General features: G+C 39.4%; 103 protein-coding genes, 1 tRNA gene and 1 pseudogene (1 of these 105 cut by a window edge). 67 read left to right on the forward strand and 38 right to left on the reverse strand.

Features of this window, described 5'->3' with window-relative positions:
- Together ACZYRN_RS16815 and ACZYRN_RS16820 are read left to right on the forward strand one after the other, a co-directional pair.
- Positions 1 to 311 carry the 3' portion of a YisL family protein gene (locus tag ACZYRN_RS16815; RefSeq protein ID WP_488912774.1) on the forward strand. Its footprint begins 37 nt before the window's first position, so only the last 311 of its 348 coding nucleotides appear in the window; its start codon lies beyond the left edge, outside the window; the stop codon is at positions 309 to 311.
- A gap of 480 nt (positions 312 to 791) precedes the next feature.
- Positions 792 to 2,294, forward strand: a complete 1,503-nt coding sequence (locus ACZYRN_RS16820; protein WP_488912775.1) for an alpha-amylase family glycosyl hydrolase — start codon at positions 792 to 794, stop codon at positions 2,292 to 2,294.
- Between the two features lie 372 nt (positions 2,295 to 2,666).
- Here ACZYRN_RS16820 and ACZYRN_RS16825 read toward each other — a convergent pair whose 3' ends face one another.
- On the reverse strand, positions 2,667 to 3,557 hold the full coding sequence (locus ACZYRN_RS16825; RefSeq protein WP_488912776.1) for an aldo/keto reductase: 891 nt from the start codon (positions 3,555 to 3,557) through the stop codon (positions 2,667 to 2,669).
- Between the two features lie 24 nt (positions 3,558 to 3,581).
- Positions 3,582 to 4,400 carry a Cof-type HAD-IIB family hydrolase gene (locus ACZYRN_RS16830; protein ID WP_488912777.1) on the reverse strand — a complete coding sequence of 273 codons (819 nt, stop codon included), beginning with the start codon at positions 4,398 to 4,400 and terminating at the stop codon, positions 3,582 to 3,584.
- 145 nt (positions 4,401 to 4,545) lie between these two features.
- Here ACZYRN_RS16830 and ACZYRN_RS16835 point away from each other — a divergent pair, with 145 nt between their 5' ends.
- On the forward strand, positions 4,546 to 4,854 hold the full coding sequence (locus ACZYRN_RS16835) for a metal-sulfur cluster assembly factor (RefSeq protein ID WP_488912778.1): 309 nt from the start codon (positions 4,546 to 4,548) through the stop codon (positions 4,852 to 4,854).
- A gap of 41 nt (positions 4,855 to 4,895) precedes the next feature.
- Here the strand turns inward: ACZYRN_RS16835 and ACZYRN_RS16840 are convergent, their stop codons facing one another.
- On the reverse strand, positions 4,896 to 5,597 hold the full coding sequence (locus ACZYRN_RS16840) for a Crp/Fnr family transcriptional regulator (RefSeq protein ID WP_488912779.1): 702 nt from the start codon (positions 5,595 to 5,597) through the stop codon (positions 4,896 to 4,898).
- Between the two features lie 153 nt (positions 5,598 to 5,750).
- Between ACZYRN_RS16840 and clpB the strand changes: the two genes are divergently transcribed.
- A complete protein-coding gene (gene clpB, locus ACZYRN_RS16845; RefSeq protein ID WP_488912780.1) occupies positions 5,751 to 8,336 on the forward strand; it encodes an ATP-dependent chaperone ClpB in 2,586 nt (861 codons plus the stop codon).
- 86 nt (positions 8,337 to 8,422) lie between these two features.
- Here the strand turns inward: clpB and ACZYRN_RS16850 are convergent, their stop codons facing one another.
- Positions 8,423 to 8,608 carry a ComZ family protein gene (locus ACZYRN_RS16850; RefSeq protein WP_488912781.1) on the reverse strand — a complete coding sequence of 62 codons (186 nt, stop codon included), beginning with the start codon at positions 8,606 to 8,608 and terminating at the stop codon, positions 8,423 to 8,425.
- A 161-nt stretch (positions 8,609 to 8,769) separates the two neighbouring features.
- Here ACZYRN_RS16850 and ACZYRN_RS16855 point away from each other — a divergent pair, with 161 nt between their 5' ends.
- The 5 genes from ACZYRN_RS16855 (at position 8,770) to ACZYRN_RS16875 (ending at position 12,354) form a co-directional block, all read left to right on the forward strand.
- Entirely contained in the window at positions 8,770 to 8,952 is a 183-nt protein-coding gene (locus tag ACZYRN_RS16855; protein WP_488912782.1) for a YjzD family protein, read from the forward strand.
- Between the two features lie 134 nt (positions 8,953 to 9,086).
- Positions 9,087 to 10,019, forward strand: coding sequence for a beta-ketoacyl-ACP synthase III (locus ACZYRN_RS16860; protein WP_488912783.1), 933 nt, complete (start codon positions 9,087 to 9,089; stop codon positions 10,017 to 10,019).
- A 28-nt stretch (positions 10,020 to 10,047) separates the two neighbouring features.
- Positions 10,048 to 11,289: a beta-ketoacyl-ACP synthase II gene (fabF, locus tag ACZYRN_RS16865; RefSeq protein ID WP_488912784.1), complete on the forward strand. Its 1,242-nt coding sequence runs from the start codon at positions 10,048 to 10,050 to the stop codon at positions 11,287 to 11,289.
- A gap of 79 nt (positions 11,290 to 11,368) precedes the next feature.
- Entirely contained in the window at positions 11,369 to 11,557 is a 189-nt protein-coding gene (locus ACZYRN_RS16870; protein ID WP_488912785.1) for a YuzI family membrane protein, read from the forward strand.
- A 56-nt stretch (positions 11,558 to 11,613) separates the two neighbouring features.
- On the forward strand, positions 11,614 to 12,354 hold the full coding sequence (locus tag ACZYRN_RS16875; protein WP_488912786.1) for a DUF3603 family protein: 741 nt from the start codon (positions 11,614 to 11,616) through the stop codon (positions 12,352 to 12,354).
- Between the two features lie 37 nt (positions 12,355 to 12,391).
- Here ACZYRN_RS16875 and trpS read toward each other — a convergent pair whose 3' ends face one another.
- A complete protein-coding gene (trpS, locus tag ACZYRN_RS16880) occupies positions 12,392 to 13,384 on the reverse strand; it encodes a tryptophan--tRNA ligase (protein ID WP_488912787.1) in 993 nt (330 codons plus the stop codon).
- A 156-nt stretch (positions 13,385 to 13,540) separates the two neighbouring features.
- Between trpS and ACZYRN_RS16885 the strand changes: the two genes are divergently transcribed.
- From ACZYRN_RS16885 to ACZYRN_RS16910, 6 genes are all read left to right on the forward strand, one after another.
- Complete coding sequence (locus ACZYRN_RS16885) at positions 13,541 to 14,122, forward strand: GNAT family N-acetyltransferase (protein WP_488912788.1); 582 nt, start codon at positions 13,541 to 13,543, stop codon at positions 14,120 to 14,122.
- 232 nt (positions 14,123 to 14,354) lie between these two features.
- Positions 14,355 to 14,750 (forward strand): transcriptional regulator SpxA, encoded by a 396-nt coding sequence (spxA, locus tag ACZYRN_RS16890; protein WP_018391780.1) that lies wholly within the window; start codon positions 14,355 to 14,357, stop codon positions 14,748 to 14,750.
- Between the two features lie 215 nt (positions 14,751 to 14,965).
- Positions 14,966 to 15,607, forward strand: coding sequence for an adaptor protein MecA (gene mecA, locus ACZYRN_RS16895; protein WP_488912789.1), 642 nt, complete (start codon positions 14,966 to 14,968; stop codon positions 15,605 to 15,607).
- A gap of 147 nt (positions 15,608 to 15,754) precedes the next feature.
- Positions 15,755 to 16,879 (forward strand): competence protein CoiA, encoded by a 1,125-nt coding sequence (locus tag ACZYRN_RS16900; protein WP_488912790.1) that lies wholly within the window; start codon positions 15,755 to 15,757, stop codon positions 16,877 to 16,879.
- A 68-nt stretch (positions 16,880 to 16,947) separates the two neighbouring features.
- On the forward strand, positions 16,948 to 18,762 hold the full coding sequence (gene pepF, locus ACZYRN_RS16905) for an oligoendopeptidase F (RefSeq protein ID WP_488912791.1): 1,815 nt from the start codon (positions 16,948 to 16,950) through the stop codon (positions 18,760 to 18,762).
- Between the two features lie 624 nt (positions 18,763 to 19,386).
- A complete protein-coding gene (locus ACZYRN_RS16910) occupies positions 19,387 to 19,860 on the forward strand; it encodes a coiled-coil domain-containing protein (RefSeq protein ID WP_488912792.1) in 474 nt (157 codons plus the stop codon).
- Positions 19,861 to 19,884: 24 nt separating this feature from the next.
- Here the strand turns inward: ACZYRN_RS16910 and ACZYRN_RS16915 are convergent, their stop codons facing one another.
- The 5 genes from ACZYRN_RS16915 to ACZYRN_RS16935 form a co-directional block, all read right to left on the reverse strand.
- Positions 19,885 to 20,052 carry a hypothetical protein gene (locus ACZYRN_RS16915; protein WP_488912793.1) on the reverse strand — a complete coding sequence of 56 codons (168 nt, stop codon included), beginning with the start codon at positions 20,050 to 20,052 and terminating at the stop codon, positions 19,885 to 19,887.
- A gap of 14 nt (positions 20,053 to 20,066) precedes the next feature.
- Positions 20,067 to 20,885, reverse strand: a complete 819-nt coding sequence (locus ACZYRN_RS16920) for a ClpXP adapter SpxH family protein (protein WP_488912875.1) — start codon at positions 20,883 to 20,885, stop codon at positions 20,067 to 20,069.
- A gap of 5 nt (positions 20,886 to 20,890) precedes the next feature.
- Positions 20,891 to 21,289, reverse strand: a complete 399-nt coding sequence (locus tag ACZYRN_RS16925) for a globin domain-containing protein (RefSeq protein WP_488912794.1) — start codon at positions 21,287 to 21,289, stop codon at positions 20,891 to 20,893.
- 93 nt (positions 21,290 to 21,382) lie between these two features.
- Complete coding sequence (locus ACZYRN_RS16930) at positions 21,383 to 21,994, reverse strand: lytic transglycosylase domain-containing protein (RefSeq protein ID WP_488912795.1); 612 nt, start codon at positions 21,992 to 21,994, stop codon at positions 21,383 to 21,385.
- A gap of 1 nt (position 21,995) precedes the next feature.
- Positions 21,996 to 22,568, reverse strand: a complete 573-nt coding sequence (locus ACZYRN_RS16935; protein ID WP_488912796.1) for a CYTH domain-containing protein — start codon at positions 22,566 to 22,568, stop codon at positions 21,996 to 21,998.
- Between the two features lie 130 nt (positions 22,569 to 22,698).
- Between ACZYRN_RS16935 and ACZYRN_RS16940 the strand changes: the two genes are divergently transcribed.
- The 4 genes from ACZYRN_RS16940 to ACZYRN_RS16955 are packed head-to-tail and all read left to right on the forward strand — an operon-like array spanning position 22,699 to position 25,413.
- Positions 22,699 to 23,079, forward strand: coding sequence for a UPF0738 family protein (locus ACZYRN_RS16940; protein ID WP_488912797.1), 381 nt, complete (start codon positions 22,699 to 22,701; stop codon positions 23,077 to 23,079).
- Positions 23,080 to 23,090: 11 nt separating this feature from the next.
- Positions 23,091 to 23,708, forward strand: coding sequence for a GTP diphosphokinase (gene yjbM, locus ACZYRN_RS16945; RefSeq protein WP_488912798.1), 618 nt, complete (start codon positions 23,091 to 23,093; stop codon positions 23,706 to 23,708).
- 24 nt (positions 23,709 to 23,732) lie between these two features.
- Positions 23,733 to 24,527, forward strand: coding sequence for an NAD kinase (locus ACZYRN_RS16950; protein WP_488912799.1), 795 nt, complete (start codon positions 23,733 to 23,735; stop codon positions 24,525 to 24,527).
- Complete coding sequence (locus ACZYRN_RS16955; RefSeq protein WP_488912800.1) at positions 24,505 to 25,413, forward strand: RluA family pseudouridine synthase; 909 nt, start codon at positions 24,505 to 24,507, stop codon at positions 25,411 to 25,413. Before ACZYRN_RS16950 ends, ACZYRN_RS16955 begins: the two co-directional genes overlap by 23 nt.
- Positions 25,414 to 25,453: 40 nt before the next feature.
- Here the strand turns inward: ACZYRN_RS16955 and prpE are convergent, their stop codons facing one another.
- Both prpE and fabI read right to left on the reverse strand, forming a co-directional pair.
- Positions 25,454 to 26,191, reverse strand: coding sequence for a bis(5'-nucleosyl)-tetraphosphatase PrpE (gene prpE, locus ACZYRN_RS16960; RefSeq protein ID WP_488912801.1), 738 nt, complete (start codon positions 26,189 to 26,191; stop codon positions 25,454 to 25,456).
- 295 nt (positions 26,192 to 26,486) lie between these two features.
- A complete protein-coding gene (fabI, locus tag ACZYRN_RS16965) occupies positions 26,487 to 27,266 on the reverse strand; it encodes an enoyl-ACP reductase FabI (protein ID WP_488912802.1) in 780 nt (259 codons plus the stop codon).
- Positions 27,267 to 27,506: 240 nt separating this feature from the next.
- Here fabI and ACZYRN_RS16970 point away from each other — a divergent pair, with 240 nt between their 5' ends.
- Positions 27,507 to 27,923, forward strand: a complete 417-nt coding sequence (locus tag ACZYRN_RS16970) for a CotO family spore coat protein (protein WP_488912803.1) — start codon at positions 27,507 to 27,509, stop codon at positions 27,921 to 27,923.
- 28 nt (positions 27,924 to 27,951) lie between these two features.
- Here ACZYRN_RS16970 and ACZYRN_RS16975 read toward each other — a convergent pair whose 3' ends face one another.
- A complete protein-coding gene (locus tag ACZYRN_RS16975) occupies positions 27,952 to 28,485 on the reverse strand; it encodes a CotY/CotZ family spore coat protein (RefSeq protein ID WP_488912804.1) in 534 nt (177 codons plus the stop codon).
- Positions 28,486 to 28,619: 134 nt separating this feature from the next.
- On the opposite strand from ACZYRN_RS16975, the gene ACZYRN_RS16980 reads away from it, so the two are divergent.
- The 6 genes from ACZYRN_RS16980 to ACZYRN_RS17005 all read left to right on the forward strand — a co-directional run bounded on the left by ACZYRN_RS16980 (position 28,620) and on the right by ACZYRN_RS17005 (position 30,718).
- Positions 28,620 to 29,057 (forward strand): YhcN/YlaJ family sporulation lipoprotein, encoded by a 438-nt coding sequence (locus ACZYRN_RS16980; RefSeq protein ID WP_488912805.1) that lies wholly within the window; start codon positions 28,620 to 28,622, stop codon positions 29,055 to 29,057.
- Positions 29,057 to 29,488 carry a stage V sporulation protein AC gene (gene spoVAC / locus ACZYRN_RS16985; RefSeq protein ID WP_488912806.1) on the forward strand — a complete coding sequence of 144 codons (432 nt, stop codon included), beginning with the start codon at positions 29,057 to 29,059 and terminating at the stop codon, positions 29,486 to 29,488. The genes ACZYRN_RS16980 and spoVAC overlap by 1 nt, the downstream gene beginning before the upstream one ends.
- A 17-nt stretch (positions 29,489 to 29,505) precedes the next feature.
- Positions 29,506 to 29,862: a stage V sporulation protein AE gene (gene spoVAE / locus ACZYRN_RS16990; RefSeq protein WP_488912807.1), complete on the forward strand. Its 357-nt coding sequence runs from the start codon at positions 29,506 to 29,508 to the stop codon at positions 29,860 to 29,862.
- 67 nt (positions 29,863 to 29,929) lie between these two features.
- The gene (locus ACZYRN_RS16995) at positions 29,930 to 30,040 is read left to right on the forward strand and encodes a YjcZ family sporulation protein (RefSeq protein WP_488912808.1); all 111 of its coding nucleotides are present in this window, start codon (positions 29,930 to 29,932) and stop codon (positions 30,038 to 30,040) included.
- 21 nt (positions 30,041 to 30,061) lie between these two features.
- Positions 30,062 to 30,310 carry a stage VI sporulation protein F gene (locus ACZYRN_RS17000; RefSeq protein WP_488912809.1) on the forward strand — a complete coding sequence of 83 codons (249 nt, stop codon included), beginning with the start codon at positions 30,062 to 30,064 and terminating at the stop codon, positions 30,308 to 30,310.
- Positions 30,311 to 30,463: 153 nt separating this feature from the next.
- On the forward strand, positions 30,464 to 30,718 hold the full coding sequence (locus ACZYRN_RS17005; RefSeq protein ID WP_488912810.1) for a hypothetical protein: 255 nt from the start codon (positions 30,464 to 30,466) through the stop codon (positions 30,716 to 30,718).
- Positions 30,719 to 30,795: 77 nt separating this feature from the next.
- Here ACZYRN_RS17005 and ACZYRN_RS17010 read toward each other — a convergent pair whose 3' ends face one another.
- The 3 genes from ACZYRN_RS17010 to ACZYRN_RS17020 form a co-directional block, all read right to left on the reverse strand.
- On the reverse strand, positions 30,796 to 31,224 hold the full coding sequence (locus ACZYRN_RS17010) for a GNAT family N-acetyltransferase (protein ID WP_488912811.1): 429 nt from the start codon (positions 31,222 to 31,224) through the stop codon (positions 30,796 to 30,798).
- Between the two features lie 4 nt (positions 31,225 to 31,228).
- A complete protein-coding gene (locus tag ACZYRN_RS17015; RefSeq protein WP_488912812.1) occupies positions 31,229 to 31,744 on the reverse strand; it encodes a 2'-5' RNA ligase family protein in 516 nt (171 codons plus the stop codon).
- Between the two features lie 82 nt (positions 31,745 to 31,826).
- Positions 31,827 to 32,546, reverse strand: a complete 720-nt coding sequence (locus ACZYRN_RS17020; RefSeq protein ID WP_488912813.1) for an alpha/beta hydrolase — start codon at positions 32,544 to 32,546, stop codon at positions 31,827 to 31,829.
- A gap of 174 nt (positions 32,547 to 32,720) precedes the next feature.
- Here ACZYRN_RS17020 and ACZYRN_RS17025 point away from each other — a divergent pair, with 174 nt between their 5' ends.
- From ACZYRN_RS17025 to ACZYRN_RS17035, 3 genes are all read left to right on the forward strand, one after another.
- Complete coding sequence (locus tag ACZYRN_RS17025) at positions 32,721 to 34,367, forward strand: ABC1 kinase family protein (protein ID WP_488912814.1); 1,647 nt, start codon at positions 32,721 to 32,723, stop codon at positions 34,365 to 34,367.
- Between the two features lie 120 nt (positions 34,368 to 34,487).
- Positions 34,488 to 34,841, forward strand: a complete 354-nt coding sequence (locus tag ACZYRN_RS17030; RefSeq protein WP_488912815.1) for a hydrolase — start codon at positions 34,488 to 34,490, stop codon at positions 34,839 to 34,841.
- 264 nt (positions 34,842 to 35,105) lie between these two features.
- Positions 35,106 to 35,178: transfer RNA gene (locus tag ACZYRN_RS17035), tRNA-Val, on the forward strand.
- 160 nt (positions 35,179 to 35,338) lie between these two features.
- Here ACZYRN_RS17035 and ACZYRN_RS17040 read toward each other — a convergent pair.
- Positions 35,339 to 36,571 carry a helix-turn-helix transcriptional regulator gene (locus tag ACZYRN_RS17040; RefSeq protein ID WP_488912816.1) on the reverse strand — a complete coding sequence of 411 codons (1,233 nt, stop codon included), beginning with the start codon at positions 36,569 to 36,571 and terminating at the stop codon, positions 35,339 to 35,341.
- A 277-nt stretch (positions 36,572 to 36,848) separates the two neighbouring features.
- Here ACZYRN_RS17040 and uidA point away from each other — a divergent pair, with 277 nt between their 5' ends.
- Positions 36,849 to 38,663, forward strand: a complete 1,815-nt coding sequence (gene uidA, locus ACZYRN_RS17045; protein WP_488912817.1) for a beta-glucuronidase — start codon at positions 36,849 to 36,851, stop codon at positions 38,661 to 38,663.
- 386 nt (positions 38,664 to 39,049) lie between these two features.
- Positions 39,050 to 39,265 (forward strand): hypothetical protein, encoded by a 216-nt coding sequence (locus ACZYRN_RS17050; protein WP_488912818.1) that lies wholly within the window; start codon positions 39,050 to 39,052, stop codon positions 39,263 to 39,265.
- Between the two features lie 6 nt (positions 39,266 to 39,271).
- Here the strand turns inward: ACZYRN_RS17050 and sda are convergent, their stop codons facing one another.
- Entirely contained in the window at positions 39,272 to 39,403 is a 132-nt protein-coding gene (sda, locus tag ACZYRN_RS17055) for a sporulation histidine kinase inhibitor Sda (protein ID WP_488912876.1), read from the reverse strand.
- Positions 39,404 to 40,739: 1,336 nt separating this feature from the next.
- Between sda and ACZYRN_RS17060 the strand changes: the two genes are divergently transcribed.
- Genes ACZYRN_RS17060 through ACZYRN_RS17070 form a run of 3 tightly spaced genes read left to right on the forward strand, consistent with a single transcriptional unit; the run spans position 40,740 to position 41,476 of the window.
- Positions 40,740 to 41,030, forward strand: coding sequence for a hypothetical protein (locus tag ACZYRN_RS17060; protein WP_488912819.1), 291 nt, complete (start codon positions 40,740 to 40,742; stop codon positions 41,028 to 41,030).
- Positions 40,993 to 41,298 (forward strand): hypothetical protein, encoded by a 306-nt coding sequence (locus ACZYRN_RS17065; protein ID WP_488912820.1) that lies wholly within the window; start codon positions 40,993 to 40,995, stop codon positions 41,296 to 41,298. Before ACZYRN_RS17060 ends, ACZYRN_RS17065 begins: the two co-directional genes overlap by 38 nt.
- Positions 41,291 to 41,476, forward strand: a complete 186-nt coding sequence (locus ACZYRN_RS17070; RefSeq protein ID WP_488912821.1) for a hypothetical protein — start codon at positions 41,291 to 41,293, stop codon at positions 41,474 to 41,476. Before ACZYRN_RS17065 ends, ACZYRN_RS17070 begins: the two co-directional genes overlap by 8 nt.
- Before the next feature lie 290 nt (positions 41,477 to 41,766).
- Here ACZYRN_RS17070 and ACZYRN_RS17075 read toward each other — a convergent pair whose 3' ends face one another.
- Positions 41,767 to 42,195: a hypothetical protein gene (locus ACZYRN_RS17075; RefSeq protein ID WP_488912822.1), complete on the reverse strand. Its 429-nt coding sequence runs from the start codon at positions 42,193 to 42,195 to the stop codon at positions 41,767 to 41,769.
- 911 nt (positions 42,196 to 43,106) lie between these two features.
- On the opposite strand from ACZYRN_RS17075, the gene sstT reads away from it, so the two are divergent.
- The 3 genes from sstT (at position 43,107) to ACZYRN_RS17090 (ending at position 46,317) form a co-directional block, all read left to right on the forward strand.
- The gene (gene sstT / locus ACZYRN_RS17080; RefSeq protein ID WP_488912823.1) at positions 43,107 to 44,345 is read left to right on the forward strand and encodes a serine/threonine transporter SstT; all 1,239 of its coding nucleotides are present in this window, start codon (positions 43,107 to 43,109) and stop codon (positions 44,343 to 44,345) included.
- Positions 44,346 to 44,849: 504 nt separating this feature from the next.
- A complete protein-coding gene (locus ACZYRN_RS17085; protein WP_488912824.1) occupies positions 44,850 to 45,470 on the forward strand; it encodes an NAD(P)-dependent oxidoreductase in 621 nt (206 codons plus the stop codon).
- Between the two features lie 382 nt (positions 45,471 to 45,852).
- Positions 45,853 to 46,317, forward strand: a complete 465-nt coding sequence (locus tag ACZYRN_RS17090; RefSeq protein ID WP_488912825.1) for a MarR family winged helix-turn-helix transcriptional regulator — start codon at positions 45,853 to 45,855, stop codon at positions 46,315 to 46,317.
- Between the two features lie 167 nt (positions 46,318 to 46,484).
- Here ACZYRN_RS17090 and ACZYRN_RS17095 read toward each other — a convergent pair whose 3' ends face one another.
- From ACZYRN_RS17095 to ACZYRN_RS17105, 3 genes are all read right to left on the reverse strand, one after another.
- On the reverse strand, positions 46,485 to 47,357 hold the full coding sequence (locus ACZYRN_RS17095) for a YitT family protein (protein ID WP_488912826.1): 873 nt from the start codon (positions 47,355 to 47,357) through the stop codon (positions 46,485 to 46,487).
- A 315-nt stretch (positions 47,358 to 47,672) separates the two neighbouring features.
- The gene (gene xylB, locus ACZYRN_RS17100) at positions 47,673 to 49,178 is read right to left on the reverse strand and encodes a xylulokinase (RefSeq protein WP_488912827.1); all 1,506 of its coding nucleotides are present in this window, start codon (positions 49,176 to 49,178) and stop codon (positions 47,673 to 47,675) included.
- A gap of 150 nt (positions 49,179 to 49,328) precedes the next feature.
- Entirely contained in the window at positions 49,329 to 49,469 is a 141-nt protein-coding gene (locus ACZYRN_RS17105; protein WP_488912828.1) for a ribbon-helix-helix domain-containing protein, read from the reverse strand.
- Between the two features lie 88 nt (positions 49,470 to 49,557).
- On the opposite strand from ACZYRN_RS17105, the gene ACZYRN_RS17110 reads away from it, so the two are divergent.
- The 6 genes from ACZYRN_RS17110 to ACZYRN_RS17135 all read left to right on the forward strand — a co-directional run bounded on the left by ACZYRN_RS17110 (position 49,558) and on the right by ACZYRN_RS17135 (position 56,730).
- Positions 49,558 to 50,670: an RNA-guided endonuclease TnpB family protein gene (locus ACZYRN_RS17110; RefSeq protein WP_488912829.1), complete on the forward strand. Its 1,113-nt coding sequence runs from the start codon at positions 49,558 to 49,560 to the stop codon at positions 50,668 to 50,670.
- Positions 50,671 to 51,893: 1,223 nt separating this feature from the next.
- A complete protein-coding gene (locus ACZYRN_RS17115; protein ID WP_488912830.1) occupies positions 51,894 to 52,454 on the forward strand; it encodes a TetR/AcrR family transcriptional regulator in 561 nt (186 codons plus the stop codon).
- Between the two features lie 15 nt (positions 52,455 to 52,469).
- Complete coding sequence (locus ACZYRN_RS17120) at positions 52,470 to 53,888, forward strand: DHA2 family efflux MFS transporter permease subunit (RefSeq protein ID WP_488912877.1); 1,419 nt, start codon at positions 52,470 to 52,472, stop codon at positions 53,886 to 53,888.
- Between the two features lie 44 nt (positions 53,889 to 53,932).
- Positions 53,933 to 54,370 carry a universal stress protein gene (locus ACZYRN_RS17125; protein WP_488912831.1) on the forward strand — a complete coding sequence of 146 codons (438 nt, stop codon included), beginning with the start codon at positions 53,933 to 53,935 and terminating at the stop codon, positions 54,368 to 54,370.
- A 509-nt stretch (positions 54,371 to 54,879) separates the two neighbouring features.
- Positions 54,880 to 56,346 carry a protein adenylyltransferase SelO gene (locus ACZYRN_RS17130; protein ID WP_488912832.1) on the forward strand — a complete coding sequence of 489 codons (1,467 nt, stop codon included), beginning with the start codon at positions 54,880 to 54,882 and terminating at the stop codon, positions 56,344 to 56,346.
- A 123-nt stretch (positions 56,347 to 56,469) separates the two neighbouring features.
- A complete protein-coding gene (locus ACZYRN_RS17135) occupies positions 56,470 to 56,730 on the forward strand; it encodes a hypothetical protein (RefSeq protein WP_488912833.1) in 261 nt (86 codons plus the stop codon).
- 314 nt (positions 56,731 to 57,044) lie between these two features.
- On the opposite strand, the gene ACZYRN_RS17140 is transcribed toward ACZYRN_RS17135, so the two are convergent.
- Complete coding sequence (locus tag ACZYRN_RS17140; RefSeq protein ID WP_488912834.1) at positions 57,045 to 57,812, reverse strand: SDR family oxidoreductase; 768 nt, start codon at positions 57,810 to 57,812, stop codon at positions 57,045 to 57,047.
- 370 nt (positions 57,813 to 58,182) lie between these two features.
- Positions 58,183 to 58,398, reverse strand: a pseudogene (locus ACZYRN_RS17145) (ATP-binding protein); the annotation flags it as partial.
- A gap of 354 nt (positions 58,399 to 58,752) precedes the next feature.
- On the opposite strand from ACZYRN_RS17145, the gene yppF reads away from it, so the two are divergent.
- The gene (gene yppF / locus ACZYRN_RS17150) at positions 58,753 to 58,992 is read left to right on the forward strand and encodes a YppF family protein (RefSeq protein ID WP_488912835.1); all 240 of its coding nucleotides are present in this window, start codon (positions 58,753 to 58,755) and stop codon (positions 58,990 to 58,992) included.
- Positions 58,993 to 59,094: 102 nt separating this feature from the next.
- Here yppF and ACZYRN_RS17155 read toward each other — a convergent pair whose 3' ends face one another.
- The gene (locus ACZYRN_RS17155; RefSeq protein WP_488912836.1) at positions 59,095 to 60,000 is read right to left on the reverse strand and encodes a LysR family transcriptional regulator; all 906 of its coding nucleotides are present in this window, start codon (positions 59,998 to 60,000) and stop codon (positions 59,095 to 59,097) included.
- A gap of 142 nt (positions 60,001 to 60,142) precedes the next feature.
- Here ACZYRN_RS17155 and ACZYRN_RS17160 point away from each other — a divergent pair, with 142 nt between their 5' ends.
- The 4 genes from ACZYRN_RS17160 to ACZYRN_RS17175 all read left to right on the forward strand — a co-directional run bounded on the left by ACZYRN_RS17160 (position 60,143) and on the right by ACZYRN_RS17175 (position 63,414).
- On the forward strand, positions 60,143 to 60,919 hold the full coding sequence (locus ACZYRN_RS17160) for a class I SAM-dependent methyltransferase (RefSeq protein WP_488912837.1): 777 nt from the start codon (positions 60,143 to 60,145) through the stop codon (positions 60,917 to 60,919).
- Positions 60,920 to 61,420: 501 nt separating this feature from the next.
- Positions 61,421 to 61,738 carry a DUF3892 domain-containing protein gene (locus ACZYRN_RS17165; RefSeq protein ID WP_488912838.1) on the forward strand — a complete coding sequence of 106 codons (318 nt, stop codon included), beginning with the start codon at positions 61,421 to 61,423 and terminating at the stop codon, positions 61,736 to 61,738.
- A 221-nt stretch (positions 61,739 to 61,959) separates the two neighbouring features.
- Positions 61,960 to 62,463 (forward strand): cupin domain-containing protein, encoded by a 504-nt coding sequence (locus ACZYRN_RS17170; RefSeq protein WP_488912839.1) that lies wholly within the window; start codon positions 61,960 to 61,962, stop codon positions 62,461 to 62,463.
- Between the two features lie 48 nt (positions 62,464 to 62,511).
- A complete protein-coding gene (locus tag ACZYRN_RS17175) occupies positions 62,512 to 63,414 on the forward strand; it encodes an S-layer homology domain-containing protein (RefSeq protein ID WP_488912840.1) in 903 nt (300 codons plus the stop codon).
- Between the two features lie 283 nt (positions 63,415 to 63,697).
- Here ACZYRN_RS17175 and ACZYRN_RS17180 read toward each other — a convergent pair whose 3' ends face one another.
- Both ACZYRN_RS17180 and ACZYRN_RS17185 read right to left on the reverse strand, forming a co-directional pair.
- Positions 63,698 to 65,896 (reverse strand): ATP-binding protein, encoded by a 2,199-nt coding sequence (locus ACZYRN_RS17180; RefSeq protein ID WP_488912841.1) that lies wholly within the window; start codon positions 65,894 to 65,896, stop codon positions 63,698 to 63,700.
- 445 nt (positions 65,897 to 66,341) lie between these two features.
- Entirely contained in the window at positions 66,342 to 66,509 is a 168-nt protein-coding gene (locus ACZYRN_RS17185; RefSeq protein WP_488912842.1) for an aspartyl-phosphate phosphatase Spo0E family protein, read from the reverse strand.
- A gap of 431 nt (positions 66,510 to 66,940) precedes the next feature.
- Here ACZYRN_RS17185 and ACZYRN_RS17190 point away from each other — a divergent pair, with 431 nt between their 5' ends.
- The 9 genes from ACZYRN_RS17190 to ACZYRN_RS17230 all read left to right on the forward strand — a co-directional run bounded on the left by ACZYRN_RS17190 (position 66,941) and on the right by ACZYRN_RS17230 (position 79,383).
- Positions 66,941 to 69,736 (forward strand): response regulator, encoded by a 2,796-nt coding sequence (locus ACZYRN_RS17190; protein WP_488912843.1) that lies wholly within the window; start codon positions 66,941 to 66,943, stop codon positions 69,734 to 69,736.
- A 41-nt stretch (positions 69,737 to 69,777) separates the two neighbouring features.
- Entirely contained in the window at positions 69,778 to 70,620 is an 843-nt protein-coding gene (locus ACZYRN_RS17195) for a CheR family methyltransferase (RefSeq protein ID WP_488912844.1), read from the forward strand.
- Entirely contained in the window at positions 70,592 to 72,688 is a 2,097-nt protein-coding gene (locus ACZYRN_RS17200; RefSeq protein WP_488912845.1) for a PAS domain S-box protein, read from the forward strand. Before ACZYRN_RS17195 ends, ACZYRN_RS17200 begins: the two co-directional genes overlap by 29 nt.
- Positions 72,689 to 72,993: 305 nt before the next feature.
- Positions 72,994 to 74,202: a glycerate kinase family protein gene (locus ACZYRN_RS17205; protein WP_488912846.1), complete on the forward strand. Its 1,209-nt coding sequence runs from the start codon at positions 72,994 to 72,996 to the stop codon at positions 74,200 to 74,202.
- Positions 74,177 to 75,631, forward strand: a complete 1,455-nt coding sequence (locus ACZYRN_RS17210) for an SLC13 family permease (RefSeq protein ID WP_488912847.1) — start codon at positions 74,177 to 74,179, stop codon at positions 75,629 to 75,631. The genes ACZYRN_RS17205 and ACZYRN_RS17210 overlap by 26 nt, the downstream gene beginning before the upstream one ends.
- A 217-nt stretch (positions 75,632 to 75,848) precedes the next feature.
- Positions 75,849 to 76,535: a response regulator transcription factor gene (locus ACZYRN_RS17215; RefSeq protein WP_488912848.1), complete on the forward strand. Its 687-nt coding sequence runs from the start codon at positions 75,849 to 75,851 to the stop codon at positions 76,533 to 76,535.
- A gap of 9 nt (positions 76,536 to 76,544) precedes the next feature.
- The gene (locus ACZYRN_RS17220) at positions 76,545 to 77,903 is read left to right on the forward strand and encodes a HAMP domain-containing sensor histidine kinase (RefSeq protein ID WP_488912849.1); all 1,359 of its coding nucleotides are present in this window, start codon (positions 76,545 to 76,547) and stop codon (positions 77,901 to 77,903) included.
- The gene (locus ACZYRN_RS17225) at positions 77,900 to 78,739 is read left to right on the forward strand and encodes a hypothetical protein (protein WP_488912850.1); all 840 of its coding nucleotides are present in this window, start codon (positions 77,900 to 77,902) and stop codon (positions 78,737 to 78,739) included. Before ACZYRN_RS17220 ends, ACZYRN_RS17225 begins: the two co-directional genes overlap by 4 nt.
- Positions 78,740 to 78,879: 140 nt before the next feature.
- A complete protein-coding gene (locus tag ACZYRN_RS17230) occupies positions 78,880 to 79,383 on the forward strand; it encodes a divergent PAP2 family protein (RefSeq protein ID WP_488912851.1) in 504 nt (167 codons plus the stop codon).
- A gap of 120 nt (positions 79,384 to 79,503) precedes the next feature.
- Here the strand turns inward: ACZYRN_RS17230 and ACZYRN_RS17235 are convergent, their stop codons facing one another.
- Positions 79,504 to 79,659 (reverse strand): DUF2639 domain-containing protein, encoded by a 156-nt coding sequence (locus tag ACZYRN_RS17235; protein ID WP_488912852.1) that lies wholly within the window; start codon positions 79,657 to 79,659, stop codon positions 79,504 to 79,506.
- A 465-nt stretch (positions 79,660 to 80,124) separates the two neighbouring features.
- Here ACZYRN_RS17235 and ACZYRN_RS17240 point away from each other — a divergent pair, with 465 nt between their 5' ends.
- On the forward strand, positions 80,125 to 80,781 hold the full coding sequence (locus ACZYRN_RS17240; RefSeq protein WP_488912853.1) for a hypothetical protein: 657 nt from the start codon (positions 80,125 to 80,127) through the stop codon (positions 80,779 to 80,781).
- A 61-nt stretch (positions 80,782 to 80,842) separates the two neighbouring features.
- Here ACZYRN_RS17240 and ACZYRN_RS17245 read toward each other — a convergent pair whose 3' ends face one another.
- The 4 genes from ACZYRN_RS17245 to ACZYRN_RS17260 form a co-directional block, all read right to left on the reverse strand.
- A complete protein-coding gene (locus ACZYRN_RS17245; RefSeq protein WP_488912854.1) occupies positions 80,843 to 81,862 on the reverse strand; it encodes an STAS domain-containing protein in 1,020 nt (339 codons plus the stop codon).
- A 420-nt stretch (positions 81,863 to 82,282) separates the two neighbouring features.
- Entirely contained in the window at positions 82,283 to 82,444 is a 162-nt protein-coding gene (locus tag ACZYRN_RS17250; protein ID WP_488912855.1) for an aspartyl-phosphate phosphatase Spo0E family protein, read from the reverse strand.
- A 134-nt stretch (positions 82,445 to 82,578) separates the two neighbouring features.
- On the reverse strand, positions 82,579 to 82,728 hold the full coding sequence (locus ACZYRN_RS17255) for a hypothetical protein (protein WP_488912856.1): 150 nt from the start codon (positions 82,726 to 82,728) through the stop codon (positions 82,579 to 82,581).
- Between the two features lie 248 nt (positions 82,729 to 82,976).
- The gene (locus tag ACZYRN_RS17260; protein WP_488912857.1) at positions 82,977 to 84,335 is read right to left on the reverse strand and encodes an amino acid permease; all 1,359 of its coding nucleotides are present in this window, start codon (positions 84,333 to 84,335) and stop codon (positions 82,977 to 82,979) included.
- 215 nt (positions 84,336 to 84,550) lie between these two features.
- Between ACZYRN_RS17260 and ACZYRN_RS17265 the strand changes: the two genes are divergently transcribed.
- Positions 84,551 to 85,534, forward strand: coding sequence for a polysaccharide deacetylase family protein (locus ACZYRN_RS17265; RefSeq protein ID WP_488912858.1), 984 nt, complete (start codon positions 84,551 to 84,553; stop codon positions 85,532 to 85,534).
- A 119-nt stretch (positions 85,535 to 85,653) separates the two neighbouring features.
- Here the strand turns inward: ACZYRN_RS17265 and speD are convergent, their stop codons facing one another.
- The 5 genes from speD to ACZYRN_RS17290 all read right to left on the reverse strand — a co-directional run bounded on the left by speD (position 85,654) and on the right by ACZYRN_RS17290 (position 90,918).
- The gene (gene speD / locus ACZYRN_RS17270; RefSeq protein WP_488912859.1) at positions 85,654 to 86,481 is read right to left on the reverse strand and encodes an adenosylmethionine decarboxylase; all 828 of its coding nucleotides are present in this window, start codon (positions 86,479 to 86,481) and stop codon (positions 85,654 to 85,656) included.
- A 300-nt stretch (positions 86,482 to 86,781) separates the two neighbouring features.
- On the reverse strand, positions 86,782 to 87,342 hold the full coding sequence (gene yyaC / locus ACZYRN_RS17275) for a spore protease YyaC (protein ID WP_488912860.1): 561 nt from the start codon (positions 87,340 to 87,342) through the stop codon (positions 86,782 to 86,784).
- Between the two features lie 395 nt (positions 87,343 to 87,737).
- On the reverse strand, positions 87,738 to 88,064 hold the full coding sequence (locus ACZYRN_RS17280) for a four-helix bundle copper-binding protein (RefSeq protein ID WP_488912861.1): 327 nt from the start codon (positions 88,062 to 88,064) through the stop codon (positions 87,738 to 87,740).
- A gap of 185 nt (positions 88,065 to 88,249) precedes the next feature.
- Positions 88,250 to 89,311 (reverse strand): HupE/UreJ family protein, encoded by a 1,062-nt coding sequence (locus tag ACZYRN_RS17285; protein WP_488912862.1) that lies wholly within the window; start codon positions 89,309 to 89,311, stop codon positions 88,250 to 88,252.
- An 86-nt stretch (positions 89,312 to 89,397) separates the two neighbouring features.
- Positions 89,398 to 90,918, reverse strand: coding sequence for a CehA/McbA family metallohydrolase domain-containing protein (locus ACZYRN_RS17290; protein ID WP_488912863.1), 1,521 nt, complete (start codon positions 90,916 to 90,918; stop codon positions 89,398 to 89,400).
- Between the two features lie 888 nt (positions 90,919 to 91,806).
- On the opposite strand from ACZYRN_RS17290, the gene ACZYRN_RS17295 reads away from it, so the two are divergent.
- From ACZYRN_RS17295 to ACZYRN_RS17325, 7 genes are all read left to right on the forward strand, one after another.
- The gene (locus tag ACZYRN_RS17295; RefSeq protein WP_488912864.1) at positions 91,807 to 92,067 is read left to right on the forward strand and encodes a metal-sensitive transcriptional regulator; all 261 of its coding nucleotides are present in this window, start codon (positions 91,807 to 91,809) and stop codon (positions 92,065 to 92,067) included.
- Positions 92,068 to 92,152: 85 nt separating this feature from the next.
- The gene (locus ACZYRN_RS17300) at positions 92,153 to 92,380 is read left to right on the forward strand and encodes a sulfurtransferase TusA family protein (protein WP_488912865.1); all 228 of its coding nucleotides are present in this window, start codon (positions 92,153 to 92,155) and stop codon (positions 92,378 to 92,380) included.
- A 64-nt stretch (positions 92,381 to 92,444) separates the two neighbouring features.
- A complete protein-coding gene (locus ACZYRN_RS17305; RefSeq protein ID WP_488912866.1) occupies positions 92,445 to 92,927 on the forward strand; it encodes a DsrE/DsrF/DrsH-like family protein in 483 nt (160 codons plus the stop codon).
- Between the two features lie 121 nt (positions 92,928 to 93,048).
- Positions 93,049 to 93,345, forward strand: coding sequence for a rhodanese-like domain-containing protein (locus tag ACZYRN_RS17310; protein WP_488912867.1), 297 nt, complete (start codon positions 93,049 to 93,051; stop codon positions 93,343 to 93,345).
- 54 nt (positions 93,346 to 93,399) lie between these two features.
- Positions 93,400 to 93,957 carry a sulfurtransferase TusA family protein gene (locus ACZYRN_RS17315; RefSeq protein WP_488912868.1) on the forward strand — a complete coding sequence of 186 codons (558 nt, stop codon included), beginning with the start codon at positions 93,400 to 93,402 and terminating at the stop codon, positions 93,955 to 93,957.
- A gap of 141 nt (positions 93,958 to 94,098) precedes the next feature.
- On the forward strand, positions 94,099 to 95,226 hold the full coding sequence (locus ACZYRN_RS17320; protein ID WP_488912869.1) for an MBL fold metallo-hydrolase: 1,128 nt from the start codon (positions 94,099 to 94,101) through the stop codon (positions 95,224 to 95,226).
- Between the two features lie 91 nt (positions 95,227 to 95,317).
- Positions 95,318 to 96,094 (forward strand): sulfite exporter TauE/SafE family protein, encoded by a 777-nt coding sequence (locus tag ACZYRN_RS17325; RefSeq protein ID WP_488912870.1) that lies wholly within the window; start codon positions 95,318 to 95,320, stop codon positions 96,092 to 96,094.
- A 155-nt stretch (positions 96,095 to 96,249) separates the two neighbouring features.
- Here ACZYRN_RS17325 and ACZYRN_RS17330 read toward each other — a convergent pair whose 3' ends face one another.
- A complete protein-coding gene (locus ACZYRN_RS17330; protein ID WP_488912871.1) occupies positions 96,250 to 97,902 on the reverse strand; it encodes an alkaline phosphatase in 1,653 nt (550 codons plus the stop codon).
- A 493-nt stretch (positions 97,903 to 98,395) separates the two neighbouring features.
- Here ACZYRN_RS17330 and ACZYRN_RS17335 point away from each other — a divergent pair, with 493 nt between their 5' ends.
- A complete protein-coding gene (locus ACZYRN_RS17335) occupies positions 98,396 to 98,572 on the forward strand; it encodes a hypothetical protein (protein WP_488912872.1) in 177 nt (58 codons plus the stop codon).
- Positions 98,573 to 98,772 lie beyond the last annotated feature (200 nt).

Genomic DNA, 98,772 nt, shown 5'->3' on the forward strand with positions numbered 1-98,772 from the left:
CAACATGGGTCGTAGCCATTATTTTGTTTTTTATCGCACTAGGCAAACCATCTAAAGGTTTGCAGATGGGGCTGCGTTTGTTTTATGTGCTCATCTTAATCACCGGATTCATGCTGTTTGTAACATTTGACAGCTTAAATCCAATGCTTTATGGACTCAAAATGCTCGGCGGCCTTTTAACAATCGGCTTAATGGAAATGACACTTGTCCGTAAAAAGAAAGGCAAAGGAAATGGCGGTGTATTAGCGGGAGCTATCGTCGTGCTCCTTATTACCATTATTCTCGGTTTTGCACTTCCGGGAATTGCTTAAAAAGAGATTACCAGTTTCGATGAAAAAGCTGCATGCTCATTTAAAAGTGCAGCTTTTTTAGTTTTTTAAAATAAAGGCTCTCTTATAGCACGTTGTTGACATTTGGCTCATCGGACTAGAGTAACCTTCCAAGCTAGGACGCAATGAGCCAGAAATCGTTCATCAACAATATTGTTTAATAGAGCTTAAATAAAAAGGAGCGAATCGCGTGTTCCCTGTTTTATTATGGCTGCTTTTAATCATTTTGTTTATCTACACAGTGCGGGCTGTGTCAATTCATCTATCACCGTCTAAAACAAGGATCTCTTCTACACCTCCTCTAACTGAAAAAGAAAACATGGACAAATAGCCGTCTTTTCCAAAAAGGAAGAGACGTTTTTTTGTCCGTTTTTTGAACAATCTCAACAACGTTTGACGCAAAGTAGTAAAAAGCGTACTCTAAAGGTTAGCATTACCACTTTGACGCAGGGGGAAAAGGCAGTGAAAAGACGATTATTTTCGCTCGTCATGATCCCGCTTCTCCTTTTTTCTGGAAGCACTGTATTAGCAGAAGAAAAAAGCGAGGAATGGCATGATGAAACGATGTATTTTTTAATGACAGACCGTTTTATGAATGGGGATTCTACGAATAATGAGCAAGTGAACAATGAAGATCCATCTGCTTATCAAGGTGGAGATTTCAAAGGTATAGAAGAAAAGCTTGATTATTTAGAGAAACTAGGGATCACATCGATTGTCATTTCGCCTGTTTTTGAAAATGAGGCAGGAGCCTATCATGGCTACAGTATTACCGATTATAGCAAGATGAATGAGCAGTTCGGATCGAAAAAAGAATTGCAGCATCTCGTCCAAAAGGCGCATAAATTGGATATTCGGATTCTTGTTGATTTTCCGGCAACGCGTGTAAGTACAGAGCATGTGTGGGCAGGTGATCCGGCCAAAGAGGATTGGTTCGTCTCGCTCTCAAGCGAACAGGAGCCAAATTGGCTTGGAAATATGGCTGAGATTAATACAGCGAATGCAGACGTGCAAAATGCGCTTATTAATGCAGCAGTTGAGCTTGCCGATGATACGGGCATTGACGGGTACTTTTTTAGTAATGCATCTGGTGCTGATCCTTCTTTCTGGAAAGCTTTTGATGAGAAATTACCAGCTCTTCACTTAATTGGTGAAATGAATGATGTGACGCCTGAAAAAGCAGCTGCTTATGAAGAAGCAGGTTTTGATTTTTTGACAGCTGCTTGGATGCAGGAGCCTCTTCGCAAGCAGTTTGCGACAGTTGACCGTTCTTCAGAAGAAGTGAAAGAGCTGTTGCTTAAAGAGCAGACTGTGTTTAAAGATCCGTTGAAGATGATTCATGCAGTAGATTCTGTATTAACAGACCGCTTTACGCTTGATATGGCGAATGAAAATATGTTCCCTGGTGCACGTTGGAAAATGGCGTTGACGTATATGTATACGACACCGGGGACACCAGCTATTTTTTACGGTTCAGAAATTGCACAAAATGGAGAAGCCGGTGTTGAGGCACATGGATTAATGGATTTCCGGACGGATCAAGAGCTCGCAGACTACATTAAGCAGATTGCTAAACTGCGTGCCGACTTGCCTGCGCTGCAGCGCGGTTCGTACGAGTCACTATATGAACAAGAGGGTCTATCTGTATTTAAACGGCAATATGAAGATGAGACATTAATTGTGGCGATTAACAATACAGGCGAAACACAAAAAGTAGCGATTCCTGTAGATGAACTTGATTCTAAAAAAGAATTGCGCGGACTGTTAGCGGGTGATATGTCACGCGCTGCAGACGGAGAATTCACCATTATATTAGATCGTGAAGAAGCAGAAGTTTATGCACTTGCGGAAAAGACAGGAATTAATTACGCTTTTGTTGGCGCAATGATCACTGTTTATGTAACCTTTATGATTTTCCTATATGCTGTCTGGAAACGTGGGAAACGTGCAACAAGTAAGAAATAAAGTGAAACTTCATTCAGTGGGGGTTTAGGCCCATAGGATGTGGGTCATGCAGACGTTGTCATGCAGACGTTGTCACAGGACGTGACGGGTTTAGTCTGCGTTCAGCTAGCCCCACTGAATAAAAGAGGAACTCAGGTAAAGAGCGCCGCGTCCTGCGGCAATACCTGAGTGACCAGGCTCAGCCTGGCCCGAACCAATCGGGCTTTTACGGGCAGTTGATCCCTAACGAAGCCTTCTTTTCTTTTCTTAATCTTGAAGTGGGGTCTTACTGCCCGTTAATGCGGGATAAATAAAAGAGCTGTCCCAAGAGTCAGGGAATAACTGATCTAAGGGGCAGCTCTTTTGTTGTTTGAAAAGATAGAATAGTATTGATTAAGGGACGGCATGGCCCATAGAACTTTGTAAAATAGAAAACCACTGTTCATGATTGAGTGATAGATCAAGTGATTTTACAGCAGCATCAATCCGTTCTTTTTTGCCTGAACCAATAATTGGCATAATATGTGCTGGATGACGAAGAAGCCATGCGTAAAGGACTTCGTCTATTCCGTCTGCCCCGATGTCATGAGCGATTTTTTGAAGAGTTTGACGAAGTCTAATGGCTTTTTCGTCGGTACCGTTAAATATAGAACCGCCTGCCAGCGGCGACCAAGCCATTGGCGCAATTCGTTTTTCCTGACATAAATGAAGAGTGCCATCTTCGAAGTTTTCCAGATGATAGGCCGATAATTCTAATTGATTCGTGACGAGCGGGAACGCCATGTGGGATTCAAGCATACGCCATTGATGAACTTTAAAATTAGATACACCAAACTGGCGCACTTTTCCTGTTTCTTTTAACTGAACGAATGCATCGGCTGTTTCATGAGGATCCATAAACGGATCCGGTCGATGAATAAGCAGCAAATCAATATAGTCGGTACGCAAGTTGCGCAATGACTGCTCAACCGATGCGATAATATGCGATTTTATCGTATTGTAATGTTTAGGGCGATGTTCAGAAGGCAAAACGATGCCGCATTTCGTGACGAGTTCCATTTGATAACGCAATGACGGTTTTTCATTTAGTGCGTCGCCAAATAGTTTTTCACATGTATAACCTCCATAAATATCAGCATGATCAAATGTCGTAATGCCGCGTTCCATTGCGTGTTCAATTAAATCAAGTGTTTTATTAGTGGGAAATTGCCAATCGGCAAGCCGCCATGACCCGTGAATAAATCGGGAAAATGACAGATCATCTGTTAATTGAATGCGTTCCATTATAACCATCCTTCTATACTCAGTTTAAGCGTGTATGTTTAATGATAACCGCTCTTCTAGAAAAAGGGCGATGCCATCGTCTTCATTGGAAGCAGTCGTTTCATTCGCAATCGATTTTAATTCCTTAATTCCATTGCCCATTGCGACCCCGATACCGGCAAAATCGATCATTTCTAAGTCATTGTCTTCATCGCCGAAAGCAATAATGCGTTCTGGTGGAATGCCTATCCAGTCGGATACGCGTTTTAAGCCAACCGCTTTGCTTATGCCGCTTTTAATGATTTCAATGACGTGCCATGGAGGAGACCAACGCCGGTGATCGATTACTTCCGCATGAACATCGTTTAAATGCCGGCGTATTTCTGGCACTTGTTCTTCTGTCGCATGAATGAGCATACTCGTTGGATGATCAGTTAGCATACTGCGCAAATCACCGGTTGTAATGCCGGCGTTGCTCATTTCAAATAGATCGATGAGCTTTTGATCGTGATGATGGAAATAAACATTATCGAGTACTTCAGCAATAATATTATGGAAGGTGAATGATTGGCACGCTTCCACAATATCGACAGCTGTTTTTAAGTCCATCGGCTCATGGAACATCCCCCATTTAGCATTACCAGGATGGTGAACGAATGCACCATTAAAGTTAACGATAGGTGTTTTTAATCCAAGCTCGCTATAGTAGGGAACACTGGAGCGAAATGGCCGGCCCGTTGCAATCATCACTTCATGACCTTGCTCCATTGCTGTATGAATGGTTTGCTTTGTTCGGGAAGAAATCGTTTTTTCATCCGTTAATAATGTTCCATCGAGATCAAGTACAATTAAATGTTTCTCCATTCTGCATCTCTCTCTCCTTTACCCGTTTCTTCTTTTAAGTGTAGAGGGTGGGGGCCATATTTGTAAAGAGGCAGGCTTTTTGTTTATTTGTATGTATGTCTGTTATGATAGGGAAAGATGAAAAAAAGGAAGGAGTGTTTTCAGTATGGATCAAGATTTAAAAGAAAATATTATGGGCGCACTTGAGCAGGTGGTCGATCCAGAACTCGGCATTGATATTGTCAATCTAGGGCTCGTCTATGATGTAGATATGGACGAGGAAGGAAAAACAACCATTACGATGACGTTGACGTCAATGGGCTGCCCGCTTGCCGGCGTTATCGTCGATCAAGTAAAAGCCGCGCTTGCTGATATTCCAGAAGTAAAAGAAGTGGATGCGAACATTGTGTGGACGCCTGTCTGGTCACGGGACATGATGTCACGCTATGCAAAAATTGCTTTAGGCATCCAGTAAAAAAGATGGAGGGTTCCAATACATGGGAACCTCCATCTTTTTTAATCAATTTGACATCTATCGATCGGACAATGTTCACAGTTGATTTCCTTTTTTAAATAATCAATGTCGCATATTGTGATACGGTTACGATTCATTTTAATGATGCCGTCTTTTCTCAGTTCCGAAAGCAGCCGGTTCACGACTTCCCGTGACGTGCCGCATAAATTTGCCATTTCTTGGTTTGTTAATGACACATTTAGTTTCAGACCCTCTTCTGATTTTTCCCCGAACGTGTTGCTCATCCGTATCAAGGTTGAATAAACTCCCCCTCTTTTTCCGTTTAAGATAAGATCCCGAAGCTTTGACTGTGTCCGTAAATGGTCGTTATGCGAATAGCGAAGCCATTCCACCATTAATTCGGTTTTGGATGATAATATGGATTCTAGTTTATAGCGGGGGATGACAAGTGCTTCACCAGATTCGATCGCTTTGGCATTCATCGTATAATTCGTCTCTTCTTCAAACAATGCCATTTCAATCAGCATATCCTTGGCTTTTGAAATCCGAATGGTTAATTCGCGTCCATCCGGCATGACTTTGCCAATTTGTATTTTGCCGGATTGCAGCCAGAAAATGTTAGAGGCAGGTTCCCCTTCTTGAAACAAATAAGCTCCCTTTTTAAACGAACGTACATTTCGCTTTTCTGTAAATAAAGCTTCTATTGTACGTGAAAGCAATGGATTAAATGTCAATCGAATCATCCCTTCTTTTCTCCTATTGTAAAGATGTTAAGTGGGGATAACAACTAGTTATTTGTAAGTAGAGAGTAAAGTTTTCAGCTCTTTTTCTTTGCGAAAAGAAAACGAATGAATTAAAATAAATGAAAGGTCAAAAAAGGTCAAGGGGGTTTTGGGATGAATATGGACAATATGACGTATACGATGCAAGAAGCATTGGCTGCAGCCCAGCAAAGCGCCGTTGAACGAAATCATTCTGACGTGGACACCGTACACATGATGTTGGCACTTGCCTCAAAAGAAGCCGGATTGTTTACCCGAATTCTCGAGCGTGCAGGATTGAAAAAAGCGGTATTGCTCCGTGTCCTGCAGCAAGCGATTCAAACAAAACCGGTTGTTTCTGGAGATGCACAGTACGGTGCTTATTTGTCCAGTGGATTGAACGGATGGTTTCAAAAAGCGGTAAACGTTCAAAAAGAGTTTCAGGATGTGTATTTATCCGTTGAACATATGGCTGCATCGATTTTTTCAGCAGGCAAAGTAATTGTAGATGTTTTAAAAAAAGAAAATGTGACGGAGAAGGCCATTTTAAATGTCATTCAAGAGATTAGGGGGAATGAAAAAGTGACAACACAAAATCCAGAGGCAGGCTATGAGGCATTAGCAAAGTATGGCCGTGATTTAGTTGAGGAAGTGCGCGCGGGGAAAATTGATCCAGTCATTGGCCGTGATGATGAAATTCGGCATGTGATTCGGATTTTGTCGCGGAAAACGAAAAACAATCCAGTATTAATTGGAGAGCCGGGGACAGGAAAGACCGCTATTGTAGAAGGTCTAGCCTGGCGGATTGTCCGTAAAGATGTCCCGGATGGGTTAAAAGATAAAACAATTTTTTCGCTTGATATGAGTTCACTTATCGCAGGTGCGAAGTTTCGTGGGGAGTTTGAAGAACGGCTGCAAGCTGTGTTAAATGAAGTAAAGAAAAGCGACGGTAATATTTTATTGTTTATTGATGAAATTCATACAATTGTCGGTGCGGGTAAAACAGAAGGATCGATGGATGCCGGCAATATGCTCAAGCCGATGCTGGCACGAGGAGAGCTTCATTGTATTGGTGCAACGACACTGGATGAACATCGTCAATATATTGAAAAAGATGCGGCATTGGAGCGGCGTTTTCAGCCTGTACTCGTGTCAGAACCGACAATTGAAGATACCATTTCGATATTGCGCGGCTTGAAAGAACGGTTTGAAATTCATCATGGAGTCAATATTCATGACCGGGCACTTGTGGCGGCTGCAACATTATCCAATCGCTACATTACAGATCGTTTTTTACCGGACAAAGCCATTGACTTAATGGATGAAGCGTGCGCGATGATCCGAACAGAAATTGATTCGATGCCGACGGAACTTGATGCCGTGATGAGACGTGTTATGCAGCTTGAAATTGAAGAAGCGGCACTGCGAAAGGAAAAAGATGCGGAAAGTGCGGCGCGTCTTGTTCACATTCAAAAAGAGTTATCCAAATTAAAGGAACAGGCGGCTTCAATGAAAGCCCAATGGATGGATGAGAAAGAAGCGATTATGCACGTGAAAGAGAAACGGGGCGAACTCGACCGTCTCCGCCGTGAGCTGGAAGACGCGGAAAGCCGTTATGATTTAAATCGAGCAGCTGAGCTCCGTCACGGACAAATTCCTGCTGTCGAGAAAGAATTAGCTGGACTGGAAGCGGACGCTGCAGATGAAAAAGAGAACCGACTTCTTCGTGAAGAAGTGACAGAGGAAGAAATTGCCTCAATTGTAGCGCGCTGGACAGGTATTCCAGTGACGAAACTGGTAGAAGGCGAGCGGGAAAAATTGTTGCGTCTTGAAGAAATTTTACATGAGCGGGTAATCGGGCAGGATGAAGCTGTATCACTTGTCAGTGATGCGGTATTGCGGGCACGAGCTGGCATTAAAGACCCGAATCGTCCAATTGGTTCTTTCTTATTTCTCGGGCCAACCGGTGTTGGGAAAACGGAGCTGGCGAAGACACTTGCCGATGTGTTATTTGACAGCGAAGAGCAGATGATTCGTCTTGATATGTCCGAATATATGGAGAAACATTCTGTATCAAGGCTTGTTGGAGCACCTCCAGGGTATGTTGGATATGAAGAAGGCGGTCAGCTGACAGAAGCCGTTCGCCGCCGTCCATATTCTGTTGTACTGCTGGATGAAGTGGAGAAAGCACATCCGGATGTGTTTAATATTCTATTGCAAATACTTGATGATGGCCGGATTACCGATTCCCAAGGGCGCATGGTTGACTGTAAAAATACCGTGTTTATTATGACATCTAATATCGGCTCTTCTTATTTGCTTGAAATGGGAGGCGAAGGAGAAATCCCAGAAGAAGCAAAAAATAATGTGATGATGCAGCTGCGTGCTCATTTCCGGCCGGAGTTTTTGAACCGGGTTGATGATATCGTCCTATTCAAGCCGCTTACACGCAATAATTTAAAAGGCATTGCAAGTAAAATTTTAGCTAGTTTGGATGATCGTTTAGCAGATCGGGGCATTACTCTCTCTATTACAGATGAGGCAAAAGACATCATTGTAGAAGAAGGATACGATCCCGTCTTTGGTGCCCGCCCGTTGAAACGATTCATTCAACGGCAAATTGAAACAAAAGTAGCCCGTGCGATTATTGCAGGAGAAATTTTGCCAGGTACAACAGCAATTGTCGATGCAAAAGAAGGTGAACTCGTAGTTAGGAAGTAAGTGGTTGCAAAAGGGAGACAATTGAGCAGAAACAACATTCAACGATATAAAAAGTGGTGCCGTAGGATGGACGGCACCACTTTTTCTTATTTTTCCGTTAGGGCGTCTTTTTTGCCGAGCTCATATGCTTCTTGCATGACACCCATAAATAAGCCAAAAAAGGGTTCTGCCATTGCAGGAGAAAACTCAATACCGGCTTCCTTCATTTTTTCCTGTGCATCTGGTAAATAGTTCATGGCAATTTGCATAAATTCCATCTGTTTGTTATTCATCGTATGATCTCCCTTTTACCCAGGCAATTGCCTAGTTTCTTTTCTTTTTATTTTACTGCAAAAATCGTCAAGAAAAAGAAAAACTTTTTCATGCTGCTGATCCCGTAATATGCTAAGATTATGAACAGAGTACATAAATGTAAGATGAAGGAGGTTTACACATGCAATATATTATGACATTTGTTTGGACACTTGTCTTGTCTGAAATGGTTGTATACGTTGTGTCATCAATGAACGGTGTTCCGTTTCACGTTGAAACAGGCGTTTTGATCGCCATTGTTGCCACGATTTTGTTGTTTATTTTGACAACACTAATTCCAAACGATCCTATTGAGAAACATTAATACAAGAAAGCGGGTTCCTAGTAACAGGAGCCCGCTTTTATTTTTTAGTTGCAATCACGATTCGTTTTCAGTAAAATTAGGACCAAGTCTTAATAATTGATATTACAAATGTATGTGAAAGAGGGTGCGTGTTGATGAACGCTGGAATATGGGGAATGGGCAGATACATTCCAGAAAACGTGGTAACGAATGCCGATCTGGAAAAAAAGATGGATACGTCAGATGAGTGGATTCGCACGCGTACAGGTATTGAAGAACGCCGTATTGCTGGAGATGATATCGACACGTCTTACATGGCGATGAAAGCAGCGCAAAAAGCAATTGAGAACGCAGGGATTCATCCAGAAGAAATTGATCTTATTATTACAGCAACGGTGACACCGGATCATCGTTTTCCTTCTGTATCCTGTTTAATTCAACACGAAATTGGTGCGGTGAATGCAGCGGCAATGGATATAAGTGCGGCGTGCGCCGGATTTATGTATGCTATTATTACAGGAAAACAGTTTGTGGAAACAGGCACGTATAAACATGTTCTCGTTATCGGTGCAGAAAAACTATCAAAATCGGTTGATTGGGAAGACCGTAATACAGCCGTTTTATTCGGAGATGGCGCTGGAGCAGCCATTCTCGGGCCGGTTGCAGATGGACGGGGCATTCTTTCATTTGAACTCGGTGCAGATGGACGGGGCGCCAAGCATTTATATCAGGATGAGTATGTCAAGATGAATGGGCGTGAAGTGTTTAAATTTGCTGTTCGTCAAATGGGTGAATCAGCGATTAATGTGCTTGAGAAAGCGGGTTTAACAAAAGATGATGTTGACTTTTTAATGCCCCATCAGGCAAACATTCGCATTATGGAATCATCCCGCGAACGTCTTGGACTGCCGCTAGAAAAAATGTCGGTAACGATCAATCAATTTGGCAATACATCATCTGCATCGATTCCGATCACGTTTGTAGAAGAACTGGAGAAGGGGAAGATTAAAGAAGATGATGTTATCGTGATGGTCGGTTTTGGCGGAGGGTTAACGTGGGGCGCCATTGCGATGAAATGGGGACGCTAATAGCAGATTACAAAAAGAGGTGGAAAATGTGGAAAAGCGAAGAGTAGTCATTACCGGTCTCGGCATTGTCTCACCGGTTGGAAGTACGATAGAAGAAGCATGGGACAGTGTTATAACAGGAAAAAGCGGGGTCAAGCCGTTAACCCGTTTAAATGCAGACAATTATCCTGCAAAAGTAGCGGCGGAAATTAGAGATTTTGATCCCGAACAATTTATGGAGAAAAAAGAAGCACGTAAAATGGATCGCTTCACTCAATATGCCGTTGCAGCAGCAAAAATGGCGGTCGCGGATGCGAATCTTAATATTAACGATGAAAATGCGCCACGAATCGGTGTCTGGATCGGTTCGGGTATTGGGGGAATGGAAACATTTGAAAACCAATACAGAATATTTTTAGAGCGCGGCTATCGCCGGGTCAGTCCGTTTTTTGTGCCGATGATCATTCCTGATATGGCAGCAGGACAGGTATCCATTTATTTGGGTGCAAAAGGAGTGAACTCCTGTACTGTAACGGCATGTGCAACGGGTACAAACTCCATTGGAGATGCGTTTAAAGTGATTCAACGCGGTGATGCAGATGCGATGATTTCAGGTGGTGCCGAAGCTCCGATTACTGAAATGTCAGTAGCTGGTTTTTGTGCGAATACGGCACTCTCAAACAATCCGGATCCGGCAACGGCAAGTCGTCCTTTCGATGCAAACCGCGATGGATTTGTTATTGGCGAAGGGGCAGGTATTGTCGTTCTTGAAGAATTGGAGCATGCTAAAAAACGCGGTGCGGCCATTTATGCGGAAATCGTCGGATATGGTTCGACGGGTGATGCTTATCATATTACAGCACCGGCACCGGAGGGTGAAGGTGGAGCACGTGCTATGCAAATGGCTATTGATGATGCAGGGTTTGCACCAGAAGACATTGATTACATTAATGCACACGGTACAAGCACGCCATACAATGATAAGTTCGAAACGGCTGCCATTAAATCGGTTTTCGGTGATCATGCACGAAAACTTTCGATCAGCTCTACCAAATCAATGACAGGGCATATGCTCGGTGCCGCAGGTGGAGTAGAAGCGATTTTTACCGCGCTCACTATTAAAAATAATCATATACCGCCGACGATTAATTTAGCCAACCCCGATCCAGAATGTGATCTTGATTACGTACCGAATGAAGCACGAAAGCAAGAAGTGCGTTCTGCGCTGAGCAATTCACTTGGATTTGGCGGCCACAATGCGACGATCGTGTTAACCGAATATAACGATTAATTTTAAAACAGGCTGCGGCCTGTTTTTTTTGTTTCGCTGCTGCATATAGATGTAGGACAAGCAGCGAGGATGTGATCAGATGAGATTCATGACCTTCTTAACAGGATTCGGCTTTGCTGTTGCCGGCGGTGTTAGTTTTATTATGTATTTTAATTTGCTTGCAGCAGGCATGACATGGAGCGATTATTTAACTTTCACAATCAGTAGACCCGAATGTTATTTATTTTTCCTTGGCTGGGTACTCATTATTTTGGGTTTGAAGGAATAAATTAACGGAAACGTGACGATAATGAACCCATAATAAGGAGTTCAAGGAGGAATTTGATGTTATACCTTCATGATGTATGGGTCAACTGGTTTGAAGGAGAAGAGAACGGCTGCAATGTATGTTTGTTTCATGAGTGGCGTAAAGATGACGGCATGGTGATGTTGGATCAAGTCCCTGTTTTGATTGTGAGAAAATCAGCCATGGATTATATCGAGAATTCATTAGGTGAACTACCGGATGATCTATTGAAAAAAATTGAAAGTAAAGCGTTTATCCGAAAGGGCAGTAAAGTGGAAATGTTGGAATACTGTTTTATTGCTTCAGATGGAGAGCGGATGATGGCGATTGAGACGATGGGATACCGGGTGCCTGTGAAAAAAAGCCGGCTTATGCCACAGCATGAATTAATTGTTCGAGAGATGGCGGATTGTCACGCACCAGAACCATTTTATTTTCCAGAAATGAATGAGAAAGCATACAGTTTGGTTGAGCCAGCACCTGAATGGATGATTGGACTGACGCGGAAAGAACGGCAGTTGAAGCAGTTGCTGTTACTGGCAGTGGATCAGCTCATTGAATCAGAGAATGAGCCGGAATTAAAGTATTGGTTGACGGAATGGATGCCGGATCGTTATGAGGAAATTCGCGAAATGGATTGGAATATAGCTATGAGTACATTTAGTGAAGCGGTGAAAATTGGATGGAGTCCACAACATGAACAAATATGCGGACAAATTATTAAAGGACGCCCATTTTTTGAGAAAATGTATGAGCACGAGATGGGTGTAGCTACGTGAAAGAACCCTCGCCAATCAATTTGGCGGGGGTTCTTCTTTATTTTCGTTTACGGCCGAGGCCCATTGCGTTTTCCATTTTTTGAAGCATTTTGTTTGCTGCACGGCTTGCTTTCTCTGCACCATCATCAAGAATACGGTCCAGTTCATCTGAGTTAACCAACTCGTAATAGCGGGATTGAATGGGCGCAAGATTCCGGATAATAACATCAGCTACTTCTTGTTTGAAATCACCATAACCTTTTCCATCAAACCGTTTTTCGATGTCTGCAATCGGTACACCTTCAAGAGCGGCATAAATGGATAGCAAGTTGGAAACGCCCGGCTTGTTTTCTCTATCGTATTTCACGATGCCATCTGAATCTGTGACCGCACTTTTTACTTTTTTCTCAATTTGTTTTGGATCATCGAGAAGGGTAATAAATGCTTTTAGATTTGGGTCCGACTTGCTCATTTTTTTTGATGGTTCCTGTAAAGACATAATGCGCGCGCCTTCTTTCGGGATACGCACTTCTGGAATGGTGAAAATATCATTGTATTTCTTGTTAAAGCGTTCTGCTAAATCACGCGTTAACTCTAAGTGTTGTTTTTGATCTTCTCCAACCGGCACAATATCGGTACCATAGAGCAAAATATCAGCAGCCATTAATGGCGGATAAGTAAGAAGGCCTGCTGAGACCGCTTCTTTGCCTGTTGATTTGTCTTTAAACTGTGTCATCCGCTCAAGCTCACCAATATAGGCAACACATTGCAGCATCCATCCTGCCTGCGCGTGTGCCGGCACTTCAGATTGAATGAACAATGCCGCCTTTGCTGGATCAAGCCCAACTGCGACATAAAGAGCAGCTAAACTTCGGATGTTTTTACGCAGTTCGTGAGGGTCTTGCTGCACTGTAATTGCATGCTCATCGACGATGCAAAAATAACAATTATAATCTTCCTGCAGTTCTACAAATTGTTTTAAGGCACCAATATAGTTTCCGAGTGTGATCATCCCACTTGGCTGAATGCCGGAAAAAATCGTTTTCATCATAAGTCAATTTTCACTTCGTTTCATCTTAGTATGAGTATGATTATAAACAAAACAGACTGAATATTCAAGGAGCGATCCCGTTGTAATGAAAATAGAAATATGGATATACTGCTATGGAACATGTTTTAAAAATATTGTTTAACAAAGGAGAAATGCATGAACTGGTATGAAAAGCTGAATCAATATTTTCCAATTGAAGAAATGAAATCAAAAGAGCAGATGGATATGCTGTTGAAAGAGCGCAGCGATGTTTATCATAAAGATGAAGGGCCTAATCATGTACTGATTTACGTGGAGTTTAACGGGTTTGTTTTCGTCGACTATTTGTTTGTTTCGCGGAATGCGCGCGGACAAGGACTCGGTAAACAGTTAATTCATAAATTAAAGTCGAAAAACAAGCCGGTTATCCTCGAAGTAGAACCTGTCCAATATGAAGACACTGATACGGAGAAAAGGCTCCGTTTTTATGCGAGAGAGGGCTTTCAGCACGCATCAAAAATTGGCTATCGCCGGCGATCGCTGGCAACAGGACAGGAAACGATCTTAGACATTTTATATTGGAGCCCAACTGAGGCAGATGAAGAAGCCATATATGATGCAATGGTGAAGACCTATCGCGATATTCATAAATATAAAGATGCGGAAATATATGGCGAGCCATTTGAATCCGCTGAACGGGCACTTTCTTACGAAGAAGAACGGAATAAAGATATTTTAAAACCATTTACACTTAATTAAATTGTTTTTGACGTTTAGTGGACACATTTCTCGGGTATAATCTATTGTGTAGAGTAAATCAAATAATTTTTACGATATAATGAAAATCATATTCAGTAAATGTCATTTCATGGTATAATACATATGTAGCCGGTTGTTGAGGAGTTTCACTCACTAATTGAAATCTCCATGAACGTTCAATTCCTCAAATGGACAGGTATTATACATTTTAATTAAGGAGTGTGAATGAGGAATGGTTACACTATACACATCACCAAGCTGCACATCTTGCCGTAAAGCAAAAGCATGGCTAGAAGAACACGAAATACCTTACGTGGAACGCAATATTTTCTCTGAACCGCTAAGCATTAATGAAATTAAAGAGATTTTGCGTATGACGGAGGATGGAACGGATGAAATCATTTCAACTCGTTCAAAGATTTTTCAAAAATTGGACGTTGATCTTGAAACACTTCCTCTTCAAGATTTGTTTGAATTGATTCGCCAAAACCCGGGTTTGCTTCGCCGTCCAATTATTATGGATGCAAAGCGTTTGCAAGTCGGTTACAATGAAGATGAAATTCGCCGCTTCTTACCGCGAAAAGTTCGCACGTTCCAGTTGCTTGAAGCACGGCGTATGGTTAATTAACGTAGAAAAAATTCCTGTATATATTACAGGGTTTTTTTTATGTAATTCACTTGAATAAATCAAAAAATTCAGATAAAATATGCAGACAGCCCTCCGATTTTGGAGTCTTTCTATTTTCATTTATGGCCCGTTTATCATACAATAGAACAAAGGGATGAGGAGTTTTGTTTCCGCACTCCCGACAACCCTCTAAATGGAAGGGAGAGACCGCAATTATGGAAATCGAACGCATTAATGAGAATACGGTGAAGTTTTTCATATCGTATGTTGATATAGAAGAACGGGGCTTTGATCGCGAAGAAATCTGGTACAACCGGGAGCGCAGCGAAGAACTGTTCTGGGATATGATGGAGGAAGTCCATGATGAAGAAGATTTCACAGTGGACGGTCCCCTTTGGATTCAAGTGCATGCACTGGATAAAGGACTTGAGATTTTAGTTACACAAGCAAACTTGACGAAAGATGGGCAGAAGCTCGAGCTCCCATTCATCAGTGATAAATTAGATGTAGAAGGACAGATTGAAGACTTGCTTGAAGAGCATTTTGACCGGGCGGAAGAAGATGAACAACCACTTGATTTTGTTCTTTCGTTCCAAGATTTTGAAGATGTCATTACGCTTAGCAACCGTGGCGGGCTCGATCATTTGGTTACATCTCTTTACGCGTATGAAAACCGCTATTATTTATTTGTGGAATTTGAAGAAGAGCGGTTTGAAGAAAAAGCAATTGACGATGCACTTAGCATTTTGCTTGAGTATACACATGAATCCCGTATGACTATTCATACACTGCAAGAATATGGGAAGTGTGTGATAAATGAAAATGTATTTGAAACAGTACGCCGATATTTTTCTTAATGGAAAGCCTTCTAATCAGGAGGCTTTTTTTGCTGAGCTTTATAAAAAAGAACGAGTGGCTATTTCTTATATATAAAGTATCGTTTTATGAAAAGGAGTTTTCTGCTTACGGGTCGAATGGTACAGAGTATGAAAGGAGCTGGTTGTATGCTGGCGGCAGTCGATATAAATGGGAATTCCATTGTACTTGCCGGGCCTCATGTAAAACAGACGGCATTAAGTTTGAAAAAAGCACCTCATTTTTGCCCGCAGTGCGGCCGCCCGGTCGTCATTAAAGCGGGAGATGTCAACATTCCGCACTTTGCTCACGAAATATATTCTTCCTGTGACTCTTTTTCAGAACATGAATCCCCACGTCATCTTACTGCCAAAATCGATTTATTTAACTGGATAACAAGAACACACGATGCTGTAATGGAAGCGCGTCTGCCCGATGGATCACAGCGTCCTGATATATTATCAGGAACAATTGCGGTTGAATACCAATGTTCAACTATTTCCGTATCGTTATTTCGGGAACGGACGGAGAAATATAGGATGGGCGGTTTAACCCCATTCTGGATATATGGCGGCCCATCACTTGAACGAAAAGGGCAATATGTAAAATTAACCCCTTTTCAACGACTTTTTTTGCGTTATCATTCACAGCTTGGTTTTTATTTTATTGCGTATTGTCCTGATTTAAAATTGTTTACCATTTACGGACGAATTGTACCGGTCACCATATCGCTTTGTCTAGCGGTGCGCCTTGATGTGAAAATAGAGGACATGCCGTTTCCGCCGTCTGCTGCCATATTAACTGAATTTACATATCGGTTGGCGCCCTTTTTGGATGAAAAGCGAAAATGGATTGACCGATCGCTTTATTATAGCAATGCACGAAATCACCCATTTTTTCGGACTGTTTATGAATCGGGTCGAAATCCATATTTATTACCGGAAGAAATCGGTCTGCCCGTACGAAGCAGCATGGCAATCCGCAATCACGCAGTCGAGTGGCAGTTTTACATTGTCCATGACCGTACAAGCGGATCGGCGCAGGAAGCAGCAAATATTATTCGCAGACGTATTCAGATGGGACATGTAAGAGAAATGATTATGCCGCTCGCTCCGATGATGACACCAGAACAAGCGGCGGAAGACTATGTAGCGCTGCTCAGCGAAATCGATACAGCAAGAGCGAAGGACAATCAGACAAAAAACAGCAAAAGACAGAGAGAAGAATTTTATGCCGCGTATGAAAAGCGAATTATAGACAGGCTGATTTTTTGAGGAATAAGAAAAAGGAATATACAATAAAAAAGGAGAATGGTTTATAAATAAAAGGGAGGTTTTTTAAAGTGGCAGATAATCAAGTAAAACAGCTTCCGGCACGCAGTGAGATTGCAGAAGAATTAAAGTGGCGTCTAGAAGATATATTTGAAACGGATGCAGCATGGGAAGAAGAATTTAAAGCGATCGGGGAGTTTGCTGGTGCCGCTGTCTCTTATAATGGTACACTTGGCAATAGTGCAGAACAGCTGTATTCATTTTTTGCATGGCAGGATACGCTTTTAGAGCGCATGGGCAGGCTGTATACATATGCGCATATGCGTTACGATGAAGATACACAAAATGGACATTATCAAGGAATGAATGACCGAGCGAAGATGCTTTATACTCAAATTGCTGGTGTATTGTCATTTGCGGATCCGGAAATTTTGGCCATTGATGAGGAAAAAATTAATGGTTTTGTAGCCTCCTATGAGCCGCTTTTACTTTATAAAAAAGTGCTTGATGATTTGAATAAGCAGCGCCCGCACGTATTGTCAGCGGTGGAAGAGAACTTGCTGGCACAGGCGTCTGATGTGCTCGGTTCATCCAGTGCGACGTTTGGGATGCTGAATAACGCAGACCTTGAGTTTCCGGTTATTCAAGATGAAAATGGTGAAAACGTGCAAATTACGCACGGCAATTATGTTCGCTTTTTAGAGTCTTCAGACCGCCGTGTGCGAGAAGAAGCGTTTAAAGCGGTATATGCAACATACGGAAAATTCAAAAACACGTTTGCTTCTACGTTATCAGGGCAAATCAAAAAAGATAATTTTTCCGCCCAGGTAAGACATTACGGAAGTGCGCGTGCATCTGCATTAGCACGTAATCATATTCCTGAAGAGGTATATGACAATCTCGTCAGCACGATTAATAAAAATTTGCCGCTTTTGCACCGGTATATCGCGCTCCGTAAAAAAGTACTCGGCCTAGATGAGCTGCATATGTATGATTTGTATACGCCGCTCGTCGCAGAAGGCAAGTTTGATGTAACGTATGATGAAGCAAAAGCCCTTTTATTAAAAGGATTAAAGCCACTTGGAGAAGAGTATAACGCTATTCTCGCACAAGGACTTGAAAGTCGCTGGGTGGATGTTGTTGAAAATAAAGGGAAGCGCAGCGGTGCATATTCATCAGGTGCGTACGGCACGAATCCATATGTTTTAATGAACTGGCAAGATAACGTAAATAACTTGTTTACACTAGCCCATGAATTCGGTCACAGTATTCACAGTTACTACACACGTGCGAATCAGCCGTATGTATATGGGGATTATTCGATTTTTGTTGCAGAAGTGGCCTCTACATGCAATGAATCGCTTTTGAATGACTATTTGCTGAAAACGACAGAAGATGAGAAGAAACGTATATACTTGTTGAATCATTTTTTGGAAACGTTTCGCGGTACGGTTTTCCGTCAGACAATGTTTGCTGAATTTGAACATCTTGTTCATGAAAAAGCGCAAAATGGAGAAGCGTTGACAGCGGACGGATTAAGCGCCGCGTATTATGAATTAAATAAAAAATATTTTGGCGATGCTATGATTATTGATGAGGAAATTGCGCTTGAATGGGCACGCATTCCGCATTTTTATTATAATTATTATGTATATCAATATGCGACCGGCTTAAGTGCAGCGATTGCGCTGTCTTCACAAATTTTAGAAGATGGTGAACCTGCCGCAGAGCGATACATTTATGAATTTTTGAAGGCCGGCAGTTCCGCTGATCCAATTGACGTGTTAAAGCGTGCGGGTGTTGATATGACGGCAGCCGACGCCATTGAATCCGCGTGCCAGGTGTTTGAACAATCACTTGAAGAAATGGAAAAGTTGTTGTCTTAATATGGAATTTAATACTGTCAAATCCATTATTATGACAATCAAGTGAACGACTGGGACACACCTTGCAATTTATGTGCCAAGCATGATAGGATAAGGATGTGAAATTGATCACTTATAAACATATACCCCTTTGTTTGACTGTGAAAAATTTCTTCCATCCCCTTTGTTCGTAAGAAAAAGCTCCGCTTCGGCGGGGCTTTTTCTAGTTGATGTAAAGAGCTCACATTAGTGAGATACTGGCCCGCAACCACCAACTACTCAATCAAACAATTTAATCCATACTCCTCTTCGATTCCTATTCTAATCAAAATAAAAAATCCTGATTCTGTGTGTGAATAAATGTTATTGGCAGGGAATATAGTTTATCGTTTGGTTTTTTTAAAAATTGTGCTTGTACTGATCAGTACGTCCAAACACTTCTTTCTTTTTATCATAATGTATTGAAGAGAGGAGGGAGCGGCTACCAGGGCACACGAAAAGCAGATGTTCAACAAAGGAAAAACGCCAATGTTAACAACGTTGAGAGGCGGTTAGACAGGTTGGCGGAAAAGGTAGCAAATCAATAAGAACAGAAGAAAAATGCTTTTTATTTAAAATTAAAAATTGAAGGGATGGGTGTATAGTATGCCAGGACATAAAGGACACGGAAATGACGATAACGATAGAGACCAAGGTAGAGACAGAGACCAAGGTAGAGACCAAGGTAGAGACAAAGACAGAGACAAAGACAGAGACAGAGACAGAGACGAAAACAAATTTGAGAAACGATTAGACAAGTTGGAGGATAAGGTAGAAGACCAACAAGAACAGATTGATCGTTTAAAAAGAAAAGTGAAGCATCTTGATGCAAAAGTAGATAAATTGGAAGACAAAGTAGATGACCTTGAAAAGAAAGTGGATAAATTGGAAGACAAAGTCGATAAACTTGAAAAGAAAGTGGATGACCTTGAAAAGAAAGTAGATAAACTTGAAAAGAAAGTGGATAAACTGGAAGACGAAGTAGATAAACTTGAAAAGAAAGTGGATAAACTGGAAGACCAAGTAGATAAATTAGAAGATAAATGTGACAAAAAACATGATAGAAAACGTGACTGCTAATAAGATTTAGCGGAAAAGTAGCCGTTATTTACATGTCATAATGAGCGACATTTCAATCGTAATTAGTCCGCAGACGCAGTCTTCATAAAGAAGACTGCGTCTGCGCTTTTTTAAAAAAATAAAAAAACAACCTCGCTTCAAGTTAAACGGCTGAAAAGCGGAGTTGTCGACGATATAAGACGTCAGCAGCAACGACGCCTCTTCTCTTATTGTATATATTCCCAGAAAGTGCCGTGCTTTGTATTGATTTTATGCACTTTTTGCTGTAACTGCAGCTTTTTCATTTCACGTAAGGCATGAACTTCTGAAAAGTTGTACACGTCACTAATTTCAGTCGTCGCTGCAATCCGGAAATATTGCATGAATTCTTCAAGCGGCGGTGGATCAAGCGGTTCAGGTATTTCTTCCAGTATTTCCTGCAAAATTTGGACGTAAATATCGTATGAATAAAGTCCAGCAATTTTAATGCCTTCATCCTCTATTCGTTCATTGAAAAACACGATCGTTGGTGCTTCGTCTACATCCATTTCACACGTAATAGTCAAATCACATTGAAAGGCGTTCGTTGCCCCAGCGGAATGAATATCGTTTAAAAATTCACCTTTATCAAGTCCCGCTTCTTCTGCACAGCGGCTCAATACAGCTAAATCAGATACATTCTCTCTGTCTAAAAAAAACTGTTCCTGCAGTTTGCGTAAAAACTTACTTCCGGCCCGTCTTCCTTGCAGTTCCGCTGCTTTAATGGCAATCGATGCAAGAAAAGGGGAAGAAATGGTGTTCTCCACCCATAGTGATTCGTTGCAAGCAAGCCCGCTTTGTTCAACAGCAAGAGGCTGTCTTGTTGCATTTAAAGAGGTGAGTTTCCCGGTCAGTACCTGCTTCAGCTTGAAATAATGTCCATATTCTAGCTGCAGTTTCCGGAGCATCGGATCAAGAGCCCAGCATTCGGGACAAAGCGGATCAACAAATACATAGAGCTCGAGCGGTTTTTGCCGGTTAGAGCAAATACGATCAGGTAATTGCATTGGATTCACAGAACATCATCCTTATCATTCGGCCGGTTTACCATATGGTGTGCCGTTTGTGTAAGCCGTTCAAAAAAGAAAGTCCGTAATTCTCCGTGTAACTGCACCTCATCCATTGCTTCATTCATACAAGTTAGCCAGGCTGCTGCACGTACCGGTGTAATAGGAAATGGCAGATGGCGTGCCCGCAGCATGGGATGCCCATGTTCTTCAGTATAAAGGGGAGGACCACCCAAAAACTGTGTTAAAAATTGCTTCTGCTTCCGGGCTGTCTCCGTTAAGTCATCGGGAAAAATCGGCACAAGATCCGGATGTTGCGAAACGCGGCTGTAAAATGCGTCAACTAGCTTTGAGAGCTGTTCTTCGCCGATGATGTCGTATGGAACATTGGATTGCTTGGCCATAAAATAAACTCCTTTTACCTTATAGTGTATATTCATTTTAACAAGGCTTCTGTTATAAAACAAATGAAGTGCTTGATACAAAAAAAACCAGCTCTACGCATTGTAGGAGCTGGTTACTTTTTTGACATAATTTTGTGTTTCATTGAATGGTGGAATGCCGCCATATTTTTTTACGTTGCCTGGCCCTGCATTATAAGCTGCTAGTGCCAATGTTATATTGTCATCAAACATGTCGAGCATTTGACGCAAATATTTGGTACCGCCAAACACATTTTGTTCTGGATCAAATGAATTTTGTACACCAAGATGGCGTGCGGTTGCTGGCATCAGCTGCATAAGGCCAGATGCACCAGCAGAGCTAACCGCGTTCGAGTTGAAATTGGATTCCTGCTGGATCACAGATTGGATGAGTTTTTTCGGCACACCATATGTTTCTGCAGCTCTTGTAATGATGTCATCATAATCTGTTGTAGGTGCAGATAAAATGTCTGCGCCCGCTTTTGTATAAAGAGCAGGCCCAGTTGCAGTGGGTCTTGCTTCATTTGCATTTACAATTTCAAGTCCTTGCATAAGCGCCTGCTGTAAAATGGATCCGAAGACCATCGATTGATCTGTTGCTGCCGCAAAAGGAGAAGAAGTGTTCGTTGCTGGTACAGCATTCATCATCGTTGAACGAATCATCGTATTAAAGAAACTTGTATCCACGTTAATGGCCTCCATTTTGAAATTGTGCGTGATAGAAACGGCGAATTTTATTTTCAGCCGGTTTATATTTGATATTGAATGAATTTAGAAGCGAAAGAAAAGTCTGCTTCCCTGAAAGGTCTTTTGCCTCATACTCCAGTTCATAATCTTCTTGGTTTACATATGTGCTGTGATCGAAAACGAGCAGCCCGTCTTTATAATCTAGTTCAGCCCGTTTTGTGGAAAGAGTGCCGAAATGAACAAAGGCATTCGCGCCAGCGCGTTTACGGGCAGCAGCCATCACATCGTTATCCGGAATAGTTCCGGATAGAGAAGCGGTTACGTCCTCTTTTGAGAGAACGACCGTTGATTCAAGCAGGCCGACCTCAGCCGGTTCCTTTAAAGTCATTTCAGCCTGTCCCTTTTTTTCGCGAATGCGCAAGGCAGCGCCGGCTTTTTTTAGTGAAAAGTCAGGCGTGTCAAAATAATGGTTATGCTGCGTGGTAAAGGGGCCGGGATGAAAAGATTCAACCAATTGATCAAATTGTTCTTTTGAAAGCAAACATTTAAATTCGATTTCAATTTCTTGGTTCATTTATCTGCCTCTTTTTCCAGAAAAGTCTTTTCTCCCATTGTATCCTGTTCAGACAATGTTTAAAAGAACAAAATGTGTTAAAATGGTTACGATGTTTTGAATGAACGGATGTTATAAAGGAGAATTAGAGATGAGAACAAAATGGCATTTTACGAAGACAGAATGGGTGAATGGGGTGCTTCGTCTATTATCAGAAGAAGACGTTGAAGTTACACATTTGCAGGCCAAAAACCAGGTGATTACAGATTCAGACGCTTTCGCCTTTGTGTATTTGGCGGAAACAGAGGCAGGCTACGTGTATGTATATTTGCATGAAAGCACATGGCTGGATGTAAAAAAAGCGATGGATGGCAACCATCTCCTCGAGGCGGTCGGTACGGACGGGACATTCACACTTGCCTCTTTTCAAGAAGAGATGGAAGAGCTCGTTGCTAATATTGAAGGGAATGGCAATTACGGTGAGGAAATGGTGGAGAAAGTAGAACGAGTCTTTTTCGCCGAACAGCACTGATGGGGGATGCTATGGAAAATTGGGATGAATTTTTATCACCGTATAAGCAGGCTGTAGAAGAGTTGAAGGTGAAACTGCGGGGGATCAGGAAGCAATTTACGATGAATGAAGATCGTTCGCCGATCGAGTTTGTAACAGGACGAGTAAAGCCGGTCCCAAGCATTCTTGATAAAATGAATAAGAAAAGCATACGGATGGACCGCCTTCACCGTGATATGCAGGATATTGCGGGATTGCGCATGATGTGCCAATTTGTGGACGATATTAAAAAGGTTGTTAGCATTATCCGGAAGCGAAATGATTTTAGAATTGTCGAAGAAAAAGATTATATATCCCATAAAAAACCGAGCGGCTACCGATCCTATCATATGGTCATTGAATACCCTGTTCAAACGATTCAGGGAGAAAAGAAAATTTTGGCAGAAATTCAAATACGGACACTGGCGATGAATTTTTGGGCAACGATTGAGCATTCACTAAATTATAAATATAACGGTGACTTCCCGACGGAGATTCAAATGCGTTTACAGCGTGCGGCAGAAGCAGCATTTCGCCTTGATGAAGAGATGTCGCTCATTCGTGAAGAAATACAAGAAGCGCAAAAATTTTTTACAAAGAAAAAGGAATGAGAATAATCGGCAGGGGTGAAGCAGATGAAGTTTGCAATTACGTCAAAAGGTGATGCGAAGTCCAATGCATTAATGCACAAAATCCGTAATTATTTAACTGATTTTAAACTGGCATACGATGAAAGTGAGCCGGATATTGTCATTTCAGTTGGCGGTGATGGAACACTGTTATACGCGTTTCACAGATACAGCGGCCGGTTGGATAAAACGGCGTTCGTTGGAGTTCATACGGGCCATCTAGGTTTTTATGCAGACTGGACGCCGAATGAAATTGAGAAGCTCGTCATTGCGATTGCACGGACACCCTATCAAATTATTGAGTATCCGCTTTTAGAAGCCATTATCCGCTATCAGCACGATGGCAAAGAAACACGATATTTGGCATTAAATGAGTCAACGGTGAAAAGTGTAGAAGGGACACTTGTTATGGATGTTGAAATACGGGGCGAGCATTTTGAACGGTTTCGCGGCGATGGATTATGTGTGTCGACTCCATCTGGAAGTACAGCATATAATAAAGCGCTTGGTGGTGCGATTTTGCATCCATCCATCCGCGCACTACAGCTTGCAGAAATGGCTTCCATTAATAACCGTGTGTTCCGAACAGTTGGATCACCGCTTATTTTGCCGGCGCACCACACATGTATGTTAAAACCAGTCAACCGGTTGGACTTTTTGGTGACGATAGACCATTTAACGATTTTGCATAAAGATGTCAAGTCGATTCAATATCGGGTTGCCAGTGAAAAAATTCGATTTGCGCGTTTCCGTCCTTTTCCGTTTTGGAAAAGGGTGCATGATTCGTTTGTCAGCAGCTGACATGACACCATTTGAATTAAACTGGACGGTGGATGAAGAAGGTATGCTTTTGCGAACTTTTTTGCAGAACAAATCGATTTCAAAAAGAGCACTTACGGACATAAAATTTGCCGGTGGGTTTATCTTGGTGAACGGAGCGGAAGTAAATGTAAGACACATGTTGAAAGCTGGCGACGCCGTACGGGTCGTTTTTCCGAGAGAAGCGCCGTCAGACAGTATGAAAGCAGAACAAATAATGCTCCAGGTGTTGTATGAAGATGAGGTGCTGCTCGCAATTGGAAAGCCGGCAGGAATGAATACAATTCCGTCGCGTGAACATCCGGACGGCTCGCTTGCCGCGGGATTACTCGGATTATACGAAGAACGGGGGATCGCGGCGACGGCTCATATTGTTACACGGCTTGACCGGGATACATCGGGCATCGTTTTGGCTGCAAAAAACAGATATACTCATCATTTACTATCGGAGATGCAGAAACAAAAGCGTGTAGATCGCCAGTATGAAGCATTTGCTGAGGGGGTATTCTCTGAAGAAACAGGCACCGTTGATTCACCTATCGGCAGGTGCAATGACAGCATTATTAAGCGCATCGTGCGGCCGGATGGCCAAATGGCGCGAACGGGCTATCGTGTCTTGAAGCAGCATGCTGACTTTGCGCACATTCAAGTAAAACCGGAAACAGGCCGAACGCATCAAATACGTGTACATATGGCCCATATTGGCCATCCGCTTGCTGGCGATGATTTGTATGGAGGCCATCTGCAGCAAATAAAGCGGCAAGCACTGCATTGCGGGTATTTATCGTTTATGCATCCGTTAACAGGCGAACAGGTCCGGATTGTTATGCCAATACCGGACGATATGAAAAAATGCTTAGCTAACTAAAGGGGCCGGTCGTGTACAGCCCCTTTATTTGTGTTCTTGCTTAATCAAACTCCCTGAATTTTTCCGGATTGAACGGTTGTTTAGAAGGGACCGATACGATGTCGCGTTCAGGCCAGCGGAAGGCTGTTAGCTTGCCGCCGAAGACGCATCCAGTATCAATGTTGATTGTCTTATTTAATGCGCGTGGCTCTTTTACAGGAGTATGCCCATATACGATGAAGGCATTACCCGTATAGTTTTTTGCCCAGTCGCGCCGAACAGGCGAACCATCTGCCCGTTTCTCACCGGTAATGTCACCGTATAGAACGAACGTTTTTACACGTGAATCATGGCGGCCGATATAGTCAGCACGTATGCCCGCATGTGCAATAACGAGCGTCCCGCTGTCTACTTCTTGATAAAGCGGCGACTGTTCATACATGGTTAAAAAGCGACGGCGAATCTTTTTATACTCGCGGGTTGAGAGCGAATCGAGTTCAGCGGCAGTCGTTTCCAAGCCGTGCGTTTTCTGAACGTTATTGCCGAGAAAGTAACGATATAGCTTATTGCAATGATTACCAGGCGTGTATAAAGCGGACTGTTCGTCAAATAGACGGCATATGATATCAAGAACGTGAACAGAAGCAGGACCGCGATCTGTCAGATCACCAACAAAAGCGAGCGTCCGGCCATCGGGATGAACAGGAATACCGGCATCCCACGAGTAGCCAAGTTTTACGGTTAAGGCACGAAATTCATCTAAACAGCCGTGTATGTCGCCAATAATATCTAGTTTCATTAAAACGCCTCCTTGGAAAATATACATGTATGAAAGAAATAGAAAGCAGACGGAAATGTAAATATAATATTGTGCACAAAAGAAAGTTGTTTAGGTGAGTTGTCACCGCTAGTTATTATCGTCATAAGCGGCTTTTTTTAATATCATATTGCTCCAGCAACTGAAGCCTGTTTTAAAAAGAAAAAAGACCATTTTCGGTCTTTTTTCACAGGGCCCGTTATAGATCATTTGATCAACCATTATGTTTAACATAGCTTTTTTTGTAAATAAACGTCGGGCTTTATTGGTCAATAGACTATCCCAATATATTGTAACCAGAGTCAACATAAATAATTTCACCAGTGACTCCTCGTGAAAGGTGGCTAAGTATAACGAGCGTCATGTCGCCCACTTCTTCCTGGGTCACATTTCTCTTTAAAGGTGACTTTTCTTCAATTTGATGAAGAATGGTATTAAAAGCCGGAATCCCCTTGGCTGCGAGTGTTCGAATGGCTCCTGCTGAAACAGCATTGACTCTAATATTGTCTTTACCTAAATCGAGTGCCAAGTATTTCACACTGGCTTCAAGGGAAGCTTTTGCCACACCCATTAGGTTATACCCCTCTACCACACGTTCTGCCCCAAGATAAGTCATAGTAACAATGGATGCTCCTTCTGTCATATATTGACGAGCTTCTCTTGCTACAGCAATTAATGAATAGGCACTAGTATCTTGGGCAAATGCATATCCATCCCTAGAGGTTTCTACAAAGTCACCCTTTAAGTCTTCTGCATGAGCATAGGCAATTGAATGAACCAATCCGTGAATAACACCTACTTTTTCACCTATATCTTTAAATGATTGGCGAATACTCTCATCATTATTTACATCACAATGGAAAATATAATCGGATGGATAGTTGTTTTTCTCTAACAGTTTCGTTATTTTCCCTAGAGATCGTTCCAGTCTGTATGTATAAATTACATTTGCTCCTGCTTTATAAAGGGCTTCTGCTACACCCCATGCTAAGCTCCGTTCATTGGCGACACCCATAACTACGATATTTTTTCCTTTTAATTTAAGTATATCTTCCATTTCAGCCTCCATTGAAATAGGTACAGTTTAATATCAATCTTTCCTATACCTGCTTTTGTTATTTAATAGTATATTATAACATTTTATTTAAATATCCTAGGTGTGAAGCCAATAAATATTTAGCAGCTAGTAAAGTGATGTTAAGAAATTTTCATATGACAGAGGATTATTTTTTGCAAAACTGTCCATAACGGCCAATTTTTTTGCATATAATGGACAAAAAGCGGAGGTGCTAAAGGCATGAAAAAAGAAAAGGGGCCGCTCTTATACATCGGACAGCCAGCGCTTGAGCATGTGCAGCCAGTGATGCAGGAAATTGTAAAAGCCGGTGAAGTGCCTGAAACACCAGAAATAACTGAAACACCAGAAATAATAGCCGCAACAAAAGAAATATCGAATAAACCTGAGGCAAAAGAGAAGCCAGTAGAATCAGGTAGATTACGGCCGTTTAAGGAAATGAATGTGGAGGAAAAAGTCATTTACCTGGCGCAACGAAGAATTCCAGTGCCATGTCAGTTTGAATGGAAAAGTGGATCTGTACGTGGAGTTATTGAACGCTTTGATAGGGATAATGTTTGGGTGCTCGAGGAAGAGGGGAAAGAAACGGTTCGTGTTCCCATTGCAGAAATTGTGTATATTCGAATTGCCGGTACATGAAAAAAACCCGCCTCGAGGCGGGTTAAAATTAACGACATACATTTAAGTCGACGTCTTTGATACACTGAACCGCAAGGAATTCATTTAAATCAACAGTAACGCAGCTGCGGGTCTTTTTAAAGTTTTCTACTTTGCATACTTTTTTGAGGCTGATGTCGCCATCGTCCGCAAGGTTAACGGGTTCAAAGCAATGGTCAAGCGGCAGTAATACACGAAGGCGGGCACAACAGCTGTCAAATACATCTTCAACGCGAAAATAGATGGATACACATCCTGTTTTGCAATGATCATCATCATCAGCTTCTTGAGGATTAAAGAAAGCAAAAAACGGTTTTCCTTTCTTCGTTGTAAGTGTGAACACACGTGTATCTGCATTGCGGCGGCGCGGCCCGTCTAAGTCTCCAAGCGGCTCAGCAAAGCAGTCTTTGCAGTCACGGCAGTCATCGTCTTCTTTTGCATCTTGAATATCGCGAATTGCGCGTACAACCTCACAAACGCAACTTTCGGAAAGGTGACGCCGGTTTTCGTTGTCAAAATCATCGTGATGCTTTTGGCATCCCATTGTGCATTCCTCCTTAAAATATCGGTACACTAATACTGTATGATTTCTGTTCTTTTCGGCATGGACAATTGCCGCTATGAGCAGAATTTTTTTTTGTTTTCAGGACATACTGAACAAAAACGGAGGTACATATCATGAAAAAATGGGCACTTACTATCTTGCTGCTAGCGGGATGTGCACCGGAACATGATGGAACGGTGATCTTGGAAACGGCTGATCCGGATGCTGTGCAGCTTGACGGAAAACAAGATGGATTTGCTGAAAAAATCAAAAAAGAAGCAGATTCGATTGACACTATTTACGATACGGCTGTTATAAAAGGAAAAGACCAGTTGCTTGTAGCGTATAAAGTGCGTCATCTCGACCGCTTTAAGATGAAGGAGATTGAAAAAGATCTTGATAAGCGCATTCAGAAAATGGAGAGTAAGGAAGAAGTGGTGGTTTCAAGTGATTACAAAATTTTCCTCGAAGCGGTCCGATTAAGGGAAGACATGGAAGCGGGCCATCTGACGGAAGAAGAAGCGAATAAACGGCTATCTGAAATCATTAAATTGAAAAAGGAGATGGCCTAATGAAGCCGGAGAATTATAAAAAGCTTGCTTCAAAATATGAACCGAAAAAACCGGTGTTGAAAAATTGCATTCGCGCATTTTGGACAGGCGGCCTTGTTTGTATTATTGGTCAAGCGGTATCTTATTTCTTTATTTTCTTTTTTAACTTTACAGAACAGACCGTAGGGAATCCAACAGTGGCGTTCATGATCTTTTTAGCCATGCTGTTAACGGGATTTGGCGTATATGATCGACTTGGCCAGTTTGCAGGTGCTGGCAGTGCGGTGCCTGTAACAGGATTTGGCAATGCGGTTATTTCTGCCGCCATTGAGCATCGTTCAGAAGGATTTGTACAAGGTGTCGGAGGCAATATGTTTAAACTTGCTGGATCCGTCATTTTATTTGGCGTTTTTGCTGCTTTTATTGTCGCGGTTATTAAATCTGTTTTTTAAAAGAAAGGAAGAGACGAATGATTGCAATGTTTTTTTGGGCATTTGTTATCGGTGGGCTTATATGTGTTATCGGTCAGCTGATGATGGATGTCGGCAAGTTAACACCGGGCCATACATTATCAACACTCGTCGTAGCAGGCGCTGTGCTTGCCGGATTTGATTTATATGAACCGTTTATTGATTTCGCAGGAGCAGGGGCCACCATTCCGATTACGAGCTTTGGCAACGCACTCGTGGCCGGTGCGATGCAGGAAGCGGATAAACATGGAGTCGTTGGTGTGTTGACTGGTATGTTTGAAGTAACAAGCTCCGGTATTTCTGCAGCCATTGTGTTTGGGTTTATCGGCGCTATCTTTTTTAAACCAAAAGGGTGAGTGGCCCAACCTCTTTTCTTGTTTCTCCATATGATAGTAAGGAGAATAGAGAAAGGGGGAAATGACAATGGGTTACTATGGTTGCGGCGGCGGCGGTGGCTACGGCGGCACAAGCACTTTTGTTTTAATCGTTGTTTTGTTCATTTTGTTGATCATCGTTGGCGCAAGCTTTTATTGATTTGTAAAAGGGGGAGCCACAATGGACAACAAGTTCTTTGGCAATATTGAAAAAAAAACCGGTGTGCGCATGAACGACGTGTTTGCTCTTGTCGATTCGCTTCAGTATGCTGATTTCCGTGATGAACGGACAGTTCGCGCAGTTATTGCAAAAACAGCAGCACTTGCTGGTAAAAAAGTACCGAAGCAAGTAGAAGACGAACTCGTCAGAACGATTATAAAAGATGGCAAAAAGCTGAATGTAGATGCCATTACAAAAATGCTTAAATAATCTGCAGAGAGCGGCTGAAAAGTCGCTCTTTTTTCATATAATTAGGAAGAAGGTTGTGATTTTAGCAGAAAGGGTTTCGTAGAAACAGAAAACGGCTAAAGGATACATATACATCTATGTACATATTTTTTATAGTTGAAAGGAGGAGAAGAGATGAGCTACGTGCTGCCAATTCCACAGTATCAGTATAGTCAGTACAGGGAACGGGTCTTAAATGAATCGAGTAAAGGCGATTCTTACATCGATTCAGTAGCCAAAGTATCATTTGACAAAATTTTACGCGACCGGGACGAGCCGCAAATGAGTGTAGAGGAACGAATGAAAAAGCGACAACATGAACATGAAGCATTTCGCATACATCTTGCTCAAATTAGCAGAAAAGGATTTCAAATTGATCAACTTGCCTAATGAAAGAAGGACCCGTTCATGACGAAATTATAAAAAAAGCTTATTCATCTGTGATCAGAGAATAAGCTTTTTTGTGCTTATAACGGCTTTATCATTGTTTTGTGAATGATGCCTGCATCTAAAAATTCATTAGAAATAACTTCGTATCCCCGCTTTTCATAAAAAGGAATCGCTTGTACTTGTGCATCAAGCTTTAACACAGTAAGCTCTGTAAACGAGGCCGCATAGCGCTCAATCGCGTCCATAATAAGGTTGCCGGCTCCTTGTCCGCGTGCTTCTTTCAATACACAAATACGTTCTACTTTTCCGAAGTGGTCAACAGTGCGAAAACGACCTGCCCCGCACGGATTCATTTCATCATCATATAAAACAAAATGAACGGCTTCATCTTCCAGTTCATCAATTTCAATTGCAGGAGGGACGTTCTGTTCCTCAACAAATACAGTCATTCGAACAGAATAAGCGTCTTCCCGCTGTTTTAAATCAGTTGCCTTTATTACTTTCAACTTGTTAAGCATCCTTTCCAAGTAAAAATGTTTCCTGAACCGTCCATACGCCATTGTTGGACTGAGAGAGTAAATGGAATCGATCAGCCGTTTCAGTTAAGTCAATGGACTCCATTTTCAGTGCTCCGTATACATCGGAATGTTCATCATCTGATAAATGCTGACCGATTGTAATATGTGGAACGAACGGAAATAGCTCTTTGCCCGGGAAATGATCTGTATGCATCATGTCATAAAGGGACTTGAGCGTGTCATTTTGGTCTACTTTAAAATAAATGACATTGCTCACCGGTTCAAAGGATTTTACTTTGCTGACATGATACGAAAATGGCTGATGGACTGCCGCGACTTTGCGGAGTTCCTCTGAGATGGAAGCGAGTTCATTAACGCTTGCATCAAATGGACTCTTCAATGTAATGTGCGGTGAAACGAGTGCATAATGCGGGTCATAGCGTTTCCGGTAACCATTTACTCTATCTTGCAAAGGTTTAGATGGAAAAATAACAACACCGTATTTCATTTCGTTCACTCTCCCTAAAAATAGCATTTCTTCACTAGTATAGCAAAAATGAACAGAAAGGCGGTAACCTAAACCCTATCGCTCATTCAAACATTTTCAGCAGCGCCCTTTTCATATCGGGCTGCCAGTATGTCCACGTATGTCCGCCGTCAAACTCGTCATAAAAATAATCAAATTTCTTTTTAGAAAGCAGCGAATGAAGCGCTCGATTCGGCGTTAAAAAGTCCGCTGTTTCCCCATTTGTCATTTTTACGTTTGTCTCACCTGTTCCAATGACATGATACAAGGAAAGGCCGGGATCATCATCTGCTTGTTCAACAGCCTTTATGACGGAGCTGTCAACGAAGGGTGAATGCATGATCACTTTCCCGAAAAGATTCGGGTACGTAAGTGCAGCCATAAGTGAAACCGTCGCCGCAAGGGAGTCACCGGCAAGTGCCCGTCTGAAACGATCATTGTGACCAGGAAACTTTTCATCGAGATACGGAACGACTTCGTGAGCTAAAAAACGAATATATGCTTTTTGCTTAATGCCGTCCGGATGGTATTTTTCCCGGCGGTCGTCTATATTAGTGTATGGAATTCCAACGATAATCATGTTTTCAATTTCTTCTTGATCTAAAAGTTCATCTGCGACACGCGGAATGCGTCCCATTTGAAAGTAATCTTTGCCATCTTGGCATAGAAGAAATGAATAGGTATACATCGGTGAAAAGCCAGCAGGCACGTAAATCAGAATGGGCACATCTTCTCCGAGCTCTTTTGAACGGATGACATCATCTTGAATCGTCCCGCGTTTCATCAATAAATCCCTCCTAAAAACAAGTCAGCTCATTTTATCATATATTCCATGCTTTCGGGGCAGATGAATGGGGAGAATCTTGTTAGCAGAGAGATTCAACTATGTTGTTATTTTAAACAATATATAGGAATGTGTTATGATGGGAAAAACAACCGAAACGAAGAAGGTGGCAATGTGGGAAGAATCGGGACGCTGCGGCGTGCACCAGAGATTGTAGCGGTGTTCGCGAAGCACGGCTTTGCGGGATACATAAAAGACCTCGGACTAGCAGAGAAAATTCCATTCACGAGAAGAGGAGTGGAAGAGCAAAATGTAAAAGGCGAGCAGCTGCGGCGTGCACTCGAAGAACTTGGACCAACCTTTATAAAGCTCGGCCAGTTTTTATCAACGAGAACGGATCTATTGCCGCCATCTTGGACCGACCCGTTGTCGAAACTGCAAAGCGATGCGCCGGTTGTGCCTTTTGAAGAAATTAAAAAGATTGTTGAAACAGAGGCCGGACAGCCACTGAATAACTGGCTTATTTATATGGAAGAAGTACCGATCGGCGCTGCATCTATTGGACAGGTGCACCGTGCTGCGTTGAAAGATGGAACAGAAGTCGCTATTAAAGTTCGCCGTCCAGGCATTGAGCCCACTATACGCAAAGACATTTCGATTTTACGGCAGCTCGCCAGTCTTGCAGAGCGCAATTCAGAGCTTGCGCGGCAAATAAGCTTAAAAGCGATTATTGATGACTTTGCGAGTTCACTTCGCAGAGAAATGGATTATCGGAGAGAGGCAACGGAATCAGCCGGTGTCCGGGAAAATGTGAAAGCAAAGCATGTTTACGTGCCGCTTGTTTATTCAGAATGGTCCACAGAACAAATACTTGTGATGGAATATATGGATGGCAAGCCGCTGCATGGAGACGTTATTGCTGAAATGGAAGAAAAAGAGCGTCAGGAACTTGCTCATGCACTGTCTGAAACGGTGTTGCGCCAAGTGTTTATTGATGGTGTTTTTCATGCGGATCCGCATCCGGGAAACTTGTTGTTATTAAGAGACGGACGCCTTTGCCTTATTGATTTTGGCAACACGGGCCGATTATCGGATGAGATGAGGCATTTGCTGTCAGACTGCTTATTTGCCCTTGGCGACCGGGATGCGGCTGCACTGTCCATGCTCGTGCTTGAAATGGGATCACGAAAATCTGTTGATCGCCGTATGTTACAGCGTGATATTAGCCGATGGATGGGCGGCTATATGGATATTGAATTAGCGGATGTAGAAATGGGTACGATGCTGCGGGAGCTCTTCACCGTTGCAGGCAGTCATAGCATTAGCATTCCGGAAGATTTCGTGCAAGTGGGCCAGGCCTTTTTAAAAGTCGAGCAAACTGTCGTCTCCCTGGATCCCGGATCGAGTCTGTCAGGAATGGTACGCGATATGTCACACGAAGTGCTGATGGGCCGGATCAATCCGAAAGAACTCATGCGTGGATCGCGCTCATTTATGCGCTTAATGAAAATGGCGACAGACAAACTGCCAAGCGTTTTAAATGAAACGTTGAGTGAATGGGAAGGCGGCCAGCCGAAGCTGAAAATGCATATCACTGCTGATGAAAACATTATGAAGCGGATTGAACGGATGGCATCAATGGTTGTTCTAAGCATTATGATGCTTGCCTTCAGCATCGTTATGGCTGGACTGTTTGTCTCGATGCGAAACCGCCCGCCGCTTTCAGGAATGAACACCATCCATCTTGGCATGCTCACCGCCGTCATTATGACAATCATTTTCCTTACCGTCATTTACTTAATGTGGCGGAAGATAAAGTAAAATCCCTTTGGAACTCTGTACAACCAAATCACAGAGTTTTCCAAGGGGGTTTTTTGTTTTATTTTTTTCTGATCGGGTACAGGATATATAAATGAAAGAATGAAAGTAGGAGATGAAAAAATGATCGAGGACAAAAAAACGTATTACGTTGACCTTAATAGTGAAAGCATTTTAACAGAACCGTTAGACAGCCCGAGTTTTATTATTCACGCTACTGAACAGGAAGTAAATGTGTTGAGAGCCATATTTGAAAAAAAGTATGAGGCTGATTTAGAAACATTTGTTCGTTCGCACATACCGTATCTTGAATATCATCATGATCCTGAAAATGATCATTACGATGCATCCCAAAAAATTATTTATTCCATTATCTATCTATTAGGAAATGAAGAAGCTAAACAACATATCGAACAAATGGGCGTTCTCACCGACCGCAAATCCGATGATCCAAAAGAAATTGAACATTTTAGATAAAAAGCTGCAACTTTAACGCTCTTTTCACAATAGGCAGTTGATAAATGAATTGTTTTGTTTTGTTGGTTCTAGAAGACGGCTCCTTCATTGATGGAGCCGCTCATCAGAACTGAAATGACGAAACGTAAACAAAACTTCTCTAAGATGATGGTTATTGATAAATGTAAAATTGTAATTGACAAATATGGAATACAGACTATATAATAGAGACTCAGCATTGAACTTATACATAGTGTAGCAAAGGTTGAAAGCTGGTAATAAAACGATTCCTTAGCTCAGCTGGGAGAGCGCTACCTTGACAGGGTAGAGGTCGCTGGTTCGAACCCAGTAGGAATCATTGGGTGTTAAAACCCCTGAGAGAGCGTCAGGAACACGGTTTCTCTATGAAAAGATCACTTCTTCGGAGGTGGTCTTTTTTTGTGTACTTTTAACCGTGTGTGAGGGTCTGTCTGACGTGGAGACATTGTTTAAAGATATAATAGTAAAATCAATTTAAATTACATATTTTTCCTTTTGGTATATTGTGAAGGGGTTACAGATGTCAACTTTTTAAATACTTTGCCAAAGTAATTTAAATCATTAAATCCCACTATAAAGGCAATATCTGTAATCGATATATTCCCTCTTTGCAAATATAACTTTGCTTCCTCAACCCTCTTTAGATTAATAAACTCAGTTATGTTCATCCCTGTATCTTCTTTAAACTTCCGTGAAAGATGTGAAGGGTTAACGTGTATGTGTTTCGCGATGGTATTAAGTGTTATGGGGTGCCCTAAATTCAATAGAATATAATCTACAGTCTTTTTCACAATCGGGCTATAATGATCTGTAGAAAACGTTCTCACAAGTTCGCAATATTCATTCGCCATTAAGAGCATTAACTTTTTCAAACTTGGAATAGTAGTCGTTCTTTCAATTAAAATCGCAAACCTTTCTGAAATATTGTGAAGATAAACAGGATGTACGCCACTTCTTTCAGCCGCAACTCGATACAAAGTATTTGAAACAAATGCCATATTTTTGGAGGATCGAATGAGGCTTCCGGGTACGCGATCGGAAAACTCTACTAATATATCGATCCTAGAATCTATTAAGTTATTTACCTCTACTTGATCCCCTTTTGTTATGGCATCCATCAGTTTATTTTGGTATTGGTATCGATCTTCAATAATATGTTTATTTTCCTCGATCGTTATTTTTAGTTGATCATAGTTTATGACCGGTTTTAGGGTACTAGAGGAAATAGGCTGAGAATTTATATATTTATGACCACACAAATTAACAAGTAATTCTCCGATATAGTTAGATTCAATCTCACTTAAAACAGGCAAGGATTGGTAGAATTGTTCCAATTGTTTACGTTCACCGATCGGGAGACTGTTTTTAATAATAATTTCTTTTATCAGATCTATAACTAATGTACTTGAAATAAATGGACCTATTGTAATGCTGCCATAAAAGGAGTGGTCTCTCCAAAGGCCGACAGCCATATACTCAAGACCATATGTATTGATATGATGATAGTAACGATCGGATTGGTGTTGATTCAGAATTTCATTTATATGTACATACTCATTGTGCGGATGATCTAATACTACTGGGATGGAGTGGTTGATCGATTGAAATAGGGTATTTCCAGCGCCGTCATTTAATGCGACATCCATTTTTGTAATAGAATGCACCATTTGGCTTATCTTTATGTAATCATTAACATGCACTTTTTCCTCCAAATGAATTCCCCTTTCTTTTCCTCTTTTTAATTTACATAAAAAAATAATAAAAGGCAATATAATTACTAATCGAGTAAAAATTTTACGATCATAAAACAAATTGATCGATTATAATCAATTTAAAGCCCTTACAATGAGGGTGAATATACAATGATTTCTCATTGAATAGTAGATGATCTAAAAGGAAACTCTATCCTGTGAGATGGGAGCTTAAAATGGATCAAAAGTACAACTCATATGACAATAAGTTAGACAACTTGAATGGAGGAGAGCGTATATGTTATATCCAATTGCTACGGAAAGCCGTGTTGTGATGGATTTAAGTGGAATTTGGAAATTTATGATTGATAGAGAAGTGGAACCAATCGAGGTGTCACAAGCACTGCCAACGGATGAAGTGATGGCTGTTCCTGCTTCATTTAATGACCAGACGGTTACAAAAGAAATCCGCGAGCACAGCGGTTATATTTGGTATGAAAGAGAATTTAGTATTGCGAAGGCATTACGTAATGAAAGATTAGTCTTGCGTTTTGGTTCTGCTACTCATGAATCATGGGTGTACTTAAACGGTAAGGAAGTCGTTCATCATAAAGGCGGATTTACTCCATTTGAAGCAGAAATCAATGACTTTTTAGTAGATGGTGCGAACCGTTTAACCGTCCGTTTGAGTAATCTGTTGGATTATACGACTTTACCGGTTGGTAACTATAGTGAAAAGAAAGATGAAAATGGCCGCACTATTCGTAAAGTGGATGAAAACTTTGACTTCTTTAACTATGCAGGCTTGCATCGTCCAGTCAAAATTTATTCCACACCAAGCGACTACATCGAAGATATTGTTATCGTGCCTGAGGTAGATGTAGCTGCTAAAAAGGCTGATGTGCAAATTTCTGTGAAAACAGCAGGCAATTTTGATGAAGTACGTGTAACGATTTTTGATGAAGAAGGTAAGCAAGTGGCTCAATCTTCAGGTACAGATGTAAACGTTTCGCTCGAAAATGTTCAGTTGTGGCAGCCATTGAATGCCTATCTTTATAAAGCGAAAGTGGAAGGCCTTAAAGGCGGAGAAAGTGTTGATGTTTATGAAGAGTCATTCGGTGTCCGCAAGGTTGAAGTAAAGAGCGGCAAGTTCTTAATCAACGGTGAACCATTCTATTTCAAAGGCTTTGGTAAACATGAAGACACTTATGTAAATGGTCGTGGCTTGAACGAAGCTTATAATGTACTCGATATCAATTTGATGAAACAAATGGGGGCGAACTCATTCCGTACATCTCACTATCCATATTCAGAAGAAATGATGCGCTTATGTGACCGTGAAGGAATTGTTGTGATTGATGAAACACCAGCTGTCGGATTGTTCGCCGCATTTAGCTTTGATGTGTCTGCATTAGAAAAGGGTGACCCAATAGAAGACGATACTTGGGAAAAAATGAATACGACTGAAGCTCACAAACAGGTCATCCGTGAATTAATTGACCGTGATAAAAACCATGCCTGCGTAGTATTGTGGTCGATTGCCAATGAGGCAGCGACTTACGCAGAAGGTTCTTATGAATATTTTGAACCGTTATTCAGTTTGGCTCGTGAACTGGATCCGCAAAAACGCCCATGCACGTATGTCAATATTATGTTTGCAACGCCTAATGCTGACAAATGTGCAGATTTAGTAGATGTTATTGCCTTGAATCGCTATTATGGCTGGTATGTACAAACAGGTGATTTAAAAACGGCGGAAGAAAAGACTCGTCAAGAACTTGTAAAATGGCAAGAAAAATATCCAGATAAACCTATTATGTATACGGAATATGGTGCTGATACGGTAGCCGGATTCCATAGTCCTTATGGTGAGCCATTCTCTGAGGAATATCAAGAGGACTACTATCGCATGAATAGTAAAGTATTTGATGAAATTACTAACTTTGTCGGCGAACAATTATGGAACTTTGCCGATTTCCAAACAAAATTTGGTATTATGCGTGTTCAAGGTAACAAAAAAGGGATTTTCACTAGGTCAAGGGAACCCAAAATGGTCGTACGCTATTTGAGCGACCGCTGGAATAACATTCCGAATTTTGGGTATAAGAAATAATTTTATCCATAACAATACTTCTAAAAGAGGCAGATATGTTACATCACATATCTGCCTCTTTTTGTTAGCCCTATAGAAATAGGAAAGCGTGGGTATTAAACAAGGTGGTAGCTAAATTTCATAAAGTATATGAACAGAATATCAGCTTGGATCTAAAGTTTTAAAAAGGATAAGTAGAAAAAATATAAACTTTTTATAGGGATGGCAACTATGTTGATGAAGTGAGTATAAATCCAAACATACAAAAAAACGGAGGCTATTAATTCTAAATATATCTAATTACGAGGGGCGTTTAAGCGACAAAATCAACAAAAAACATAAAAGTTTAACAAAAATACACTATTTTAACTGATATAATTTTCCTTAGTAAAGAGGGAGGTTGAGTATTGGAGGAAGGAAATATATACAATACATTGCCATTGCATTCATTAGTGGAAGTGTATTATCAATTTTACAAAAATATAAAAAGAGGTATTTTATCTTACGCTATGTATCAAGAAATCGATTTGATCAAACAAGCAGCTAATCAAAAGGGGATCTCTTTTGATTATGTATATAAAAAAGGATCGCTGATGGTTAAAATTGAACAACAAATAAAATAAGCCCTATTATGTTTTTTTAGGGATAGAAAGATTTCTATTTTGGATTTCTTTTTGTAGGATAGAAATAAATTCTTTCTCTAAACGAAGCTCAAGAGCTTTATGGTGTGCCTTCAGTAACATTTTATCTGTGATGTGCATCAATTCGTATCTTTTCCTTATCTTCTAAACATTCACATTGATACCACTATTATCACAATGTAAATCCTGTAAAGCATAGAAGATCATCCATCCGACTTCATCGGGTGTTTTTTTTGTATGTTCCATTCATCCAAAGCAGCCGGCGAATATGCAAAATTTCTGTACCAGTGAGAAATGAAACAGGACTGAAAAGGCTGGTTTGTGGACATGCACGGAATTTGCATATGGTAAAACGAAGTGATTTTCAAAAACGTTGATGTATCAAGGGTTACACGATGATAATCTTGTATGAAGATTCAAAATCATTGTATAATTTATGTAAAGGATGAAACACCTATATAACTTAAAAGGGAGAGTGAAAGATTCATGCATCTAGTATCCTTTTTAGTAGGAATGTTTGTTGCATGGATATGTTCTTTTTTAGTATGGGATTATTTTTTTTCGATAGGTGAGATGATGAAATTAATGCAAAAATAGGGCTTACGTTCACTTATTTGGTCACCTCGTTTGCTTTTATGATGGAAAAATAATTGAAAATCCTTTTTTATGAGCTTTTTTGAAAAAGTATAGTCGGAGTTATTGTCATCACGTTGCTGAGCCCGAGCATCTCCGCCTTTACGTTCAGCTTCTTAAAGAGTTATTTTATCATTATTGTTAGTAGCCATTTAAAGTTCCCCTCAGTAAATTTGGATTTCACTTACCGTATGTTATTACCCGCCAAAGCTATTTAATAGAATTTGCAATGAATAGACTAAAGGTAAACGACAAAAGCTGATACAAAGAATAAAAAGAGTTCATTTTGTTTTTTTAGGGTATAGAAATAGGGAGGAAATAAAAAAAACAATCGTGGGTAGGATGGCGAGAGTGGCTGTCAAGGTATTAGGCGTAGGCGGGGCAGATACACTAAAAATGTGATATTTTATTTTTTTATTTCTTCAAAAAAAGTTACTTATATAGCTGGATGATTTGTCCAGTAATTCGTCTACATGATAACAAGCCCCCTTCTTTATAAAGAAGGGGGCTTGTTAGTTGAAGCATCATAAAAGCAATGATCGTTAAAAAACTCTAATAGGTATTTATTGTCTTTTACTAGGGTACAAAGGTTACATCATTATTTCCGAAGTATTATGGGGGGACAACATTCGATTTTATCAAGAGCCGGAAGCATACTACAAAAGTAAAGCAATAGAAGCACCAGCGTTTAGTAAAACTGAAGAGGACAGCGGGGAGATTAAGGAAAAGCCGACAGCCCCCACACCTTACGTTTCAAGGAACTAATAAACCAAATGAATGACATACAAGCAAAATTAAATTTTATTAATGAAGGTAATGAATAATGAATATCTATATCTATATCTTTCATGGGAAATCAGGCAAGATCGTAATTACAGGCGACGAGGCTTTATTAATGAAGATCGAAGGTGAGAGCTTAGATGGAATCGAAGTTTTAGACTTACGTGTAAACTCAGACGAACTTGCAATGTTGTTCCAACAAGCCAGTAGCCGCAAAACGGTTGAAGTGATCGGGCGCTATGCGTTGATGAAAGATAAATACCTGGGAACATTAGCAAATAAACGGAGGGGATTATATGTATCAGGATGTCCGAACATTATCGGTGAGGGTTAATAAGTTGCTCCAGTTTGCACTGGTCTGTAAAAATCTTACGCTAAAAACAAAGCGCAGCACACTAGAGAGCTACCGCCTGCCATTGGAAGCTATGTGCGATGGAGGGATGCTACACGAAATCGCTGTAAAACATTTAGATTTATTGGATTCGGCGTTAAATTACATTGAAACCGGTGATGAGTCGTATCTTCGACAAGGTGAAGCACATTACGAAAAGGCCGCGGAATTAATAGGCGCCTTGAGCGAGAAGCTGAAGAAAATTGATTAACTTAGTTGCACAATTATCTATGCGGAATAATATGACCGGCCCGTTACGTCAAGCTACGCGGCAATTGGATCAACTAAAACGGATGAGCAGAGAGACAGCGAGCGCTGTTGCGAGTTTTGTGTATAAGCTGCCTGCCACAACAAGCGATGCCGCGACGGCAACAGCGGCCCTTGCGTGAATGACGGCAAGCACTTCTCGATGCATCGTTCGCGGCGCGGCATTCGATGAACTCGAAAAGATAAATAAGAAGATCACCGCGGCTGATAAAAGGGAAAAAGCGAGTTATTCAACGATTCAATCGTCGAATAACTCGCTAAGTTTAACCTGTAGGGACTTTTTCAGTGTCCTCCATAAAAGGAGAGCGCTTCTTTAACAAGTGTGAGAAGTAAATAAATCGAATGATAACAAATACGAAAAGAGGCGTATTTAATGAGTAGTTAAGCCTCATACTCCTAACCCTTTTACTTATTATTCCTTCAAGCTATTCCTCCAAACCTTTTTCTCATCGTCTGTCATTCCACCAATAATTTTTGAAAAATCAACAGTCTGAGGCATACGTTGTTTTAATAGCTGAAATTGATTGAATGCACCTGCAAATGATTTTAATGTGGTGGAAGCTGAAATCACTTCGATATTTTCGATTACTGTACCATTGCATTCTAAGTGTTCAATCGGCATTTTATTGATGGCTGAAGCATCTTGGATATAGCAATCGACAAACGTTAGTTGCTGCAGTTTTTTGTTGCGCGTTAGAAATGTTAAGTCATGGAAAACACACTGTTCGATTATAAAGGTTCTTTTTCGATCCGAGAACAGTTCAGATGATCGATTAAAGTACATTAGATGCCAACCATTTTCAATTATGTTTAAATCACCCTTTTTCTCTATTTCTCTCACATTACCCGTACGCCAGGTTTTTAATAGAGCTCTCTTAAATATAACCTATTTTTATTAGATGTTGTGATACATTGGAATTAGGGAATGGTGCATTAAAACAGAGAAATGAGGGAAAATGCATGAAGAAGGGCTTGTTATGATTGTGATGACTTTAGTCGTTCTTTTATTAGTAGCTATCATTTGAGGAAGTAAAGGAAATTGAGGGTACGGGAGATGACTCGTTTGGGAATTTTACGGTGGACATTCCGATTATGCAAACAAGATTAGAAAAATTAGAAAATATTACATTTGAGTATAACGATAATTAGAGTATAAAATTTAGATGTAAGATATATGGACATGTCTTGATTAAGTCACTATTGTTGAACTGCCGAGAGGGTGTCACTTTAAACGTTAATTTGCACATATACCTATGTAATGGGCAGAAGCACAGGTGCTAAATTAGTAGCGCCTGTGCTTCTCATTCTTTTAAAAAAGTAATCGTCCTAGAAGGAGTTTTCAATCCATATTGTTTAGCTTTATTATTATGCGAATGTTCTCATAATTAAAACATTTTTTAATAAGAGAAATGGTATTGTAATATATGTATAAAATATTATAATACTATTTATTAGAAAGACAATTGTCTTTTTCAGGTGGAATATGATGGAACAATAAATATCTTAAAACCTATTTAGTTTGTGGGCTTTTTAATAGTTGTTGGGTCTTTGGAATGACTATAAAGAAGCAGGGAAGGAGAAAGTCAAAAGTCAAACGCCGAGACTGAGGTTGGTATATATTTAATAAAAGTCGTCTATGACTGAATCGTATCTATCTTGTAATCGATTTCATTCTATCGCCTGGTTATAAGGAAGGAATAGCTCAATTGGTGCAATGTTACAATTTTATCTGAAACTAATGGGGGAACATCTATGAAAAGCATACTGCAGAAGTGGAATCAGGTGAGCCTGGTCAAACAAATCATTATTGGTTTGATTGTTGGTATTATCCTGGCTGTCATTATTCCAGAAGCAGCAAAACCTGTTGCTATTTTAGGCTCTTTATTTGTCGGTGCTTTAAAAGCTATCGCGCCTGTATTGGTACTCGTCCTGGTTATGTCGGCCATCGCGCAGCATAAAAGCGGCCATCAAACGAATATGAAATCGATTATTGTTTTATATCTTTTAGGAACGTTTTTAGCAGGTTTAATCGCCGTTATTGTAAGTTTTATTTTTCCTGTTAGCTTATCGCTTGCAGACAGCGCTGAAGGTGTCACACCTCCAAGTGGTGTAACAGAAGTTTTGAAAACATTATTGCTGAACGTTGTCGATAATCCGGTAAATGCGATTGTGAATGCGAACTATATCGGGATTTTAGCCTGGGCGATTGTTCTTGGTTTGGCGCTAAGAAATGCCGCTGACACAACCAAAACGCTCATTACGAATTTTTCCGATGCGGTATCGAAAATGGTTGCATGGGTGATTAAGTTTGCTCCACTAGGAATCATGGGTCTCGTGATTGAATCGATTACAACCAATGGACTTGAGTCACTGCTTGGCTATGGGAAACTGCTTGCCGTGTTGATTGGCTGTCTGGTTTTTGTGGCGCTTGTTGTGAATCCAATCATTGTGTTTGCACTTATTCGTCAAAACCCTTATCCGCTTGTGTTTAAATGCTTAAGGGAAAGCGGAATTACCGCGTTCTTTACACGCAGCTCGGCAGCCAATATTCCGGTTAATATGAGATTGTGTGAAAATTTAGGATTGGATAAAGACAATTATTCTGTGTCCATTCCATTAGGTGCGACGATCAATATGGCAGGTGCTGCTGTTACGATTTCAGTTTTAACACTTGCGGCAGTTCATACTCTTGGTATTCAAGTGGACGTTCCTACGGCAATTATCCTGAGCGTGCTGTCAGCTGTATGTGCCTGCGGCGCTTCCGGGGTTGCTGGAGGATCTTTATTACTGATTCCTCTGGCATGCAGCTTGTTTGGAATCCCGGCTGATGTTGCTATGCAGGTCGTTGGGGTAGGTTTTATCATTGGTGTTTTACAAGATTCATTTGAAACAGCACTTAACTCATCTACAGATGTTCTTTTCACAGCAGCAGCTGAATTTAAAGAGTGGCGTAAGAAAGGTAAAAAAATAGATATCCATAAAACAGTATAAAGAAAAATCCCTTTATCTCTGCGATTGAACGGCTCCTCCAACGGTTAGTTTAACAATTGGAGGGGCCATTTTTTTGGAAAATAAATGATGACCGACAAAACCGGCGGTCAGAAACTTATCTAATGTAGTGTAGTGCTATCCCAGGACAAAATAAAAAAGTTAACCTGGGATGACACCTTTTTTTGTGATAAAAGTGACTGTTTTTTGCCTTTTAAAACACTTACAGGAAAGCGAATTTTCATTCTCAATTGTCCTCGGTGTAACTGAATAATAAAGTTGTTTAATTTTTGGGACGAACTGTTGAGTAACAATTTGAGTTGTCTTGCTTTTAATGTTTTAGAAACTGTTAAACGATAGTAGTGATATTCCATCAAAAGAACAAATAAAGGAGCAAGTACACTCCTTTATTTGTTCTTTTTTTAACAACGCACCCGTTAGTTGAACAAGACAATAAAATAACTTTTATAGTAGAATATTAGTATTTACAAAAGGAGCCTCATTCTTATGAATATTTTAGTTTTAGGTGCAACTGGCCGAGTTGGAAATCAAATAGTTACTTATGCCCTTCATGACAGACATTATGTTACTGTATTAGTTCGCACTCCAGAGAAGATTCAAATAAATAATGAAAATTTAACCATTATTCAAGGGAATGTTTTAAATAAAGATGATATCGTACGTGCAATGCATGGAATTGATGTAGTTATTAGTGCACTAAATACTGACGGCACAACCACTCTATCAGAAAGTATGCCACTTATTATCGAAGCAATGGAAAACGAAGGTATAAAACGAATAATAACTATAGGAACTGCGGGTATTCTGCAAAGTAGAACCACGCCAAATTCTATGCGTTATCAATCAAGTGAATCAAAGCGTAAGTCAACCCGTGCAGCGAAAGAACATCATAAAGTTTACGATATGCTCAAACAATCAACCCTCGAATGGACGATTGTCTGTCCTACATACTTGCCGGATGGAGAAAGGGTAGGCAAATATCGAATAGACCGAAATTTTTTGCCGGAGGGTGGAGCTGAAATATCTGTACCGGATACAGCAGAATTTACATTTGGACAGATAAAAGCAAGCGATTATATAAAATCACGTGTAGGTATCGCCTACTAATAATATTCTTAAACTACTTTCATATTGGATTAGCCGGTTTGTTGAAAAAGAAAATGGGATGCGGCAACAATCACGGCTCTCCAACTAAAGTGCTCTTTCTGGAATATCTAAAATATGAATTAGAATCTAAAAATCACAAGGAATTATAAGTAAAGGCTCTTTTTTCACTAAACTGTCCCGTTATTCCAACGTCTATCACTTTTTCGAGATGGTTGATTATCTGCATTTACTTTACAAACCTTTGTTTTATACTCTTTCGCGTATAGTATGTAGTCTTTTATTTTTAGTTAGTTTATTCTTAAAAGACTACAGAAATAAGCAACGACTTTTGCATTGTTATCGTCCACCAAATTGACATACAATAGCGGATTTTGTATAGTAAATGCCGAAGATTATGATTGGGGTGAATCGTTTGACTTCAGACTCTGAATTACAAAATTTAGATCTTATAGATTTATTAAGCGAGCGTCATAGTTTGGTCCGAAGAATCTCAGAGAAAGCATGGAACGATAAAAGTGACATTTATATTTCAAATTCCGAATGGTATATTATGGCCAGGGTTTATAAAAAGCGCCCGACCATTTCGTTTGTTACAAAAAATGTGGATATTTCTCGCCAGGCGATACACAAGTTTATCAAAAATCTTTCTGCAAAAGGATTAGTAAAAATCCAAAATGTAGAAAACAACAAGAAAGAGAAGTGTATCGAGTTAACAGATTTAGGAGAAGAATGCTACGAAAAAAATGCGGCTCTTAAAGCCCAACTTGAAAATAAAATTGCAGAAAAAATAGGTATTGAGCAAGTAAATAATCTTAAAGATATATTAAAGTTAGATTGGGAAATATAATGATGCAGTGGAGAAAATGTAAATTAGCAGGTTAAAAAGCATTGTAAATCACAATAGAATGTACACAAAAAACGCTTGGATTTCATTTTTCCAAGCGTTTTTTGTGCAGTATGTTAATGTCTTTCGTTTATCTATTTTCAGGTAGTATAAAAGCTCCTGGTATGTAATTAATGAATATCATGCTTTTTGAAGTTACCGCCTTTAACTTCTGCGACGTCATATACCGCTACAAAGGCATTTTCGTCAATTTCATGAATGATTTCTTTCATTTTGCTTTCTTCTAAACGGTTAATGACACAAGTGATTTCTTTAAATTGTTCATTTGAATAACCGCCTTGAGCTAATTTATACGTTGCGCCACGGCCTAGGCGGTCACGAATTGCCTCTACCATTAATTCGGGTTGATTTGTGATAATTTTAAAGGTCTTAGAGCCGCTTAAACCTTCTTCAACGATGTGAATTACTTTAGAAGCAATAAAGTAAGCGATTGCCGAAAGAATCGCTCCTTGGAGTCCGAATACTGTTGATACAACAATAAAGACAAACATATTTAAGAATAGGATGAGGTCACTTGTTCCAAACGGTAATTTTCGAGAAAGTAGTACGGCTAACATATCAATTCCATCTAATGCACCGCCATTTCGTAATGCTAACCCCATTCCAAAACCGATGATAATGCCGCCAACAACGGTTACTAACAATGTATCACCTTGAATAATGGTTGATACATGGTGCATAAGGCTGGTACCGACTGCTAGTGAAGCAATACCGATAACCGAATAAATAGCAAAACTTCTACCAATTTGTTTATATCCTAAAAATACGAATGGGATATTCAGTACTGCAATTAGAAGCCCCAAAGGTAATCCAATTAATTGTGACCCAACGATACTCAGACCTGTCACGCCACCGTCTGATACGTTGTTTGGGATTAATACCGCTTCTAGTCCGTATGCTGTTATAAGCCCCCCAATAATAACCAATAACGCTCGTGAAACCAATTTAAGTTTATTGGGTTTTTGCTTTGTGATTGTACTCATATTAATTTCCTCGTTTCAAACTATTTTCTCTTTGCATATTTACACTTTTTCCTCATTTAAGTACTCATATTTTTAACACTTTAGCACCTGCCGAGTATAATTATATTAGTATTTTCATTTTTCGGCAAAATCAAAAGTCTTTTTCAAAGCTTGAAGAACAGTGTAGTTTACGCCTTCATGTTTAGTCACTCTATTTTTTTCTTAAAATAACATTCTTTGTACATAAGAATTTACAGATTGACAATGGCTGTTGTTAATATGGCATTTGAGGTATTATTTTCTATATATTTAATCTGTTATTAGTTTGAGACTTACCTAAAAGTCTTGCTTCATAGCAAGCTGATGGAATAATTGTTTGTTCTGCACATAAGCACTTTTATAAAGCTCGTACATTTCGTTGTAAAACCCGGCAACTGCTGGATCTGGACGAACAGGTTCAGGGTTCATTCTAATAATCGATTCACAAGCGCTTTGAATAGAGTCATATTTTCCAGTGCCAACCCCCGCTGTAATAGCAGCACCCGTACACGCCTGTTCTAACTGGTTTACTTTGTAAATTTCTTTGTTTAAAATATTCGCTTGAATGTTCAGCCATACATCACTTCTTGCTCCTCCGCCAGAAGCAATAAAAGTATCCATTTTTATATTCAAAGAATGAAAAATTTCTACGGAATCCTTTAAAGCAAAAACGACACCTTCCATAACAGAACGAATAAGGTGTGCTTTGCTATGTTTTAAAGTTAAGCCTAAAAAAGTTCCTCTTGCTAAATCGTCCATGTGAGGCGTTCTTTCTCCGGATAAGTAAGGGAGAAACAGCAACCCTTCACTGCCGGGTATCACTTGCTTGGCCAATTCATTAATTTCCGGGTAAGAAAGGTTGTTTAATATTTTTTTATTAAGCCAGCTGAGCGACAAACCGGCAGCTAAATTCGCTCCCATGATACTCCATGTCCCCGGCACTGCATGGCAAAATGTGTGAGTTCTCATTTCAGTCTCATAAATAGGTTCTGGATTAATAGAAAAGGTTTGACCGCCAGTGCCAATTGTCAAAGATACTTGGCCAGGCTTCACGATGCCGTTGCCGATGGATTGCATGGACTGATCACCGCCGCCGTAAACAACCGGCGTCCCAGGCGCCAACCCTGTTTCTTCAGCGGCTTTTACTGTAACTTGACCGGCAATATCAATCGATTCATGTACATCCGGGTAAAAATCGGGATTCAATCCTACTTTTTTGATTAATTCAAAAGCCCATTTCCTATTTTGGATATCAAACGCTAATGTAGCTGAAGCGTCTGTAAAATCGGTGCCGCATTCTCCTGTCAGTTTTAAACGGATATAATCTTTCGGCAATAGCACCTTATTTATTTTTTCATAAACAAATGGTTCGTTCTTTTTAATCCATAACAACGATGGCAGTTGAAAGCCTGTAAATATAGAATTCATTACTGTTTTTTTGACCGTTTCTCTTCCAATGATCGAATAGATTTCCGCTGCTTCTTTTCCAGAACGCTGATCTGACCAAATAATTGCCGGACGTATCGGAAGAAGATTTCGGTCTATCATGACCAGTCCATGCATTTGGCCCGAAAAACCGATTCCTTTAATCGTTCTAGAATGTAGACCTGTTTTATTCAAGACCTGTTTAATCGTCAATACTACTGCATTCCACCAGACGTTAGGATCTTGTTCCGCATAACCGCTCTTTTCGATCATCATTTCATAGCTTTGTTGAGCAGTTCCTTTTATAGAGCCGTTTTCGTCCATAATAACCGTTTTCACACTGGAAGTTCCTAAATCAATGCCCATTAAATAACTCAATTCTATCCCTCCAACTAATTAAAAAGAAGGCTCAGACACGGCCCTATTCCTTTTTTAACATATTTCCGAAAGAAGTCTCCCTCTTCAATCGCGTGCAGGGCGTAGCCCAACGATAAGGGGGAGATGAATTTTGGTTGGCTTTAGCCAAATTTATTTTTCTAAGCCTTTTCGTAATAATTCAAGAATGGTAGCAGTTCGTGTGGCAATAGCATTTTCCTTTTGATACTGATCTAATTTCTCTATGATTGCTTTCGGCATACGGATTTCTACACGTTCTTTTTCATTTGACATATTTATCACCTCGCACTTGATTGTATCGTAATAATACCGTACAATCAATATGTACGATATTATTACGTACAAAGGGAGGTGGAATGATATGACTAAGAATAACAAAGCTTATAAGTTTCGATTGATACTAACAAAAGAGCAAGGTATTTTGATTCGTAAAACATTTGGCTGTGTACGATTCACATATAATAAAATGTTAACTGAACGAAAAGGAACCTACGAAAAGTTCAAAGAAGATAAGAAAACTCTCAAAAAACAAAAGTTTCCTACTCCTGCTAAATACAAAGATGAATTTCCCTTCTTAAAAGAAGTGGATTCTTTAGCTTTAGCCAATGGACAAATGAATTTACAACAAGCCTACAAAAACTTTTTTGAAGGTCGTGCTGAATTTCCAAAATTCAAGAGTCGTAAATCAAGACAATCTTATACAACGAACCTTGTAAATGGAAACATCGAACTAAAAGATGGTCATATCAAATTGCCAAAATTAAAATGGGTAAAAATCAAACAACACCGAGAAATTCCTACTAATCACAAAATAAAATCTTGTACCATTTCTATGACCAAATCGGAAAAATACTACGTATCTGTGCTAACAGAATATGAAAAAGAAATAAAGACTAAAACAATAGAACATATTGTAGGGTTAGATTTTGCTATGTCTGAGTTATATGTTAGTAGCGAGAATGAGAAAGCCAATTATCCTCGGTATTATCGTGTAATATCAGAAAAATTAGCAAAAGCACAACGTATTCTATCTAAACGCAAGAAGGGTTCTGCTCGTTGGAATAAGCAACGTATAGTAGTTGCTAAGTTACATGAAAAAGCAGCAAACCAACGCATGAATTTCCTTCACCATAAATCAAAAGAGTTAGTGTCTACTTTTGACGCTGTAGTGATTGAGGACTTGAACATGAAAGGTATGTCTCAAGCCCTCCACTTTGGTAAAAGCGTTTACGACAATGGTTGGGGTATGTTCACTACTTTTTTAGAATACAAGCTAAAAGAGCAAGGAAAGCAATTAGTGAAAATCGACAAATGGTTTCCTTCCACTAAAAAATGTTCACACTGTGGAGCAGAAAAACATATGACATTAGCTGAACGCACCTATCATTGTTCCTGTGGATACGCAGCAGATCGTGACTATAATTCAGCAATCAACATTAAAAACGAAGGATTACGCTTATTAGCCTTATCATAAAAACAAAAACTCTTGGAACAAGAGGGTTAGCTCGGTCATTTTTCGTTAGCTAGTAAAAGTAACGATAAGTCGAGAAGCTCCCACTTCAATTAGAACGCAAGGTCAATAAGTGGCGAGTAGTTCACATACTTTAAGCTTTCTTAAAAAATTACTTGAAGATTTTATGTTGGGGGCTTTTGATGTTATAGAGGGAAATTTAAGTTTATTATCATAACCTAAAAAAAGAAAGCAATCCACGGTTCGTTAGAACAGCGAATTGCTTTTTGTATACTTCCCGTTATGTATGTTTTCATTATTTCACTTTTTCAAGATCCTTCCCTGGTACCGGCCCCGCCTACGCCAAGTACTGTGACGGCCACGCATGCCATCCAACCTGTTTTCATTATAATTGAAAACGTTTTCATAAGTCCATTCTTTTCGTACCAAAAATTTCGACAGGATCGGCCATTGTCCTTTTAAAAGAAGAAGTCCACTATGCAAGATTGTTATTAGTCAAACTTAATAGTATCAAGGCTTCGATTGATAAAAGTGACAAAGTGAAAATCCTTTTATAAAAATTTCTTTTACTTGTTTTTCTAGAAATATTTTCACTTGCGATTGCCCGCCAGCGTATGTGTATTTTGAATACCCTTTGTTTATACTAAAGAAAAAACTGAGGTGGATTTTATGTCCGGGTTTTACGATCATTTCATCAGTCCTTTGTTCTTCCTTTTTTTTATGTTTGGTGTAGCGATAACACTAACAGCCGTACTTGCTCGTAAACCTAAGAATAAAAAGAAGCAGAATTAGTTAGAAGCCCCTCTAAACTTTGGCGCTATAAGTTGGCGAAGAAAAGGAAAAGGGGTAGTATTAGTAACGTAACATGATTGTAGAGCGACCACAGGAAGGCAAGGCAATCAGCAAGCAACGTCCAGACTTCTGGGGAAGTAGATCCCAGAAGAAATTTAGTGAGGCGCAGATTGAACTCGCTTTGCAACTGTTTGAGGCGTGTTCACATAATCAGGCTGAAGAAAAGACCGGCCTTTCAAAGAGCACGTTAATAAGAGTGAGATGTAAAGAAGCAGCGGCAGAGTAATCGTTGCTTTTTATTTGTTTGTCAATTAAACTTCATTTTAAATTCTGCTTAGTGAATAAAAAATTTACAAAAAAATCTTGAATTACAGAAAAAATTTATGATATAGTGATAAACAGACCGGTTGGTATGGAGGAGGTGTACTACGGGAATGGATACAAAATCGCTGATAATCGACATCGCGACAACACTTTTCCAGCAAAAAGGATATTTGGGTGTAGGATTAAATGAAATTTTAAAAGCATGTAATATTTCAAAAGGCTCGCTTTATCACCACTTTCCGAATGGAAAAGAAGAATTACTCATCGCTTGCCTTCAGTTAATGAATGAAGAGATTACTACGGACATCGAGAAAATTTTCAAAGAACATCAAACTACTCAAGAAGCCCTTCATGCGATGATTGAAAAATTAGTAGCCGACTTTGATCGAGAAGGTACACTTACTGGTTATACATTTAGCAGCATTGTTAGCGAAATGGCATCACTAAGTGAACCAGTCCGAAATGCCTGTTCGAATCTTTATACAAAGATGCAAGGAATTTATTCGAACAAGTTAGTAGAGGATGGGTTTTCGAAAGAAACTGCTCATTCAATTGCTCTTATGATGACGGCTTCTATTGAAGGTGGAATGATGCTTTGTTTAACTAACAAAACAAGTGAACCACTAAAAGTTATTTCGCAAGTATTGCCCAATTTATTGAAGGAGTTTTAATAATTGAATACACAAATCGCAGCAGAATCGATAACGAAACAACAAATCAGAACAGGCCCGATCATGGCGGCTCTTTTAGTAGCAGGCTTTGTCGGACTTTTTAGTGAAACAGCATTAAATATTGCCTTAGGTGACTTAAGTCAATTATTTAATGTAAGTGCTACAACTATTCAATGGTTAGCAACAGGCTACTTTTTAACATTAGGTATTTTAATACCAGTAACAGGGATCTTGATGCAAAAGTTTACTACGCGTCAAATGTTTTTAACTTCTATAATTTTAACCATTGTCGGGACGGTTTTAGCAGCAGTAGCACCTGTATTTAGTGTTTTATTAGCAGGACGTGTTATTCAAGCAGCAGGTTTAGCCATTAATTTACCTTTAACGCAAAATGTTATTTTTACGATCTTCCCTCCAAATAAACGAGGTGCCGCTATGGGGATCATGGGCTTGGTGATGTTAGCTGGTCCAGCATTAGGTCCAACAATAGCAGGACTTATTTTAGATACATTATCATGGGCATGGATTTTCTGGGTTCAAGTACCATTCTTACTGTTCTCACTTATTATCGGATTTAAGTTCCTGCCAAATGTAAATGAAGTACGTAAAGTTTCGATTGATGCATTATCGGTTGTTCTTTCAACAATTGGATTTGGCGGTATCGTATATGGATTTAGTGTATCTGGTGAAGCTGGATGGACTAGTGCAACCGTTCTTGGAACAATCATCGTTGGATTAATTGCAATCCTTCTATTCTCTGTTCGTCAAATGAAAATGCAGAAACCTATGATGAATTTAAGAGCATTTAAGTACCCACTTTTCGTACTTGGCGTATTTATGAGTTTTATTACATTCTTTAATATGCTGTCAATGCTTGTTATTTTACCAATGTATATGCAAATGGCTTTATTAATTGCGGCATTTACAACAGGTCTAATCCTTCTACCGGGTAGCTTACTTAACTGTATATTAGCGCCAATCATCGGTAAATTATTTGACAAATATGGTCCGAAAGCAATTATTACACCCGGTACTATTTTAGTAGTCATTGCTTATGCGCTATATGCACAATTAGGTACAGATACGGCTTTATGGGTAGTTGTAGTCATTCATATTATTATGATGTTAGGGATCGGTGCGGTGCTTGCTTCAACACAAACAAACACACTAAATTCTCTTCCAAAAGAGTACTATCCAGATGGAATCGCAATTACTCAAACAATCCAACAAGTAGCCGGGGCAGTTGGTATTGCGGTTATGGTATCGCTTCTATCAGCTAAACAAAATAGTTATTTAACAACAGTTGGCGATGATTTGTCAGAAGCTGCAGCATCAGGATCATCATTTGTATTTATAGTCGGTTTAGTATTTGCCGTGATTAATTTAGTATTGTCTTTATTCATGAAAAAACCAAAAGAGGTAAAATTAAAATAATCAAAACTGATTTTATCACATGAATTTAAAGGAGATTATGAGAAATGGCAAATCATTATCAAAGTATTGTTGTAGCCGTGGACGCTTCAAAAGAAGCAGAGTTCGCTTTTCGCAAATCAATTGATGTTGCAAAACGTAACCAAGGATCAAGATTGAACATCGTTAATATAATTGATACCCGTTCATTCGAAACATATGAACGTTCCGTTTTTGATACTGCACAGAAACAGTCTGAGGAACTTTTAAATGACTACAAACTACAAGCTGAGGCAGAAGGTATTGACAATGTAAATGTAGTAATCGAATACGGTTCTCCGAAAAACATCCTTACTAAAGAGCTTTCAAACATAGTGGATGCCGATTTAATCATCTGTGGTGCAACGGGGCTAAATGCTGTTGAACGTTTCTTACTTGGTTCCGTATCTGAAGCAATCGTCCGTTTTGCTAAATGTGATGTTTTAGTAATCCGTACACCTGAGTGATTGTATGATCTTTAATTGAAAATATTTAATTAATGAAAAGATAGAAAGAACTCAAGCTAAAAATGCGTTTCTACAATAAGTGGAGACGCATTTTTTTATTGAAGTAACAGAGCAGAATAGTTCTATAAATGATTGGATGTAAATAACTAAGAAACCCAGCTAACCTTTTCGGTTGGATTCATCTGTAAGAACCTCTTTTCTAAATAGAAGAACAGAAGAGTCATCCTCTTTACTGCTAGATGACAAAATGTACTTTATTGGTTGCCAAACTGCTCAGACCCATTTTTGATTTTCTGGCGTTTCTGATTCCAGAATATACATAAAAATAGTTAAAGGCGTCAACTTTGTATTGAAAGGGTATAATAAATGGGCAGACGCAGACATTAAAAAGACTGCCTTATGTGGATATAGAAAGTAAAGAATGAAAAATCGTGTAGAATAATTCATGCTTTTTTTTGGATAAAAGAAATAATCGGGATCCAAAAATACAAAAGAAAAAAGGGGATAATATGTCAAAGAAAATAGAAACAGGCTGGAAATTAGACAACAGTTATGCCCGTCTGCCGGAATCATTTTATACCAGTCATCAACCAGTCCCGGTACGCTCACCGGGATTAATTATTCTTAATGATCGGTTAGCGGGATCCTTAGGGTTGAACGCCGAGGCGTTGCAAAGCGAAGAGGGTGTAGCAGTGCTTTCGGGCAACCGTGTTCCTGAAGGCGCGATGCCTCTTGCTCAAGCTTACGCAGGGCATCAATTCGGCCATTTTACGATGTTAGGGGACGGCCGGGCTCTGCTGCTTGGCGAGCAGATCACTCCCCGGGGTGAGCGAGTTGATATTCAGCTTAAAGGTTCAGGCAGAACGCCGTATTCTCGCGGAGGCGATGGTCGAGCGGCACTTGGGCCGATGCTGCGCGAATATATCATTAGTGAAGCAATGCATGCGCTTGGTATTCCTACGACCCGTAGTCTAGCAGTAGTGACAACCGGTGAGTCAGTCATCCGCGAGACCGATCTGCCTGGTGCTATTCTAACGCGTGTGGCTGACAGTCATCTGCGCGTTGGTACTTTTCAATACGTTGCAAAATGGGGTACAGAGGAGGAACTCCGGATCCTGGCTGACTATACGTTAAAGCGCCATTATCCAGACGTTGAAGCTGATGAGGATCGATACCTTTCGCTGCTTCAGGAAGTGATCAAGCGCCAAGCTGCACTCATTGCCAAATGGCAGCTGGTTGGCTTTATCCATGGGGTGATGAACACCGATAACATGACCATTAGTGGCGAAACCATTGATTATGGTCCTTGCGCTTTCATGGATAGTTATGACCCAGCGACGGTATTCAGTTCCATTGACATTCAAGGCCGCTATGCTTATGGCAATCAGCCGCAGATTGCCGGATGGAATCTCGCGCGATTTGCTGAAACATTATTGCCACTGCTGCATGAAAATCAGGCGGAGGCTGTCAAACTGGCTCAGGATGCGATTTCACATTTTACGGAGTTGTATCACGAGAATCGGCTGGCGGGAATGAGAGCAAAACTGGGGATATTTAACGAAGAGATACAGGATAAATCACTTATTGAAGACCTCCTCACTATGATGCAGAAGTATCAGGCAGACTATACGAACACCTTCCGCGCATTAACGTTTGATAAACTAGAGAATACGGTTCTGTTTGGGACTCCGGAATTTGCGCAGTGGCATGAGCTCTGGCAGGCGAGATTAGGCAGACAGCAGGAATCGAGAGACTCCTCGAATCAGTTGATGCGAAAAAGCAATCCAGCGCTAATCCCTCGGAACCACAGAGTAGAAGCCGCCTTAGAAGCGGCAGTGAAACAAGGAGACTACAGTGTGATGAAGCGGCTTCTTAATGTTCTTTCAAGCCCTTACGCACACTCTCCTGAGCAGGAGGATTATTCTACACCGTCTGCGCCATCAAATCGTCCTTACCAAACTTTTTGCGGTACCTGATACAGAAGCGGTGGGAAGGGGTTATGTTCACAAGTTGGTTAATTAAAAAACATTGTTTTTATATGTATCAAAAGATGGAACCTACTGGTATAATGGGTTTTAAAAATAGTAGGAGGACATACAATGTCTAGTACAGAAGATAAGAATAATGAGAAGCAGCAAATGGAAAGCATCTTATCTGCTTTAAACGACTCTAAAGGCCTTGAATTTAACACGACTGAACACGGGGTTTACACACTTATAACAAATGGGATTCCTATGGAAAATGTGGAAGGTTACGATGATGAATACTTCACTTTTACACATGCGAATACTAACTATAAAGTGACCATGAGATCCAATGAGAATGACCGTTTCCAAATTGATAAAATAGAGGTTATTTGATTCAAATGAAGCAGCATCAGGGGGACTAAATTTAGTCCGCCTTCTTTTTTTGTCCAAGACGGCCGCAGCAGGTGATGAAAATAAAGTGATGTTGAAAAAAGCAAAGCGGTCACCGACATAGAAGGTTCAGGTTCTGAAACGAAAAGTATTACCCTTAATATTTGAAAGAAATACAATTTAAGCAAATAAAAAAAGCATTATGGTTCAACTTGCAGGAGAAATAGAGAGAGGAAGTGTTTATGATTAAAAAAGATAACTTAAAAAAAGGGGTACAGCCATAAATGCTGTACCTGCAGGATGGATTCTATTCCTTCTTATTTAATTGTATTACCGCCATCAAGTACGATATTTTCACCTGTCATTAAGTTTGTTGCATCGCAGGCTAAAAATAAAGCAACAGCTGCAACTTCTTCCGGATAGCCAAAGCGTCCAAGCGGAATTTCTTTTTTCGCTTTTTCTCCTTTTTCTCCAGCCCAAGCCTTTTTGCCTAATTCAGTTAAAATGACAGTAGGGGAGATTGCGTTGACTTTAATGTCAAATTGAGCCCATTCATAAGCAAGCACTTTCGTCATTCCAAGAATCCCTGCTTTACTTGCCGCATAAGCTACGTGATTGTCTAATGCAATAAGTGCCGCCTGAGAAGCTAAATTGATAATGTTTCCGCCATTTCCTTGCTCAATCATTACAGTACCGACTTTTTGGCACATTTTAAAGGATCCCGTTAAGTTAAGATCAATCGTTTTTTGCCAGTAAGCATCAGAAATATTTTCTGCATCATCGAGTAATGCAAGACCAGCACAGTTGACTAAAATATCAATCTTGCCGAATTGTTCTCTCACTTTCTGGATGGCAGTGTCCATGCTATCATTGTTCGTAACATCACATTGTACGCCGATGGCATGTTCTGCACTCAATTCCTTCGCTACATCTACTACATCATCTTTTAAGTCAAAAATAGCCACTTTTGCCCCTTTTTCTATGTACAATTCGGATACCGCTTTACCAATTCCGCTTGCTCCGCCTGTTACAATCGCTACTTTGTCCGTAATATTGAAGTTCTTATCGAATCCTTGAAAACTCATCAATCGTCATCCTTTCTACTTGTCCATTTGTTCGCGCTTTCATTGTATCGAGAAACACATTTCCTAAAAATACCATTCTGCTCCGTGGAAATATCAATTAACCCATTATCTACAGAAGGTTTATTACTAAACATACTATCGAGTTGAGTAATCCAACAAATTGATTCATTATTAACTATTTTCATTATAATACTCTTATTATTGTTTTTTTTCAATATTTATTTTCGTTTATAATCGGTTTGCTTTTATTAATTTTTGTTTTTTATTATTTTACTATTTAGTACAAAAGAAAAAGACCATCGTGAAGAAATGGTCTTTTTGTGTTTTTGATGATTAATCAAAAGGACAAGGTCAATATCTGTCATTCATTTTAGACGGCTTTGAATTTTGACAACACTATTTCAACACTAGTTCCTAAATTAACTTGGCTGGTAATGTGGATTGAACCTTTGTGGCTTTCTATAATGCGAAAGCTTACTGTCATGCTTAATCCAATCCCTTTTTCTTTTCCGCTATAAAAAGGTTCTACAACATGTTTCAAATGATTTTTTTCAATTCCACAGCCATTGTCCTCAAACTTAATCGAAAAATAATCCGAATTATTCCTATTGTGAAATAAAAAAAGGTATTCCTCTGTGAAATTTGATGTAGTGTTTCATTGTTATTCTCCTTAAAAGGATTTTTATGTGAATAAATGATTGTTACATAAAAAAAGTTTCGACAATATAAAACAAGATTGAATAAATAATTTAAGGGGGAAAACGTGTTTAATTTGAAAGAACGGGAAAATGAATATCCTTTTTATCTATAATTGAAATTGCTGTAGAAAAATGTCGTTAGTTTGAATTTTCTAAAAAATAAATTCTAAACCCTTTACATGTTATACTTCTTGAAAGCGTATACAATCTTTAAAAAATCCAGATGAAATGAGTGGATAACTATGTTATTGGAAGACTTAATAAACCGTTTTGAACAAGTGAAAAAGCGTAACCCATTACATGCCAATGAATTACTGGATTATATTCAAAGAAGCTATATTCACGGGGAAATATCGATTGTGGAATATAAAAAACTTTTTTGTGAATTAGACAAACGCGGAGCAAAGAAGCCACATGCGTTTTTTGAAAAAATAGAAACTGCTGATGTGGAAGCAGCATACCCATTAAGTTCAACCGTTTAATCGATCAAAATCGAATACTTACAGACAAAACAAGCGCCATTCTTGTGGATCAAGAATGGCGCTTGTTTTGTCTGTTCAGAAAGAAATACATCTGTTGCGGACTCATGGAGAGGTAAAGATGGTCTGAAGTTTTACAATCTCCTCTTTTAAAAACCTAATAAATGTATGTACTTCGTTTGTTTCCACTTTTGTTAATACATAAGTTAAAGATGTGGGCAAACTGATTTTATCTGATTTTACTTCTGCTAACTTTTTCATTCTTATTTCATCACTTACCATTGTAAAGGGTAAATACGAAACACCGAGCCCATGTTCTATGAATCGCTTTGTGATTTCAATTTGGTTCACTTTCATTGTTCGAACAGCCGGGTAGTATCTCTTAATGTCGTTTAAAAGGTGATCCCAATAATCAGGATGGTTATAAGTGATTAACCTGTATTTTTGTAATATCTGCTTTTCCTCAAACACATTCTCCTTTTTATCAAGAGTGGGTCTGACTAAAATAACAGGCTCTTCGTGTACAATACAGGAATTTATATTTGTTTGTATGGGTTTTATTCTCGTTAACCCAAGATCTGCTCTTCCTGCACTAATCTCTTCCCCTATTTCATAAGATTTAAGTACATTTACTAAAACTTCTATATCGGGATTGTTATCTATAAAGCTCCGTAAGAGTGAAGGCAGGATAGAGGATGCAATTTGTGGGGCTGCTGCAATCACCAACCTGCGATTATAACCTTGTTTCCATAATTCAAATTCGTCTAATCCTTGATCATAAGACTTGATGATTTCTCGTGCATATGAAAGAAAATGGTGACCTGCCGATGTAAGGACAATCTTTTTTCCACTTCTTTCAAATAATCGAATATTAAGGCTTTCTTCAAGCCGTCTAATATGTTTTGTTATTGCCGGCTGAGTGAGAAAAAGTTCTTCTGAGGTTTTACGAAAATTTTCATACTTAGCTGCAACAATAAATGTTTTAATCCATTTAATATCCAGGTAAATCAACCTCCTTATTAATAACGGTTTGTTATTAATTTTCGCTATTTTTGTTACTGTTTATTCTATATTCTTTTCATTATAATCTAATTAACAGGGATATACAGATTATTTTAGGTTTGCAAATAACGAATTAGGAGAGCGATTAAAAATGGGGAAAATCCAACATACGAAGGACCATTGGAATGCTAATTTATATGATGCAAACCATTCATTTGTTTCGAAGTATGGAGACAATCTAGTTGAATTATTAGTACCGAAACAAGGTGAAAAAATTCTTGATCTTGGTTGTGGAACAGGAGATTTGGCAAAAATATTGTATGATTATGGAGTGGATGTTACAGGTGTAGATACATCTGAAAATATGGTTATGCAAGCAAGAAATAAGTACCCTGCTATTCGCTTTATCGTACAAGATGCAAGAGCTTTGGAATATACGAATGAATTTGATGCTGTATTTTCTAATGCTGTTCTTCATTGGATAAAACCGCCAAAACAAGCACTCCATTGCATCTATAAGAGCTTAAAACAAGGTGGAAGATTTGTAGCGGAGTTTGGTGGTAATGGAAATGTTCAAACCATAACGGATGAAATCATTTATCAAGTTAAAAAAGAAGGAAGTGATTATAAAAGAGAACAGTTCCCTTGGTATTATCCTAGCATTGGCGAGTATTCCTCTTTAATGGAAGAAGTAGGACTTAGAGTGGCCTTCGCAGAGCACTATGATCGACCGACACCTTTACGCGGAGAGAATGGATTAAGAAACTGGATTGAAATGTTCGGCAATCATATGCTTGAAAGCGTTGCTGAAGATAGAAAAGACGATATCATAAAAAAAGTGGAAAATGGTTTAAAAGAAATTCTATATAGAGAGGGTAATTGGATAGCCGACTACAAGAGGATTCGTGTAATTGGAATAAAAGAATAAGAATGAGAAAATCCGGAGAGAAATTTCAACTTTCTTCGGATTTTCTTTATTGTAGAGAGCTTTAAGAGACAGACGCTTGTTCATATACCCGCCATTAAGGAACAGATGATAGAAAACGTGAAAATAGATTGACAAGAAAAGGGTCTACCGTCCATCATCTTAGGCCCCACCGAAGGGATTCCATACAAACTATTTGCTAGTCAATCTCATCAGGTCGGAATCCCTTTATTTCTCTTTTTAGTGATCAGTGTTCCAGCACGGCTGATTCGTTTTGTGCTCGTTTCATTGATTACGTCGTTTTTATCTCAATTCCTATTTAAAAAATTACCGTTAAAAGTAAAAATAATTATTTGGCTGGCAATATGGGTCGGTATTTACGTGTTTTACTTTTCCGCATTTGGATTTTAGTCCTACGTCCCCTTTACACTTTTGAGCGTCGAAGAGAGAGGGATTGTTTACGTTTTCAATGCGCATACTACAGGAGAAAAGGGGGATCATCTCATGACACAAGATCGATTTGAACAAGTCTTTGAGCAGTATAAACAACAAAGCCAGGCCAATAATGCTCGCAAGGAAAGTTATAATCAACAAATGGATAATCAGGAACAGATCGTAGCTGTTCGCAAAAATGGGGATGGAGACATTATTGCTTTTAAAACAGAGAGCGGGAGAGAACTCGATTATCTTGAAGCGCTAAGCGAAGCAAAAGAAGGAAAGCTTGCCCATGTGGATGTGTTCGAGCGGTATGGACGAGAAATCATTCGAAGTGAACCGGATGGCATTCGTGAAAATAACTTGGATAACCTGGCAACCTTTTAAGCAATCGTTTTATCCCGCTGAAACAGGCAGTAGCCCCCACTTCTAAGAAGGAGAAGTGGGGGCTTTACTATTTGCAAAAGCACAATTGGTTTGAAGGAATAAAGTCTTATCGTTTATTTTACCTTTTCTGGAATTTGTTCAAAATACATAAATAAAAAATAGTGTAACGATTCTGCTCAAGGGTATAAAGAAACAAACTCGTTTTAAAAGGGGCGGACTGAATGAAAATCAATATGAAATTATTTATGTGTAAAGACGACGGGGAGATTCCAAATAATCCGGAACTGCCGGTTATTGTGTATGAAGGCATTTTTCAAGAGAATCCAGACAACATCGAGTTGACGTTCAACCGTCATCAGTGGACAAATAGCTGGGTGAATGGGGTATTTGACTACCATCATTATCATACGAACACGCATGAGGTGCTCGGTGTAAAAGCGGGGCAGGCGACTGTGCTGATCGGTGGAGAAAAAGGTGAGCAGCTCGAATTGCATACTGGGGATGTCATCGTGCTGCCGGCAGGAACGGGTCATAAACGATTGAAAAGCAGTGCTGATTTTTCCGTGGTCGGTGCTTATCCGGAAGGTAAGAGTCCGAATTTGAAAAAAAGGAGTTCGGGCAAAAAAGCATCGTTACTGGATGAAATTAATCGGATCGGCGTTCCTCAGACTGATCCGGTTTTTGGTGAAGGTGGACCGCTGTTAGAAAAATGGAAAAAAGGATAGAGCTTTTGCATATAGGTAGGAGAATGAATAAAGAGGAGGTCCGTAAACATGAACAGGGGGAAGTGTTTTGCTGTTTTAGCCGCTGCTGGGTTATTCTTTGGCGTATTTAATTCGTCCACTAGTGCCGTCGTGCAGCCGTTTACCGATATTTATACACCAGACGAACGATATGTCGAGCCACTTACGTATTTGTATGAAAACGGCATCGTCAGCGGCAAAACCCCCACAACATTTGATTTATATACTCCTATGACGCGTGGAAATGCAGCGGTCATGATCGCCAAATCGCTTTTATTGGATACTGCCCATGCCCCGGATTACGGTTTCACCGACGTAAATGCACGGATAAAAGGCTCCGTCAATGCACTTGCCCAGGAAGGATACGTGTCAGGCTATGGCGATGGTTCATTCCGCCCGACAGTTTCACTTACACGTGGTGCCGCCGCTAGCCTTCTTGTCCGTGCATTTAACATTCCGATGACCGATGAAGTGGCTCCATTTACCGATACGGAAGGTACGTTCAAACCATATATTGATGCTATTTACAAAGCTGGTATGACAAATGGTGTGTCGGCTGCGCATTTTGGTACGAATAATAACATGAAGCGCGGTGACTTTGCCATTTTGCTGTATAAATCCATCGAATATTATATGAAGAATATGTATACGCCTGTTGTTGAATTCGTCACAATTGATTCTGCCACAGCCGTCCAGATTAGCTTTAAAGAACCGGTACCTGTACAGCTGCCGCCGAAATACATCGTCGGTGAACATCTTGACTTACGTGTTCAATTTGAGGGAGAAGCAACGGCCGATCCGCTTGCTATTGACTACTATCAATATTCACCTGATCGCCGCACGTTAACATTGGCCGTTGACTTCACCGGCAAAAACGGGATATTCCTTGCAGTGGATTCGGTGAACACAACCCGAACCCCTTTCGACTTTTAACCAATAGAGGAAAAGGAAAAATAATCAATCAGGCAAAAACGGGCTGCCCATGGTGACTGGGGCAGCCCGTTTTTGTACACCTTTTATTTTTTCATTCGTTTCAAACCTGCAGCAATCCATTCAGGGCTAACAGCATCGCGTCTGTATTTCCTATTGTCCATAAATCCATTGCGAGCGCATGAGGTTGTTTTATTTTCTTCACCAGTGTCCGCAATTTACCGATCCTGACACCAAACTAATTCTAATAAATAAAACATACCTATTAAGCTAGGCGGCAAAGATATTAAGAAGGGGAGATAGCCGTTATTTCTGTATGGCTTAGCGGTTGCTGATAGATAGGGAACTGGATGGAGAAGCATGTTCCTTTTCCTACTTCACTTGTCACTTTTATCTCCCCGTTCATGCCTTTTACAGTGCTAAAGGCGACCATCATCCCAAGACCGGTTCCTTTTTCATTTGCCTTTGTTGAAAAATAAGGCTCGCCAAGGCGATTTAACTGCTGTGGTGTCATGCCCATACCTGTATCCTGTATGTCAATTTGGACATTGGAACCATTTGAGAGCAGGTTCAAATTTAATATCCCGCCATTCGGCATGGCCTCTATTCCATTTTTTAGTATGTTAATTAAACCTTGTTGTAATTTACTTCTTTCACCTAGAATAAAATAATCTTCCTGTTTGTTAAAGGTGAAGTTAATTTGAACAGCATTCATATTGGACAAAGGGGTGATGATTTGGATCGTAGACTGGACTTCCTCCAGGACGTCTACTTTCTCTACCGTAACAGGTGCCGGTTTAGCAAACGTTAAGTAATGATTGATAACTTCTATCGCCCGATCGATCTCTTGTATGGCGAGCGTCAAGTATTGTTTTCCATTTTGCATCGATGCATCTTCAGATAACAGCTGCATAAATCCCCTCGCTGTCGTTAATGGATTCCTCACCTCGTGAGACATGCTGGCTGCGAGATGGCTGACAATCTCTAGTTTCTCGGATTTTCGTACGAACTCTTCTGTTCTTTTTCTTTCGGTGATATCCTCATAAACGCCAAAAACACCAATCATTTTTTCGTCCACTAAAACCGGAACAAAGGTGATCGTATAGTCAATAAAGGAGTTTTCCTCCATCTCAATCTTCGTTTCAAAACTTTGAGGTTCCCCTTGAAGTGCTTTTTCAAAATAGTGTGTTGAATACATTTTTTTAAACTTAGAGATCAGCTGATCATTCTGTTCAATTTTTCCGTTTTTGAGGGCGTGGTTTATATGTAAACAATCTCCATCTGTATTAAACAAAATAATCGTATGTGGATGGTTTTCAAAGAGAGAACGATACCGTTGTTCACTTTCTGCGAGCATCTTTTTTGTTTTTTCTAACTGATGTGTTCGATTTCCTACGATTTCTTCCAAATGAGCGTTTACATAAGACAGTTCTTCATTTTTTATAGATAATTGAGCCGTTCTTTCCTTCACTTTGTATTCCAATGTCTCATTTAAATGTTTAATATTACGCAAAATGGTCTCATTTTCATAAAGAATAAGTACATGCCTGATCATGATAAAGGCCAATACAACGATGACACCAATAAATATAGTCATTAATTCACTTTTTTGAAAGAAAGCGACGACAATCAAGAGAATAACACTTGTATAAGGGACAATAAGTCGGCTTACGTTGAAAACGTGCTGTTTTTTAACACTCTCTTCTTCGCTCTTTTTCTCTGTTTCTTTTTCAAAAAAACTAGATAATCCTATGATTAATACAGCGATACTCCATAACGGTTCTAGTAAAGTAAACGGTTCTAGTTTATGAAATGTAGATTGATAGAGCCAAATAGAGTCCGCAATAACATATAGCACCATGCCGCTTAAATGTAGGGTGAATACATTAAGAGGAAAAAATTTCTGATAGGATAAATAAACAAAAATAATTCCCATTAAGAAGCATAAATAACTAATGGAGTAACTGAAAGAAACAATCATATGAAGAAGAGATAAAGGTGTTTCAAGCAAAATTGGTTTAAATAAGTACACCCAGCTGATCGTGAATGAAACAGTAACCACGATACATGCTTCAAATCCTAATTGCCAAATGCGATATTTTTCTTGGTCTGTGTATACTTTATAAAGCAAAGAGGATAAATATATTATCATATTTATAATCCAAAATAAATCTGCCCAGCCAGGAAAGGTGTAGGTAGATGATCCTGAGTAAAGATCATATCTCCAGAATAATTGTGCGATAAGAGTACTCAAACAGCCCGCCATTAAGATAAGCCAATACTTCTTTTTCTCTCTTCTGAATCTATGACTGTTTATATAGATAAAAAGAGCAGACATTAAAGGAGCAATTAACGAAAAGATGCCACCTCCGAAATATTTTAGTTCTTTATTATCCGAAAAATAAAGAAGCCATGCATAGTATGTTAATAAGTAAATAATAGCCATACACATAGCGATCTTTATGCCATTCTTGTGAAAAAGCATCGGTTATTCTCCTTTATATATAGAAAATGTAGAGATTATGGCTTTTAATTGAATTTGCCTAGTCTTTTTTATAATAAAGCATTTAGCATTGAAACATCTAGATAATTTTCAAAATTATTGTTAATAATATAGAAAAATTACATTGTTGAAAGGAAATGTTAGAAGAGGAATCTTGGAAAGAGAAGATGATATGTCTTTTGGCAAACAGCTGAATGGAGGATTTATTCAAGGGGGTCAATTAAAGCTGAAAAAGCCGAGAAGGCCTCGGCTTCAAAACATGGAAATAACATAGCAAAACACTTCGTACATTAACATTATTACCAATCAAAGGAAGTTTATACAAAAGAAATGAAAAAAAATTTGACTGCAAGGTTTAACTAATTCAAAGAAGCATAAATAAATAATGAGGCGTTTAGATACAGAGTTTTATCTTAAATGGAGCTACTTAACATCTGTTATGCAGTTGTACTTGAATAATGAGTTTGTCTAACTCTTCGCTATATTTAAGCGTTTCACTACATCCGAGACCGTGGGACGTACCAGTAGAAATCAATAAATTACGCAGCTCATTAATTTGAAAGTTCAATTTATCCAAGTACTCATGATTACTCAAAATGAAATCTCCCCTATGTATTTTTTATGTATTCTTTGTATACGACACAGTTAAGCATAAAATATCTTTTCCTTAATGAAAATAGGTTCGACAAAAGATCTAGAAATGTTACACCATTATTTATAAAAAGAATGTCCATAACTCTAGTTTAACAGATTTATAAATTGGTGGGTAATAACAGGTATGGAAATTAACTGTAGAGAAACAACCTTAAAACTGGATATAATGAAGTGGAATAGGAACGTCATGATGATGTGTGGCGGGAAGAAGAAAAGTTTTTATGGGAGAAGTCTTTTTTTTTAAATTCAGAATATTTGTTCGATACAATTTGATGTAAAGATGGTACAATCCATTTATAGTAAAGAAAGAATATTCTTAATCTTGGGGAAAGTTTAGAAATAAAAAATAATAGATGGGAAAAGGGAATTGATATGACATTTAAAAAGAAACTATTTATCGCTTTTGGCATTATTTATGGGATTGATGCTCTTCTTCATGTCTATATCGGGTCAAAGATGACTATCTTTAATCAAGATACGGAAACTCTTGTTAAAAGTGATGAGGTCCTTATGTATGCGAACATCATTCAAGATGGATTGAATGAATACAGCAAAGAATCAAGAGATCTTATCGCCAATCCACCTGAAGAACTTCAAGGTAAAATTGAGGTAGATAGGAATCAAGATCTTCAAGATGTGAATATAGCGATCAGTAACCTCGAAAAGTTGGAGAAAAACAAAGAATCACAAAAATTGGTAGAGAACTTAAAGGCAACAATTAGAACGTACGCTGAAATAGATCAAGAAATGACTGCACTCATAAAAGAAGGGAAGAATGAGGAAGCAGCCCAACTGTACTGGTATAAGGGTCGAGAAAGTATGGGGAATATCAATGCAGCTTCCTATGAACTAAGAAACCTGCAGAATACGATAGCGAATAGGAATTTGAACCAATTTAACGAAACGTATGATCAAGTTAAGGACATAACAAAAGCATATGTCTCTGTATCTTATTTGCTTGGATTATCAATGTTGCTTTTTATTATGTGGAATGTGACGGGCAGATTGAATAAGGTCAGTTCCGTCATGTCAGAAGTTAATTTTAGTAAAATGGATAAATTACCTCGTATACATCTTAAAACAAAAGATGAGATCGGAAAAATCGCCAATTCATTCAATGAAATGGCGGAAGCTCTTGAAACGCACACAAGGCAGGAGAAAGAATTAAAAAATGCGGCCGAGAAACAAAGCTGGTTAAAAACAAAAATTGCTGAAATTGCGACCATGTATCCTGGAATCGATAATTTAGAAACATTAGCCCACATCTTCATCACAAAAGTCACTCCTATGGTAGGTGCGGCGTATGGCGTCATCTATATAAAGGAACAAAATAGATACAAAGGAAGCTTTCAGAAGCTTGCTGCTTATGCTGATAATTATAATAATCCACAAGAGGTTGGTTACGGAAGCTTTCAATTAGGGGAAGGAATTGTGGGGCAGTGTGCGCTGGAAAATCGTATTATTTCCCTTCAGCAAGTGCCAGAAGATTATATCAAAATTACTTCTGGCTTAGGTTCAGCCCAGCCGTCCCATATACTCGTTCTTCCGGCAGAATTTCAAGGAGAGGTATTGGCTGTTGTTGAATTAGCTTCATTTGAACCGTTTAATGAATTAGAGGAAATGCTGCTGCAAGAGATCATGAGCAATCTTGGTACGAACATAAAAAGTATATTAAGACATATGCAAGTAGAAAAGCTGCTGCAAGAATCACAAGCTTTAACGGAAGAATTGCAGAGCCAATCGGAAGAACTTCAATCTCAGCAAGAGGAGCTGAGAACGGTTAATGAACAACTGGAAGAGCAATATGAACAATCTGAACAGAAGACAAAAGAAGTAGAAAAAGTAAAAAATGCACTTGAAGAAAAGGCGCAGCAGTTAACACTCAGTTCGCAATACAAATCGGAATTCTTGGCCAACATGTCTCACGAACTGCGAACGCCTCTTAACAGCTTGTTAATACTCGCTCAAATGCTCACGGATAATATCGATGGAAATCTTACTAATAAACAGGTGAATTATGCGAAAACCATCTACTCATCAGGAAATGATTTATTGCATTTAATCAATGACATTTTAGATATAGTGAAAATCGAGGCAGGAAAAACAGAAGTGATATCTAAAGATGTGGAACTGAATAACGTGAAAGAATTTGTTGAGGCGCAATTTACTCCTGTCGCCCGCAAGAAAAATATTCAATTGCATGTTCAGATTGCTTCTGATTTACCAGAGACTATTCACACGGATAAACAGCGGCTGCAGCAAATATTAAAAAATTTATTATCTAATGCTTTTAAGTTTACCGAACATGGTGCTGTCACATTAACAATGGAAAAAGCGGAAAAAGGAATGTTTGCAAAAGAGAAAGAAGATGCTTTCACTCAGTCAAATATAGAATTTGTCTTTTCTGTTAAAGATACAGGAATTGGGATTGCCGCAGAAAATCAGGACATTATTTTCGACGCATTTAAACAAGCAGATGGAACCATTAGCCGAAAATATGGTGGAACAGGATTAGGGCTATCCATTAGCCGAGAACTCGCTCATCTATTAGGCGGTTTCATTGAGGTTGAAAGCATAGAAGGCTATGGAAGCACCTTTACGTTATATTTGCCTCATTATCAACACATTGTAAAGGAAGAAGATCAAACCATTGCAAGGAAAGAAATAGCCCATTCTGAAGCAGAGGCAGCCACAGCGCTTCTCGAAACTTCAAGTACTACACCTATTGCTTCGGCAGAGTATCCATTTCAAGCGGAAGATTCTTGGAAACAGATAAATGGAAGGAAAGCGTTGTTAGAAGGTAAGAAGATACTTGTGGTGGATGACGATATGCGTAACGTATTTGCTTTAACAACAGCGCTTGAAAGTTATCAAGTTGAAGTGTTGTTTGCGGAAAATGGAAAGGATGGAATTGCTGTTTTGCAAGGAAATCCAGACGTCGATCTCGTTATTATGGATATTATGATGCCTGAAATGGATGGATTTGAGGCAATTCGCCGGATTCGTCAATTAATTGAATTCCAAAGCCTTCCAATCATTGCCCTTACGGCCAAGGCGATGAAAAATGATCGAAAGGAATGTATTGACGCAGGAGCATCCGATTACATTAGTAAACCGGTAAATTTGGATCAGCTATTTTCAATTATACGGGTATGGTTATACAGATAGATAGAGACATTGAGTATAGGGGTATGGGGTGATGATGCAAATTGAATAATATTGGGGATCAGATTCAAAATAAGTTAGAAGAAATTGAGATTGATTTATTACTCGAAAGCATTTACCGGTACTACGGATTTGATTTTAGAAACTATGCGAGGCCCTTTTTAAATCGTAGAATTTGGAATCGAATTCGCGCAGAGAAAATTTCCAGCGTATCAGCTCTACAGGAGAAGATACTTCATGATCCCTTTGTGATGAAAAAATTGTTTAATGATTTTTCTATTAATGTAACAGAAATGTTTCGGGATCCAAGCTTTTTTTTATCATTCCGAACGAAAATAGTTCCTCTTTTGAGGGACTATCCTTACATTCGTATTTGGCATGTCGGTTGTTCTACTGGCGAAGAGGTCTATTCCATGGCCATCCTTTTACACGAAGAAGGATTATATGAAAAAACGAGAATTTATGCAACAGATATGAATGAAAATGTATTACAGATTGCAAAAGATGGGGAGTTTCCTATTAATCGAATGCAAATATATACTAAAAATTATCTTGCAGCAGGGGGAACGAGGGCTTTCTCGGAGTATTACACAGTGAAACATGACAATGCTACATTCCATTCGTTTTTAACAAAAAATGTAGTCTATGCACAACATAATTTGACGACAGACCGTTCATTTAATGAATTTCATGTGATCATCTGTAGAAATGTAATGATCTATTTTAATAAAGAACTCCAAAACCATGTATACAAACTACTTCATGAAAGTCTAAGCGTATCTGGATTTCTAGGTCTAGGTAGTAAAGAAGGGATTAAATTTACAAGCATTGCAAATTCTTATGAGGAAGTTGATACGTTTGAAAAACTATACAGAAAGATCAAATAATATGTTATCAAGTCCACTCAGGACAGCTGCTATTGACGAGAAAGATTATATAGAAAAAGATCCAAAGATTAATATTTTGATGGTTGATGATCATCCAGGAAATTTGTTGGCGTTGGAAGCCGTACTCAATTCTCCGGATTATAACTTAGTAAGTGCAAATTCCGGTGAGGAGGCATTGAAATGTGTCCTTAAACAAGACTTTGCTGTTATTTTATTAGACGTGCAAATGCCCGGATTAAATGGATTTGAGACAGCAAAGCTCATTAAGGCTAGGGAAAAATCGAAATATATCTCGATCATTTTTATCACAGCGATTAATCAAACAACAGAACATGTTTTACAAGGGTATAGTCTCGGTGCAGTGGACTATATATTTAAACCATTTCATCCTGAAACGTTAAAATTGAAAGTTCAAGAGTTTGTCAAAATTTATCAAAACCATGAAAAAATAAAGCGGCAAAGTGAGTTGCAGCGTCAATCTGAACTAAAGGAAGTAAATAAAAAACTAGAAAGCACTACGTTTGATTTGCGAAAAAATGAGGCGCTGGCAAGAGTTATTGGTGAAACCCTACTGGATACTATTATTACGTTCGATGACCAGGGCTATGTGTTAACCGTCAATCCAGCCGTCAAAGATATGTTTGGCTATTCAATTGAGGAAGTGTTAGGGAAGCATATTGAGAGTCTTCTTCCTGAAGTGAAGTACAATAATGCTGAATCTACTCCATTGCAAATAGATTCTATAAGAGAAAGTACCGGACAACTCTTTGAAGCGATTGCCAAATATAAAAATGGAGAGTTGTTCCCCGCGGATATTCAAATTGGCGAAGCAATCATAGAGGACGAGTACATCTATGTGTGTTCAATTCGTGATATTACGATTCGAAAAAACATGGAGAAGGAGAAGAAAGAACAATATAGCCTACTGGAAAAATTAGTAGAAGAAAGAACGCAGAAACTTTCGTTAGCTAATGAAAAACTTCGAAAAGAAATTGATGAGCGAAAAAAAGTAGAAGAGGATCTTCGATTATCAAAGGAGCATTTTTATAAAATTTTTGAATCCAGCCCTTGTTTAATCGAGATCCGATCATTAACAGATGGAAGATATATAAATGTGAATCAAAGTTGGTTGAACTATACCGGCTATCGCTATGAAGAGGTTGTGAATCAAAAAACAACATTCTTACATATTAAGGGGAATTCAAATCAAGTCAAAAACGAGAGTAATCATTTGGAAATAACAGAGCGTATTCGAAATGCAAAAATACAATATCAAACCAAATCCGGAGATGTTCATGAAGGGTTGTTATCGACTGAGATTTTTGACATACAAGGAGAAAGCTGTGTCTTGAGTGTCATTACTGATGTCACCGAAAATGCCCGGCTGGAGAGTGAGATGGCTCGCTTAGATCGTTTAAATTTAATTGGAGAAATGGCTGCAGGCATCGCTCATGAAATTAGAAATCCGATGACGACCGTTAAAGGCTTTTTGCAATTGTCGAAAAGTGATCCTGAACCTTTCAATATCGAGTACGTTGATTTAATGTTAGGAGAATTGAATAGAGCCAATTCGATCATTACGGAGTTCCTTAATTTAGCTAAAAATAAAGTAAGTTATAAAACACTTCAACACCTTAACCCTATTATTGAAGGGCTTTATCCATTAATACAGGCGGAGGCTTTGTTATCAAACAAGTCGATCTCGCTTCAATTAGATGAATGCCCTAAAGCGTTTATAGATGAAAAAGAAATCAGTCAATTGATCTTAAATTTATCTTTAAACGGTTTAGAGGCAATGACTGAAGGGGGACAGCTCATTGTAAAAACATATAAGGAAAATGAAACTGTTGTTTTAGAAATACAAGATCAGGGGTGTGGAATAAAACCAGAATTTCTCGAAACCATTGGAACCCCTTTTTTTACAACAAAAGAAACGGGGACGGGACTTGGATTAGCGATCTGTTACAGTATTGCTGAACGGCATAATGCTGTCATCGACTTAAAAACAAATGAGCAGGGCACAACCTTTTTTATACGGTTTTATGAAATAGAAAAGGTAAAAGTGTAAAGCAGCAATTCTAGGGACCAATAATGATTAAAAGACTCCGTAATGCAGGGGACGATGAGGAAAAGAAAGACCCTTTTTTAACCATTTTTGAAAGCGCAAACAATTCATTTTAAAAAAGAAACCAGAGCTGAATAACTCTGATTCTTTTTTTTTGCCGTTTTTTAAGAATATAGTGGAGAGAAAAATGGTCTATTTCTGAGAAGTTTTTTTCATTTACTCATCAAATTTTAATGTGATGCTCATTAAACGTTAGTCTTTCAAAGGTATCTTCTTATGTAACAACACGTTACGAGGAGGAAATAGAAATGAAGGTTGTTATGATACCATCAGGTTTTAAAGAATGTCTGGATGCGGAAGAGGTAGCTTGCGCAATGGGAGCAGGTGCGAAACTATTTGATCCGTTCATTAAAACAGAAATGATTCCAATGATTGATGGAGGAGAAGGTTTTGCAAAAGCGATCGTTAAGATAAAGAAAGGTGAACTAATTTACAAAGAAGTTACCGGTCCTATAGGTGAAAGAATCAAGAGCTATTATGGTATTTTTGTAGAAGGACATACGCGGACGGCTGTTATTGAAATGGCTGCTGTAGCCGGGTTAAAGCTAGTGCCGCGTGATCAAAGAAATCCATTGAAAACGACAACGTACGGTGTGGGAGAATTGATTCGTGATGCTTTAAACATCGGCGTGGATAAAATAATTATTGGCTGTGGAGATTCCGGTACATCCGATGGCGGTGCAGGTATGGCGGAGGCGCTTGGCATTCGTTTTCTGAATGATAAGCAGCAGGGCATTAAAGTAAGATGTGGAGAGGACTTATTAAAAGCAGCAACGATCGACCTCTCCTCTTTAGATAAAAGACTGGCTGATATTTCAATTGATGTTGCCTGCAATTGGAACAATGTATTGTGCGGAGAGCGGGGAGTGGCACGAGTGTTTGGCCCGCAAAAAGGTGCTTCTCCTGAGCAAGTTGAGATGCTTTCAATGGCGCTGGAACACTATGCCGGACTGATTGAAAGGTCTATGGCGCTAGATGTCCGTCAGTCTCCAGGAAGCGGAGCGTCAGGAGGGCTGGGAGCCGGGTTGCTGGCATTTACGGGCGCTAAGCTGCATCCGCGTTTTGATTTAATTATGAAGTTTATTCAAATTGAAGAAAAAATAGCTGCGGCTGACCTTGTCATCACGGCGGAAGGCAGTCTAGACTTTCAGACCCCAGACGGGAAAATTCCGTGTGAAGTCGCAAGAATCGCCAAAAAATATAGTATTCCGGTCATCGCCATAACGGGAACAATTGGACGTGGTGCAGAACTTAATTATGATGCGGGAATCGACGCTTATGTAAGTATTATCCAAAAACCTGTCACTTTAGAAAAAGCAATGTTCAAAGCACCCCAATGGATTGAAGAAAGCGTGGAAGGTATTTTGCGTCAAATCAGTATTGGCTTGAAAATGGCCGATCAAAAGATATCTGGTGAAAGGATAGGATCCTATGGCAAAGAGATTGGTCAGATATGAAAGAAAAGAGAGTAAAGTGGCGGGTCTGATCAATGGATTTTCTACGAAAACGCTGGCTATTTCAGCTATTCATGTTCTTTTCTCTCTCTTTATTGTCATGATGGATAATCTGAATTATTCCGCAAAAGTCTCTCTTTTTGCTTTTCTTTCAGCCATGACGCTTTGGATCACCACGAAAATTCCCGCTGGATTTGTAGCTGTTTCGCTCATTGTGTTTATTGTGTTCATGAAGGCTGGAGAGCCGGAATTGCTATACCATTCATTCGGTGAGGAAGTCGTATGGCTGATGCTCGGTTCTTTTGTGATTGGAGAAGCGATTAAACAATCGGGGCTCGCTGAGCGGTTTAGCCACGCTATGGTGAATCGGGCTAAAGATAAGCATTTTGTTATTAAAGCTTTTACATACGCTTTAAGTCTATCTGCTTTTTTTATTCCGTCTACTTCAGGAAGAGCAGCCTTATCTATGCCGATCATCAAGCAGTTAGGTGTCTATTTTTCGGATAGGGAAAGAGAAATACTGGCTGTATTAGCCCCCGTTATTATTTTAATAAGTACTTCAGCTACTTTGATTGGGGCGGGTTCTCATTTAATCGGAGTTGGTCTTTTAGAAGCGACGGCTGCTCAATCCATCTCATTTATTCAGTGGCTTATATGGGGAGTTCCTTTTACGATGACGATGACCCTGTTGACGATGTATGTGATTAAGCTGCTGTTATGGCCAAAGAGTACTGAAACGGACAAACAGTTTACCTCTATAAATGAAGAAGCTGTCCCCCAAAAACGGCCTATGTCCTTAAAAGAAAAAAAGACGGTGGTGCTGCTTGTTGTTTTAATTATTGGATGGGTGACGGAACATATCCACGGATATGAGATTGCGTTTGTGACCATTATCGGTTCTCTTTTATTTATGATGCCTCGTTATGGGGTGATCAGCTGGAAGCAGGGAATAAAAGCAATATCTTGGAACTTACTACTCTTTGTTGCTGCAGCTACAGCTCTCGGAAAAGTGTTGGTAGATTCAGGCGTTGTCGGTTGGGTTGAAAAAGAAATGGTCGGTGTTCTGCATTTATTTACAGGCGTTTCAGAATGGTTTATTGTGCTGTTAATTTTACTTGTGACGGTTACAAGCCATTTATATATTACATCACATACAACACGTGCTATCGTTTTCATACCAAGTTTGTTATTATTTGGACAGACGATAGGCGCAGAACTAGATGCTGTAGTCTTTTTAAGTTTAATAGGCATGAATTATTGTGTGACATTCCCTGTTAGTTCAAAAGCGCTGCTTCTTTATTATGAAGAAGGTGAAATCACATATGATGCCCGGCATTTACTTAAAATCAGTATTGTTCTCATGCCGCTTTATATTTTGGTTATACTCCTGTTTTATTTTACTTATTGGAAATGGACAGGATTATCCATATAAAGTGAAACTTCCATTAGTGGGGGCTCCATCATCCCCACTGATTAATGAGGAACTCAGGTAAAGAGCACCGCATCCTGCGGCAATACCTGAGTGACCAGGCTTAGCCTAGCCTGAACCAATCGGGCCTTTACGGACAGTTTTTATCCTTTTTCGATTCTTTTAAGTCTTGAAGGGGGGACTTACTGCCCGTTAATCTGCGATAAATTGAGGTGGAAAGATGGATAATCATATATTGATTATTGAAGATGATGAAAGCATAGCACGTGTAATTCAGCTCGAACTTGAATACGAAGGATTTACAACAAGCATTGCGCATAGCGGCCGGGAGGGACTGGCAGTTTTGGAAAAAGAAAAGGCAAATTTAGTCATTTTGGATGTGATGATTCCGGAGTTAAACGGGATGGAAGTGTTAAGACGGATCCGTTCCGTAAACGAGGAAGTTATTGTGATTATGCTGACGGCCAGAAATTCTGTTTATGATAAAGTAAATGGGCTGGATTTAGGGGCAAATGACTATATGACAAAGCCTTTTGAAATTGAAGAGCTTCTTGCCAGAATCCGCACACACTTGCGTTTTCATCCAAAACCGCCGGCTCAGCCGCCAGCCGATGTTTTATTCATTCAGTCAATTGCTGTACATATAGGAGCAAGAGAAGTATACGCGGGTGACGTTCTTGTGGAGCTGACGCCTCGCGAATATGATCTATTAATCTATATGGTGGAAAATAAAAACAGGGCGCTGGACCGGGGGCAAATTTTAAATCAAGTATGGGGCTACGATTACTATGGAGATACAAATGTTGTGGATGTATACATACGCTATTTAAGAAAAAAATTGCAGGATTTAAATGATCAGCCGTTCATTCACACAGTGCGGGGCATCGGTTACATGATAAAGGATTGATTGAAAAACATGAATTTAAGAACGCGTATCCAGCTGTCGACAACTGTTTTGTTAATGGTCATGCTGCTTGTTGCAAATGTATCGATTTATTTAGTTTTTGAGCGCACGAGCATTGAATCGGAACAAAACCGATTAGTGAACACTTCTGTCAACATTATTGAAGAGCTCCATACAAATAAGCAAAGCACGATCGAACAGGTTCTTCATGCTTACTTAATTAGCGACGGTATGATTAGAATCATCGATCCAAAAAATAAACCTCTGTATCAAGTAACAACTGACAACGCTTTTCGAGATATTGAAAGTGTATATCGTGATGATCAGTATGAAGATGTTTTGACATTTATGGATTCCAGATTTGTGATTGTTTCGATTCCTATCATGGATGAAAACGGCGTTATCATTAGTTTGCAAATTATTGAAAACATAGATGGGCTGTATTCAAATATTAATGATTTGAAAGGAGTACTGCTTTTCATTTCAGCCATTGTGATTGCCGTACTTTTTATAGCGAGTTGGATACTAGGCGGCGTGATTTCACGGCCTATTCAGCGATTTATTCATACAATGAATATCATCGAAGAAAAAGAAACCTATGAACAAATTACCGTCAATGAAAGCAAGAAAGATGAATTAAACGAACTTGCTATGACCTTTAATCGGATGATCGCGAAATTAGAAGAAAGTTATTTAAAGCAAGAACAATTTGTAGCGGATGCATCCCATGAACTAAAGACGCCGTTAACGGTCATATCGAGTTATGTGAAATTATTAAAAAGATGGGGTGTGACACGCCCTGAAGTAATGGCGGAAGCGATGGATTCAATTGAATCTGAATCTGCCCGAATGAAGTATTTGACGGAACAGCTGCTGCAATTAGCGGCAGCTGAACAACTGGTTGAATATGAAAAGGAACGTACGAATATCGTACCGGTTGTCGATAAAACGATTCAGCGGATGCAGCCCATGTATAAAAATGATGTTCAATTGGTAACGGGTTCACCCGTCATGTACGTGAATGTTCACGAACAGAGTTTTATTCAGCTGCTTATTATCTTATTAGACAATGCGAATAAATACAGCAATGATCTCATTAAAGTGGAACTGATCGAAGAAAAAGACTATATAAAAATAAGCGTTGAAGATAAGGGAACAGGCATACCATTGGAGGCGCAACCGTATATTTTTGATCGATTATACAGGGTGGATAAGACGAGAAGTCGAAAAACGGGTGGAACAGGACTTGGTTTGTCTATTGCGAAAAGGATTAGTGAACAACACGGCGGTTTTATAACGATTGAGAGTGTTGAAGGAATTGGATCTAAATTTTCAGTCATGCTGCCTGCCGTTGGAGGTGTAACCTGTTGAAAGTAAAGTTGGGCTTATTAGCTGTCATATTTTTCGGCTTGTTCTTTATGCTGTATCAAGTTTTAATAAAAGAGGCATCGGTCATTGTTTCTCCACAGGAAGCAGCATTGGTGGCCTCTAAATTATATGATGGCGAAATTTTAGAAAATAAAATGAATAAGAAAAAGAATCAGTACATCATCACGGTTGAAAACGATAAAGGAATTTATCGTTTATCGGTAGACGGTCAGACGGAAAAAATCAGTAATGTTAAGCTGATCGAAAAAAAGAATACGCTGTTAACAGAGGGAGAAGCAAAAGAAAAAATCAGTAATGAATTTAGTGGAACTGTGACAACGATCAAAACATCCGGTGAACAACAACCTTTATTCGCAAAAGCATTGGTGGAAAAAGATCAAAAAGAATTTCAGGTTGTATATGATTTAGAAAAACAAAAGATCATTTCTGCCGTTGAATTGAAAAAGAAAGAAACAGCTTCACAGCCTATTTCCCCTGAAAAAAAGGACAATCCACAAAAAAGTGTAATGTCGGAGCAGCGCTTGAAAGAAATTGCTTTAAGCCAATTAAACGGCAAAGTTTCGAATATAGTTAAAATGGATTCAAAGAATGGATTTTTATATAAAGTGACAGTGGAAAACGAAATAGAGGGTGCACATATTTATGTGCAAGAAAGCACGGGGAAAGTTACTTCCACTTCCTGGTTTTCTAAAATAAAAAAAACGGTCCAAGAAAGTAATGATACAGATGAACAAGTAACTGATGATAATACCGATGACACCGATGATGAGATAGACAATGATAATCAGGATGAAGAGAAAGAGGAAGATGAGGATTAGAATAGATCATAGAATGATAAATAAAAAAAGGGGCATCATGGGAGATTTTTGCATACAAAAATGAAATTTGGGGTATCAAAAGAAAGAAGATAGATGTCCCGGATTGGATTGGACTGGTCCGTGGAGTGGAGGAGTTGCTTATGGAAAAGATGAACAGGGGAATCTGGACGGCTCTGTCGGCGATTAGTATTGCGCAAGGAATGAAAATTTTGACGCATAAAAAGCTAGCAGGGGAGTGGGATTTAAAGCAGGCTTTTACAACGGGTGGCATGCCGAGTTCACACTCAGCAGGTGTAGCGGCATTAGCTTCTTATGTGGCAGCGAATAAAGGATGGCGGCATACAGAAACATCGCTTGCGACCGTGTTTGGCGTTATTGTGATGTATGATGCGCAGGGCATTCGACGGCACACAGGTGAAATTGCAAAGCTTGTGAACGATCTGGAAGATAATATGGCGAAGTTTTCTGGGGAATTTCCAAGCTTTGAGTATGTAGAGCGTGGGAAGAAGCTAAAAGAACTTCTTGGTCATCAGCCAGTAGAAGTAGGGGCTGGTGCGTTGCTAGGTGTTGTGCTTGGGCTTATTTCAGCGAAAATAGAGGATAGCAGGATAGAGGCCAGCCAAAATCGGGTTGCCAGGGGATGATGAGAAGAGTATGCTGCCCCTGAAGATGAAGAATGTTTGAAATGAAAAAGACTGTCGACTATATCGACAGCCGGACCCCATTTTTAAATGGGGTTCTTGCATATAAAAAAGAAAAATCAATCATTTTGTATCCTTTGCATCCTCCACTAAGCGGTAGTAATGGTTATGCAAAACATGTGATTTATAGGTTTCTAATTTATTTCCTTCAATTCTTGAGACGTTAAACTCTTCTTTTAGTTTTTTTACGTACCATCCTTTGGATCCTACATGTGCCATCATAATTCCCCCTGTCTTATTACATAATATGCATGCATAATCGCGGCGGGTTCTGATGAATTCTCCATGTAAGATCCACTGGTTGAACTGCATCCCCTTGTGAGACACTGGCTAATAATGGTTTATTATCATAATGTATAACAGGAAAGTAACAATAGAAATCTTACTTGGAGATTTACTGTGGAGATAAACGATAGAGTGAAAACCCTTAGGAGGGTATAGGTTGATAGGGAGTAATCCATAGTTAAAGAAAGACTTATAGATGCGTGGACATATCTTTTATTCCTTTCGCGAGGAGAAAAATATGTAAAGAATGCTTTCCTTTTAAGTAAAGAGCAGTTAGCTAACATACATTTTCGTACTAGATATTTCCTTGCCTTTTCCAGTAAATTGCAGCATTTCTTGAAGAGTTTGAAAGGAAATAGGAATAGATACGATTAACTTAAAAAAGAGGGAGCGAACCTGATGTTTGAAAGATTAATGATGAAGATTAAAAATCTTTTTAAGGCTGGGAAAAAAGATGAAAAAGGCGTAAAAGAGATTAATCCTAGTCACCAGTTCAATGGAATGATCCTTTTACATGGCTATCTGCAGCGCTTATTTGTTTTTGAAAAGATCCATGCGCAGGTAACCGTGAATGAACAAAAGGAGAATAAATTGACAAAACTGCTATCTTTACTGGATTCTTTAGGCGGCATGTTGCAGCAATTTGAACAAACGAAGCATTTAACAGAACCACAGATTAATGATGGATTGTCTATATTAAATGAAGTCCAACAGATGATGGGCGATTACTTATCGTCTGCGGCCACTTTTGCAAACTTCGAGGAAAAGCTGGCTATTGCAGGATCGACCATCTACGCAGAAGAACATATTAATAACGGGGTGATCAAAATGGGGGAGTTATTTAATCCAGAGATTCAAGATCGCTATATGCAACAAATTCCTTATCATCGGAACAGAGTAGCGTTAGTCAATCAGGTTGTGCATAAAACGCTAAATAACGAACCTATACTAACAGAAGAAGCAGTACAAATTGAGCAATGGTATGAAGATGTTATTCGGAATAAAGAGGGCATTCAGTCAGATTTCCATACGATTCGAACGTTTTTAGCCGCTTAATAAGGATCCAAAAAAGACGATACTTTCTCTAGTAAAGTGTCGTCTGGCGTTATACTGACTTTTAAATGATCTTTCGTCCAAGTTGTCCTAAAGCAAAATAAATTCCATGTTGCAAAGTTTGAAAACAATCAAATTTAGAAAAATCTATATGTGATTGGGCAATGATAACGCCTAGTTTGGAAGAAATTCCAACAAGGATGGTTTCCGTTCCAATAAGAGAGGCTGCAGAACCTATCTTCTCAATAAGACTTGCGGTGTACTCACTTATATCTTTATCCAATCCAGTTAAGTCTAGAACCAGGTAGTTCGCTTTATATGCAGGAAGGTTATTTAACGTTTTGACAAGAAGTTCTTCTGACCGGTCTTCATCGTAATTTCCAAGTAAAGGAACTACAACGATGCCGTCAAGAACGGGGATGATAGGGGAGGAAAGTTTTTTAATGAGCTCCTTCAGGTCTTTTGTTTTATCTTCCACTAGAGCTTCTAAATGCAAAATTTGTTCGGTCTCCTTTTTTCTCGCTAGCTGATGAATATTATTTGAAATCGTAACGTCTGATGGGAAATACTTAACGACAGTATACTCATATCCCTCTAGTTGAGATTGGACTACTTCGTACCAAATATTTGTGCCAAACAGTCCTGAAAATATGCCTGCATAGTGCGCTGGAAGATAGTTGCCTGTCTTTGTTTTTCCTTGTGCCAGGTTAATTTTATGTTCCCAGCTATCCTTAATATAAGCAGTCAGCGTGTTTGTTTCGATATTTAAATCGTAAATAGTGGTCCGTCCCCAGCCAGCTGAAGCATATGTATCCGTGATCAATTGTGAAGCTTCCGGGAGACTGACATCTTTCTTAATATTAAAGTATTCCCCTACTACTAATCCTTGCCGAAACCCTGTCGTCTCAAAAACCAAACTGGACGATTCTTCTCCTGAAACTTCCTCAATCGTATCGAAAAATGTTTTCATGGCAGATGAAATCCAAAAAAGAACAGCATCTTCCTTTTCAAATAGGAATCTTCCTTTTTCCAGTTCCCACTCGAATTTAAGTCCGCCTATATTGATATTTGAAATTGAATCCATCTAGATCCCTCCTTTAAACAAGAAAATTGTATTGTAATTATTACAAAATAATATATGCCATACAACCTGTAGAATATGGAATTTCTCCTTTAATCTATCTTTAAGCATACATAAACAAACTTAAATAAGCTATCAAAATATAGGAGAAAGGAGATAAATCGTCTGCGTAAAATTATATTCATAAAATAAGAATGTATACTAAGGAAGAAAATTGAAGTGGCTGAATGAAAAAAATCCGCAAATATCCAAAGTAAATCTGCGATTAAAGAGGCAGTCATTGACAATGATACTGTAAAAAAATAGCCAAGGATTTTCCTGGCTATACGAATTGAAAATGACTATTGGAACTTGGGCTGTGGAGGGTAATCGTCGAACAATAACAGTATACCCAGTGAAGAGGAAATATAAAAAAGTTTAAAATTAATTTTGCAATTGGACTTGAATAATTAACTTGTCCAATTCCTCGCTATATTTTAGGGTTTCACTACTATTAAGACCATTGGTTATACCAGAAGAAATCATTAGCTTCCGAAGATCATTAATCCGCAAAATTAATTCATCCAAATTATTTTTAAGTTGCATGATCAAATCCCCCTTATAAATTTAACGATGATAGCAGAATTGTCGTTTATTCTTTTTAAAAAAGAAACCATAGAATGATGTGAAGATCCATACAAAGAACAACGTTGGAAGAGAGGGGTGGGGCAAGCATGGTGTTAGGATGATTGATCACAAATAACCATTGCCTCACTTAAAAGCTGGATATCGCCTTGAATTTGCTTTTTAATTATCAAATCATTACATTTATAATAATCGTCCAACAATCGACCTAGTTCATAAGAAATAATAATAGCCAAGTCGTTCAAGAAAAACGCTCCTTTATGGGTGATTTATCATAATAATACATTATGTAACGAAAAATCAAAAGATTTTTATATAAAAAAAAGTGGAGAAAGAAAGTTGGCTTTCTGCCATTTCTATCTTCTCCAAGCTTCTAGCATATTATACAAGAAGATCACCAGGATGAAGTGTATAAAAATTACAAACAAATTATTCTTAATATAGAGTGAATCAACCTTTTGGTTATTATTAAGATCTGTCTTTACCCGTTTTGCTAGGATGAGGCTTTTTTCCAATAATAAAAGGCCATTAAATTGCCATACCATAAAGGACCAAATATAAGCGCGATACGTGTATCGGGGAAAAAGCCCATCATCACAACAACAAAACCTAAAAAAGCGAGGGTCAAATAAGAACTATAAGGGAAGAAAGGCATTTTATAATAGAGCTGTTTTTGATTTTCCAACGGTAAACTTTTACGATAACGAATTTGGGTTATTAAAATAATAGACCATGTCCAAACAGCTCCAAATGTAGCGATACTGGTCATCCATATAAAGACTTTCCCCGGTACTAAATAGTTCAAAGCCACTCCGACTAATAAAGCTCCTGAAGAAGCAAGTACAGCAGCACTCGGTATCCCTCTTTTTGATAACTTTTTATATTTAACGGGTGCTTCACCTTGTTGGGCTAAATTAAAAAGCATACGGCCTGTACTAAAAATACCGCTATTACAAGAAGAGAGAGCGGCAGTCAGCACAACAAAATTGACGATTCCGGCAGCACCGGGGATACCAACCTTGTTGAATGTCATGACAAAAGGGCTTCCTGTGCCAAGTTCGGTCCAAGGATAAATCGACATGATGACAAATAATGAGCCGATATAGAAAATGAGAATACGCCAAAAAACAGTGTCAATCGCTTTGGATAATGATTTTGTAGGATTTTTGGCTTCTCCTGCTGTAATTCCAATCATTTCTACACCTGCATAAGCAAACATGACCATTGACAAGGACATGAAAACACCTAAGTATCCGTTTGCAAAAAAACCGCCATGAATCCATAAATGATGAATGCCGGTAGCGATGCCCCCATTTCCAATGCCAAATATAATTATGCCAAGTCCAATCGTAATCATAAATAAAATCGTGACGACTTTAACAAGCGTAAACCAAAACTCAAACTCGCCATACATTTTTACTGCCATAAAATTTACAGCTGTTACAATAACCAATGCAGCAAGCGCCCATATCCAGCGCGCACTATCAGGAAACCAGTATTCCATATAGATTCCGACTGCTGTAATTTCGGCTATACAGGTAATGATCCACATAAACCAGTAATTCCATCCCGTTATATACCCGGCAAGAGGCCCTAAATAATCGTGTGCATATTGGCTAAAAGATCCTGCTACCGGATTTTGGATTGCCATCTCTCCGAGTGCACGCATAATAAAAAAGATCGCGATCCCACCGATTGCGTAGGAAAGTAAAATGGATGGTCCTGCTAACTGGATCGCCGTAGCGGAACCTAGAAATAAACCAACTCCAATGGCAGCTCCTAAAGACATTAAAGTAATATGTCTTTGTTCTAGACCGCGTTGTAAATCTATTGGCTTTTCATGTTTTTGCATAAAGACCTCCTCAGATTTTTACATATTATTAAAGTGAAAGATTAAAAATAAGTGGATTTCGGACAAAGCCTCTTATCCGTATGGTTATGCCGCGATGGTGATAGTATTCTAAACCATTTAATAAAAAGAATCGGGCACAGCATAGTCCTTCAGAGAATGGGAAACCTACAATCGTCAACATGCAAAGATGAAAATATAGTGTGGAGGGAAAGAGGATGAAGAGAAAATATAGTACGCCCCTTATATTCTTTGCAGGTGCGTTATTATTGTCAGTAGGTGCTTTACTTCCCGATAATGCCCGGGACATGTATGTAAAGTCTGATGTTGAAAACGTCATTACCACGTCCGCAGAGATTTATAAAGATGATCTTTATAAAAAAATTCAAGCGTACAGCGAGAAATATAAAATGGAGCCGATTGATGCAAAAGTCGATAGTGTATGGAAGGCGATACCCGGGTACAATGGATTGGAAGTAAATCGGAAAGCGAGTTATAAAAAAATGAAGGCAAGCGGTGATTTTGACGTAAACAAAATTGTTTATAAGGAAGTTTCGCCGAATGTCCATTTAGGAGACCTAGGACCCGAACCGATCTATAGAGGCAATCCGCAAAAACCGATGGTGGCTCTGTTAATTAACGTCGCCTGGGGCAATGAGTACATTCCCAAAATTCTTAAAACATTAAATGATCATCAAACGAAGGCCACTTTTTTCTTTGATGGCAGCTGGGTGAAAAAGAACCCGGATTTAGCTAAGATGATTCATGAGGAGGGTCATGAAATTGGCAACCATGCGTATAGTCATCCCGATCTCAACAAGCGCTCTCAGGAAGAAACAATGGATGAATTGCAAAAGACGAATGATGTGATAAAAGGAACCCTTAATATACAACCGAAATGGTTTGCTCCGCCAAGCGGAAGTTTTAATCAAGTAACAGTGAATGTCGCAGACCAACTCGGCATGAAAACGATTCTGTGGACGGTCGATACGGTTGATTGGAAAAAACCGTCGACTGGGGAAATGGTAAGTCGAGTTGTATCAAAAGTGGAGAACGGTTCAATGGTCTTAATGCATCCGACAAAACCTGTTGCAGAAGGGCTAGAGTCCATGATAACGGAGATTCAAGCAAAAGGGTACCGGATAGGAACAGTCAGTAATCTTATGAGTGAAAAGCGTATTGATACTCAAGAAGCCAGCTAAACCGGTTTCAAGTCAATGGCACCAACGAACACGTTCATAATGGGCAAGCACTTTAATAAAGGAAGCGAATCAAAATAAGCACACTCTTATGTGTGCTTATTTTGATATAGAAAAGGCTATTAATAGTCTCTTCCTGAGCCGGGCGTTATATTTTTTCCGTAAAATATTTCATCCATTTCATGATGAAGTTTTTTTGTGATGTCTTTTATTTCATTATCATTTAAATCCTTTTTTGTATGCCCGAATAAGTAATTGTCTAAGTCGAATTTTCGCAATTTACATTTGGTGTGGAAAATATTTTCTTGATAAATATTTACATCAATCATGTCATACAGATGTTTTATCTCTTCCGGTATGTAGTTTTGGATAGAACTAATATCGTGGTCAATAAATAATTTCTTTCCATTAATATCCCTTGTAAAGCCACGAACGCGATAATCCATCGTCATAATATCCGTATCAAGTGAATGAATCAGATAATTTAATGCTTTAAGCGGTGAAATTTCTCCACAAGTAGATACATCAATATCCGCTCTAAACGTACTAATGCCTTCACTTGGGTGGTATTCCGGATACGTGTGAACAGTAATATGACTTTTATCTAATGCCAATACAACAGATTCAGGAAGAGGACCGGGTGACTCCTCGAATGCTTCTGTTGGCGCTTCTGCAATAGGTCCTTCTGAAATCAACACGGTTACACTAGCTCCTTGAGGTATATAATCTTGCTTGGCGATATTCAGTACGTGTGCGCCAATAATATCCGTTACATCTTTTAAAATATCCGTTAATCTGTCCGCATTGTACTGTTCATCTATATACTCGATATAAGCTTTTCGTTCTTCTTTTGACTTGGTCCAGCATACATCATACATATTAAAACTAAGCGTTTTAGTTAGGTTGTTAAAATCGTGTAATTGAATGCGTTTGTTCGAAGTTGTTCCCATCATTTTTCCTCCCTCATTATTAAATAGTTAACTTCATTATTATCTCATGATTCCGGGCAAAGGCTTTAATACTTTCCTACATCATATTATGTTACCCAGATACTATGTAAAGAAACAATTTTTATACAACATTTGGGAAGGTGAAAGGATTTATGGAGTCATTTTAACGATGAGAGATTCTTTTATGATACAGCTCATTATAAAGCTAACTGCTTGAAAAGAAATGCTGCCCTTCTCTATTTGGCGGGGCAGCATGGTGAAGATGAATAGGCAAGACTAATCAATTCAGCGAAGAAGCGGTTATACGGCTTGTATTTTCTTTTTTTCGTATTCCAATTCAAAAAGAGCCCTTACGATAAAATCAGCGGTTTTGTTGGCCATTTTGTAAACGAGTGAAAGGCGTGTGCATTGAAGGACTTGTAAAGGGAGAAATCCTCCCGCATTGACGATCCCTGAAATGCTGTAATCCCCGATAGGCGGAAGGTCTTTATGCACCCCTAATCCTGGTTTCATTGGTCCTTTTTTAAGTTGAATGGCTCCGATATAATCGGACGAGCCCAGACAAGCATCAATGGCGATAACGATTGTATCTCTATGATTTTGCTGAATTTGGTGAACGGTCTCTGCTAAGTTTTTAGCGTGAACAGGGTGATCCAAACAACCGTACACCGAGACATGAGTATATTTTCTAATGAAAGAATTCTCTTTTAGTTTTGATCCGACAAATGGGCCGTAGCTGTCACCTGAAGAGCGATCTGAACCAATGCAAACGAAGACCATTTCTTGTTTATCAGCAACAATTCGCTTTAATTCGTTTTTCATATTGTAAACAAACAACGTTTCATCTGCAAAGTGCCTCATATTTAGAAACCACCTTTTCTGTTTATGTAGAAAGCCAGTTTATATAAAATCATTAGAGATTTCCTTCACTTTATGCCAATTGGATTAAACGATAGTATTCCTTTACCCAAAAATGATGCCTTTTGTATTTTTAACAAGAAGATCAATTTTTAGCCAGAATTTTAGGGGAGATAACCTGAGAAGAAAGGGAAATTTAAGCAAAAAAAGCCGAGTGAACCTCGGCTGTAAGAATTACAAAGTATATATACACGGGGAAGGTGTTGCATATTATTAGTTTAATCAACTAGACGAAATTTATACACACAAATTGAAACTTTTTTTGACCGATTTAAAATAGTGAAATGGGAGTTTGAAAGATCCATTCAAAAAAACTTTTCTTAATTTTTAATCGAATTTTAAGATGCCATTCTGCGGCATGCTTCGGCACAAGTAAAACAGGCTTCGGCACATTTTTGGCAATGCTCATGGTCGTGCTTCTTGCATTCATTTCCACATGCTTCGCAGATGTTTGCACACAGTTGGCAAATTTGTTTGGCAAAAGGGCTATTACGCTGCATAGACTGTGCGGCCAGTGCACATATGTCTGCACATTCACGGTCCAATCGGATGCAATCAGCCATCATCTTCATATGATCTTCTGATAAACACTGATCGAAGCAGGTGTTACATGCTTCTAAGCACTCTAAACAAGCTTGAATACAATCATGGAAATTATGGTTCATGATCATTTCTCCTTTTTAAGTTTATTTAACTACTATAACCATTCTTTTTTTCTTTAAACATGCGAAGGAAAGTGCCGCTTTAAATGAAAGGCGTCCAAAACCACGTTCTCGGACAAAGTGAGCCGAATATATGTTTAACATAGCTAAATGAAAAGAAGGAGACTTGGATTCTGTTTTAGAGTGAATTAGAATGCTCTTTGAAAAAACCATAAAAGCCCAAAAGCCAATATTCCCATTGAAGTTCCAGGAATTACCCATTTAAATGCTTGTATCTTTTTAATAAAAAGAATAATCGGGTAAACCATTAAAACGATTAAGAGCTGTCCTAATTCTATACCGAGGTTGAAGGATAGAAGGGTAGTTGCCATGTGATTTGCGTCTAACCGCATTTCAGACAATATCCCTGCAAAGCCAAAACCATGTATCAATCCAAACCCAAAAGCAATCCAGGGCTGTTGTTTGGAATCTCGATCAAAGATATTAACGAGAGCTACATACACGATACTTAATGCAATCGCCATTTCGACCCACTTGCTCGGAAACTGTACAATTTGCAAGGTGGCAAGAGCAAGTGTGATACTGTGAGCGATTGTGAAAGCTGTAATTAAAGCAAAAATATGGCGTACTGTTTTTGCCCCAATAAGCAGACTAATCACAAATAAAATATGGTCATAGCCTGTGAAAATATGTTCGAGCCCAAGTGATAAGAACTGCTTACTTGTTTGAAGGACGTTCCCTTCTCCTATTTCCAGTTCTCTTGTCTCAAAAGTGAGTACTTGTTCTCGTTGTTCACCGTCCATTTTTATGGTTGCAAAATTAGCGTGGCTTGGATCAGAATCATCAAGAAACATATTGTATTCGAGCACTAACTTTTCCGGTTTCTGATCTAATTCGTATGTTAAATCGACAACGGCAAACGGCCGTTCATTTATCGTTGCTATATCTGTTTTGTTTACAAGACCCTCGATCTGTACACTATCAGCGAAAATTTTTATGCGAGAGTTAACATACTGCTGCACAGCTGTTGTATCGATTGCTTGTGATGGATTCATATCTTTATCCATTGCATGTCCAAATTCGGTAAGATCAACCTTAAGCTCATATGTAAGTGTCTCTTCTTTTACTTCAATGTTTGAATAACCCTCACTGTTATTCGTGTGAGCAAGTGCAGGAGAATAAAGGACAAAACTACATAAAAATAAAAGAAAAAAAATCGAGAATTGCTTTATCATTTTATTCAGATCCATTGTTTGTTGTCTCCTTACTAAAAGTAATGAAAAGACGAGGAGCTCTAGTCCTCCTCGTCATGCATACATCTAAAATATTACTTTACTTATTTAGACTTAATGAAGGTTGGATTAGAGTAAAACCAGAGATCCGTCCATGGATTTTCACCACGCGGGTCTGCCTGCGGTTCTAATTGATCGGTGCTCGTTCCTCTAACACGGAAATACATATCTTTCTCCACGTCTTTTAGCGTATAGGTCATTGTGATATATTCTCCGTCTTGCTTCCAATCTTTTGCTTCAAAGCGTTTAACCACTTTTGTTGTGGGATTGACATCCGTTGTGCGGTCTTCCACTTTGCCTGTCACTTCGCCTACAATCAGATCTACACGCTTTACATTTGGATTATCGCCATTCGCATTTTTAGCATTTGGGTCACGAAGACGAATCGTCACAGTGACGTCATTTGCATTTTTGTTCTTTAATGTAAGAGTTTCTCCGATAGATGCTGTATGTCCATTCCCTTTCGCTTTCTTACCAGCAGCTTGTGCTTGAATGTCTAGTTCTGAGATGAGATCGCCGGTTGCCACAAAAACGTTTCCGTTTCGAAGTCCGTCCATAACATCACTGTAATTCTTCTCAGCTTTTACGTAAGTTTTTGAGTATTCACCAGGCCAGAAGTCGCTGCCTCCATCTCTCCAGTTCACATGGGAATCAGAGGTAGAAGTCACCCACCAATGTCTTCCTTCCCCTAACATGGAATCCCAAAGGCCACCGACTCTTGCAGTCATTTGATCAAAGCCGCCCATCGTAGGCGAATTACCGTATGAACCGCGAGCACCTTTTGGATCTAGGGAGCCATCCGGATTAATCGCGCCGGCCTGATGGCCAGGAGCTCCTTCCATACCAACGGAAACATTAGGAGCTGTATCATTCCAGTTACGAAATTCTTGTGGTGTATCTTGTCCCCATTTACTTACATCACTTGCTGAACGTGAAGGATGGTTCGCGAACAGCAGGGGGGCTTCATCTAAATCTTTCATGTAATTGAGTGCCGCAATCATGTTGGATTCAGTATCCCGGCTTCCGTCATTTGGATAAGGCTCACGCTTGTTAAACTTGCTTTCAATGTTATATAGTTTTTCAGATTCATCATCACTCTTAGGTATGATTAAAGAACTGTGGTCGGCAGCTGGTGTGTCAAACTCCATTCCATAAAATTGAAGAAGGTCCGGATAAGCTTCACGGGATTTTAACAACTCCGGATAAGCTTGCTCCAAGTTCACTTTTGAATGGTTAGGTCCACCGTGATCGGTTGTTACCATCCAATCAAGTCCGTACTTTTCCGCATTTTCCGCATTTTTAACGGTTGGATAAATGGCATCTCCGCCTTTAATGGCAGTAGGCGGGTTTGTCGTGTTATCCCAGCCAACACTCCATTCACTATGAATATGGTGATCACCTGCAAGCCATGTTGCGGAAGTCTTTTTTGATTCTTCTTTAGAAGGCTGCTTTGCTTCTGTGTGATTCTGGTCTTTCTGGTAAACAGTTTGTGCAGTCAGTGCGGTAGTGGCTAAAAGTGTCGTTGCAATGAGCGGAATAGACTTCTTTTTGAAATTAGACTTCATGCGTTGTTCCTCCCTTTATATCATTTTTTAACCAACTCCGATGTTAGTCTACAAATGTTTTGAGGAGATTAATAAATTGTATGTTTTCAATAATTTTCAAAGTATTCAGTTGTAATATAAATAAGGAAATTTGTAGGATATAAACCATTTATCAGAGGCATATGTAGAAAGCCTTCATTGGCGATGATTGAGTAAGTATTGGAACGGTGCTGGATATAATAGGTTATAAACACGAATAAAGGGCTGTTTTCATTCAAGTTGGAGCTTTAGGTATTGCAAACAACAGCGTTAAGGAATCCATTTTCTCCTATTAGAAAAGAACTGTTTTTATAGTTTGCCGTTATATAAAATGGATTCTAATATTTATATTATTTTAATGTATATGTACTTGCTTGTAATAGCAGAGTAACAGTTCCCCTTATAGTTATCTTGTCACTTAATGTTTTGATCAATGATAAAAAAGAAAAATGAAGCTGAATAAAACATTTGACAATATACCTTATGGGGTATATTATAGGTTTATAAAAGCATTCATGTTAAAAGGAGTTGATTTAATCTTTCTTACAGAAGTCATTGCATATAGGCGTTATTATCCTGTTAAAGTGTATTCTATAGAAGAAAGCGGTGTGAAAGATGACCTTACGGTGTTGGATAGTAGAGATTATCATGAATCTTAAAAAGGGTCTCACACAGCTTATTTGAACATTCCATTTACTTATATAAAGCGAAATTACCTGGAAATTTCATACAAGCAAGCACATGTAATCGCTACGGACCAACTTGAATTGAACCTTGGTTTGCGGTACCTAAAAGCGAAAGGCTTCGAAGTAACCAGTTATTCACTTCAAAATCGTCAATCGACTACAAAACAAAAAGGAGACGTTTGTTATGACGTACGATAAAAAAATTGAAAACCGTTTAAAACGAATTGAAGGGCAAATCAGAGGAGTACTGAAAATGATTGAGGAAGAAAAGGACTGCCGTGATGTTGTGATTCAATTATCCGCTACACGGAGTGCGATTGATCGGACAATGGGGGTCATTGTCAGCATGAATCTGGAAAAGTGTCTTAGAGAGAATATTGAAGCAGGAAGAGAGACAGATAATCTTGTGAAAGAAGCTGTAGACTTGCTTGTCAAAAGCAGATAAAAATAAAAAGTCTAAAGGTTGACGAATGAATCTCAATCCTTTAGTATACCCAGATAGGTATAAAGATGAAAGGGAGGAAAAACAAATGAATGCAGATCGAGTACTAGATGCCAAAGGGCTTGCATGTCCAATGCCCATCGTGAAAACGAAGAAAGCGATGAACCAGCTGAAAGAGGGACAAATTTTAGAAGTTCAAACAACCGATAAAGGTGCAAAAAGTGATTTAACCGCATGGGTAAAATCAATGGGACATATGATGCTAAACTCCGAAGAAGAGGATGAAGTATTCACATTCTACATTCAAAAAGGCTAATTTTTTTTAATCAAGTTATATACCCATGCTGGTATGGGTAAAAAGAAAACGAGGAGGCTTCATTATGACTGAGCAGAAGAAAAAAACAACGATTATTTTATTTAGTGGGGATTATGACAAAGCGATGGCGGCATATATCATCGCAAACGGCGCAGCCGCTTATGATCATGAGGTAACTATCTTCCACACATTTTGGGGATTAAATGCGCTGCGTAAAGATGAACCATTGGCATTGAAAAAAGGATTTCTAGAAAAGATGTTTGCGAAGATGATGCCGCGTGGTGCGGACAAAATGGGCTTATCGAATATGAACTTTGCTGGAATGGGACCAAAAATGATCAAGCATGTTATAAAAAAACACAATGCGATGACGCTTCCTCAATTAATTGAGATGGCGGGGGAACAGGAAGTGAAGTTAGTTGCCTGCACAATGACGATGGATTTGCTTGGTTTGCAGCAAGAAGAATTGCTGGAGGGAATTGAATATGCAGGTGTAGCCGCTTATTTAGCGGACGCAGAAGAGGGAAATGTCAATTTATTTATCTAATGACCATCGATAAATAAGTAAATAAATAAAGGGAAGTATTAAAAAAGCTTGGATTTAAACACATCACCAATATTAAAGGCGCTATGAATGCCTGGTAATAATCAAAAAAGGAGGGTTTTTAATGAAACAATTAGTCCCGAATGAGCTAGAAGCGTTCATCCGTCAGGGAAAAGATCTTTCCGTTATTGATGTTCGTGAAACGGACGAAGTAGCAACGGGGAAGATTCCTGGGGCTGTAAATATTCCTTTAGGCTTAGTAGAGTTTCATATGCATGAACTGGATAAGTCGAAAGAGTACATCATGGTATGCCGCTCAGGCGGGAGAAGTTCGATGGCAGCGAAATTTTTAGAAAGCCGTGGGTATAAAGTTATTAATATGACAGGCGGTATGAATGAGTGGGAAGGTCCTACTGAATAATTTTTTATTATTTTAAATACCCTGTGGGGTGTTTTTTGAGAAGGAGGAAACACAATGATTGAACCAAATCATGTATTAGACACAAAAGGACTTGCTTGTCCGATGCCAATTGTCAAAACGAAAAAAACAATGAAGGATTTAGAGCCGGGCCACGTATTAGAAATCCAGGCAACCGATAAGGGCTCAACGGCAGACTTGCAGGCATGGGCAAAAAGCACAGGTCATGAATACTTAGGAACGGAAACAGAAGGGGGTATTCTCCGTCACTTCTTACGTAAAGATGGCGGAAATACAGCATTAGAAAAGACTGTTATTCCGGAAATATCATTAAAGAGCTTTAAAGAAAAAGTAGAAAGCAATGAAAAAATAACGATTTTGGATGTTCGTGAATGGGATGAATATGAAGAGAGCCATATTGCAGGAGCCATTCATATTCCACTTGGTGAAGTGGAGCAGCGTTCTGGTGAATTAAATAAAGAGGAGTTCATTTATGTGGTCTGTCATTCGGGCAGAAGAAGTGAATTAGCCGCGCAAATGATGGCAAAACAAGGATTCAAACAATTAGTCAATGTCGTGCCGGGCATGCGTGACTGGAAAGGGAAAACGGAATAAATAAAAGAAGGCAGAAGAACACGAGTATAAAAGCATTACATGCAAACGTTCGATTACTTGATGCATACAAGGTGTTTACTATTTTAAGCTTAAAAATAGAAAAAATTTTAAATGAAATTATACCCCGGGAGGTAATTGAATATGTCAGTACATTCACTAACAGCGAAAGAAGTCGCCAAAAAGGTCGTCAATAAAGAGGCGTTCTTTATCTTAGATGTTCGCAATGAAGAGGCCTTTCAAGATTGGAAAATTGAAGGGGAGAACATTCAATATTTAAATATCCCTTATTTTGATCTGCTGGATGGCGTGGAAGAAATATTGGATCAACTACCTGCGGATAAAGAAGTACTGGTTGTATGTGCCAAAGAAGGTTCTTCTATCATGGTGGCAGAGATGCTGTCAGAAGCAGGCCGGACCGTATCGTATCTTCAAGGAGGCATGAAAGCCTGGAGTGAACATTTAGAGCCCGTTAAAATTGGTGAATTAAAAAACGGCGGAGAACTGTACCAGTTTGTTCGGATTGGCAAAGGCTGTCTTTCTTATATGATCGTATCAAATGGGGAAGGGGCTTTAATTGATTCGACGCGTATGACAGATGTGTATATTGAATTTGCTCAAAAAATGGACGCTAAAATCACTCATGTATTTGATACGCACCTTCATGCGGATCACATATCAGGCGGCAGAAAGATCGCGGAAGCCACAAATGCTGCATATTGGCTCCCGCCAAAGGATGCACGGGAAGTCACATTTGATTATCAGCCATTGGAAGAAGGCCAAGATGTAACGATTGGCAATACGACGATCAAGATTCAGCCCTTGTATTCCCCAGGCCATACGATAGGGTCTACTTCTTTTATTGTAGATGACTCCTATTTACTATCAGGTGATATTCTCTTTATTGATTCAATCGGAAGACCTGACTTAGCTGGACTGGCAGAGGACTGGGTTGGAGATTTGAGAGAAACACTCTACACCCGTTACAAAGAATTATCAGATGATCTTATCGTTTTGCCGGCTCACTTTATGATCATGGAAGAGCTGAATGAGGACGGCGGTGTATCGGAAAAATTAGGCACATTGTTTGAGAAAAATCACGGCCTGAATATACAAGATGAAGCGGCGTTCAAAGAGGCCGTAACAGGCAACCTGCCGCCACAGCCAAACGCTTATCAGGAGATCCGTGAAACGAACATGGGGAAAGTTGAGCCGGATGAAGAAAAACAACGTGAAATGGAAATTGGACCAAACCGCTGTGCCATTCGATAAAAGCATGGAAGCAAAATAAAATGGCTAAAGACTGATCAGGAAAAGGGTATCAGTTCGATACCCTTTCTCTTTTTTGAAGGAGGAGGAACGGATGGATCTTACGTTTATTATCACTATTTTCTTGATTGGTTTTATCGGTTCCTTTATTTCAGGGATGGTCGGGATCGGTGGTTCCATCATTAAATATCCAATGCTTTTGTATATTCCCCCGATACTTGGAATGGCGGCGTTCAGTGCTCATGAGGTATCCGGAATTAGTGCTATCCAAGTTTTTTTCGCCACGATCGCAGGGGTGTGGGCGTACCGAAAAGGCGGTTATTTAAACAAGACCTTGATTATCTATATGGGAGCAAGTATTTTAATTGGAAGCTTCATCGGCGGTTATCGTTCTGGCATGATGTCAGAAGGAGGCATCAATCTCGTGTATGGAATATTGGCCATCGTTGCGGCTGTTTTGATGTTTTTCCCGAAAAAAGGACTTGATGATATTCCACTGGATCAGGTTACGTTTAATAAATGGCTAGCGGCTGGATTAGCCTTCATCGTTGGCATCGGAGCAGGAATCGTTGGGGCAGCAGGAGCTTTTGTCCTTGTACCTATTATGCTCGTCGTCTTAAAAATTCCAACAAGAATGACCATTGCGACTTCCCTTGCGATTACCTTTATTTCCTCGATCGGCGCCACGATCGGTAAAATCACGACTGACCAGGTTCTGTATGGTCCAGCAGCCATCATGATTGTCGCCAGTTTGCTGGCTTCTCCCCTAGGAGCAAAGGCTGGACAAAAAGTGAATACGAAAATACTGCAAGTCGTGTTAGCCTTGTTGATTTTAGGTACAGCGATTAAAATTTGGATGGATGTTCTTTAAATTCTAACGGGCGTACGCAGCTTAGTATTCCATGAATGCTAGACCGTAAACGAGAATTCAACATTTATTCTAGATGGATAGAAAGAAAGAACCCTTGTAGATTCAAGGGTTCTTTTCTAATTACGGGCTTTTCCTGTATAAGAAGACGAGAGAGCTTATTTTACTAGCTTTAATGCACTTTCAGAAATGTAGAAGTCTGTCCCGTTGTAAACGGTAATCCCATTCACTTCTTTTTGTTCGGTTGATTTCTTTGTTGTTTGAATGACGATGTTTTTATTTGCTGGAAACTCTACTTTTTGGCTTCCTTTTTCAGCTACAAATACCGGGTTATTCGGATCTGTTACGTCAATACGCGTTGTAAATCCTTTTTTCTCTAAGGCGTCTTTCGCATTCGCATATAATTGTTTCGTTAATTGATTTAGATCAAAGTCCATAAACTTGGCCATTGTTTTGGCAATATCCGTATTCTCAACGAGTCCTGTTGGTCTTGAAGGTCCGTATGAATATAAGAATACGTCTTCACCCGTATGGCCGCCTGTTGTAAAGCCGATGTTTGCACGATTCGCAAGCATTTTTGTCATGTCTGAACCTATGTTTTTGGACGTGTTTAATGTCTCTAGTTCTTCCGCCGTCAAATCATCTAGTCCATAAAGCGCTGCGACTTCTTTTAAGTTTGATTTATCTGCTTTTAGTTGACTTACCGCACCTTCAACGGTCATTTTGGCTTTCTTTAAAGGATCGATATACGTTGAAACAGGAATTTCTGGATAGTTCGAGCTCGTGTTTACATTGCCCATTGTGATTCCGCTGTTCCCATGGTCAGATACAGCGATCACCATCGTATTTCCATCTTTTTTCGCGAAATCAACAGCTTTCTTAACAGCATCATCAAAAGCTAATACATCACTAATGATCCCAATTGTATCGTTTCCATGTGCTGCCCAGTCCACCTTGCTTCCTTCAACAAATAAAAAGAACCCGTCTTTGTCTTTATTCAATGTGTTAATAGCTTTGTCCGTCATTTCAGCTAACGTCGGTTCAGTTGGCTTTATCGTTTCACGGTCAAAATCATAAGCAAGTGCACTTGGGGCAAAGCTTCCCCAGATTTTATTTGATTTAGAGGCTAATAGCTCGCTGCGATCTTCCACAATATCATATTTCTTCTTTTCTAATACGTTTAATAAGTCTTCGCCATCTTTTCTCGCATTTTTCGTTGTCCCAGGTGAAAGAGATTCTTTTCCTCCGCCTAATACGACGTCAATATTTTGATAGACTTGCTGTTCCGCAATATCTCCGTAATTGCTTCTATGTGTGACGTGAGCAGAAAACCCGGCTGGTGTCGCATGCTGGATTTCAGATGTAGAGATAATCCCTGTCGCTTTTCCTTTTTGTTTGGCACCTTCTAATACATTGGCCACCGGTTTATACGCATCTTCAGGATTAACTGGATCAAGGCCAGGTGAATTGACAACAGCAGGTAAAACACCAACAAATTTATCGTTTGATTTATTCCCTGTTGCAAGTGCAGTTGCTGCAGGTGCAGAGTCGGTAATGGCGGATTCTGCTGAATACGTTTTAACGCCGCCAGCCACCATTTCATCCATAGCCAGATTTTCACCTTTATACCATCTTGAAAGGGTGGTGGCACCTGCACTTGTTCCATCCATCACCATCATAATGACATTTGTTGGTTCTTTTTTCTTATTTTTTGCTTGAACGTCTTCCTGATTTGCAGAAATCCCTAATGATGATATAGCGACTGCTCCTGCTAAAGTAATACCTGCAACTTTTTTGTTAAACTTGCCCAATGTACTTCCCTCCAGTTAATCATTATTCATTAATATGTATAATGATAAAGGCAATATATTAAGAAATAACAATTGGAAAGTAAAGATAGACTGGAAAAATTGTAAATCATTATGTAGTTTTTATATACGTTAAAAATGAGTAAGAATGCATCTTGTCTGTGGAGGATTTCCCTGTTTTTCTCCACCGAAGGCCCCTTTTTTAAGAAATATAGTTTTCTGATTTTCAAGTAAAAGGAACGTTTTTCTTTTTCACTGTGAGGATAGGTCTAAGGGTAAAGGCTATGAAAGTTTACACCCCTGTATCATTTATTACAGATTTTCCGAACGGGGAAGCCCATCGTCTTTAGACATGGGATGAGGGTGAGGTCGAACGAGGTGTGTTTTTTGGCACGTTAATCGTTCGGTTTTTTTGTTTTTTCGACGATTATCCCTTGTGTAGGGAACGTATGTTCCGTTATGATGAACGTATTAAGTGAGGAAGGAGGATACCCATATGTTTGTCAAATATTCCTTTCGAATACCTTATGATCAAAACGTATATGACGAATTAAGGATGATGCAGCGGGAAGCCGCATCCGTATGGAATGACATCGTTCGAGAAGCCACTTCTTATTATTTCACGTGTAAAAAGTGGCTGAGTAAAACAGAGATTCAATCCATTCGAAAATAAACATACGATCTTCATTCTCAAACCGTTCAAGCGATTGCGGATAAATACGCAGCGAATCGTGAAACGATCCGGAAGCTGCGGAAAACGGACAAAAAAGCAAAATACCCATGGCGGAGAAAGCGCTATTATTGTATCCCGTTAAAAAAAGCGTCCATGACCATTTCCAAAGACACGATCACGATTAAAAAAGCGGAATATGG

This window comes from Domibacillus sp. F004 (assembly GCF_057814295.1).

What these genes read in the sequence shown, in the direction of transcription:
- ACZYRN_RS17230 (WP_488912851.1), top strand. Translation starts at nt 78,880, where the DNA reads ATGGAAAAGATGAACAGGGGAATCTGGACGGCTCTGTCGGCGATTAGT.
- ACZYRN_RS17085 (WP_488912824.1), top strand. Translation starts at nt 44,850, where the DNA reads ATGAATATTTTAGTTTTAGGTGCAACTGGCCGAGTTGGAAATCAAATA.
- ACZYRN_RS17295 (WP_488912864.1), top strand. Translation starts at nt 91,807, where the DNA reads ATGACGTACGATAAAAAAATTGAAAACCGTTTAAAACGAATTGAAGGG.
- ACZYRN_RS17335 (WP_488912872.1), top strand. Translation starts at nt 98,396, where the DNA reads ATGTTTGTCAAATATTCCTTTCGAATACCTTATGATCAAAACGTATAT.
- speD (WP_488912859.1), bottom strand. Translation starts at nt 86,481, where the DNA reads ATGGGAACAACTTCGAACAAACGCATTCAATTACACGATTTTAACAAC.
- ACZYRN_RS17135 (WP_488912833.1), top strand. Translation starts at nt 56,470, where the DNA reads ATGTCTAGTACAGAAGATAAGAATAATGAGAAGCAGCAAATGGAAAGC.
- ACZYRN_RS16900 (WP_488912790.1), top strand. Translation starts at nt 15,755, where the DNA reads ATGCTGGCGGCAGTCGATATAAATGGGAATTCCATTGTACTTGCCGGG.
- ACZYRN_RS17210 (WP_488912847.1), top strand. Translation starts at nt 74,177, where the DNA reads ATGGCAAAGAGATTGGTCAGATATGAAAGAAAAGAGAGTAAAGTGGCG.
- ACZYRN_RS17205 (WP_488912846.1), top strand. Translation starts at nt 72,994, where the DNA reads ATGAAGGTTGTTATGATACCATCAGGTTTTAAAGAATGTCTGGATGCG.
- fabI (WP_488912802.1), bottom strand. Translation starts at nt 27,266, where the DNA reads ATGGAAGATATACTTAAATTAAAAGGAAAAAATATCGTAGTTATGGGT.
- ACZYRN_RS17095 (WP_488912826.1), bottom strand. Translation starts at nt 47,357, where the DNA reads ATGAGTACAATCACAAAGCAAAAACCCAATAAACTTAAATTGGTTTCA.
- spoVAC (WP_488912806.1), top strand. Translation starts at nt 29,057, where the DNA reads ATGAAGCCGGAGAATTATAAAAAGCTTGCTTCAAAATATGAACCGAAA.
- ACZYRN_RS16825 (WP_488912776.1), bottom strand. Translation starts at nt 3,557, where the DNA reads ATGGAACGCATTCAATTAACAGATGATCTGTCATTTTCCCGATTTATT.
- ACZYRN_RS16950 (WP_488912799.1), top strand. Translation starts at nt 23,733, where the DNA reads ATGAAGTTTGCAATTACGTCAAAAGGTGATGCGAAGTCCAATGCATTA.
- ACZYRN_RS17290 (WP_488912863.1), bottom strand. Translation starts at nt 90,918, where the DNA reads ATGAAGTCTAATTTCAAAAAGAAGTCTATTCCGCTCATTGCAACGACA.
- ACZYRN_RS17245 (WP_488912854.1), bottom strand. Translation starts at nt 81,862, where the DNA reads ATGGATTCAATTTCAAATATCAATATAGGCGGACTTAAATTCGAGTGG.
- ACZYRN_RS17125 (WP_488912831.1), top strand. Translation starts at nt 53,933, where the DNA reads ATGGCAAATCATTATCAAAGTATTGTTGTAGCCGTGGACGCTTCAAAA.
- ACZYRN_RS17180 (WP_488912841.1), bottom strand. Translation starts at nt 65,896, where the DNA reads ATGCTTTTTCACAAGAATGGCATAAAGATCGCTATGTGTATGGCTATT.
- ACZYRN_RS17170 (WP_488912839.1), top strand. Translation starts at nt 61,960, where the DNA reads ATGAAAATCAATATGAAATTATTTATGTGTAAAGACGACGGGGAGATT.
- uidA (WP_488912817.1), top strand. Translation starts at nt 36,849, where the DNA reads ATGTTATATCCAATTGCTACGGAAAGCCGTGTTGTGATGGATTTAAGT.
- ACZYRN_RS16925 (WP_488912794.1), bottom strand. Translation starts at nt 21,289, where the DNA reads ATGGCCAAGCAATCCAATGTTCCATACGACATCATCGGCGAAGAACAG.
- ACZYRN_RS17015 (WP_488912812.1), bottom strand. Translation starts at nt 31,744, where the DNA reads ATGAAATACGGTGTTGTTATTTTTCCATCTAAACCTTTGCAAGATAGA.
- ACZYRN_RS17105 (WP_488912828.1), bottom strand. Translation starts at nt 49,469, where the DNA reads ATGTCAAATGAAAAAGAACGTGTAGAAATCCGTATGCCGAAAGCAATC.
- ACZYRN_RS17220 (WP_488912849.1), top strand. Translation starts at nt 76,545, where the DNA reads ATGAATTTAAGAACGCGTATCCAGCTGTCGACAACTGTTTTGTTAATG.
- ACZYRN_RS16955 (WP_488912800.1), top strand. Translation starts at nt 24,505, where the DNA reads ATGATTCGTTTGTCAGCAGCTGACATGACACCATTTGAATTAAACTGG.
- yjbM (WP_488912798.1), top strand. Translation starts at nt 23,091, where the DNA reads ATGGAAAATTGGGATGAATTTTTATCACCGTATAAGCAGGCTGTAGAA.
- ACZYRN_RS17250 (WP_488912855.1), bottom strand. Translation starts at nt 82,444, where the DNA reads ATGCAACTTAAAAATAATTTGGATGAATTAATTTTGCGGATTAATGAT.
- ACZYRN_RS17235 (WP_488912852.1), bottom strand. Translation starts at nt 79,659, where the DNA reads ATGGCACATGTAGGATCCAAAGGATGGTACGTAAAAAAACTAAAAGAA.
- ACZYRN_RS17300 (WP_488912865.1), top strand. Translation starts at nt 92,153, where the DNA reads ATGAATGCAGATCGAGTACTAGATGCCAAAGGGCTTGCATGTCCAATG.
- ACZYRN_RS17215 (WP_488912848.1), top strand. Translation starts at nt 75,849, where the DNA reads ATGGATAATCATATATTGATTATTGAAGATGATGAAAGCATAGCACGT.
- ACZYRN_RS17320 (WP_488912869.1), top strand. Translation starts at nt 94,099, where the DNA reads ATGTCAGTACATTCACTAACAGCGAAAGAAGTCGCCAAAAAGGTCGTC.
- sda (WP_488912876.1), bottom strand. Translation starts at nt 39,403, where the DNA reads ATGCACATCACAGATAAAATGTTACTGAAGGCACACCATAAAGCTCTT.
- ACZYRN_RS17280 (WP_488912861.1), bottom strand. Translation starts at nt 88,064, where the DNA reads ATGAACCATAATTTCCATGATTGTATTCAAGCTTGTTTAGAGTGCTTA.
- ACZYRN_RS16975 (WP_488912804.1), bottom strand. Translation starts at nt 28,485, where the DNA reads ATGGGATGCCAAAAGCATCACGATGATTTTGACAACGAAAACCGGCGT.
- ACZYRN_RS17190 (WP_488912843.1), top strand. Translation starts at nt 66,941, where the DNA reads ATGACATTTAAAAAGAAACTATTTATCGCTTTTGGCATTATTTATGGG.
- trpS (WP_488912787.1), bottom strand. Translation starts at nt 13,384, where the DNA reads ATGATGAAAACGATTTTTTCCGGCATTCAGCCAAGTGGGATGATCACA.
- yppF (WP_488912835.1), top strand. Translation starts at nt 58,753, where the DNA reads ATGTTATTGGAAGACTTAATAAACCGTTTTGAACAAGTGAAAAAGCGT.
- ACZYRN_RS17065 (WP_488912820.1), top strand. Translation starts at nt 40,993, where the DNA reads ATGTATCAGGATGTCCGAACATTATCGGTGAGGGTTAATAAGTTGCTC.
- ACZYRN_RS17115 (WP_488912830.1), top strand. Translation starts at nt 51,894, where the DNA reads ATGGATACAAAATCGCTGATAATCGACATCGCGACAACACTTTTCCAG.
- ACZYRN_RS17260 (WP_488912857.1), bottom strand. Translation starts at nt 84,335, where the DNA reads ATGCAAAAACATGAAAAGCCAATAGATTTACAACGCGGTCTAGAACAA.
- ACZYRN_RS16995 (WP_488912808.1), top strand. Translation starts at nt 29,930, where the DNA reads ATGGGTTACTATGGTTGCGGCGGCGGCGGTGGCTACGGCGGCACAAGC.
- mecA (WP_488912789.1), top strand. Translation starts at nt 14,966, where the DNA reads ATGGAAATCGAACGCATTAATGAGAATACGGTGAAGTTTTTCATATCG.
- clpB (WP_488912780.1), top strand. Translation starts at nt 5,751, where the DNA reads ATGAATATGGACAATATGACGTATACGATGCAAGAAGCATTGGCTGCA.
- ACZYRN_RS16980 (WP_488912805.1), top strand. Translation starts at nt 28,620, where the DNA reads ATGAAAAAATGGGCACTTACTATCTTGCTGCTAGCGGGATGTGCACCG.
- ACZYRN_RS16935 (WP_488912796.1), bottom strand. Translation starts at nt 22,568, where the DNA reads ATGAACCAAGAAATTGAAATCGAATTTAAATGTTTGCTTTCAAAAGAA.
- ACZYRN_RS16835 (WP_488912778.1), top strand. Translation starts at nt 4,546, where the DNA reads ATGGATCAAGATTTAAAAGAAAATATTATGGGCGCACTTGAGCAGGTG.
- ACZYRN_RS17140 (WP_488912834.1), bottom strand. Translation starts at nt 57,812, where the DNA reads ATGAGTTTTCAAGGATTCGATAAGAACTTCAATATTACGGACAAAGTA.
- ACZYRN_RS16855 (WP_488912782.1), top strand. Translation starts at nt 8,770, where the DNA reads ATGCAATATATTATGACATTTGTTTGGACACTTGTCTTGTCTGAAATG.
- ACZYRN_RS16860 (WP_488912783.1), top strand. Translation starts at nt 9,087, where the DNA reads ATGAACGCTGGAATATGGGGAATGGGCAGATACATTCCAGAAAACGTG.
- ACZYRN_RS17000 (WP_488912809.1), top strand. Translation starts at nt 30,062, where the DNA reads ATGGACAACAAGTTCTTTGGCAATATTGAAAAAAAAACCGGTGTGCGC.
- ACZYRN_RS16830 (WP_488912777.1), bottom strand. Translation starts at nt 4,400, where the DNA reads ATGGAGAAACATTTAATTGTACTTGATCTCGATGGAACATTATTAACG.
- ACZYRN_RS16970 (WP_488912803.1), top strand. Translation starts at nt 27,507, where the DNA reads ATGAAAAAAGAAAAGGGGCCGCTCTTATACATCGGACAGCCAGCGCTT.
- ACZYRN_RS17130 (WP_488912832.1), top strand. Translation starts at nt 54,880, where the DNA reads ATGTCAAAGAAAATAGAAACAGGCTGGAAATTAGACAACAGTTATGCC.
- yyaC (WP_488912860.1), bottom strand. Translation starts at nt 87,342, where the DNA reads ATGAGGCACTTTGCAGATGAAACGTTGTTTGTTTACAATATGAAAAAC.
- ACZYRN_RS16875 (WP_488912786.1), top strand. Translation starts at nt 11,614, where the DNA reads ATGTTATACCTTCATGATGTATGGGTCAACTGGTTTGAAGGAGAAGAG.
- ACZYRN_RS17165 (WP_488912838.1), top strand. Translation starts at nt 61,421, where the DNA reads ATGACACAAGATCGATTTGAACAAGTCTTTGAGCAGTATAAACAACAA.
- ACZYRN_RS17090 (WP_488912825.1), top strand. Translation starts at nt 45,853, where the DNA reads ATGCCGAAGATTATGATTGGGGTGAATCGTTTGACTTCAGACTCTGAA.
- sstT (WP_488912823.1), top strand. Translation starts at nt 43,107, where the DNA reads ATGAAAAGCATACTGCAGAAGTGGAATCAGGTGAGCCTGGTCAAACAA.
- ACZYRN_RS17315 (WP_488912868.1), top strand. Translation starts at nt 93,400, where the DNA reads ATGATTGAACCAAATCATGTATTAGACACAAAAGGACTTGCTTGTCCG.
- ACZYRN_RS16940 (WP_488912797.1), top strand. Translation starts at nt 22,699, where the DNA reads ATGAGAACAAAATGGCATTTTACGAAGACAGAATGGGTGAATGGGGTG.
- ACZYRN_RS17285 (WP_488912862.1), bottom strand. Translation starts at nt 89,311, where the DNA reads ATGGATCTGAATAAAATGATAAAGCAATTCTCGATTTTTTTTCTTTTA.
- ACZYRN_RS17160 (WP_488912837.1), top strand. Translation starts at nt 60,143, where the DNA reads ATGGGGAAAATCCAACATACGAAGGACCATTGGAATGCTAATTTATAT.
- ACZYRN_RS16910 (WP_488912792.1), top strand. Translation starts at nt 19,387, where the DNA reads ATGCCAGGACATAAAGGACACGGAAATGACGATAACGATAGAGACCAA.
- spoVAE (WP_488912807.1), top strand. Translation starts at nt 29,506, where the DNA reads ATGATTGCAATGTTTTTTTGGGCATTTGTTATCGGTGGGCTTATATGT.
- ACZYRN_RS16885 (WP_488912788.1), top strand. Translation starts at nt 13,541, where the DNA reads ATGAACTGGTATGAAAAGCTGAATCAATATTTTCCAATTGAAGAAATG.
- ACZYRN_RS17310 (WP_488912867.1), top strand. Translation starts at nt 93,049, where the DNA reads ATGAAACAATTAGTCCCGAATGAGCTAGAAGCGTTCATCCGTCAGGGA.
- ACZYRN_RS17305 (WP_488912866.1), top strand. Translation starts at nt 92,445, where the DNA reads ATGACTGAGCAGAAGAAAAAAACAACGATTATTTTATTTAGTGGGGAT.
- prpE (WP_488912801.1), bottom strand. Translation starts at nt 26,191, where the DNA reads ATGAAACTAGATATTATTGGCGACATACACGGCTGTTTAGATGAATTT.
- ACZYRN_RS17020 (WP_488912813.1), bottom strand. Translation starts at nt 32,546, where the DNA reads ATGAAACGCGGGACGATTCAAGATGATGTCATCCGTTCAAAAGAGCTC.
- ACZYRN_RS17240 (WP_488912853.1), top strand. Translation starts at nt 80,125, where the DNA reads ATGTTTGAAAGATTAATGATGAAGATTAAAAATCTTTTTAAGGCTGGG.
- ACZYRN_RS17110 (WP_488912829.1), top strand. Translation starts at nt 49,558, where the DNA reads ATGACTAAGAATAACAAAGCTTATAAGTTTCGATTGATACTAACAAAA.
- ACZYRN_RS17005 (WP_488912810.1), top strand. Translation starts at nt 30,464, where the DNA reads ATGAGCTACGTGCTGCCAATTCCACAGTATCAGTATAGTCAGTACAGG.
- spxA (WP_018391780.1), top strand. Translation starts at nt 14,355, where the DNA reads ATGGTTACACTATACACATCACCAAGCTGCACATCTTGCCGTAAAGCA.
- ACZYRN_RS17030 (WP_488912815.1), top strand. Translation starts at nt 34,488, where the DNA reads ATGATCGAGGACAAAAAAACGTATTACGTTGACCTTAATAGTGAAAGC.
- ACZYRN_RS17175 (WP_488912840.1), top strand. Translation starts at nt 62,512, where the DNA reads ATGAACAGGGGGAAGTGTTTTGCTGTTTTAGCCGCTGCTGGGTTATTC.
- ACZYRN_RS17265 (WP_488912858.1), top strand. Translation starts at nt 84,551, where the DNA reads ATGAAGAGAAAATATAGTACGCCCCTTATATTCTTTGCAGGTGCGTTA.
- ACZYRN_RS17325 (WP_488912870.1), top strand. Translation starts at nt 95,318, where the DNA reads ATGGATCTTACGTTTATTATCACTATTTTCTTGATTGGTTTTATCGGT.
- ACZYRN_RS17060 (WP_488912819.1), top strand. Translation starts at nt 40,740, where the DNA reads ATGAATATCTATATCTATATCTTTCATGGGAAATCAGGCAAGATCGTA.
- ACZYRN_RS16840 (WP_488912779.1), bottom strand. Translation starts at nt 5,597, where the DNA reads ATGATTCGATTGACATTTAATCCATTGCTTTCACGTACAATAGAAGCT.
- ACZYRN_RS16920 (WP_488912875.1), bottom strand. Translation starts at nt 20,885, where the DNA reads ATGCAATTACCTGATCGTATTTGCTCTAACCGGCAAAAACCGCTCGAG.
- ACZYRN_RS16870 (WP_488912785.1), top strand. Translation starts at nt 11,369, where the DNA reads ATGAGATTCATGACCTTCTTAACAGGATTCGGCTTTGCTGTTGCCGGC.
- ACZYRN_RS16850 (WP_488912781.1), bottom strand. Translation starts at nt 8,608, where the DNA reads ATGAATAACAAACAGATGGAATTTATGCAAATTGCCATGAACTATTTA.